The following is a 115343-nucleotide window of genomic DNA, read 5'->3' on the forward strand; positions in this document are numbered from 1 at the left end:
CTTGGGAAATTTCCAAGGATGGGAAGGAATATACGTTCAACCTCCGTCATGATGTGAAATTTTCTGACGGTACGAGCTTTAATGCTGAAATTGTGAAAAAGAACTTTGATACAATATTGAAAAATGTTGATTTACATAGTTGGTTGGGCTTTATTCCGAAAGTGGATCAAACGGAAGTAATTGACCAAAACACATTTAAACTAACATTAAAGGAGCCATATTATCCTACTATTCAAGAGTTAGCCGTCGTTCGTCCAGTCCGATTCTTAGGTGATGCTGGATTCCCTAAAGATGGTGACACTTCAAAAGGTGTTACAAAACCAGTCGGTACAGGCCCATGGGTTTTGGAAGAACATAAAGCAGATGAATATGCTATTTTCAAACGCAATGAAAATTATTGGGGTGAACTCCCTAAAGTAAAGAAAATCAAAGTCAAGATCATTCCTGATGCGGAAACCCGTGTTCTTGCTTTTGAAAAAGGTGACCTAGACCTAATTTATGGTGAAGGTGCTATCAGTCTGGATGCTTTCAAACAATTAGAAACAACAGGTAACTATGAGACTAGTATTTCTGATCCGGTTGCGACAAGACAACTAGTTATGAATACGAAGAAAGAACAACTTTCAGATTTACGTGTTCGTCAAGCATTACAATATGGATTTAATAAAAAAGCAATGGTTGACGGAGTTACTTCTGGGTTGGAAGAGAAGGCAGATTTCATTTTACCGACAAACTTCCCGTATACTTCAGACATTGATGTAACAGCGATTGATTATAATGTCGAAAAAGCAAAAGCTTTATTAGATGAAGCAGGATGGAAGCTTCCAAAAGGAAAAAACGTTCGTGAGAAAGACGGAAAGCCACTTGAAATCGAGTTAATGTACGACTCTGCAGAATCGATTCAAAAAGCAATGGCCGAAACATTACAATCTGAGTGGGCGGCACTAGGTGTTAAATTAAATATCGTTGGAGTTGAGCTTACGGTACAAATTGAAAGATTCAAAGCTAATGATTTTGAATTGAATTTCTTTAGTAACTATGGCGCTCCATATGATCCACATACTTTCGTAAATGTCGTTGGTTCAGAAGGGTTTGGTTTTAACGAAGCCATTTCATCTTATCCGAACAGAGATGAGTTGTTAAAACAAATTGCAGATGTTCCTGGAACAACAGATGAAAAAGAACGTCAAGAACTTTACTCAACTATTTTGGAATCACTGCAAGACCAAGGAGCGATTGTGCCTATTTCTTATATTAAGAAAATAGCTGTTTACCAAAAAGATGTATCTAATTTTACATTCCCTGCTAACCGGGATGAACATCCATTCACAGGAATTAGCATCGAGAAGTAAGTTACAGGAGGGTTTTCATGGGCACTTATATCTTGAAACGAATTATGGCCATTATTCCTATCTTTCTTTTGGCCACTCTTCTAACGTTTGGAATGATTCACCTTTCACCCGTGGACCCAGCTGAGGCATATTTATCTGCAGCACATATCCAATCTACAGATGAGATATTGGCTCAGAAAAGACATGAGTTCGGCTTAGATCAACCCCTCCATGTTCAATATGTAAATTCTATTATTAAGATATGCCAATTTGATTTTGGCATATCTTATCTTTCGAATAAACCTGTTTGGGAAGAGGTTACCTATCGAATGCCAGCGACCATTCAGTTAGCTTTAGGTAGCATCATATTAGCTATCCTGGTCAGTGTCCCTCTTGGGTTTTTGGCAGGCATAAAGAAAAACAGTGGTATTGACCATTTTAGTCGCCTTCTCTCTTTTTTCGGGGCGTCCATCCCTTCTTTTTGGCTTGGTTATTTATTGATTTTTTTCTTTTCTGTTAAACTCGACCTATTTCCTGTCGAAGGAATCGGGACTTGGCAACATCTGGTTCTTCCTTCCGTTACTTTAGCTTTGCCATTAATAGCTTTGTATACTCGACTATTACGTGCTAGCGTTCTTGAAAATTTACAGGAACCTTATGTCCTTTTTGCACGCACAAGAGGGATTCATAAAAAAGTCATTATGGGAAAACATGTATTGAGAATAGCCATATCCCCTATGATTACTGGACTGGGGATGAATTTAGGAAAGCTGCTGACTGGAACCATTATCGTCGAAGCGGTTTTTTCCTGGCCAGGATTTGGTCGTTATTTCATTGAAGCTATTTTTAATCGGGATGTTCCTGTCATTCAATGCTATGTGCTTTTAGCTGCAGGACTATTCATTTTTAGCAACTTGATTGTTGACCTAATCCAAATGTGTATCGACCCACGCATCTCCAGAAAAGGAGGGCAACGTCAATGATAACAAGTCTTCGTATTATGATGAGAAGTCAGAAAGTGATTGTCCTTTGTTCAATAATATTATGCTTCCTATTTATCATCACCATCTTGGCTCCATGGATTGCACCTAATGATCCTATTGCTGTCAATTTAGCTAATAAACTACAGCCATCTTCCTTTGAGTATCCATTGGGAACGGATCATTTAGGACGATGTACGTTATCACGCATCTTATATGGTGCTCGCATTTCGTTAGGATTTGCTACATTAATCTTTATTTCATCTTTAGGCATCGGTTTGATTGTCGGAACCATTGCTGGTTATAAAGGTGGATGGGTGGACCAGGTGCTAATGAGACTGTGTGATGGTGTTATGGCATTTCCGAATCTTTTGCTCATTCTTGGCCTTGTTGGTATATTGGGACCTGGCCTTAAACAGGTCATCATAGCATTGATGCTTGTGCAATGGGTGTATTATGCGAGAATTTTCCGAGGAATGGTGCTTAGTCTAAAAGAACAAAACTATATAGCGGCAGCTAAAATAAGCGGTTCTTCTCAATGGAAGATAATAAAGAAACATATTGTTCCAAATGTTCTTCCTCCGCTCGCTGTTATGGGTACATTAGAAATGGGTTGGGCAATCATGGATATATCGGCCATGTCGTTTCTAGGTTTGGGCGTGCAACCCCCTACACCAGAATGGGGAGCAATGATTCATGAAGGGAAATCCTATATTCGGACGAATCCAGAATTAATGCTATATCCAGGTTTGATGATTATGCTTGTTGTCGTCACCTTCAATTTATTAGGCGAAGCGCTATCAGAACGTTTTGGAGTCAAACGTCGTTAATAAAAAGGAATGAGAAGATTGAGAACAGAACGGTCGAATGTATTAACAGTGAGCGATCTACATGTACAAGTACAAACAAAGGAAGGTGCTTCCACCCTCGTTCAGGATATTAATTTTGAACTGGAAAAAGGGAAGGTATTGGGTCTTGTTGGGGAAAGTGGGAGTGGTAAAACAGTTACGAGTATGTCCATTCTACAGCTTCTTGACCGGAAAACAACGACAATTAAAGGGAGCATTACCCTCCAAGGACGAGAATTGAATGGTTTGGACGATAAAGAAATACGTGAAATCCGTGGCAAGGATATTGCCTTTATTATGCAAAATCCGATGAATGCATTTACGCCTGTTTTTACAATTGGCAATCAATTTATCGAAACGATTAGGTCTCATACCTCATTGAATAAAAAACAAGCAAAAGAGCTTGCCATCGATGCGATGCAAAATGTAAACCTGCCAGATCCCGCGAAACTATTAAAAAGCTATCCTTTTCAATTGAGTGGAGGTATGCTTCAACGCGTGATGATTGCGATGGCCGCATGTTTAAATCCTACCGTTATTATTGCTGATGAGCCGACAACTGCACTCGACGTTCATAACCAATTACAAGTACTTCGCCACTTGGATAAAATTCGTTCTGAATATGGAACATCCATTTTACTCATTTCTCATGATTTAGGAGTAATTTCTGAAATGGCAGATGATGTAGTCGTTATGCAACATGGCAGAATTGTAGAAACTGCAAATGTATTTGAATTATTTGATAATCCGCAGCATGAGTATACCAAGAAACTGCTAAATGCCCGCCTTAGCATTAAACATGAAGAACCTATCACCCATATGTTGTGATATATGGACTGCATTCTTTTGAGGGGTGAATAAATGAGTTTATTACAAGTAAAAGCAGTAACTCATAGCTATAATTCTCATACGTTTTTAAAATGGAAAGAGCATTCTAAAAAAGTACTCACTGACATTTCCCTCTCTATAGACGAAGGAACATGTTTAGGGCTACTTGGCACGAGTGGAGCTGGAAAAAGTACATTAGGAAAAGTGATCCTTGGTTTAGAACGTCCACAGCAAGGACAGGTTCTGTTTCAAGGGCATGATATCTATACTGCTGATAAGCTTACCCGACAAAAGATACGCCGAGATCTACAAGTCGTCTTTCAGGATTCATATTCAGCTGTCAATCCACGAATGACAGCCGAAAGTATTATAAGCGAGCCATTAGAAAACTATGAAAAACTAACCGTAGCCGAACAAAAAAGGACGGTTATTGAGTTATTGGAAAGAGTGGGCCTAAGTGAGAAGGATTTGAAAAAATACCCACACCAATTTAGCGGTGGACAATTGCAAAGGATTAATATTGCTAGAGCAATCTCTCTTAAGCCACTGCTAATCGTCTTGGACGAATCCGTAAGCAGTCTGGATATGGTTAATCAAACACTGATTTTAGAATTATTAAGTGAGTTGAAAAAAGACTTCGGCTTATCTTATCTATTTATTACACATGATATTAAAGCGGCTTATTCAATCTCTGATACTTTGGGTGTACTGGAAAAAGGAGAATTAATCGAGCATTACAATTCTAAAGATCAGTTTTTTTCGTCAGAACATCCTGTCGTTAAACAGATGAGAAGTTCTATACTCGCTGAGCATCCGCGTTTTCGTTCTCTTCCGACGGGGACTAACTAGACTTAGTCTGAAAGGATATTTATTGATTAGAAGGCCTCGATTTCAGTTTGATAATCGAGGCTCTTGTTTATATTGCTTCTGAAGCACATATTGTAGGGCATAAAAGGAACCATAATGGTTCCTTTTATTTGTTGCATCGATAATCAATCTTCCATTGATCTTAAATGGGTGTCTCCTATTAGGGATTTCAAAAACTGGCCTGGTAAACCATATCCTTTTTCTATTTTCCATCACTGAAACAATATTAGGAAAAACATCCATAAAAATTATTTGGAGAAAATAATATTTATTCTAAAAATTCATATTATAATACTTTATTCTTATGCTATATTATAGGGAGAATTATTTATTATCACGTATAATTTAAGAATTGGAGTGATTTGAATGAAGAAACTTGGTTTACTTAGTATGTTTTTGATTCTAACTATCTTTATCTCGGCTTGTGCAACCAATGAAGAAAAAAATGCAGGTGAGGAAAAGAAACCTGAAAAGGTATATAAAGTTGGTGTGGATACGACTTATCCTCCTTTTGAATTTAAAGAGGGGAACGACTATAAAGGTATTGATATTGAATTGATCAATGCAATCGCAAAAGACCAGGATTTTAAAATCAAATTGTCTCCAATGGATTTCGGTGGAATCATCCCGGCTATGCAAGCCAATCAGCTTGATGTGGCCATTGCGGGAATGAGCATTACAGAGGAAAGAAAAAAGGTAGTGGATTTCTCGACTCCGTATTTTGATGCAGGATTAACGATTGTTGTTAAAAAAGAGAATACAAGCACTAAAACTGTTAAAGATCTTAAAGGAAAAACCATTGCAGTGAAAAAAGGAACAACAGGTGCTAAATATGCACAGGATAATGCTACGAAACTAGGAATTAAAGTTGTTCAATTCAATGATAGTCCAGCGATGTTCCAGGAAGTGGCCAATGGCAACGCCGATGCCCTTATTGAAGATTACCCGGTTATCTCCTATGCGATCGCCCAAAAAGATCTTGGGTTGAAAATCGTAGGTGACCGTTTGAATGGTGACCAATATGGAATTGCTGTATTGAAAGGGCAAAACGAGGATCTATTGAAGAAAATAAATGATGGACTTGCCAATCTTAAAAAAGACGGCACGTATGATGAAATAATAAAAACGTATCTTGGTGAATAAACAATAGATTAAAGCTCAATAAGCGCGCTTATGGCGCGCTTTCTTTTTCAAAGGGGTGAAAGAAATGGATATAATTGTTGCGGCATTGCCTATTTTATTAAAAGGACTTCAGGTGACACTTTATATCTTTGTGATTGCCATTATCCTAGGTTTTTTGATTGGTTTACTTGTCGCGTTGCTGCGACTTGCCCCCATCAAAATCTTGAACTGGATTGCAAAGGTTTATGTGGATGCGATACGAGGGACACCGTTCATCGTTCAGTTATTTTTTATCTATTTTGGTGTGAATTCACTGAATTTGATTTCTTTGGACAGTACAACAGCTGGTATAATTACCGTTGCAATCAATGCAGGGGCATATTTTGCTGAAATAATAAGGGCTGGGATACAATCCATCGATAAAGGACAAACGGAAGCGGCAAGATCCATCGGGTTCACTGGAACTCAAACAATGAGATATGTCGTGCTTCCGCAAGCGTTCAGAAGGATGCTCCCTACCATTACGAACCAATCGATCATTAGCTTGAAAGACACTTCTCTATTATCCGTCATTGGTATAGCCGATTTAACCCAGCAAGGTCAGATTCAAGCTTCGGCAACCTTTGAAGCGTTCAAGATTTGGCTGGCCGTTGGTGTGATTTACTTTATCATCATCTATTTGTTAACCCTAATTGCTAATTTCATAGAAAGGAGGGTACAAGTTCGATGAGCATCATTACTGTAAAAAACCTGAGAAAATCATTTGGAACTGTCGAGGTTTTAAAAGATATCAACGCAGAAGTGCAGGAAAAGGAAGTAATTTGCGTAATAGGCCCTTCTGGATCTGGAAAGAGTACCTTCCTGCGTTGCCTGAATCTCCTTGAGGAGGTTACGGGCGGTGAGGTGGTCATTAACGGACATGATATAACCGATCCTAAAAGGAAAATCAATATAAACAAAGTCCGGCAAGAGGTTGGAATGGTTTTTCAACATTTCAATCTATTTCCCCATAAAACCGTTTTGGAGAACATAACCTTGGGTCCTATTAAAATTCGTGCCACCGATAAAGCGGAAGCGAGAAGGTTAGCGCTTGAGTTATTGGATAAGGTTGGTCTGAAGGAAAAAGCAAATAGCTATCCAGGGGAACTTTCCGGCGGACAAAAACAGCGGGTCGCAATCGCAAGGGCATTGGCGATGAATCCGAAGATCATGCTATTTGATGAACCGACTTCGGCCCTTGACCCTGAAATGGTCGGCGATGTTTTGGAGGTAATGAAACAACTTGCAAAAGAAGGCATGACAATGGTCGTTGTTACGCATGAAATGGGCTTTGCCCGGGAAGTCGGGGACAGGGTGATATTCATGGATGGAGGGTATATCGTGGAAGAAAATGAGCCGAATGAATTATTCGGTAACCCTCAGCACGAAAGAACGAAAGCATTCTTGAGCAAAGTGCTTTAACGGAAAGCACTATAAGAGATGATGTAAATCATGAATGAAGTTGTGCATGAAGACAAAGGAATGCGGGAAATGAGGGGAAACCCAAACGCATGGAGCCTTTCCTTCATCTTTGTGCATAACTTTTTTTGTTTTTAGAGCAGGAATCAGTGAGGCGATGGCTTCAATTGGTAAACATCAAAAAAAGAAAAACCTATGCATTCGACACATGCATAGGTTTCTTCTTTTTTTACTTGGCACCATAACTAATCAAGTTCGTCATGATTCGATATCCGCCTGGAACTTGGCCTTGAATTTGCCTATATAGCACAAGGTTGGTGTAGAGGTAGGTGCCATTACCGTATTTAGCCATGAGAATTCCGCCATCAAATGGTTCTTCATTTGGATCAGCCATGGAAATGAATGTTTCATATCGTTGATCCCATTCCATTGGGAAATACAATCCTCTTTCTTGGACCCAATTGCTCCAGTCATCACTTGTTATTTTATTTGGATAGTTAAAAAGCGCTGATTCTGGCTTCGACACGTTTACCGTGGCTTTTTCATCGGTTACCCGCCAGCGAATGGAAGGATTCCCGAGGGTAAGAGGATATGGAGCAGTCTTCATTGCATCCCATCCATCACCCGGTTTATGGTATTGCACGACGAGATGGCCGCCATTTTCCACATATTCAAGTAAGCGCGCGTTATTTGCCTTTAAATCTTCCCTCGATAGATAGGCACGGATGCCGGTAACGATCGTGTCATATTGACTTAAATCACCTTCAGCTAAATCAGCTGCAGTTAACTTCGTAATGTTCAGACCTGCATTGCTTAAGTAATCTGCCACTTTATCGAATCCGCTTTCAATGTACCCCACTTTTAATGAAGCTGGCTTCAAAAGCTCAAATGCAACGGTATTGATAGCTGCTGGGTATTGGTAATAGAATGTTCCGATATGGTCATAGGAAATTTCCTGAATGGTCGAATCAAAGGTTTTCCCATTGACAGTAGCAGCTGCCTTCACCTGATATTCGCCATTTTGTATTGCCTTAGGCGGTCTTAGGGTGAACTTCACTTGTCTTTCTTCTGATTTTTCTTTAAATGATACAGTGGCATTTTTGGGATGAACTCCCCAATTTTCAGGGACTTTTAAAGCGACCTTTGCCGATGCTTTTCCTTCTGTATAGTTTTTCAAGGTTACCGTCACTGGGACTTCCTCTTTTACATCTGCTGTATTTACGACGATATCTTCAGGAGATAGGGTAAGGCCAACGTCGGGAAGGACAGCGATCGTTCCATCCACTTCCTCCTTGATGGAAGTTTTTGTGCTGCCGTATTTATAAGAAATGCTGGTCGTAATGGTTGATTCATCATAGGCATGGTAATAGGCTGCATCTTCAGGGACCTCAACCAGATAGGTCATTGTCGCTGATTTATTTGGTGCTAGATTGACATCTTTAGCTTTAGTTTTGATCTTCCACCCTTTAGGTAAGTTCAATGCAGCAGCGACTTTTTTCAAGGTTTGTTTCCCATTATTCTTCACGGTTACGGTTACGTACGTTTTTTGGGCTTTCGTCAGGATCTTTGAAGCTGCTTTAGCTTGAACTTCGAGTCCTGAGGAGACATAACTGACGTTTTGCAATTGCTCTTCTTTTAATGAGAGCTTATGAAGCAAGTCGTTCTTAATGGCAGGGCTTAGCTTTGCCTTTTTGACTTGCGCAGTAATTGACCGAACATTTGAAAGAGCATTTTGGGATATTGAAAAAACACGTTTTTCATTGGGATAAGCCGTAATAACAGCGTCCAAATTCCGTTGCAGGTATTTAAATTCACCTTTTAATTTTGAAGCTGAGCGGGGGAGTTTTTCTACCCATTCAGTAAAATTGTAAGGTACACCTGCAATAAGGTCTGTCTGGCTTTTTGTATCAACCGAGCTTTGCTTCAAATCTAGATGGATCTGGCGAGGTGCTGCTGGGATATCAGAACCCATGCCTTGGCTTTTATGCAGATAGCGGGATTGTTCTCCAAGCTGTGGGTAAGTCATATTGTATATTGGGTCATATTTACCGATTTCAATCGAAGTGGTTGCTTGATCTGCCGAGGAAACAGGCAAATATAACTTTTTCACTTGCCATACCGATAGACCTTGTTTCAATTGTTGTGGAAACACAGTTGGGTCGGCGGCATCCTTAAAGGCGCGTTCACTTAAGATTGTCATTGTTCGATGATGTCCATGCTGGGTATCATCATTTTGAAAGGATGGCATCAATATATCCGGCTGATACGTCCGAATAAAGCGGATAAGCCGTTCATAGGTGAGTTCTTCGCCCCATTTTTCTAATGTTTCCTCTGGTGTTTTGGAGAAGCCGAAATCATAAATGGGATCTGAGGTAGTTTCACTTAGATGATAGGCCTTAACCCCGGTGATTTTTGCAGCTTCTATCATTTCCCTCGAACGGATGATTCCAAGAGCATTGTCCAGTTCATCCCCAATTTCATTTTGTCCTCCTTCACCACGGTTTGCAATCAGGCTGGATGTCTTTACCCCTAACCCTCTCGATAGGTAAGCGAGAAAGTCACTCCGTTCATCATCTGGATGGGCACCGCTGTTCAAGAATGTCACGGTCGTCTCGAGCGGCTTGACCGCATTCCATAACTCAACGTTGGCTTCCTCAGGATTTGCAGCGCTGCCTCCAAGCGGCAATAATGCAAGAACCAACAAAAGGGAAAGCAGCGATAACAGAGCTTTTTTCATTAATCTTTTAACCCCCTTCAACTTTTTAAGACACCTAAAAAAAATGTAGGTTAGTAATATTTTCTAACTAACCAGACGGAAAAACTTATCTAATAAATAGCATTAATGGTTATAAATGTAAATGATTCGAAGTAACTATTAAAAGTTGAACATTTTAAATGTTCAGAAAAATAACTTGTGCGCTGAATTTATTTAAGTTATATTTTTACTTAATTAGGAAGATTTACTAACTAAATGATGTAAGGCCGTGATGTGATGAGTTTTAAAAGACCACCCAGTCATCAAAAATATGTCAATAAAAAAAGAATCATTCAATGCATCCAGGAATGTTCGCCCATTTCAAGAGCTGAAATCGCCGTTAAGCTTCAGCTAAGTAAACCAACTGTTTCTCTGGCTGTGGATGAACTTATACAGGAGAAATGGGTATTTGAGAAAGGAATAGGAGAATCCTCCTCTCAAGGCGGGAGAAGACCCATCCAGCTCTTTTTTAATGAAAAGGCAGCCTATATCATTGGAGTCGATATAGGCGGGACGAAAGTGAAAATCGTTTTAAGTGATTTAAGCGGCAACATCCTTGCTGACACTAGCTTTTCAACCAACACCTATTTAAAATCAGGGCTTCTTAAACAAATGGCGATTGAAACGGAACGGTTAATTGCCAAGAATCAGATTACGAAGGGCAGGATATTGGGGATGGGAGTCGGGATCCCTGGTATAACGCAAACGGCAAGCGGATTAGTAATAGAGGCACCGAGTTTAGGTTGGGTACAATATCCGTTCATAGCCGAAGCGAAGCGGTATTTTGATTTCCCCATTTTTCTGGACAATGATGTAAACGCGGCTGCACTAGGTGAACAGTGGCTGGGTAATGCACAAAATAAGCGGAATTTGCTGTTCATTGCGGTTGGCACGGGGATAGGAAGCGGAATCATCTTGAACAACCAGTTATACAGAGGGGCTTTCAGTGCAGCTGGGGAAATGGGATATATGGTAACGGACAAAGAGGATATAAAGCGTGAATTCAAGCCGATTTTCCATAGATACGGCTATTTGGAAAGTGTCGCAGGAGGAAAGTCGATAGGCAGCCATTTTACCAGGGAGGTCCTCAAGGATCCTCATCATCTTTTATTCGAACGGGCTAAATCTTCCGAACTATCGGGGGAGGATGCCTTTTTGTCAGCAAAAAAAGGAGACACGACTGCAATGGCCGTCATAAATGAAGCCATCGAACATTTAGCGTGCGGAATTGTCAATGCGGCCAGTTTGCTGAATCCAGAAGTAATCATTTTAGGAGGTGGTGTATTAAATTCATCTGAATACATTTTACCTAGAATTCGGGAGATCGTTGATCGATATCTTCCTAGTTTAGTAGAAATGAAAACTTCACAATTGGGAGAAAACGCAGGAGTACTAGGCGCGGTTTCCCTATTCTTAAGGGAACATGAGGGCATTTTGAATTTTCGGGATGAGGGGGAGTATTAATGAAAAGTAGGAAAAAGTCGCTTGTTTCAGTAATGGCCTTATCGGCAGCTCTATTGATTTCGGGATGTAACGGTGGAGAGACGAAAACGAATTCGGATGCTGGCGGTGCCAACGGAAAAAAGGGTGAGCTGGAAGATAAGATCGTTGTTTATTCACCTCATGGCAAAGATATTTTATCAAAATTCGAAAAGCAGTTCGAAGATGAGTATGGTATTGATGTTGAGTGGCTTGATATGGGGTCCCAGGAAATCCTTGACCGTGTTCGATCAGAGAAAAGTAATCCGCAGGCAGACGTTTGGTGGGGGGCACCTTCCACGAACTTCAATCAAGCAAAGGCTGATGGGCTGCTGGCTGCTTATAAGCCTAGCTATTCCGATAGTCTCGATGAAGGATTCCATGATCCGGAATGGTATTGGACGGGAACGAGCCAGACACCGGAAGTCATCATGTACAACAGCAAAGAACTATCGAAGGATGAGGTACCGAAAGATTGGAATGAGCTGCTTGATCCGAAGTGGAAAGACGAAATCATCATCCGCTATCCGTTAGCCTCCGGAACGATGAGGACAATTTTTTCTGCGATGATCTATCGTACGTATAAGGATACAAATGATCCAAAAGAAGGGTATGACTGGTTAAAGAAGCTCGATCAAAACACAAAGGAATATTCAGCAAACCCGGAAATGATGTATAACAAGGTAGCCAAAGGAGAGGGCTCACTTTCCGTTTGGGCAATGCCGGATGTTGTCATGCTGAAGGAAAATAAAAATTATCCGTTCGAGTTTGTCATTCCGAAGAGCGGAACACCTGTATTGACAGAAGGTATCGCCATCGTTGAAGGTGCCAAGCATCCAAAAGCGGCTGAAGCCTTTTATGAGTTCGTGAATTCACCTGAAGCCGCAAAAACTTTGGCAGAGGAATTTTACAGGATTCCGACCAGAAGTGATGTGAAGGATTTACCTGAATGGATCACGGAAACGGAAATTAAAGCGATGGATATTGATTGGAATGCATTCGAGGAAAAAGGTGACGAGTGGATGAAATATTGGGACGAAAATATTAAAAGTGGAGATAAAGAAATTAAAGAATAAGGAAGTGTCGTTGGGATGGCGTCAATAAAAATAGAGAATGTCCAAAAAGCCTTCGGGAAAACGATAGCTGTTGACCATTTAAATCTGGACATCAAAGAAGGTGAGTTTTTTACCTTTCTTGGTCCAAGCGGCTGCGGTAAAACGACAACGCTTCGGATGATTGCCGGTTTTTATTATCCAACAAAAGGTGTCGTCCGATTTGGCGACAAAGATATGACGCGTGTACCTCCGGAGAAAAGAAATACAGGCATGGTTTTTCAAAACTATGCCCTCTTTCCCCACATGACTGTTTTTGAAAATGTAGCGTTTGGCTTGCGTGTGAGAAAGGTTTCTTCTGTTGACTTAAAGAGGAGAGTGCTGGATGCCCTCCAAAAGGTAAGGCTGGAGAGCTACTCGAATCGTCAAGTGAGCCAGTTAAGCGGAGGGCAGCAGCAGCGGGTGGCCCTTGCGAGAGCACTGGTCATTGAACCGGAGATATTACTGCTGGATGAACCATTAAGTAATCTGGATGCCAAGCTTCGTGATGAAATGAGAGTGGAAATCTTAAGGCTGCAGCGTGACTATAAGATTACCACGATATATGTCACACATGATCAGGCTGAGGCTTTATCCATGAGTGATCGGATCGCTGTGTTCAATTATGGTGTATGTCACCAGGTCGGGACGCCGGCAGAAATTTATAATCGGCCGGCCAATGATTTTGTGGCGAGTTTTATAGGCGAGATTAATCTTTTGCCCGTTCAAGTCGAAAAAGTTCAACAAGATAATATAGAGGTTGCCCTTAAGAATAGTGAAAAACCGATTAAATTGAAGGTGGAAAATCAAGCTAGGGACGGAATTTCAATCATACAGAGTGATGCTGACCTTGCTGTTTCGATTCGTCCTGAAGCAATCAGAATTCTGGAAGTGATCGAGGAAGGAAAGAATATCTTTAAAGGTAAAATAAATTCCGTCCAATTCTTTGGATCTGTTGTGAATGTCATGGTGGATGTTCAAGACGTGTTACTAAGGGTCGACGTATTTAACACTTATGATTTTGGATACTTTTATCAAGGAAAGGAAGTGTATGTCCAGCTTCCTGAGAAACAGCTGCGTCTTATTCCCATCATAAGTGGTGATGCTCCATGATTAAAAATCGTGATACGAGATTGACGGTTTGGCTCCTTATACCAGTTTTATTGGTGCTAGTAGCTTATGTACTCTACCCATCGTTGAGGACCTTTATAGAAAGTCTGCAAAAAGACGGAACGATATCCCTTGGAAATTATCAGGACTTCTTCATACAGGAATCGAAAACGAACTTAGAGGCTCTATGGAATTCTGTTTATATATCCTTATTGAGTGTATTGGTCAGTGCCTTGATTGGCATTCCGCTCGCATTCATTTTTAACCGTTACGATTTTCCCGGCAGAAGCTTCTTTTCATCAGCAGCGATTTTGCCGATTGTCCTTCCATCATTGGTAGGGGTCATGGCCTTTATGTTTTTATATGGAGAATCGGGATTGATTCCAAATGCCATCAAGGACCTGTTTGGTCTCGAGAAGGTTCCATTCAAGATTGGCGGGGTATCGGGAATCCTTATCGTGCATGCCTATACGATGTATGTTTATTTTTATATGACCGTATCCGCTGCAATCAACAAAATAGATCCTTCCCTTGAAGAAGCGGCTTATAACTTAGGCGCAAATAAAATCAAGGTTTTTTGGAAGGTGACTTTTCCATTATTGACACCTGCCATCGTAGCCGCTTCTCTACTTGTTTTCATGATATCGATGGCTTCTTTCAGTGCCCCGTTTTTATTAGCTGGCGGATATAGGGTGTTGAGCCTGCAAATTTATTTTTCAAAAATCAATGGTGATATGGAAATTGCCGCTACTCAATCCGTCATTCTATCCATCGTTTCGATTTCATTTCTATTATTCATGCGTTGGTATCAAAATAGGAAGGATTATCGCATGGCTTCGAAAGGAATTGGCGCACACAGGAGTGAAGTGAGAAACCCGCTTATGAAATGGGTGATGGTCTTAACGGGTATCATCGGCGTAATTATTCTGCTATTACCGCACTTTACGATTCTATTGCTTTCACTTGTGCCGGATGGAACCTGGACATTTCAAACATATCCAACAGTATTTAATATGGAAAATTACCGGCTTTTGTTTGAAGACCCTAATATCTTCAAACCGTTACGAAATAGTTTACTGATGGCGGTTATTGCTACGTTGGCAAATCTGGTGTTTGGGGTCATAGCGTCCTATGTACTTGTCAAACGGAAATTCGTCGGGAAAAGCTTTGTCGATATTCTAGTCATGATTCCTTGGGCGTTGCCTGCAACGGTCATAGGGATGAACTTGATATTCGCATTCAATGAACCTAGCGTTTTTTCCTTTGGTCAAATTTTGGTAGGAACATTTTGGATTTTGCCGCTTGCCTATTTCATCAGGCATATTCCGCTCGTTGTCCGTTCGACTAACGCCGTTCTGGAGCAGCTGGATGACTCGATTGAAGAAGCAGCCAGAAACTTGGGGGCAAAGTGGTTTTATACCTTCAGAAAAGTCATATTTCCTATTATTATGCCTGGTGTTTTATCAGGGACATTATTGGCATTTATCGAATCTGTGGGGGAATTCCCGACGTCGGTCCTGTTGTACACAATTTCTAACAGGCCCATATCCATTGAAATCATGAATCAGCTTCGGATGTTCAATATGGGGCAGGCAGCTGCCTATGGGATGATTCAAATCACGCTGATTGTAATCGTTCTCTTTATTTCGAACAAGTTTTTTGGAATCAAAGCGGAAAGAGCTTTATAAATCGGAGGTTAAAAGATGAGCAGGCTTGAAGAATTTATCAAAAATGAAGGTAGTGCCTTTCCCGGAAAAACATATGCTAGAGAGCTTCTGATGCCTGTTTTTAATGATCAAAGAGATTACTTATTTCATGCAATGTTCGATATTCATCGGGCACATGTCATCATGCTTTCGGAACAAAAGATCATTAAAGAAGAAGAGGCGAAGACCATGCTTGATGGGATTCGGAAAGTGGCTCAAACAGATCTAGCGCAGTTGACCTATCAGCCCCAGTTCGAAGACTTATTTTTCATGATGGAGGCAAAGATCGGTGAGGAAATCGGTCATGAACTTGCAGGGAAGATTCATATCGGCCGCAGTCGTAATGATATGGGAGTCGCCATGTACCGGCTTGTTTTAAGAGGTCATCTACTCCAATTGATTGGCTATGCAAACCAATTGAGTGAAGCATTCTTGGTGCAGGCTGAAAAACATACAGAAACCTATATAACTGGTTATACGCATACCCAACCGGCTCAGCCGACTACGATAGGACATTACTTTTTGGCAATATATGATGTGCTTCAAAGGGATATTGGCCGGTTATGGGCAGCCTATGAAACGGTTAACCAATCCCCTTTGGGCGCGGCCGCGTTAACGACCACCGGTTTTCCGATCAGCCGGAACCGTACGGCTGAACTGCTTGGATTTGATTCGGTGATTGAGAATTCCTATGACTCGATTGGCGGGGCGGATTATTTATTGGAAACCGCAACTGCCATCATGACGTGCATGGTCAATACAGGAAGATGGATTCAAGACTTCCTGCAGCATGTGACAAGGGAGTTTGGAACCTTTCATGTGGCGGACCCTTATGTTCAAGTGAGCAGCATCATGCCGCAAAAAAGAAATCCAGTCTCCATTGAACATTCCCGTTCGATTGCAAGCAGTGCGTATGGTGATGCACTTGCTGCAATGAATATGATCCACAATACACCATTTGGTGATATCGTCGATACGGAAGATGATTTACAGCCGCATTTATATCGGGCTTTTTCGAATGCAGGACGTGTCATGAAACTAATGTATGCCGTCATGTCAACCTTGAAAGTAAATGAAGAACACACAAAGAAAATGGCCGCAAAATCCAGTATAACGGTTACTGAATTAGCGGATACCCTATCAAGAGATTACGACATATCCTTTAGAAAAGCCCACTCCATAGCCAGTCATATTGCAAAACGGTCAATTAGTGAAGGGAAAGAGCTATATGATTGGGACACAAAAGAAATCAACAAGATCATCAATGAATTCGTTTCAGTGAACATAGCAGAAGATGAATGGAAAAAAATAATCTCTCCCGAATATTTTGTGGAAATTAGAAGCATTCAAGGCGGGCCCTCCCCAAAAGAGGTTACGAGAATGATTGTAAATAGAAAACAAAAACTGGGACAAGATTTGCAGGAATATAAGGAAATGGTCAAAGCATTGAATGATGGCAGGAAGGCTTTAGTGGATTACTAAAGGTATGTTGTTAAAGGGAAATGAGTCTTGACGCGCATGAAACTCACGAGTAAAAGCATGAACCTTCTGAAGAGAGTATTTTTTGTTGGCTCGGAAGCAATACGATGCATTTTACTGAGAAAGCTTCATATTTTATGATATATAGTCATTCTTTATCAGGGTGGCTATTTATTTTGGATTTTTATTGCAACTGAGATATCCCTAGTGACAATGAATGTAGATTATTCCTAAAAACAATGCTATTATTTGGAAAATATATAATATAAGGCGGAATGTTAATGTCAAATAGATCTCAGTTCGGTGTTATCCTGATTTTAATAGCTTTCGTAATATCGATTACTTTTTGTTTGAATCCGGAAGTTTTATTAAGAGGTGGATATGATTTAGCTATTGATGGTCTGGTAGTATCCAGAACCTTGATGATTATTTTTTCGTTGTATTTATTAGTTAAAATAGGGGATTTGTTTATAAACAGAAAAGATTAATAGTCTAAAATGAGGTTTCCTATAAACAATATTGAGAAAAAGGAAATATGCTTGGATGCCGATAATAAGGAAGGCTCAGTCTTTTGACTGAGCCCTCCGATGTTTATTTATCCAAAATAACCGGTTTCAAAGTTTCTTCATATTTCGTTAACGGATTTAGGTTCCAACTGAATCGCTTGCTTTCTGAAAGCCAGACTTACTGCGATCATCACAATGAAATTGACTGCCAATGCAATGATTCCCACATTCAAATCTTTCGCTGCTTGCGGCAAGGATGGAAACAAGGTCCCTATTGTCGAATGACTGAGTGTAATGCAAATTACGATGGCCAATCCTGAAATGATGCCGGAGATTGCGCCAAATTTATTGATCGGATTATTCCTTTTCAGACTAAAGAGCAGGGACGGGAAAAGCTGTGTGATTAGACTGTATCCCATAAGAATTAATGCTGACATCGTTTCGCCGCCGTTTAAGGTGAAGTAGACGGCTATAAGGGCGATGACTGGAACAAGGAACTTTGCCAATCGTACGACATGGCGATCGGATACTGCAGGTGCAAATTCCTTATAGACGTTTTTCGCGAGCAGTGTAGCGACGCTCATCAAAAGCATGGATCCCGGCACCAATGCAGTCAATAATCCAGCTCCGCCGATTATGCCTATAAACCATGGATCAAAGGTCTCGATCGAAAGGCGCAGCAATGACAGGTCTGCATCTGCCCCAACGAGGCCGGGCACTTTCAATATTGCTGTAAACCCAACAAAAAAGACGAATAACAGCATGAGTGTATATAAAGGGCTGATGATTGCATTTTTTCGAAATACCTTGCCGCTGCGTGCTGAATAAACAGCGCTGAAAACTTGTGGCCACATATAGAAACCGAATACGAGCAATATTACCGTGGAGATGAACCATGATACGCTAAGTCCCTGATCTGGGAACTTAAGAAAACCAGGCTTGGCCGCATCAATCGCTTCAAACATCGGCTGAAATCCGCCAAAGTAATGAATCGGAAGATAAATCCCTAAAAATCCTATTATGGCGACCATCATTATATCTTTAATGACCGCTGTCCAAACTGAACCGTGTATACCGGAGATCATCACATAAATGGTAAGGCTGATCGCCCCCATCCAAACTGCCTCAGACATAGAGATGGCACCATAAGATGCTTCTGAGACAATGATCCCCAATCCTTTCAGCTGCACGACGATCACTGGAATCATCGACACCACACCGACAAGTGCAGCCAAAATTCCTAAACCGGGACTCTTATATTTGCTTACAAAGAAATCGGATTGGGACATCAGTTTATTTTCCTTGGCATATCTCCATATTTCCGGTAGGAGCCAATAGGATAATACGTAAGACAAAGTAATGTAAATTAGAACATATAGTGCGGGTGCGCCCTTGCCATAAGCCCAGCCGCTGCCGCCAAGGAAGGAGAAGGTCGTATAGATTTCCCCGGCCATCAGCAGAAAGACGAATATCGCACCAAAACCGCGTCCGCCAACCGTCCATTGTTCCAAGTCCATATCTTTTCCTTTTGAAGAGCGTATGCCTAAAAATATCGATAGAAGTAAAAATGCTAAAATGATTAAGAGAGCAATATTCATTCCTGGTCACCTTCCCGATTCCTGGGATCCAGCTTATACATGATGCCCAGTATGGCAGAGGTAAGGACCACCCACATAGCCATCCAGAACATATTGAAAGGCATCCCTAATACATATGGTTCTATTTTATTAACAAAAGGCAGAAATCCTAGTATGCCTATAAAAGGAACTAGAGTAAGAATATATATAATCTTCATAAACAAACCCCTCCGTTTTAATAAAGTGAAACGCCCACCAATGGGGTTTATTCTTCAATGCCACTGATGGATGGGTGAACCAAACCGGGATGAAAAATTCATACATGACGGAAAAGGTCCGATAATATATATTAGCTTACACTATTTTGATATAAAATTTAATGCAGTTGCCTGATATATTTGAGCAACTGTGCGCAGACAGCCGAACAATGATATGTTCATAAAACAGATAAAGCCTTGAATTCTTAGTGAGTTCAAGGCTTTATTTCCTTTAGCTATATTTTTTCCGAGAATTATATAGTATTACCAAAAGTATGAACCAGATTGGGGTCAAGAGCAGTGATAGTCGTGTAGCTTCAGCGAATAGCATAACAATAAGGATGAACAGGAATAATCCTAATATGGCGTAATTGACAAAGGGTGTAAAAGGAGCCTTGAAAGTCGATTTCGCTCTTAGGTCAGGCCTTGTTTTCGAATATTTGATATGGGAAATCAAGATAATGCTCCATACCCATATGAAACAGATGGCACTGATGGTCGTCACGACGGTAAATGCATGTTCAGGTATCAGTTTGCTTAATAATGCCCCTATTGATACAACGATTGTGGATGTTAATAAGGCATTGCTCGGAACAGCCTGTTTATTTAATTTTTCCAGTTTAGCAGGGGCTTCGCCATTCCTGCTTAACGTATAAAGTATTCGGCTCGTTGAAAATAAACCGCTGTTGCATGCAGAAGCAGCGGATGTCAAAACGACGAAGTTGATGATCCCTGCAGCGACAGGAATGCCGATTAACGCAAAGACCTCTACAAATGGGCTGCTCGTGGCATCCAGTTGTGTCCATGGGTTGACGCAGAGAATGACGAATAGTGCACCAACATAGAAAAGTAAAATCCGGACAGGGATTTTATTGATGGCAGATGGAATGTTCTTTCTCGGGTTTGCCGTTTCTGCTGCGGAAACCCCGACCAATTCGACACCGACAAATGAGAAGACGACCAGCTGTAAAGATAATAGGAATCCAGAAATGCCATTAGGGAACATGCCCCCATGATTCCATAGGTTCGTTAGGGAAACCGTTCCGCTATTGGTATTGAAGCCGATGATCAAAAGGATGATCCCCACGACGATCAAGGCGATGATCGTGATTACTTTAATGATGGCAAACCAGAATTCCAATTCACCAAATAACTTAACGGTCAAAAGGTTCAATCCTAACAGAATGACTAGGCATATTAGAGCCGGAATCCATTGAGGGATATCGAACCAATATTGCATATAGACGCCGACAGCTATGATATCGGCCATTGCGGTCATGATCCAACAGAACCAATATGTCCACCCTGTCACGAAGCCGGCCCATGGACCGACATATTCGGTTGCAAATTCAGTGAATGATGTATACCCTGCATTGGATAAGAGCAATTCCCCCAGTGCCCTCATCACAAAAAACAAGGCAATCCCTATTATCAGATAGGAAAATAAAATGGAAGGTCCTGCTAATTGTATGGCTTTTCCGGAACCTAAAAATAATCCGGTGCCAATGGTTCCTCCTATTGCGATCAGTTGTACATGTCTATTTTTTAAATCTCTTTTTAATTCTTGTCTTGCCAATTCTTACGCCCCCGTCTTTTTATAGTCTTGGTAGTGAATGAATTTACCTGAATGGTCTTGGAGAGAGGGACTGATTTTTTCGTCCAGCTTGCCTTTCCCATTGGTTTTAAAGCTGTTGTTTTTAGTCCAACCACAAAATGGACAATAAAAAAAGAGATTGGATAATACCAATCTCTTAAAGGGTTCAGAATAACAATTTTATCATTCGTTACTCTTCTGTCCTTTTGCCTGAGATTGTGAATCCTTCGGCGCTGCACCTTGTACAGTCTCTCCAGAAGCTGCTCCTGCTATAGTGTCATCCATAGCATTCATCGCTTGCTTGTATGCGGTTGTGAATAAATGTTGTCAGTGATAATCTACCACTGCTGAATCATTCATTATGCTTATAAAATAATATTGGAATTCTATCATCTATTTTTCGGAAGGTCAACAAGTTTTTTTTGAAGTGAAAACGGCAATAGCTGTAGTTTTATAGTGGTCTTAATTTTTATTAAGGTACTTGAAAAATTTGTTTTTTGGATGATCACTATTATGAAATATTGAACATCATTTTTTTGAAATGATATTTTTAGATAAGGGAAATTGCCAAGATATATTTGGTAACTGTTTATTTCAAAAATACAATTGTATTTTTACAGAATATTTACTATTATAAGATAAGAAAACATAATTGAAGTGTTATTGATATTTTTTTCGATAAAGCATTTCTAACCGCAATAATTAATAGAGAGTCGTTCGTGTTAAGGATGGAAAAGCATTACCGATATTGCATCTGGGGGAGTTAAACATGTCGAACAAGGAATTAAAGAGAGGGCTGGAAGCACGTCACATTCAAATGATAGCTTTGGGCGGAACCATCGGTGTCGGGTTATTCATGGGATCGGCGAGCACGATCAAATGGACCGGGCCCTCTGTAATGCTTGCTTATGCCATCGCAGGTATTTTTATATTTTTCATCATGCGTTCCATGGGTGAGATGCTCTATTTAGAACCGACTACAGGTTCTTTTGCAACCTTTGCGAGCAGCTATATACATCCTTTGGCAGGTTATATGACTGCTTGGAGCAATTGGTTTCAATGGGTAATCGTCGGAATGTCCGAAATCATCGCGGTTGGGTTGTATATGCAATATTGGTTCCCGGATTTACCGGCATGGATACCAGGTGTGGTCGCCATGATCATCTTGGGGGCGGCCAACCTCATTTCAGTTAAATCCTTCGGGGAATTTGAATTCTGGTTTGCGCTTATAAAAATCATAACGATCATATTGATGATCGTTGCCGGCCTAGGCCTTATCTTCTTTGGAATAGGGAATGGCGGGGATGCGATTGGATTATCGAATCTATGGGAAAATGGCGGCTTCTTTACGGGAGGCTGGACAGGATTCTTCTTTGCGCTTTCCCTTGTCGTGGCATCCTATCAAGGCGTTGAGCTTATCGGCATCACAGCCGGAGAAGCGAAAGATCCAAGGAAGACCGTAACAAAAGCTATCCAATCAATCATATGGCGTATATTAATTTTCTATATTGGTGCCATATTTGTCATCGTGACAGTCTTCCCTTGGGATCAACTGGATGACTTAGGAAGCCCATTCGTTTCAACCTTTGCTAAAATAGGTATCACAGCAGCAGCAGGAATCATCAATTTTGTCGTAATCACAGCGGCAATGTCTGGATGCAACAGTGGGATTTTCAGTGCAGGGCGTATGCTTTACACACTTGCATTGAATGGCCAAGCTCCAAAAGTCTTTGCTAAAGTATCTAAAAATGGAGTGCCGGCATATTGTACGATCGCTGTACTATTAGGATTGGGCATCGGGGTTATCCTGAATTACCTTGCACCGCCGCAATTATTCCTTTATGTGTACAGTGCGAGTGTATTACCCGGGATGATTCCATGGTTTGTCTTACTTATCAGTGAGCTTAAATTCAGAAAGGTAAATGCCGCTGAAATGGAGAAACATCCGTTCAAGATGCCGTTGGCCCCTTACAGTAACTATGCGACAATTGCCTTCTTACTGATGGTGCTGGTCGGTATGTGGATCAATCCTAGTACCCGGATTTCCTTGGTTGTCGGGATCGTTTTCCTAGCCTTGGTCGTAGCAAGTTATTTCATGCTGAAAATGGATAAACGAACACCATTGGATGTTAAATCCGATGATGAAATTTCGGGATAAGAAACTCTATCAGAAAGCCCTTCTCTTAATTCGAGAAGGGCTTTTTTGTCTTTGGTGACTGTTGGAATTCAGGAGTGAAGTGGTGGAATTCACGAGTAAAATGGCGAAACTTACGAGTGAAGCTGAGAAACTCGAGTAAAACAGAGGAATTCACGAGTAAAACGGCAAAACTCACGAGTAAAGCTGAGAAACTCGAGTAAAACAGCGGAATTTAACGAGTAAATCAGCGAATCTCACGAGTAAAGCTAATTAGTCCCCGTAACAAGGGATGCCAGCAGGGGGACGCTTATGGAATGTGTCTTCCTGACAGACTTTTTCATAGGATGTAACATCATCTTTACCCGAGGAAGGGGTTATATTTTGGAAAGAACAAAACTTACCGGGCGGGTCGTTACACCTAATGATGCTGAGTATGAGCAGGCCAGGATAAATAATAACTTAAGTTTTTCTAAATTTCCAAAGGTCATTGTGTTTTGCCAGAATTCCAATGATGTATTGAATTCATTGAAGTGGGCCCGGGAAAATCATACACCTTTCCGGGTTAGGAGCGGCAGGCATAGTTATGAAAATTTTTCATTAGTGAATGGCGGTCTAATCATTGATATAAGTGAAATGTACAATATCAAGGTCAACCGTGAAAAAATGATTGCAAAAATCGAAGCCGGAGCTGATTTAGGTCAAGTATATAATACGCTATGGAAGTATGGCACGACGATTCCGGCTGGAACCGAAAGCGGTGTTGGTCTTGTAGGCCTTACGCTCGGCGGTGGAATAGGCATGTTATCGAGACGCTTTGGACTTACTTGTGACAATTTGCTTGAAATAGAAATGGTAAGGGCGTGCGGAAAGAGGGGCGCCAAACTTATTAAAGCAAATAGGAAAATTAATAGTGATTTATTTTGGGCATGCTGCGGGGGTGGAGGGGGAAACTTTGGCATAGTCACTTCTCTTACCTTTCGGGTACACCCCGTATCAAGGGTATCGATTTTCTCCGTCACATGGGGATGGGAAGATTTTGAAGCGGTGTTTGAAGCCTGGCAGGATTGGGCCCCTCAAGTTGAAGAGTGTTTAACTTCAGAAATCGAATTCAAGTCAAAGGAAGTAAACCAAATTATCGCTCAAGGTGAATTTGTTGGGCCATCTTATAGGTTGCAGCAGCTTCTAAAGCCTTTGACGAGAGCGGGTTTTCCAACAAATATCATGATAAAGGAAGTCCCGTATATTGATGCTGTGCAATTCTTTAATGATCCAAGTGGAAATCGACCGGCCCATCGCAAGCGGTCGGGGTCCTTCATTGAAAAACCTTTTCAACGGCAAGCAATCTTGACGATGAAGCATTTTCTGGAAAACGCTCCAAATGAAAATGCAGCCATTTGGCACCAATCCCTAGGAGGGGCAGTTGGCCGTGTGTCCCCAAATGAAACGGCTTTTTATTATCGGGATGCCATCATCGCCCAGGAGTATCTGGCTACATGGACGAATCCAGAAGAAGAGCGGCAAAACATCCAGTGGATCAAAGAACTTAAATGCGCATTGTCACCATATACTACAGGTGACTACGTGAATTGGCCGGATATCCTCATCGAAGATTGGCCAACTGCGTACTATGGAGAAAATTTCAAGCGGCTTCGGGAAGTTAAAACGAGATATGATCCATACAATACGTTTAAATTCCCTCAAAGTATACCGCCTTTTAAGAAGTGGGTCTGAAAAAGCTTGGATGCACCAAAAACATTCGCTATTAAAAAGGCCTATTCCTCAATTGGGATAGGCCTCTTTTATTTTCATTTTCCCAAAATCATTCTGCTTGCTGAGCTTGAACTGCACTGTAAACCTGATTTACGGAAGACTGTGCTTGTGCGATTTCTTGAACTGCTTGTTTAATGGCTTCTTGTGCCAAAGTTGGATCAGAGGAAGATTTTTCAATTGCTTGTGAAAGTAAGGTTTGTGTTAGGGTAACGTTTGCTTTTGCTTGGTTTAATTGATTGATATCGATTTGTTGTTGGGGCATGTAGCTTCTCTCCTTATGTCATTATTGGAATTACTCCATTAGGATGACCTTTCTTTTCTTTTTTATAAGGAGAAAAAATATATGACGCAGACAGGATGGGCAGCTTGGGGAAATTTTGAAACAAGCAAAAAAGCCATTTAAATAAACGATGCCAAATTTATGGACAATCCAAATTCGTGTAAAAGGTACATTTTTAAGATTTAAAAACGGGCAGAAAGAGAATGGAATCATTAGGGGTATTTACTTAGAATCCTTAAATTTTCATCTGCATAAATAGTATTACGTTCCTTGAATACAATGTAATATCTGTGATCATTCTTCACGAAGTCCCTACAAAGTATAGAAGGAACCGGATGAGCTCTGCTCTTCCGGTTCTTTGTGTATCAGTTAGCTGCTGGAATCAATCCTTTATGAATGGAGACTTCCTTAATGGCACGGTAGACGGTTTCGACCATGAAATCGAGTTCCTTTTCTGACATGGAAAGGATCGGCATCATCGTGATGACTGGACCAAGTTCCCGAATGATCAGGCCATTTTCCCGTGCTGTATGGATGATTCCGGAAACGACATTTTCTTGGAGGGTGAACGTTTCTTTTGTTTGGCGGTCTTTAACGATTTCCACTCCAATCATGAAGCCGCGCTGGCGGATATCGCCGACTATCGGAAGTTCGTATAGTGCTTGCAGTTTTTCGGATAGGTATTTTGATTTTTTCTGGATGTCTTTAATGAGATTGCGGCTTTCCATTAGCTCGATATTCTTCAGGGCCAGTGCACAGGCTAGCTGATTTCCTGTATAGGTGTGGCCGTGATAGAAGGTTTTATGTTCTTCCCGTTCTCCCAAGAAGGATTGAAAGATCTGCTCGTTCATGATGGTTGCTGCGAGTGGCATATATCCCCCAGTGATCCCTTTGCCCATACACATGATATCAGGAACGACATCTTCCTGTTCGCAGGCAAACATCGTTCCGGTTCGACCGAATCCAACGGCCACCTCATCACAAATTAAGAGGATGTTGTACTTTCTGCATAATTGTTCGACTTCTTTCAAAAAGCCTGCCGGGTGGGTTATGATGCCTGCCGCGCCCTGCACAAGCGGTTCGATGATCAATCCTGCAATTTCCTCTGATTGTTCTTGCAGTAACTTCTCCAGTTCCTTCAAGCAATGGTTTTTCACTGCTTCTTGATCTCCATACTCAGTCATGTGATAGGCATATGGTGAAGGGGCGGAAATCCGTTGAAATAAGAGTGGCTTAAAGATTCTATGGAATAGACCCATTCCGCCAACACTCACGGCACCGACAGTATCGCCATGGTATGCTTCGTCAAGGGAGACGAATTTGTTTTTATTCCGATGCTTGACGGAATCGATATTCTGCCAATATTGATAAGCGACTTTAAGGGCGATTTCCACAGCAGCAGATCCAGTGTCAGAGTAGAAGACTTTCGATAAATGACCAGGAGTGATCTCTGCAAGTTTTTTTGCCAGTAAGATCGATGGTACATTTGCAGATCCCAGCAGTGTGGAGTGCGCGACCTTATTCACTTGTTCAATAAGGGCGCCGTTTAATTCCGGCTCGTTATGCCCGTGCACATTTACCCATAATGAGGCATAGCCGTCCAAATAGCGTTTGCCATCCACATCAATCAAGTAGCTGCCTTCGCCGCGCTCGATGATCAGTGGTTTACTTTCCCGATACGTTTTCATTTGTGTGAACGGATGCCATACATATTCCTTATCCCATTGCTCTAAATCCTGACTGTTCATGCTTGGAACACCTCTTTCAGTTGTTGGGTATAATCTTGATCACCAAGTAAATCAAGGATGCAGATCCTCAAGTCTTTTCTAACATCCGCCAGTGTTGGAATGCAGGCGAGGCCATTCAGCCCAGTCAGCTTTTCAATGGTTTCGATATTGTCTTTATGAATCGGGTCCTCTGACCGGTAATGGTTATACAAAATGGTTTTCACGCATATATCATGGATTTGGGCATACGAATGCGTCGTCACGACATTATGAATCGCGCCTAAACCACTTGTAGATACGAATACGACAGGCATTCCGCAATCTCTTATGAAATCCGCCGTCATATAGAAACCGTCGGATCGTTCAATGAGCGGGACAGCCAATCCGCCAGCACCCTCGACTAATACGATGTCATACATTTCCTCAAGTTCATGAACCCTTTCCACGACTTTCTTCTCATCGATAAGACTACCGGTTAATTTAATCGCCAAATGTGGGGAGGTTTCCGGTTTCAGTGTGTAAAACCCTGAATCCTTTACACCGAGTTCCTGCTCAAACCAAGATATATCCGGGTATGTATGATTTTCTTCATTGATTCCAGTTTGGAATGGTTTGAATATCGTGACGCTTTTTCCCAATGTTTGAAGAGACAGATAGAGTGCGCTCGTGACGATGGTCTTTCCAATATCCGTGCCAGTTCCGGTTATAAAGTAGGCTTGGCCCATGGATGATTCAGCTCCTTTACGTTTATATATCTTGCAATGCGCGGACGTACTTGTTGAATGATGACAGCACATAGAATGCACAGCAGTAGATCACCGGGTACAGGTAATAAGAAGCCGTAAAGAATCGTTTGGTTGATTGAAAGCGGCGTTTCCACAATCCACTTCATTGCACCATACAGCCAGATGCAGCCAAAAAGGTAAACTGTCAGCAAAGAGGCGGCATTAGCAAAGAATATGGAACGAATCGTGGAGAGGGAAAACCGGTTGATCAGCCATCCATTTACATAGGCTCCCAGTATATATCCGAGCAAATAGCCGAATGTAGGTTTGAAAATATAGCCGAATCCCCCGCCTTCAGCAAACACGGGCACCCCGATAAGTCCGATCAAGACGTAGCATAACTGACTGAGCATTCCAAGCCGGGGCCCCAATAATGCGCCTGCCAAATAGACTGCCAGAATTTGCAGTGTGAATGGTATGTAAGGTATAGGTATCTTAATAAAGGCGCCAATGGCAGTTAACGCGGTAAAAAGGGCCACATAGGAAATCGTCCTTGCTTTCAAGTTTTTAACCTCCTTTTTTGAAAGTGCTGGCAAAATGCCCACTATTAGTTTGCCTGATTTCTATTTTATATGTCAACTAATTTATTGTTTAGTTAACATATAAAAAGCCATCTTTATCGGGATTTAAAGGAGAGACTAGGAAAATATTGAAAAAAGACCATTGAATAATATTTTGTTAGTATGTTATTATTCTATCGATATGTTAACTTAAAATATTTAAGGTTAACAAATTTACCTAAATCGCCAGGCAGTATTGATACTGCTAAATGTTAAGTGCTGCCCATTGTGGTTGGATGGTGCACATGCGACTACTTGGTTTGAAGGGAAAGTGGATTGGAGATGGAGGCATTCGCGGTTGGAGCATCAGGTAGATATTGCAGGCAGTTGGTCTTTATTTACCAGACCGGGTTATGCTCCTTTTCTAGGAATTGCATAGTCAAGGAATCCATAAACCAGCGATTCGGCACACAATAAAGAAAAGAGGGATAGGTTTGGAAACAATGTTAAGGGACTGGAAGATGTTAGCGGAGAACGTTATCAAAGGATATAAAGTGACGGAGGAAGAGGCATTATCCATCGTACAAGCCCCAGACGAAGAGGTTTTGGAAATTTTGAATGCGGCCTACCTCATACGCAAGCATCATTATGGGAAAAAAGTTAAATTGAATATGATCATCAATACGAAATCAGGATTATGTCCCGAAGATTGCGGCTACTGCTCGCAGTCGATCGTATCGGAAGCCCCAATCGATAAATATGCTTGGTTGACGAAAGAAAAGATTGTCGAGGGAGCGCAAGAATCAATTCGTCGCAAAGCGGGTACTTACTGCATCGTTGCGTCTGGCCGTCGTCCGACCAACAGGGAAATCGATCATGTCATTGAAGCAGTAAAAGAAATCCGCGAAACGACGGATCTTAAAATCTGCTGTTGTTTAGGTTTCCTGAATGAGGAACATGCTGGCAAACTTGCGGAAGCAGGCGTTCATCGCTACAACCACAATTTGAATACATCACAGGAAAACTACAGTAAAATTACATCGACACATACATATGAAGACCGGGTAGATACAGTCGAAGCTGTAAAAGAAGCCGGAATGTCCCCATGTTCTGGTGCCATTTTCGGTATGGGGGAATCTGAGTCGGAAGCGGTGGAAATCGCACTATCCCTACGCAGCCTTGATGCAGATTCCATTCCTTGTAATTTTCTCAATGCAATTGACGGAACGCCGCTTGAGGGAACTTCCGAGTTGACCCCTACTAAATGCCTGAAATTGATTTCGATGATGAGATTCGTTAATCCGAGTAAAGAAATCCGTCTGGCCGGCGGTCGTGAGGTCAATCTCCGTTCCATGCAGCCCATGGCACTTTATGCAGCCAATTCCATCTTCGTCGGCGATTATTTAACGACAGCTGGTCAAGAACCTACAGCAGATTGGGGAATCATCGAAGACCTGGGATTTGAAATTGAAGAATGTGCTCTTTGATAAAGAGGATTATTGGAAAACAATATGGATTTAAAAAAACACCCTTAGGGTGTTTTTTTCAGTTTGTCGGCAAAAGGAAGACCCAATTGGGGTCGAAAAAAGTGCATGGAGGGTCGAATAAATTCGAGAACGGTCGAATAAGGTGCGTGGACGGCCGCAAAAAGAGCGTTGATGGATGAAAAAATCGTGAACGGCAAAAAATGCTCCGGATGATAACAATTGGAACGTTTTTAAATGAAAAAAACCGCAGGCACACTCGATTTTTCTTGGAATTTGTTTAAAAACAAGACTAGATTACCCTTCATATTTTTTCTGTAACCCTTATTGGATTGAAGAAAATGGCGACACTCCTGCCGAATAGCTGGCTAGCCAAGACTCCATAGCCGCTTGTGGTGAGGAGGCTTGGCAGACAGTCGGCGGAAAGGGAGCGGATTTCTGAAATCAACTCGAACGTTTTTAAATGAAAAAAATGCAGGCAAACTGCTCTAATTCTAATTTCTTTATAGGTGTTTTATTACTTTGCAGTAAGCAGGCTAGTGGTCAGTAAAATTTTACAAAAATAAAAAAATGATTGATAAGTGAAAATAATGAAAAAAAAATGCTAAATTGTAAGAAGAGGTTTTTTTAATGAATTACCTGAATACAATAAAATTTGCTGCATTGTGGTAAATGAATATGATATAGGGAAAGAATCAGTATTGGTAATATCAATAACGAGAGGATAGTTTTGTGTGATGCATATATGGCTGATTAGTTTTATTATTTTATTATTGCTATTAATATTTTATACTATTATCCCAACGGTGCTTATTCGTGTATGCAGTCTGGGAATAACAAAAAAAATCAATTCGAATAATGGGATAGCGCTAACTTTCGATGATGGCCCACACCCTGAATATACAATAAAATTACTTGATCTTTTAAAAGAGTATAAGATAAAGGCCACATTTTTTGTTGTTGGCAGTAAGGTGAAAAGAAATCCTGAGATTATTAAAAGAATGCATGAAGAGGGACATACTATAGGGATCCACCATTATCATCATGTTTCAAGCTGGGTGCTATCACCAATCCATTTACGGAAACAGTTGGAAATGACTGAAAAGGCGATAAATGAAGTTACGAATGAAAAGGTTGTTTTTTATAGACCGCCATGGGGCCATTTTAATATGTTCACACCACTTTTCAGTAAGAAATATAGAGTGGTGATGTGGTCCGGCATCTTCGGGGATTGGAAAGTCGAAAATTGCAGGAATACTTTGCTTGATCAACTGCGAAGCACTTCGACAGAAGGTTCCATCCTGTTACTTCATGACTGTGGTGAAACATTGGGAGCGGATAAAGAAGCACCAGGCTATATGATTGAAATGTTAAAAATTTACCTACAGGAGAGTAAGGAAAAAGGAATTTACTTTATTACTTTAAAAGACTTATAAATAATTCTGGGGGTATTATGAATATAGATACGCTTTTACATTTTATTGATTCATATGGATACCTGATCATTTTTCTTTTTTTATTCTTCGGCATTGTGGGAGTGCCTGCTCCTGAAGAATCACTTCTATTTCTGATTGGGGTGTTGGTAGCACAAGGTAAGCTCTCACTGGGTTTGGCAATGCTGTGTGCAATTCTCGGCGCCTTTACCGGAATGCTTGCAGCTTATGCATGCGGAAAATATGTGGGGTATCCATTTATAAATAAATTTGGAAGATTCATTGGGATTACGACTGAACGCTGGGAGAAAGCAAAGAAAAACTATACGGATAATGCACAAAAAACCTTAGTATTTGGATTTTATATTCCGGGAATAAGACAAATTAGTCCATATTTCGCAGGAATCTCTTCTATACCTTTTCGGAAATACTTCCTATTTTCCCTATTTGGCACTATTCTATGGACCGTCCCTTTTATAGTGGCCGGTTATTATATCGGGGATGCTTTTAATGTTAATCCTAAATATGTTCCATATTTAGGGCTTGTATTTTTAGTTATTTTTGCACTTTATGTTTCTATCAAATACATTAAAAAGAGAAAACAAATGTCCAAAGGTTGAGTCGGCTCCTTATTATAAAATTGGAAATTTATTATAAGAAGAAGATATCATGAACTATATATTTTGTATTTTCAGAATGATTTCTTAGGAGATGACACATTTATGAAGAAGAAAATTTTGTTTTTACCTCTCTTTCGAATGCAGTCGGGACATCATCAAGTTGCAGAGGCATTAATGGATATGTTAAAAAAGCATTCAAATGGGATTACTTATAAGAAAATCGATCTAATCAGCTATACCAATACCTCTCTAGAAAAAATCATTGTAAATAGTTATCTTACATGGATCCGTTATGCGCCGGAAACCTATAATCTTGCCTATAAGAATCTGTTTTATGTGCACACGCCAAAGGAACGGATATTTAAGTGGTATCAGCAACTATTCATGAATAAATTGGAACAATTGATAGCAGAAGAAAAGCCTGATTTAATTGTGTGTACACACGGTTTTCCTTCCTATCTTTTAAGTCAGCTAAAGATGAAAGGGAAGTGCAGCACACCGGTTATAAATGTGTACACGGACTACTTTATTAATAATGTGTGGGGAAGCGAAGGGATAGATGCCCATTTTCTTCCTAGTCAAGAAGTAAAAGAAAAGCTGATGAGTAAGTGTCAAATACCAAAACAAACGATGATGGTCACTGGCATTCCCGTGCACGAGGAAATCACTAAAAATGCCCGTGTCCAAAGAAATACAGCACGGCCAAAAATTTTGATATCCGGAGGAAATAGCGGTCTTGGAGGGATTTTGAACTTAGGTGATGAGTTAAAGAATTCAACCGACTTTGATTATTTAGTCCTATGCGGAAATAACAGCAAGCTTTATGAAGAAATCGAAACATGGAACTTACCACATATCAAACCATTGCCTTATATCTCATCAAGGTCTGAAATGAATAAGCTTTATGAAGAAGTTGACGCAATCGTTACGAAACCGGGCGGTGTCACGATTAGCGAAGCATTGCGAAAAAGGCTTCCCATTTTTGTTCATTCGAGGCTTCCCGGGCAGGAGGAAATTAATCTGCAATATTTAAAACAACAAGGACTTGTATTTAAACTTAATCAGAAAAAGCCTTTTGAAAAACAATTGCTGAGTATATTGAAGGATCAGAAAAAAATGAAAAAGTGGAACACATCCATAGAAGCTTATCATAAGGAAATAGAGTTGGAGAAACCTGAGGGAATAGTGGAGGTCATGAAATTGATCCTTAGTCTTAATCAAAATGGTACACCTTCCTATCTAGCCCGACAGCCCAAACTTCTTTATAGCTGAGATGCATGGTGTTCGGAATCTAAATGAAAGAATAATACGGAAGGCTGCTGAATTAGCAGCCAACCTAAAATGAAAGGTCGGAAGAAGAGTGACTTTGAAAAAAACATACCTTATGATTTTTTCGATTATGCTGCTTGCGGCAGCGATCGCAGGTTGTTCAAATGATCAAGCGGAAAAAACAGAAATGAAGGCGCAAGCCGGAGGTAAAGTGGAATTGACGGTTTCCGCAGCTGTAAGTTTGCAAGATGCCTTAAATGATATAAAGATGTCTTTTGAAAAAGAGAATGCAAATGTAGAAGTTCATTATAACTTTGGAGCCTCTGGAGCTCTTCAGCAGCAGATATCCCAAGGCGCGCCTGTTGACCTGTTTTTCTCAGCTGCAGAAGATAAATTTGATAAATTAGTAGAGGAAGATCTTATTGAAGAGAAAAACGGAATTGATTTAGTCGGCAATGATCTGGTGCTGGTGGTGCCAAAGGATTCCAAAAAGGAAATCGGATCGCTGGAAGACCTTACAAAGGCAGAAAAAATTTCGATTGGCACTCCAGAGTCTGTACCGGCAGGGCAATATGCGAAACAAACTTTGGAAAACATGAACCTCTTTAAAGAGGTTGAAGATCGATTGGTATATGCAAAGGATGTCCGGCAAGTGCTTACATATGTGGAAACGGGAAACGTGGACGCAGGCCTCGTCTATAAAACGGATGCGCTCAACTCATCGAAAATTGAAATCATTGCAGCAGCCCAGGCAGATTTACACGATCCAATCATATATCCCGTCGGAATGATCAATGACTTGGATCATGATAAGGAAGCCAAGCTATTCTATGATTATCTCCAAACGGAAGACTCCATGAAAATCTTTGAAAAATACGGATTTAAAAATTTGAAATAACCACCAATCTGATGGCCTGGGGTTGTAGACAAAATGGGGTTCTACCTAAATTTTAAAACAAGACTAGATTATACTTAATGTTTTTTTACTGTAATCCTTATTGGATTGAAGAAATTTGCGACACTCCTGCCGAATTACTGGCTAGCCGAGACACCGCAGCCGCTCGCGGCGAGGAGGCTTGGCAGGCAGTCGGCGGAAAGGGAGCGGATTTCTGAAATCAACTGAAACATCTCTTGCTGATCTTTGAATTTGTCTACAGGCTGTAACCACCAATCAGGTGGTCTTTTTTTTATGCATCTACAGTAATATTAGGTATATTTTCCTTTATATTGAAACCTTGTCTCGCTTTAAACGTAAGAATAAGGACATGATATTTCAACCTACGCGTCAATAATTCGGCAGCGGCGTGAAAGTAACTTGTGACAAAAGAAGGACAGCAAATTACTGTCCTTGTGCCTGGCTGTGAATGGTTCCATTCTTTTTGAAAACTGTGTAAAACAGCTTAATCGGCAGGTATCCTATAGTCCCGCCAAGAGTATTCAGGATCATATCATCGGTATCAAAACTTCCTAATTCAAATAAAAGCTGAAGAACCTCATAGGTGAAGCTAAAACAGAATGTTGCAATCAAGATCGATCTGAGTTGGGAAAACCTTTTTGATATTAATGGAAGCATCAAGCCAAATGGTACAAAACCGATGATATTCCCCGCTATGTTCTCAATCCGGATGGATGTATTTACATCCGCTAAGAACAGGTAATGGAAAATGGTTTTAAAAGGGATGAAGTTATGGGACCCCCAATATCGGCCAGTGAAGGAAAAAATAATATGACCATTCATTTCGGTTATTGAGAGGGTTTTAAATAAAATGAGCTTTGTAAGGATTAATAGATAAAGAACCATAAATAACGATAATACAATTTTCACAAAAATTTTCATGATACAACTCCAATATTAAAGTAGGAAATATTTATCATTTTATCATAAATGGTATATGATGAGTTTAATGTAATATTTTACAAGTTTCTTTAGCGCAAGGAGGGGTAAAAGTGGAGGAAGCAATAATTGATTTTCTCATTGCAGTCATGTTAATTATTGGTTTCACATACGGCCTCATTAGGCAATTTAGACATTGTGTCAGTATCAGGAACGGAAATAAGTCGGAGTATGTTCATTACAAGAGGGTATTGATTGGAAACTACCTGATTTGCCTATCCTATTCGGGTTTTCTTTTTTCTTATATTTTGAATTCATTACTCTCATCTCGTATTATACCGGTTTCATTTATTACAAGTGATAATACTAGTTTTTGCTGTTTTGGTTTTCTTGCCATTCTATTAATCGCTAAATTTGGAATTATTCCAAAGGAAAATGAACAAGTTGGATTACAAGAATACATAGTTGAGAAAGAGGAAATATGAAGAAAATTTCGCTTACTTTATTAATCGTATGTATATCGATTACCTTTCTATTGAATTTTGCCATGCCTGAATTTGCTGGCAAAATGAAAGACAATATAAGTTCCATGAATATCCTGTATTCATACAGTGTCACAAAATCATTTTCGGAACAAACCCAAGAAACGATCGAAATGGCATCCGTGCCTTTAGGGAAAGCCGAGACAAGGAGCGCCGATTTCCGGAGTGATGTTAAGCTTGAGGGAACTCCGCTGAATATTAGAAGTGTAGTGAAAGAGAGCTTGAACAAGCCGGAAGCGTATAAAACTAAAGAGAAATTAACCGGCCCCGAAAAAGGGTTTTCTTACCGGAAATATTATCTTACCAAAAATTATGATAAAGGAAGATATACAGTCATCCGAACGAATAAAATAACCGGGAAAGAAAAGGTGTATGTCGGAACTTACTATGAGCCGAGTACGCAAGATCCGATCGTCAAATGGTCACGTGATGAGAAATAATGGCTGATAATATCTTTTACCTGAAAAGTTGAGTGATTATATGGAGAAAACAGTAAAGATCGAGGATTATAACCCTGATTGGGTTAATGAATTTCAACAGGAAAAAGCGAGGATAATGGGGGTTTTAAAGAACTCTTGCCTTTGTGTTGAGCATATTGGAAGTACATCTGTCATAGGGTTGGGGGCAAAACCGATTTTGGACATCATGGTTGGCGTCCGGCATTTAGATGTAGCAGACACATTCATTGAGCCCTTGGAATCGATTGGATATGAATTTGTCTCGCATCAGGAATTTCCCGAAAGGCGTTTTTTTAGAAAAGGCCAATGGAGAGCGGGGACACATCATTTGCATATCTATAAATTCGGAAGTGGACAATGGAAGAATCAACTTTCGTTCAGGGACTATCTAAGAAGCCATCCTGACGTAAGGAAACAATATCAGGAATTAAAATTATCCTTAGCTCAAAAGCATCCTGGGGATATAGTGGGGTACACGAAAGCAAAAGCTCCATTTATCCAAAATGTCATAGAGTCAGCAAGATGATAGTTCTTGCCATGTTTCTTAACTGAAAGAAAATGAAACACCAAAGGTTAGCTTTTCTTAGGACAAGAGGTAACGGCAGTCAATTTAAACTGCCGTTTTTGTATGATCAATTAGCATGAACTCCGAACAATTAGTTCAGGGGCAAACCGGTAAGTAATGTATGGAGTCTGATCCGAATTGGTTATCCGGTTCAATAATAACTCTGCTGTTTTAATGCCCATTTGTTGTATTGGTTGTCCGATAGTTGTGATGGAGGGTTCATAAAACTCCGTATAAGCGACATCATCAATGCTGACAATGGCCACTTCCCCAGGGATCGAGATTTTTTGCTTTTTCAAATAGCTAAGGATTTCACGTAACACTAAATCATTTCCTGCCACTATGGCTGTTGGAGGTTTTTCTGCATCGAATATCTGGGCCAATTTTTCTTGAATTCGATTTCTTGGTAAAGAATGAATATCATCCTCCCTGACTTCCAATTTATGAGATGCCATCGCTTTTTTGAATCCTTCGATTCTTTCCAATCTTGGTGTGATCGGGATATCAATCGGTAAGGTTAAAAAAGCAATATTTTCGTGTCCTTTTTCAGCCAGCATGGAGACAGCTAAAAAGATTGCAGCATGATTGTCCAAAAGAACGGAATCGGATGTAACTCCATCTACTAATCGATCAACGAAAACCATTGGAATTGAATGATCGGTCAAGTAATTATAGACTTTAAAATCATTTCCAACCGGAAAAATGATGATTCCATCTACTTGCGTGGAAACCAGCAAATCAAGGTATTCTTTTTCTTTCTCTGGGTCATCGGCTGAGTCACATATGAATACCTTCATGCCATGCTGCTGAAGCTGTTCTTCTACGGTACGAATGATTTCGGTGGATAAAGTATGTAAAATATTTGCTACGAGTATGCCTATGACTTTTGTTTTTTTCACTTTTAAATTCCTGGCATTATCATTGGGGCGAAAATCAAGTTCTTGGATGACTTGCTCGATTCTGTTTTTTGTTTCAGCACTCATATAACGAAAACGTTGGTTAATATATTGAGAAACCGTACTTTTGGAAACACCGGCCTTCTCAGCAACATCTGATATGGTAGTTTTCTTTTTTTTCATGATGTTCTCCTAAAGGATATTATTTCTTGAAATAGAACGGGTTACCTTCATCATAACAAAGGAGCATTACGATTCCAACGCCAGTTAGCAGGTTTTGTTAAACATTGGATGTAAGAAACACCCTAAGCACTTTGGCTAAGGGTGTTAACCATAAACATATTCATTTGCAAACCTTAATCATTAACGAACGAGCCAGCCTCCATCGACAGCGAGAATATGGCCATTCATATAGTCAGAGGCCTTGCTTGCAAGAAAAACGACGGTTCCCATGACATCAAATGGTGTTCCCCATTTTTCAGCCGGGATCCTTGAGAGAATGTCCTTGTTTCTTGACTCATCTGCACGTAGCGCGGCAGTATTGGCCGTTTCAATATATCCTGGGGCAATCGCGTTTATTTGAATGTTTTTAGACGCCAATTCATTAGCGAATGCTTTAGTCAGCCCGGCAACGCCATGTTTACTCGCTGTATATGCCGGAACGAACTTCCCTCCTTGGAATGTGAGCATCGAAGCGATATTTATGATTTTTCCGCTGCCTTGTTCAACCATTTCTTTGGCAACTAACTGACTAAGAAAATACAGGGAATTTAGGTTAATGTCCATTACTGCATTCCAATCTTCGTCTTTATATTCCAATAAAGGAGCACGGCGAATCGTTCCTGCATTATTAACAAGGATATCGATTTTCCCGTATGCATCAAGACAGCCTTTTACAACACCTTTAAGGCTGTCTTTATTGGTAAGTTCTGCTTGATAAAAGACTGCTTTTTGGCCGGTCGTTTCAATTAAATCCTTTGTTTCCTGCCAATTGTCACCATGGGCAACGATAAAAACATCTGCACCTGCTTTTGCTAAAGCAACCGCATATCCTTGTCCTAATCCAGTATTTCCTCCCGTTACGATGGCAACTTTCCCTTTTAAGCTGAAAAAGTCCATTGAAAAATCCAGTAAACTCATCTTGTTTCCTCCATCCCCATATGGATTAGTAAACCATTCTTAGCATGTTACTTCATTTCTGAAATAGGAAAGTTATCCATATCCTCATATGTATAATTCTCTCCGGCCATTGCCCAAATAAATGTGTAGTTGCTTGTAGCGGAACCACTATGTATGGACCATGGAGGTGAAATGACAGCTTGTTCATTTTTCATTACAATATGCCTTGTTTCATCGGGTTCCCCCATCATGTGGAACAAAATGGCATCTTCTGCTAAGTCAAAATACATATAAACTTCCACTCTGCGGTCATGAACATGAGGAGGCATGGAGTTCCAGACATTTCCTGGGGCCAATTCAGTCATTCCCATACACAGTTGGCAGCTTTGGATACCTTTTTCATGAATCATTCTGCGAATCGTCCGCTTATTTGCCGTTTCCTGTGATCCCATTTCATCACCTTGCACTTCCTTGAATGCTACGTGTTGAATGGGGTAATTTTTATGTGCTGGAGCAGAGGCTAAATAAAATTTAGCAGGTTCGGAGTCTGAATCACTACTGAAAATCAGCTCTTTACAACCTAATCCTATATACAGACAATCACGATTTTGAAGGGGATATACCTCCCCATCAACTGAGATCCTTCCTGATCCCCCTATATTAAATACACCTAATTCTCTTCGTTGAAGAAAATAATCAGCTTTTATGAAATCATGGCCCTCAAGCTTGACCTCTTTAGAAACAGGTTTGATTCCTCCTATGATGATCCTGTCATCAAGGGAATAGCATAAAGAAACGTCATCATCGAGAAATAAATTTTCCACTAAAAAGTTTTGGCGGATTTCACTTGTATCAAAGTGTTTGGCTTGTGACGGATGAATGGAATAACGTTTTTCCATATGCATATAAATAACCTCCTATTTAGTAAAACGGTTTATCGTGAATATTCAAAATGTTAGCGCTACCAATATTAAAAATATATATAATATTTTCCAAATAGTCAATGATAATAGAAAATTTTAGTAGATTAATAAGTATAAAAGAAGAAATAAATGATTAAAACTATGTTTTTATGCAAAATAAAAATATGAAGATTAGTATTGTTAAAAACTGGTTTATATGATAATCTGACTTTAATAAAAAGAAAGCGCTTTCTTGCAGTTTAGGTTTACTAAACCGTAATACACCTTTTTCAGGGGGAATTAGGAATGAAAGAATTAGATGTGATCACTTTTGGGGAACCGATGACCATGTTCTATGCAAATGAAGCAGAACCTTTACACGAAGTTAAATCCTTTTCCCGAGCGATTGCGGGAGCCGAATCAAACGTAGCTTGCGGATTGGCGCGTCTTGATTTAGATGTTGCTTATATGACGAAACTTGGCAACGACAGTTTCGGTAAGTTCATCATCGGAGAATTGAATAAAGAAAAAGTCGACACGACAGGTATCCGTTTTACAAGTGATCACCCGACAGGAATGCTAATCAAATCTAAAGTGCTGGATGGAGACCCAGAAGTGGAATATTTCAGAAAAAATTCAGCAGCTTCTACTCTGGAAATTGACGACTTCTCGGAAGAATATTTTCTGCAGGCTAAACATCTGCATGCAACAGGTATCCCATCCGCATTATCTGAGAGCTGCCATGAATTTACCGTTGCTGCCATGAAATTTATGAGGAATCAAGGAAAAACCGTTTCATTTGATCCAAATTTACGGCCTAACCTATGGCCGGATAAACAAAAAATGGTGGATTGCATTAATCAGCTAGCTTACATTTGTGATTTCTTTCTTCCAGGCATGTCTGAAGCGGAAGTTTTAACAGGACTCCAAACACCTGAGGAGGTGGCCGAATTTTATTTTAACAAAGGAGTTAAAATGATCGTCATCAAGCTTGGAGCAGAGGGAGCCTATTATAAAAATGCGAATGAAGAAGGGTATATTAAAGGATTTGTACCCGAAAAAGTCGTTGATACAGTAGGGGCCGGCGATGGTTTTGCCGTCGGGGTGATCAGCGGCTTGCTTGAAGGTATATCCACGATGGAAGCCGTTATTCGGGGTAATGCGATTGGCGCACTGCAAGTCATGTCTCCTGGTGATATGGATGGTATGCCCAGCCGGAAAAAATTACAGGACTTTATTGAAAGCCAGAACAAACTATTAAACGTTGATTGATCGATAACTGCAACCAGTTAACTCCACAACTAGACTTCCAATTACAAATAATCATAAATTTGATAATGAAGTGGAGAGATTGTGATGAGAATAAAAGCCGCAATAGAAAAAATCCCTGGTGGCATGATGGTTGTCCCGTTGTTCATAGGTGCTTTGATACATACTATTTTTCCTGACACAGCAACCTTCTTTGGTGGATTTACAGGTGCGATGCTAACGGGTACCGCATCGATACTAGCCGTCTTTTTCTTTTGTGTCGGAGCTACGATAGATGTTAAGCAATCCGGGTATATTGCAAGAAAAGGATTTACGTTGCTTATCGGTAAAGTCGTTTTTGCGGCATTATTAGGATATGGTGCAGCTTTGCTTCTTCCAGAGAATGGGATTCAAACTGGTCTCTTTTCCGGTCTTTCGGTTTTAGTGCTGATAGCGGCTTTTAATGAAACGAACGGTGGTCTTTATACCGCACTCATGACAAAATTGGGCAGAACGGAAGATGCTGCGGCATTCCCGTTCATCAGTATTGAAAGCGGACCGTTCTTCACGATGATCATCCTCGGTGTTGGAGGCCTTGCAACCTTCCCATGGCAAACAATTGTCTCTACATTGATTCCATTTGCAGTCGGGATGATTGTAGGGAATATCGATAAAGAGTGCCGGGAATTCTTTGGACAGGCCGTACCGGTCCTTATTCCGTTCTTCGCATTGGCTCTAGGATTCGGGCTGGATTTTGGCATGATCTTAAAATCCGGATTCATGGGTATTTTAATGGGTGTTGCCGTCGTCTTCCTTTCCGGAGGTGTCTTATATCTGCTGGACCGTTACGTTACTGGCTCCGATGGTGTTGCTGGGGTCGCGGCTTCTTCAACAGCGGGTGCCGCAGTTGCTGTACCTTTCATCATTGCCGAGTTAAACCCGCAATTTGCTCCTGTAGCAGAATCGGCAACAGCAATCATTGCGACAAGTGTATTGGTGACAGCAATCCTAACACCAATGCTGACGATGTGGGTTGCCAAGAAACAAGAAGAAAGAGGGATTCCGCAGCGAAGAAGCATGAAACCAACTATTTTGAAAGATCCGAATGTGACTTCCATACAAAAAGCGAAGTAAAAGTAAAATGTAAGCGTTATCCAAAAAGCAACCGGGGTTATTATCCCGGCTGCTTTTTTGTGATATATGCACACTGGTGTTAAAATAAGGAAATAATTAAAAGGAATGTAAATGCCAATTCCTATCAAGGAGGCTTACATGAGAAAGGTCGAGGTTGTTCTATATAAGAAAGAATGGTCAAAGCTATTTCATGATGAATGCCAAAAATTAGAGGATATTTTCGGGCCTGAAATGATAGAGTTATACCATATTGGCAGTACGGCCATACCGGCCATCCATGCCAAGCCAGTAATAGATATTTTGGCAGTGGTTAAAGATGTGGAATGTGTGGCTGATTTTAATAAAGAGATGGAAGAGATAGGGTATGATGCCAGGGGCGAGAACGGAATTGCCGGACGACGGTTTTTTCGTAAAGGCGGGGATGATAGGACGCACCATATTCACATGTTTGAAAAAGGACATGAGGAAATAGCCAGACACCTCGCTTTTCGGGATTATTTGCTATCACACCCTGATGAAGCACAAAAATATAGTAGGCTGAAGCAGCGCTTGGCAGCGGAATTCCCAGATGATATTAAAGGATATGTTAACGGGAAAAATGATTTTATCAAAAAGGTTGATGAAAAAGCGAAACATTGGGCGAAGCGTGGTGATCATCATGTTAATGAAGTGGATTAAATGCCAAGTGAATGAGGAAAACAAGCGTTCATTTTCAAAAGCACAAGAGGGATGGGGAGAATTGCGTCATTGTGCTGGTTTCATGGGTCAAATCGGAGGGTGGAATAGTTATGAACCCTTTGAAGCAGGCATTCTCTCCGTTTGGAAAAATCTCCATGCCTATCAAAGTTTCATGCAGCATCAGCATGATGCAATATTCGGGAAGAGTGACCAGGGAAGTACTTATACAAATATTTCTGTCGATATATTCGAGAGTATTTTCAATATAGGAACAACAGACATTACAGCTTTTTTTGGCAAGGGGAAATTACTGCGAGTGGCTGACTGTTCTGTTGAAAAGGATAAACGAGCCCGTTTTGAGCAGGTGCTAAAAGAAGTAGGGAGCAAGGGCATGCTGTCTGGCGCATTCGGTAGTAAAAGGCAAAACGGCAGATACCTTGTCGCCTCAATATGGGACAGTGAATTTTCACATCAAAGGTATGCGGATAAGGAATTGCCTGCCCTGATAAACGAATCGGGAGTGAACGTTTCAACCCATCGCATTACAGGGAGTTTAATTGAATTGCATCCAAAGTGGGTGGTCATTTAGAATCAAACATTATCAATCTATCAATTGAGGCTATGGCGTCTTGAATTTGAACGTTAAGGACATATCAGAGCTCTAAATATATTCTACAGAAGGTGATTACAAATGAAACTAGATAATGATTCACAGTACATCAGGGGCATCTACCTGAATAGAGATCGAATATCTTCGTATGACCATTTCCCTCTTGATCTGCCGGTTATCAAGCACCTTCAAGAAGTTGCTTTTCATCCCAGTGTTACCTATGTCATCGGGGAAAATGGAATGGGGAAGTCCACCTTGCTTGAAGGTATTGCGATTGCGTATGGCTTCAATCCGGAAGGCGGAACGTTAAATTTCAATTTCTCCAATTATGATTCACATTCCAATTTGGACGAATACCTCCGTTTGAAAAAAGGCGTATACAAACCGAAGGATCATTTTTTCTTTAGGGCGGAAACCTTTTATAATTTAGCTACGAATATAGAGGAATTGGACAGGGAGTCATCGTTTGGGTCGAAAATCATCGATTCCTTCGGTGGAAAATCGCTACACCAGCAATCTCATGGGGAATCGTTTTTTTCTGCTTTTGTAGAACGATTTCAAGGCGATGGATTGTATATCCTCGATGAGCCTGAAGCTGCTTTGTCGCCATTGAGACAAATATCGATGCTGGCAAGGATAAATGAGCTTGTTCAACAAGGTTCCCAATTCATCATTTCCACCCATTCCCCGATCATCATGGCCTACCCGGATGCTAAAATCCTCCAAATTTCAGATGAGGGAATGAGTGAGGTGACATTAGAGGAGTCCAATCACTATTTGTTAATGAAACAGTTTTTTGAAGATAAAGATCGGCTTCTTCATCATCTATTTCAATGAGATTTTAGCATCTCCATGAAAAGCAACTAAGGAAAAACCCCGTCTGCACTGCACATACGGGGTTTTCATTTTTTTGGAATTCCTTGTTGACAGCTTAGGTGTATTACGGGTATAGTACATCTATAAGGTGTATGAACCACTTAGTACATACACGTATATCAGGCTTTTTTTAATAAATAGGGGGTGGTTTTAATGAACGTAAATACCCGGGAACCGGTATATCTGCAAGTCGTTAGGCATTTTAAAGAACAAATAGCCATTGGTAATTTCGTGGCTGGACAGGAAATTCCCTCGCGAAGAGAACTGGCGGCTTCACTTAATATAAATCCCAATACCGCTCAAAAAGCGTATAAAGAAATGGAGGAACAGGGCTTGATTCATACAGAACGAAATTTCCCCAGTCAAATCACGACGAATGAAACGATACTACAGGCTGTAAGGCAGGAATTGATTTTGGCAGCCGTCGATACGTTTGTCGATGCGATTCGTCCGATTAATGTACCGGTTGATGAACTGCTTCGTGTGGTTAAAGAAAAATACTCGGAAGAAATAAGGGAGGAGGAAGAACAATGATAGAAGTAAAAAAGATCTCCAAGAATTATGGACGGAAAAAGATCTTGGATGATGTTTCATTTACAGCCAATAAAGGCGAAGTCACTTGTCTGATCGGGATAAATGGTGTAGGTAAAACGACTACACTCAAAGCGATCATGGGATTGACGCCATATAAAGGTGAAATCCTGATCGATGATCAAAAGATGACAAAGGACAGTTATGAAAAAATCACCTTCATTCCGGACGCACCGACCATGCTCCCGCAAATGACCATTAAACAGGCAATGGTTTTCATGTCGGATTTCTATACGTCCTGGAATCCGGAAAGAGCTAACCAGCTAATGGGGTTTTTCAAGCTTAAAGAGGAGAATCGCATTTCGGAATTGTCAAAAGGGAATACAGCTAAGCTTAACCTGATGCTTGGTTTGTCCCTTGACGTCGATTATGTACTGATGGACGAACCATTTTCGGGAATTGATATGTTTAGCCGCGAGCAAATTGCCGATGTCTTTGCGAGCCACCTGATTGAAGATAGAGGAGTCATCATCACGACCCATGAAATCGGTGATATTGAACATTTGATCGATAAGGTCATTTTATTGGATAACGGTACAGTGCTTAAAGAGTTCAATACAGAAGAAATGCGTGAAGAGGAAGGGAAATCGGTAGTCGATGTAATGAGAGAGGTGTATCAATCATGATGCGATATATAAAACTAGTGAACTTTGAAATCAACCGTTTCAGTAAAATCTATCTTAGCTTATTGTTGATAACCTTGGTTTCGCAATTTGCCGGAGTGATCTTCGTAACGAAGAGCCTTCTTAAAGATGCCAGGGAAATCATGAAAGAAGAAAGACTATCTGAAGCTGCTTATATTACCAATTATGGAGGCATTGATTTTAACCATATTGCCAATACCCTCTTGTTTGTAGGACCGATAGCGCTTAGTGCGGTTGCCCTTATTTTTTACATTTTCCTAATTTGGTATCGTGATTGGTTTGGAAAGAATACGTTCATTTATCGTCTATTGATGTTACCGACATCCAGATTATCGATCTACCTTTCCAAAGCCACGGCCATTTTCCTGATGGTATTAGGGTTGATTGCTTTCCAAATCATCATTTTACCAATGGAAAATGCCCTATTTAATTCGAATGTGCCGGAAGCGCTCTTGAATGAAATGTCAATTTCTACTATCTCGAAAGCCAATCCAGTTTTGTCATTGATCATCCCAAGCACGTTCACGCAATTCCTGCTTTCCTATGGCATTGGTCTTATGATTATGTCGATATTATTCACGGCGATCATGTTTGAAAGAAGTTTCCGCATAAAAGGAATCATTTTGGGTTTGGTATATTGCGGACTCGCTGCTGTGTTGTTTTTAGCTCCAGTTTTAATGGAAATCGGGAATTTCTATTTCTATCCTAATGAATTATTTGGCCTGCTGCTCGCAATAGGGATCATTTTGACAGGATTATCGGTTTGGCTTGGTGCATGGTTATTGAAAAATCGCGTTACCGTATAACAACAACTTTAAAGGAGAGTGAACAAAGTGAAACGTTATTTATGCAGCATCATTATTGGAATGGTTGTCATCTTAAGCATTGGGACCTATTATGTCAAAGTAGCTTCCTCCGCTTCCAGCCTTCCAAAGTATACGTTCAAGACACTGGAAGGCAGCGATAAAGAGCTTGATCCGGTGATCATAAATGCTACGCTTCAAAATGGCAGTAATTTTTATGAACCATTAACAATTGAATCCAATACAACGACATATGAAAGCGAAAAGTCTTACTTGGAGAACTTAACTGGAAGACAAGGTCATGAAATTGAAAGATTGGTAAAAGAACATCGTTCATTTATGCGTGGCAAAGATTCCATTAGTTCTTTATATGAAGACGATGATTTTCTTGCTTACGCTTGGGTGAATAGCGATATTACGAATAACGGGAAAATGGAAGCAAAGTTTGATATCGGTTTACTGGAGAAGAAGGACGAAGAGGAAACTTCGTTCCAAATTGAACTTCCGAATCAAGACAGAATCATGAATACTGAAGTCAGGGATGTGCAGTTGGTCCATTCAAAACTGCAGGTTTTAACGATGAATGAAGTGAATTCCAACAATGAGAAGCAAACAAAAGAGGTTCATCTGTATACGATCGATGTAGCCAATAAAAAAGTCTTGAGCGATAAAACCCTTGTATCTGAATCCTTTACTTACCCTAATCAAGTTGATTTTGAGATGCCAATCGATCTTACTCCCTCACAGCCAAACAACATGGTATTCATTTCGTTAATGAAAGGGGTAAATCATGAGGATGGTCCATTTGAGGAAAAACTAAAGGAAAGCAAGCTTTTATCTTATAATTATGAAACGGAAAAATTAGAAACGGTAAAAAAAGAATTGCTTAGCCTGGACATGGCTAGATCAGGATTTGCAGATGGAAAGAACCTTTATGCAGTTGAAATGAAATCAGATAAATATCGCATTAAAACGTTTGACCTCAGCAGTCAAACATTAACGAATGACACGGAACTGGATATAGCTGCTAATAAAAAGGAACAAGACTTCGCTGCCATTAAGAACGGGCGTGTGTACTTCCTATTAGGGAACGAAGTGGATCAAGACGTTTTAACAAACAAGCCTGCCAAACTTCTGATTGCAGATATAAAGACTGGAAAGACTTTATATAAAGGTGAAACAGTCATGAATAAAAAGAACAGCAAAAGTTTTGAACTTTTTATCGATGACTTGGAAATAAAATAAGGACCTACTATAGCTAGAAGCTGTTAAATGAAAAGGGATATCCTCCAATAGGATATCCCTTTTTCATTTAAATGGAAGCCAAGTTCGTTCTGGCTGTACGTTCCTTCTTACCGTGCAAGAAGTAGTAAAGGAAGGAGGTTAAGATGACCAAAACGCCCAAGATGACATAAAGTGTGCTGTAACCTGTTACCGGAATGATGAATCCCAGAATATAAGGGCCGAATCCAAGTCCTGCATCAAGCATGATAAAGAAGGTGGATGTTGCCATCCCCATTCGGTGAGGCGGTGTCAGTTTAACGGCAATCGCCTGCGAGCTTGATTGCATATTACCGAATCCGAGGCCAATGAGGAAACCAGCTGCCAGTAAAGTGAAACTATTTGTTGTCATACTTAGAAGCAGCAAGCCGACTCCGAAAATAATGAAAGCCGGATACATAATGAAGTTCGATCCTTTCCTGTCCATCAATGGTCCTGAGAAAGGACGTGATAACAATACGGCTACTGCGTATACTACAAAGAAGAAGCTTGCCGTATTGACCAGATCAATTTCAATGGCATAAAAACTGATGAAAGAAAGGACACTGGAATAACAGAATGCCAATAATAGAGTGATGATTGAGATGGGCAGTGCCTTAGGTTCAATGAAATTGGAAAGCTTGAATCCTTTGCTTTCCGTAACTTTAGCCGTCACTTTCAATGCCGGGACATACAGGAAGAATGCTGTAATCAGGGAAATCACCCCTAAAGCCAGGCAGAAACTGAAAATGACTTGGAAGCTTGTATTTTGAGCCATAAACAGACCGATGAAAGGACCGATAGCCGTCGCAAGTGTTGCGCTCATGCTGTAATAGCCGATGCCTTCTCCCTTTCGAGTTGCCGGGATGATCTGGGCGACGATCGTGCCTGTCGCAGTACTAGCCATCCCCATCGCCATCCCATGAATCAGGCGGTTAACAAGCAGGAAGCCAATTCCAAGGTCCACAAAATATAGAAGTGTTGTCAAAGTGAAAAAGATCAAGCCTATGAATAATGTTTTCTTCCGGCCGATTGAATCAATGAAACGGCCGATGAATAGACGTCCGATTAACGTCCCGATAATAAAAATACCCGATATGAGTCCGGCTTCACTTGTAGAAGCATCCAATTCATTAACAGCATAGATAGCAAGTGTCACCATCAGTAAATAAAAGATTAATGTGATGAAAAAATTGATGGACGAAACGATGACAAAGTCCTTCGTCCAAAGTCTGGCTCTGGATTGATCCATTTTATTATCTCCTTACTTTATAATGTTATTTCTTATTTCGCCCATGATGCGTATGGCTGCAAGTTGTTCCTCTTCAGTGATTCCTTGCAAGATATCCTGTTCGTATTGATCGATTGTCACGCGGACTTCACTGTAAATTTTTTTGCCAAGCTCCGTAAGCCGCATTCTTTTCTCGCGTCTATCTTTGCTTGGCACATGCTCGACATACCCCAGCTCTTCCAATCGGCTAATGGTCCTAGTAATCGTTGGTTTTTCCACACTTTGATAATTGGCAAGCTCTACAAGCGTCGCCGAACCATTATTGATTAAGAAATGTAAAATGGACCATTGCGCCCTGTGTAAATCATGCTTATTCAGCTGGATATTAAGATTATTTTCAAACGGCCGGTACAGCAGTAATAATTGCTGAAAGAATTTTTGGAAAGTCTTTATCAGAAACACCTCTTATCAATATATAGTTATCGTGAGTAATTGTTACCCTGAGTAACTATAATACCAAAACAAATCCATTCTGTCCAATCGGATATGTATTGTTTAGTTAAATCAGGTTTTTAGTTAAAATGAATGGGAATATAGGAATAGGAGATGATGTGAAGCATGAATAAATCTATGATCGCGTTAATTGCCACAGTAACAATGCTAACTGCTTGCAATAATGACAAAGCGGATGAAAACGGGGAAAAATCTGTCCAAACAACAGATGAAAATCAAACCCAAACTGAAAATGAACAACAAAAACAACCTTCGCAAACAGAAACTCAAACAAGTCATAATCATGAGAAGTGGTCTTCTTTGCCCGAATATGACAAAATCATCGAGCAAATCGGCAACGAAGACTATACTTTCAATAAGGAAACGGATAACGATGGTAAACGAGTATTCCTTATTGAATTGAACGGTGAAAAACAATATAAAACCGTTTTCGTCAAAAATACCAATCGCCTGAAAATTATCAAAATAAATGGCGGCGGAGAGGTTTATGACGGAATCTTAAAATAAGTGGACCTGCGTAAGTGTTGGTTTTGATAAAGGGGTCGGGGGGAAAGGGCTGTAAACCTTTAAGGTTATCACACTCCCTATCATAGAGGGCGAGCGAGTGGGTCTGCTGCTTCCCGGCATCATGTTGATGAGATCACTAGAAAGTTAATGGGCAGAGGATTTGCCATCCTTTATGCCGACAAACATTAATTGCCGGTGGGAAGGATCATTATGCTGTATATTTCGAAGATCCCGATCGGAGGAAGAACGAACTCGCGGCCCCTTAATCATACGCAATAGTTGGCATAGCTATAATGGCCGTTATGTCCATCTTTCCCTTTCTCTGGTTCGGGTTCTGGGCCAAGTGAAAAGGCCTCGATCAATATAAATGCACCGAAAACTTGGGTCCAGCTGCCGAGTAAAAGAATTTGTTCTCCCATCCGTCGTTTTTCGTTTAAAATGAAGATATTTCCGACCGATTCCAAAAAAGAACCGGCTGCAATGAGTCCATTTCCCTTGATTTCAAAAGAGCGTGAAATGGACTCCTCCGTCAATGATGCCCCGAATGCTTCAAATGCGGCACCAAGTCCTTGGATTCCACTGCCAAGTGCATCGGTTCTGGTGCCCTCTTCCTCTGAACCACTCAACTGCATATCTATTCCAACTGCATTTGCGATATTGCCAATAGCCTCAAGCCAAGCACCGAATATGAAATAGGTTTCCGATCGTTCATTATCCGAGTTCAGCATTTTCGAACGGCCGATTGCTTGCAGCGAATTTCCAAAGGCCTCAATGCCATTCCCTTTGAGGACAAGATCTTTTCCGAGGTTAGTCCCCGTTAAAGTTTGCCGGGTTTGCCCGATTGCACCTACAAGTGTGCCGATGCCAAGTAACCATGCTCCTGAAATAAGGAGGTCATCTCCATGAGTGATCATATCTCAAACGCTCCTTAAAAGTGGTTAGATTATATTATTCAGGAAACAGTGTTTGTTTACATATTGCTTTAACACTGTAAGCTCGGGTTGAAAATTAACCATTTATTGGTATAATGACAGCTGGAGGAGATGATATTGACATTTAGCAATTTTCTACAAATGATTATCACTGCACTTTTCTTTATCGTTTTTATGTTTTGTACCTGGTACGAAGGCAGTGAAATCCTGGATAGACCTTGGGAATGGAAGTATTCCACCCATTTCACACAAGTTAATGATGATCAGAGGATGGAAGCAGATGATATTTCGAGTTTTGATTATTTCGTGTATGCCGCAAAATTCAAGCCGCTATTTCCACTTCTTATGGTCTTAGCCGCATCGTACTTTATCATACTTACGGGATATATCCTATTCAAAAGAAGGATTAAAAAAATGGCTCTATTCTTATTTGGATTGGGTATCCTTTTTCTGCTTTCAAGTGGTTTTGTATCCAATTCCCCGACTGTTGGAGGAAATATCTTTCAAGCACTTTTTCTGATAGGCGGAATGATAGCCATATTTAGTGGAGTTCTATATTATTTCCGGATGCCAAGAGGATTCAATACGTTCATGAAGTAAGCAAGGCTGCCAATGAGGCAGCTTTTTTTGTGGAAAGATGACACAAAATAACGAAAAATAATAGTCATTTCCGCGAAATTCTTAGATTGAACTTCACTGAAATGTAGTTTATAGTTAAGTCGAAATTTAGTAGACCAGTTGCTATATTACCGGCGATGAACCCTTATCGGTTGGATATAGGGTTATCCAGTGATTGAAGAATAAAGCGAAAAGGTGATAATATGTCAGGCAAAATAAAAATTGAACAGCCAAAGATTCCCCATGACTTACCCCAAGCGAACTTTCAGGAAATATATTATCAAGATGAGCCTTATCTTGAGTCCTGTATCATAACTAATTGCACGATCGATAGAGAAAATATGGAAAAAATCGTATTATCACAGATTGTTTTTAAAAATGTGACATTCAGCGATGTATCATTCAGGAATATTGAGCTGACGGATGTCATTTTTGATCATTGCGATTTGACGAATGCCGATTTCATGGGCGGCTCGATTCATCGGGTGGAATTCAAAGAGTCCAAACTTTTAGGCATTAACCTGTCTGACGCAAGTTTAGGGAATGTCTACTTTGAGAATTGCAACCTTAATTTAAGTGCTTTTGGTTATTCCAGTTTAAAGCAAGTGAAGTTCGATCATTGCTCATTGGAAAGTGCTGATTATTATGAATGTAAATTCATTAAAGTGAAGTTCGAAACATGCAGATTAAATGAAGTGAACTTTTCCCGGACACCGCTCAAAGGAATTGATATTAGCAGTTCTACATTTCAAAGGCTTACCGTATCACCAGAGGATTTAAAGGGATGCGAAGTTTCCCCGGACCAAGCTATAGTCTTTGCAGCCATGCTTGGACTGAAAATTAAAGAGTGAACCTTTTTAAGATGTAAATTGAGCTAATGGAGAGTAAACTGCGAGATCTTCAATGAAGCTGAAGCGAGGACCACCGATTTGGTGGTCCTTTTTGAGTGGGCTTGTCGCTAATTCATTGGATATTTGTGGTAAAAATAAAGAGGGTGAATAGAATTATATAGATTTTGAATAGTACGGAATGTTTGCATAAATGCAGGATATCTTTACAATATTTGTTAAGTGGAGGGGAATTGAACGTTGATTATCAATAAGGTCACTTTGTACAGTCATGTCTGGGATGAAATGCGGAGTTTTTATGTTGATGTGTTAGGATTTGAGTTATTATCGCAAACTGATGATGGTTTTGTAATAAAGGCAGGGGAAAGTGTGCTTGAAATTAAAAAATATCATCACAAAGGAAAGCCTTTTTACCATTTTGCCATGAACATACCGACCAATTTATTTACTTCGGCAAAAGCATGGGCGAAATCAAAAGTGAAATTGACTAGAGAAGATGATGATGACGAAGTTTATTTCAGCTTTTCAGACGCACATTCTTTTTATTTTTTAGACCCTTCAGGCAACATTGTCGAGTTCATATCGAGATATTCCGTATCACCCGAATCCGAGGCTGAGTCTTTTTCAGCACAAAACGTCCTGTGCATCAGTGAAATAAACATTACGACAGATGAAGTCAGGGCTTTGGGAAATCAGTTGATCAGTAATGGTGTACCTGTAAGGAAGGGTGAGGCAATAAGTGAAGATGGATTGAATTTCATGGGGGAACATGAAGCAGGTTCGTTTTTACTTTTAGGTCCAAGGAAACGGCGTTGGATTTTCTCGGATAAAGAGTCGGAAATCTTTCCGCTTTCGCTAGTCATAAATCAGCAACTGGATATTTCATTGGATGGCAAAGGATTTATGGAACTGAAAAAAGTGGAATGATGTAGATTTATAATTTGGCGATAAGCTTCGTTCGACCGATTCAATAATAGGAGTATCACTTTTGTTTAAATAAGGCTATGTTAAAATTTTGAATAAATCGTAATCATTTATGGTAATCTGATTTATTTTTAGAAGACAAAAATTCGCATACTATGGCAACGATATTAGCTGATCTTGTTAGCTCACCATTTATTCCTTCTGCTCACAAACGTAGGTTAGCTGTATATATTTTATTTTTACTTAATGAATTCTCTAAACTCATCAATATATAAAGCTACATAACCACAATTTGGGCATACAAATGCTTTAGGGTTTGCAGAAACACTAGTGAAAAGTCCTTTCTTTCGACTAATCTTTAGTCCATACATTCCGCCTTGAACATTTACTTTGCAATCATCTATCATTTCAGTTTGGCACTGATTACAAATTCTTTTCATTAAAACACTCCCTTTTCATTTAAAAACTACTTAAGTAGAAACAATCTGAAATCAATGTTTATTTTAACATAAATATCCAAAAGACCTTATTACATTTTGAATAACATGTTAATAGAAGGAAGAATAGATAACTTACAGCAGGTTTAGCAGTCTAAAAGAATTTAACAACACCATTGAAATGTTCCTAGCTGAATATAAAACTGCACCATAACCCAAGGAGCAAAGCCATGAAAAAAAGAAGTTTATTGATTGCGATGGGCGTGATCGTTTTCGGGATCATTGCCTCGATAGCGCTGGTTTCCCAAACCAAAAAGAAAGAGGTCGCCGGTAAAATGGCATTTCCTCAGCATACAGTCTATCAAGAGGGTACGATAAAACCTGACAATCTTTCACAGGAGGAAATGGATGCTGCAGTAGCGAAATTTTATGGAACCTGGAAAAATGAATATCTTAAGCAGCCTGCCAATAAAAGTGATGAATATTATATTTTTTACAATGATAAAGGATATGCAGAGCCGAAGAACGCAGTGACCGTTTCTGAAGCGCACGGTTATGGGATGATGATAACGGCAATCATGGCAGGCAGTCAGGACAAGCAGTACTTCGATGGACTTTATCGTTTTTATAAAGCGCATGGAAGTGATAATGCCCCTTCATTAATGGCATGGCAGCAAGTAAAGGATAAATCGGGTAAAATAATCAATACGACAGGGGATGCCGATTCAGCAACTGATGGCGATATGGATATCGCCTATTCGTTACTATTGGCACATCGCCAGTGGGGAAGTGAAGGGGAAATCGACTATCTTGCCAGTGCAGAGGACATCTTGGACGCGATCATGTCGAATGAGATAAATCGGTCGCAGTCCCTAGTTAAACTTGGGGACTGGGCGGAAGATAAAGATGACGCATACGGACAATCGACTCGTTCATCCGACCTTCTTCTCAATCATTTTAAGACATTTGAGGCGGCAACTGGGAATGATGAATGGAAAGGTGTTACGGATAAGGCCTATGCGATCATTCATTCGATTTATGAGGAGGAAAGCGGCAATACTGGCCTCATGCCGGACTTCATTGTACGATCCAACGGAGAGTATCAGCCAGCACAAGCTGACTTTTTAGAAGGGGAGAATGACGGCAATTATAGCTGGAACAGCAGCAGGACCCCTTGGCGCTATACGCTTGATTACTTATTGACTGGTGATGAAAGAGCGCTGCCACAATTAAAGAAGATAAATGATTGGATTAAAGCGGAAACGGATGGCACCCCTGAAAATATCCAATCCGGTTATACACTTAGCGGAAAAGCCGTGGAAGAAGGGAATAGTACAAGCTTCGTTACTCCATTCATGGTGAGTGCCATGGTTGATTCCTCTAATCAGCAATGGATTAACCTGTTATGGAGTAGGACGATACGGGAACGAGACGATGATGACTATTTTGCCAATACGATAAAATTACAGACAATGATCGTGGCTTCAGGTAACTGGTGGGCTCCATAATACAATGGAAGTAACTAATTAAAGTTTATAAGGAGTTTGATGAGAATGATGAAGGTCACACCTTTCTTGATGTTCGAAGGAAATGCGGAAGAAGCAATGAATTATTACATATCTTTAATCGAAGGATCGAAAATAACCAGCATTGTTCGGTATGGTGCAAATGAATCAGGCACAGAGGGAAGCGTCATGCAGGCTACCTTTACCTTGAAAGATCAGGAATTTATGTGCATCGATAGCAATGTAAAGCATCAATTTACGTTTACCCCATCGTTTTCAATATTCCTTACATGTGATAGTGAAGAGGAAATTGACAGGCTTTATTCGAGCTTAACTGATGGCGGACAAGTGATGATGCCATTGGGTGATTATTTCTTCAGTAAGAAGTTCGGCTGGGTATCTGATAAGTTTGGTGTTTCCTGGCAGCTAACTCTACCAATATGAATGAAGTGAAAAAGCCACTGGATAGTGGCTTTTTTCAGTTTGGTGGCGCCGAATAACTGGCTAGCCGAGACCCCACAGGCACTTGCTTGGATGAGGATTGGCAGGCAGTCGGCGGAAAGGGAGCGGATTTCTGAAATCAACTGAATATTTTTTCAGACTGCAGAGTCCCTTGTTCCTTTTGAGGGATAAAAAAATTTTTACTTTCAAAAAAATTTTTACTGATTAATAAGGATTCCCCCCCATCAACAGCACGCGATTTATCCTCGCTGATAAGTTTTGCCTAACAAATTTCTTTGATATATACCCCATTCACTCTTATTATTTTTGAAAATTCAAACATTGGCATGCGGATTGCTAGATTAAAAGTAATATCACATAGCTGGGGACGGCAGAAAGGGGGACCATGAAACTGCGGCGGATCTGCACTTTATCACGAATGCTTCGCAGATGATGAATCAACGATATAAAGAAATCAATGTTCGTGTTACTGCCTTTTTAGATTTAGTCAATATCATTAGATAAGAGGAGAATTTCATGAAACCAATTTATTTTCTTTCTTTAATTCCTGTAATCGCCATACTTGGCGGGCCTTTTTGGGCTAATAGTATCGAACCGTATATTCTTGGCATGCCGTTATTCTTTTTCTGGAACTTTTCGTGGCTGATTTTTACCGCTTTAGTCGTTTTTATCATTTATATGTTAGATCCCAAGAATAAAGAGAGGGAAGAGAAATGAATATTGCGATCATCATTATTTTCAGTTTCCTGTTGCTGTCACTTTATTTAGGGATTAGGGCTAGAAAAGGCAGGGATATGGACCTTGAACAGTGGACGGTAGGCGGACGCGGGTTCGGTCCTTTCATCATCATGATTTTACTGGCGGGAGAGATTTATTCCACCTCCACTTTCCTGGGCTCCAGCGGGTGGGCATATGGGATAGGCGGTCCGGCATTGTACGGAACGGCGTTCGCAGCATTGGGGTACCTGTTTTCTTACTGGATTTATCCTGCTATTTGGAGCTATGGAAATAAACATAAGCTCATTTCACAAGCAGATTTTTATGTTAAAAAGTACAAAAGTCCATTATTGGGGGTACTCGTTTCAATCGTTGGTGTTTTGGCCCTGGTACCATTTTTGGTGCTGCAATTAAAGGGTCTGGGAATCATCGTTTCGACAACTTCCTATGGTTCGATTTCCCCGACGGTTGCCGTTTGGATCGGGGCTGTTTCAGTTACCGTATATGTGATGATTTCAGGTATCCATGGATCGGTTTGGACAGCAGTACTCAAGGACATCATGATCGCTTTGGTTGCGCTATTTTTAGGGATTTACATTCCGCTTCATTATTTTGGCGGAATTCAGCCGATGTTCGAAGCAGTCAATGCCGTCAAGCCTGATTTCCTGACACTCCCAGATACGGGTATGAGCGCTTCATGGTTTATATCCACGATCATTTTGACGACATTGGGTTTCTATATGTGGCCGCAAACATTCGGTTCTGCTTATACAGCAAAAAGTGAAAAGACATTCCGTAAAAATGCGTTCATCCTTCCGCTTTACGGAGCATTATCGGTCGGTGCAATCTTTGTCGGTTATGCGGCCATCATAAAAGTTCCTGGGCTGCAAGGGTCGGATATGGATCTTGCGTTATTGAAGCTTTCGATCAGTACATTCGATCCTTGGTTTGTGGGCGTCATCGGGGCAGCGGGTCTATTGACCGCCCTTGTTCCTGGCTCGATGATTTTAATGAGTTCAGCGACGCTGCTGGCCAAAAACGTGTATCAGCATTTTTCTCCGTCCGCCTCGGATAAACAAATCACGACGATTGCCAAGTTGCTCGTCCCTGTTCTTGCTCTTATTGCCGTATATTTCACTTTGACTGGAGGAAATACGATCGTTGCCCTTTTATTGATGGGATACAGCATGGTGACTCAATTATTCCCATCTTTCATTGCCAGTCTCCTTAAAAAGAACTTCGTGACGAAAGAGGGGGCGTCAGCGGGCATCATTGCCGGTTTAGCTACTGTTGGATATACAACCATAACAAGCGCTGCAATTGGGACGCTTTTTCCGGCATTGCCGCAAGCCATTAAAGATTTGAACATTGGTCTTGTCGCTCTCCTCATAAATGTGTTTGTAATGATTGGAGTCAGTCTTATTGCAAGGAAATTTTCCAAGGACAAAAAAGGTGAATTGGAGGCTGCTTGATTATTTGGATTTTAATAGAAAGAGGAGGGACTTGATGTTTGCAAAGATTAACGGAATAAAAATATATTTCGATGTGGAAGGGGCAGAATTAGTGCCTGAAGGGGATTCATGGAGAAAGAAGCCAGTCTGTTTCGTCATTCATGGCGGACCTGGGGCGAGCACATTGGGTTTAAACCGTTCCTGACGCCGCTTTCGGAATCGATGCAGTTGATTTACATAGATCAGCGCGGTTGTGGACGGTCTGAGGGCGGTCCGCAATCCACATATACTCTGGAGAATAATGTGGAGGATTTAGAAGCGCTCCGAAACTATTTAGGGTTGGGAAAGGTTATTGTATCGGGACATTCTTACGGGGGGATGGTTGCACAAAAGTACGCCATTCGCTACCCGGACAGTGTGGTTGCCCTTCTTCTGATCGCAACATCGCCAAGCCATATTTTCGGAGAAGAGGCGTTGGTGAAAATAGAGGAAAACGGGACGGATGATCAAAGAAGGATGGCAAGACTTCTATTTGAGGGGACTATGGAAAAACAGCAAATGGCTGAATTCAGTATAGTCATGGAACCGCTCTATTTTTATTCATCAAGGGGAAAAGTAAGATCTGAAGCGGAAAAAGAGATAATGAGAAAGAAGAAATCGAATTTTAATTTGGAAGCGGCTAATGAAGGGGGCAAATTTTTAAAAACATTTGACTTAGTGGACCAGTTGAATCAAATAGAGTGTCCAACATTAGTGGCAGGAGGCCGTCACGATTGGATCCCTGTAGAGGCATCGATTCTCATCGCGGAAAAGATTCCTGGCAGTGAATTGATCATTTTTGAAAAAAGCTGTCACTATCTTTTCATTGATGAAAATTGGGAATTCATTTCGAGGATTTCTTCTTTCATAAACGAGAGGTTTGGACTCCAAGAATAAGGGGCATCGCGCAAAGCATAACCCGGCAAGAGTTAGATACTTTTAGGATAAACCGTTTGTGCTGTGAAGGAATTAATTATATATTAATCCTTGAGTACATTAATTCATGGATTAAAGTATGATGATAAGAAAAGCCCGGAGGAGACGATCATGAAAAATATCAATACAGAACAAGAATATCGTGAACAAATCAACCAAGAGGGACTGACGGTCGGGATTTTTACGACTACATGGTGCCCGGACTGCAAACGTTTAGACATGTTCATCGGTGAAATCACTCAAGAACATCAAGACAAACAGTGGTTTACGATCGATCGTGACGAGTTCCCTGAGATTTCTGAAGAGCAAACGGTAATGGGAATTCCATCACTATTAGTATTTAAAAATGGGGAAAAGGTTGCGCACCTGCACAGTGCAAATGCTAAAACTCCAGAAGCGGTCAATGAATTTCTAAATGCCCTATAAAAGATCTTGAAAAGGTGAACCCCGCATGGAGCTGTAATGAGGGGTTCATCTTTTTTTAGAAATTTTTTCTATAAATGACTTGATTTCTAAGGTGAAACGGGTTTTAATTATAGATACCGAATATCCATTATGGATATCAAATATCCACATACATAATGAAAGAGGTGAACTGATTTGCAATTAACAAAAGGGGTAGAGCAAGCTATATGCATCATCGTAATACTCTCTACCCAGGATAAAAATATTCCGCTTTCGTCTAATGAGATCAGCAGGCGATTAGAGGTGTCTCCTTCTTATTTGAAAAAAATCATAAGGAAATTGGTCGTAAAGCAGATAATCACTTCCGTTCCTGGTAATAACGGCGGCCTTACTCTTGCCAAAAGCGTAGATAAGATTAAAAACCTTGAAATAATTGAGGCGATGGAAGGTCCCATTTCGATGTTTCCGGATACAGGACTTATAGAAAAAGCGTTTAAAGATGGAGAGTATGCAGAAAAGGGAATGGATGTCCTTCGTCGGATGTTTTCTCGGGCGGATCAACTTTTAATAGAGTTCTTTTCCAGTCAGACAGTGGCGGATTTGCTTAAAGAAAGCTTTGGCACCACGGACATACCGACTCTTAATTGGAATACCGCGTCATTGAGTGATGTACTGCGTGAAAAGAAAGGTGAAAAGAAGTGAACATGCTTAAACAAGAATGGAAGCTTTTCCTTACAAATCGAAAACTGGTCGGTGTGGCAATCGTTTTACTGTTCGTTCCGATTATTTATGGGGGGTTATTCCTTAGTTCTGCCTGGAATCCATACGGGAATACAGGCAAATTACCTGTTGCGGTCGTGAATAAGGATGTGAAGGCGGAATATGAGGGGAAAACCTTAACAGTCGGTAATGAGCTAATCGAGCAATTAAAGGACAATGATGATTTGGAATGGCATTTCGTAACGGAAAAAGCGGCGAAAAAAGGATTCGATGATGGTACATATTATATGGTCGTTACCATTCCGGAAGACTTTTCAAAAAATGCTTCAACCGTCATGGATGATAAGCCCAAAAAAATGAATTTAACGTATGACGTGAATCCTGGACGCAGTTTCGTTTCTGAAACGGTCGGAAAACAGGCAACGAATAATTTGAAAACGGAAATTGCCGAAAGTGTCACAAAAGAATATGCGGAAGCGATCTTCTCACAACTGGATGAAATCGGAGAAGGATTCGGCGATGCAGCAGATGGGGCATCAAAACTGGATGATGGTGCTGAAAAACTGCATGATGGAAACAAAGAAGTGACAGAAAATCTGAATAAATTAGCTTCCAGCACATTAACCTTTAAAGATGGAGCGAATAAACTTCAAGTTGGCGTTGGCGAGTTTTTGGAAGGAGCCAATAAGCTTGAAAGTGGCGCGTCGGAATTAAATAAGGGAATTTCACAATACACTTCCGGTGTCGGTGAGTTGCAAAAGGGTGCGGACGAACTCGCATCAGGCACAGGGGAATTAACTAATAATAGTGAAGCACTTATACAAGGTTCTTCCCAACTGTCCACTGGGCTGGCCAAAGTGGTTCCAGGAGCGCAAACTTTAAATACTGGATTGGCACAAGCGCAAACAGGCAGTGCGAATTTGAATGATGGGTTGAATCAATTATCACAAAATGCAAGCCAGCTGACAGACCAATCGACTGGAATTCCAAAATTGGCAGCAGGTCAGCAGAGTTTAAATGAGGGAATCAATAAACTGGCAGAAGGAGGCCAGGCGTTAAATGACGGCCTGAAAAAAATGGATGGCCAATTACCCGCAGAAGAACAGCTGAATCAGCTTAAGCAAGGACTGACAAGCATTCAAAGTGGTGTTAATCAATTGCAAGAAGCGGTTCCCGCAGGAAGTAGCGCGTCCGGTACCGTATCCCGCATTACCGAAGACCTCAATAACAGTCAAGCGGCGTTGACGGAACTTCAATCAACGATTGCAAATAATGGCCAGAGCACGATCAATGCCGTTCAAAACACGGAAGCCTTCAAAAGCATGACCAGTGAGCAACAATCCGAATTAATCGGAGCGGTTCAAAATGAACTTCAAAGCCAGGCGGAAGCACAAAAACAAATCGCAGCGACTCTTGCTGCAAGTGTATCCGACTTATCAACGCAATTAAAGGATAAAGTAATGCCTGTATTGAATGGATTGGGCCAGCTTCCGGAACAAGTGGCCAATTTAAATAATGCGGTGAATAAAGTCAATCCAAACGCCGTTTCTGCGTTAAGCGGATATACGGCAATAAGGAATGCGCTGGAAGAACAATTGATTCCTGGTGCGACCCAATTAAATGGCGGCATGAATGAAGCTGTTGAAGGAAGCAATCAATTAACGGCGGCAACACAAAGTTTAAATGAACAGACACCAGAATTAGTGAAGGGGATCAACCAGTTAGCTCAAGGCGGTTCCTCGTTAAATAATGGCCTTTCAAAACTAACTGAGGGATCTGGTCAATTGGTTGATGGAGTTTCACAACTGCAAGTAGGGTCATCCTCCTTTGGAAGTGGTCTTGAGAAGTACGCATTTGGTGTTAGCCAAGTTGGCGAAGGGGCAAGCAAACTTGCTAATGGGGCCAATCAACTGGATGCCAACTCAGCGGCATTGAACGAGGGCTCGTCAGCACTTGTTAAAGGCACTGAACAATTGGCAAGCAATCTGCCTACTTTGAGCAATGGAGTCATCCAGCTTGCTGATGGCGCAGGTAAGATCAATGAAGGTTCATCAGCACTTGCTGAAGGTTCCGGTAAATTGGGTGATGGAATCTCCTCACTTAAAGATGGAACGGTCGAGCTTTCGGAAAAACTCAGTGATGGTGCAGAAGAAATAAGTGAAAATAAAACAACCGATGATAATTACAGCATGATTGCTGAACCGACACAGGTTAAAGAACAAAAAAGCAGTGACGTGCCGAATTATGGTCATGCACTGGCTCCTTATGTATTGTCTCTTGGGTTATTTGTTGGAGCTATTGCCTTCAATATGGGATTCCCGACAGGCTTGCCTTCTACTAGGCCTACATCAGGATTTGCATGGTGGTTCAGTAAATTTACGGTCCTATTCATCCAAGCGACGCTTTCTGCATTAGTGTTGGATGCGATCATGATTTGGGGAATGGATTTACAGGTCGAGAATATGGGGCAATTCATTGGGGTTTCCATACTGACTTCCCTTACCTTCATGTTCATCGTTACCTTCTTGACCGTAGGGTTTGGAAATCCAGGTCGTTTATTGGCGATGATATTCCTTGTACTACAGCTAGGTGCAAGCGGAGGGATGTTCCCTGTGGAACTGACCAATAACTTCTTCAGTCATGTTCACCCGTTCATACCGATGACATACTCTGTCATGGGCTTCCGTCAGGCGATGAGTACGAGCCTTGGAGCGGATGCATTGACAACTAGTATAGTGTTCCTTACTGGATGCATCATTGTCTTTAATCTGCTGCTATTGCTGACGATGGTCATCAAGAAGCGCAAAGTACACAATATTGAGATGGATGCATAAACAAATGAAGAAAACCCCCAGTGCAATGCGCCGGGGGTTTTCTTCATTATGATGGTTTATCCTTTTCCTTTTCTTTTTCGATGACTTTCAATCCATTTTCCCCTGAATTTTCAATCACATGTTTAAGGATGGATAATTTGTTATCCCAGAATTGATCGTAAAATGAAAGCCACTGTTTCAATTCTGCTAAAGGTTCTGGCTGAAGTCGAAAGCGTTTCTCTCTTCCTACCTTCCGGCCACTGACCAATTCAGCTTCAGAAAGGATATGAAGATGCTTGGCAATCGCCGTACGGCTCATGGAAAAGTGAGAAGTGATTTCTGAAATGGGTAAATCCCCTTCAGCAAGCAACTGCAGGACCTTTCGGCGGGTCGGGTCGGCGATAGCCTGAAATACATCATGTTTTTCTGTTGCAGACACTTAGCCCTCAACAACCTTTTTAAGTTTTTGATTAACGATCTGTTCCCAGCCATGATTCATTCTATCGCGAATTACTGAGCTTTTTTCGTTCGGTTTCGGAAGAATCGTTTCAGGCTCTTTCCAACCGCCATGAATAAGGGTGAACTCCGTTTTGCCGTCCAGTTCTTTTAAAATGAATGAAATGAACCAACCGTCCGTATCCCAACTGAATGAAAGGCGATAAGGGGCATCTAACTCCATTACCTTACAAGGAGATGGACCGAAGGGTGATTGCATATGGAATTCATGTCCCACTTTTGGTTGAAAATCATTTGGCATGAACCATGAAGCTATGCCCTCTGCAGTTGAAACTGTATCCCAAACTTTTTGGATAGGTGCTTCAAGAATAATCGTCTTCTTGATATCCTGTAATGTATTTTCCATACTGATTCTCCTTTTTAAGTGAAAATATGAAACCAATTGGTTTTGCTTTGTCGATTATATAAAACCTTTTGGTTTCATGTCAATAATTTGTTTCAAGCGATCTCTTTTTATTCATTGAAGAATGTTTAATTTCCCAACTCTTCAATTTGTTTTGCCAATCCTGTTATATTATCGATTGATTTCATTATCTCTGAATCTTCCAATGCTTTAGGATCAATTTGGCCATTCTCAATATTATTCAGATATAATTCAATGCCATCTGAAAGCTGTTGATTTGAGCTGACGATCTTTTCATGGATGCCTTCAGCTATTTTTGGTGGTTCGGTTGCATTGAATTCTTCAATCTCCGTTTTCATCAATTCCAATTCTTTTTCAAGATTTGCTCTTGCTTCGTCATTCGTGACGGCGTCCTGTGACAATGCGGGCACCTCATTGGAAAAATCCTTAACGGTATTTACATATTCCGTCGCATTATCTGCATACTCCAATGATGAATTGACTTCTTCTAAAGCTGAGCATCCGCTTAATGTAAGGATGGACAGTAGGGCAATGGTCATTATTTTTTTCATATGTGCCTCCAATGTGATTTTTTTATAGTAAGGATCAGATGGGCAGAAATCTCTTTTTATAAATCGCTGCAATGGAATTCAGTATGAAGCTGGGGATCTTCTTTGGAAAAAATGACTTCGAATAGAAAAGGTGAAATGCACTTTTCAAGTCGTGCCACTGATTGCAGGATTTCACTTGCTTAAACCTTGCAACGTCAATGATCTTCACCTTTTTTTCAGAAGTGATGAAGATGTTTCGTAAATGGATATCCGAAGGATTCAATCCTTCTTTCCTTGCCAATTGCAGGGCATGGTCTATCTCCGCAATGTTTTCTTCCGTTATCGGGATTCCCAATGTTAAACATTCAAAAAGAGTATTGCCTTCAATGTGATCTATAACCAGGTAATTTACCCCCGCATCATATAGGGTTGGATAGTATTCGATGGATTGGACGGTTTTGTATATTTCAGCTTCAACTTTAGCTGTGTGTGTATGATCCGGGAAAAACACTTTTAGTGCCTTATTGGTGGAATGTATTCGGAATACATATGCGCTTCGGCCTTTTCCGATCAGTGATAAAGATGGGTCGGCATCAAGCAATATATGCTTTTTATCATCGGAAATCTTAACGCTTTGAGCTAATTCATTATAGTTCTGCATACTTTTCACCTCTATTGTGCGATTTTTCGAATCAAAAAAGACGGTATAACCGATTAGTGGTTATACCGTCTTTTAAAAATTAAAAGACCTCACCAAATAATCGGCAAGGTCTTGCAAACAACTAAAATCAGTTGCCAATAAAGCCGAGGATTCAATCCTGTACTGACGACTTTATTGAATAGCTACTCCCCTTAACAGAAGGATTCTTATAAGTTATATACAGTAATTATATAGGTTATTGCATCGATCCGTCAAATATAAGATCGATGCTTACCCTATATATATATTCGATTTAGGCAGAAAGATGCTCGTCTCATCCTTATTTATTTGAGTGATTAGTAATTATATCAATATACTTTATATCCATCATTTGCCTGTCGCGTAAGTTTCGTTGCGAATATTTCTATTAAATTACTTAAATGTCTAATAGTTTACTATTATGTTACAATCCAGTTTATCTCCCTGTAGATCTAAAGGAATATGATATATTTTAAATGAATAAGCATATTTACCTATATTATTATACTAATTTTAACCGATATTTAAATAAATGTTAAAAAAATAATTCTTTAGTAGGGAGAATGAGATGAAGAAATTAATTATACCAACTTTCTGTTTTGCAGTGTTGTCGACAGTTGCTTTCGAAGAAAAAATATCTGCAGCTCCACTACATGCGGAACAGGCCAATATTGAAGACGTCATGTTTGTACAGGTAAATTCCGGATCGCTCAATATGAGAAAAATCGGGGCGGAAGGTGCAAGCATAGTTGCAAAGCTGGCAAATGGCACACAGGTAACGGTGTATGCGGAATCGAAAGGCTGGGCGAAGATCAAAGCCAATGGGAAAGAAGGATATGTCAGTACCAAGTATTTATCGGCAAAAAAGCCGGAGACTTTATCGAAAACTGCAATAACCATTAAAACGACATCGAAGTATGTGAATGTGAGCACAGGTTCACTAAATATGCGAAAAAGCGGCAGTGATAGTGCCAGGATAATCACGAAGCTGACAAGGGGCACACAGGTGACGGTGTATTCGGAATCCAAAGGCTGGGCGAAGATCAAAGCCAATGGAAAAGAAGGTTATGTCAGTGCCAAGTATCTATCGACAACGAAGCCTGGAACGGTAACCAAAGCTGCGGCAACCGTTAAAACGACAACGAAATATGTGAATGTGAGCACAGGTTCACTTAATATGCGAAAAAGCGGTAGGGATAGTGCCGGCCTGGTCGCGAAGCTGACAAGAGGAACACAGGTAACGGTGTATTCGGAATCGAAAGACTGGGCGAAAATCAAAGCCAATGGAAAAGAAGGATATGTCAGTACCAAGTATCTATCGGCAACGAAGCCCGGAACGGTAACCAAAGCTGCGGCAACGGTTAAAACGACAACGAAATATGTGAATGTGAGCACGGGCTCACTTAATATGCGGAAAAGTGGAAAAGCTACCGCAAGCATAGTCGCAATACTTTCAAAAGGAACGAAAGTGACGGTATATTCGGAATCCAATGGCTGGGCGAAAGTCAAAGCCAATGGAAAGGACGGATATGTCAATACCAAATATCTATCTGCTGCAAAGCCAGGATCGGGATCAACGGCCGTCACACCTGAAAAAACGACGACAAAATATGTAAACGTAACCTCTGGAACGCTCAATATGAGAAAAAGCGGTTCGGAAAGCGCCAGCTTAGTCGCGAGGCTTTCAAAAGGAACGAAAGTGACGGTATATTCGGAATCCAAAGGTTGGGCCAAAGTCAAAGCCAATGGAAAAGACGGCCATGTCAGTGCCAAATATCTATCGACAACAAAACCAGGTACGACCGTAACACCTGAAAAAACGACGACGAAATATGTAAACGTAAGCTCTGGAACACTCAATATGAGAAAAAGCGGTTCGGAAAGTGCGAGCATTGTCGCAAAGCTCTCAAGAGGAACTGAAGTGACGGTGTATTCGGAATCCAAAGGTTGGGCGAAAATCAAGGCAAATGGGAAGGATGGGTATGTCAGTACTAACTATCTTTCGACGACAAAACCTGGAACGGAATCCAAACCATCCATACCTGAAAAAACGACAACGAAATATGTAAATGTCAGCACGGGTTCACTGAATATGCGGAATAAGCCATCAGAAAGTGCTTCCGTCATTGTGAAATTGGCAAGAGGTGTAGAGGTAGATGTCATCTCGGAATCAAATGGCTGGTCAAAAATTAAAGCGTATGGCGGAGAGGGCTATGTCAATACGCAATATCTATCAGCAACTAAGCCTGGTCCTTTACCGGGGTTGAATCCAGACGAAGAAGGAAACACGTCAGTTAAATATGTAAATGTGAATGATGGCTCCAGTCTGAATATGCGGTCTGCTGCATCAGCTACGGCTTCAATTATAGCCAAGCTTGTAAACAATACGGCCGTAACGGTTTATTCAGAGTCCAATGGCTGGTCAAGAGTCACGGCCAATGGAAAAACCGGGTATGTCAGTACGCAATATTTAACGGCCAAAGCACCGGAAGGTCCGGGTAGTTCGAATGGATCGATAATCAGGATTGATAAAGAGTATAACCTTACGATGGAAAAGATGGTTGAAATTCAAATGGGCGTAAATGGTCAAACGGATAAAAAGTATAAAACCTACATACGTGAAGATGGATTAACTTTGATCAGTTCATCCAAAGGTACGGTAAAAGGAACCGGATGGCGTGTCAGGGGCGGGGCTGGTTCTAATTATTGGGTAGTCGGTCCTGTCAGCAATAATCAATCATTGAATATTAAATCGAAAGTAAAGGACTCTGATGGGTACTATTGGTATGAGGTGGACTATAACAAGACATGGGTAAATGCCAGTCCGGAAGATATAGAATATAATCTTAACCCAAATAACTTTGTGAATGATCCAGTCAATTCATTCCAATTCGTCAAGCTTTCCCAAGTCACCAACATGAACGTTTCAGAAGTGAATAATCGAATCCTTTCAGGCAAAGGGATTTTACAAGGCCAAGCTGCAACCTTCACTGCGGCAGGTGAAAAATATGGGGTCAATGAAATCTACCTGATATCACATGCTTTGCTGGAGACCGGGAATGGCACATCACCGTTAGCGACTGGCGTAAAGGTGAACGGGAAAACGGTCTATAATATGTATGGAGTGGGAGCATTTGACGGAACGGCACTAAGCAGCGGCGCTCAATACGCCTATAATGCAGGCTGGTTCACTCCAGAAGCGGCCATCATCGGCGGTGCCGAATTCATCGCCAAAGGATATATCTCCGCTGGACAGGACACGCTTTACAAAATGAGATGGAATCCTACAGCTGCAGAGAAATATGGATATGCTTCACACCAGTATGCCACTGATATTGGCTGGGCAACAAAACAAGTGAAACAGATTTATAATTTGTATAGTTTACTAGATTCCTATAAATTGACGATTGAAGTTCCTAAGTATAAATAGAAAGCAGGAAAAAACACATGAGTCCGACTCATGTGTTTTTTTGCTAATTAGTTTTATCCTTTTCCAGAATACCCTTGACGACATCCTCGATCGTCACCACTCCCAATGCCTTTTCCAAGGCAAGTTCAGCAACTGAAAAGATAGGCTCTATTGCATCTTGTATATTTCTTCCAACAGTGCATGCTGGATTAGGATTTTCATGGATTCCAAATAATTCTTTATCGGAGACAACGTTGACAGCTTGATAAACATCGAGCAAAGTGATATCCGATAATTCCTTGGCCAACGTCGCTCCGGCGATACCCGGCCGAACATTCACTAAACCAGCATTCTTCAGCATGCCGGTGATTTTTCTGATTAAGGCTGGGTTGGTGTTTACACTTTTTGCTATAAAATCAGAAGTGTTAACGCCTTCTTTGTTTATTTCTAAAAGAGATAATATATGGATTCCTACGGAAAAGCGGGTACTGATGGACATCTCTTTTTTCTCTCCTTTAAAATCTCTATTCTTATATAGTATAAATTATTTAACATGTAATTCAAGTGGTTACAAGTTATAATGGCCTGCAAGAATAATATTTATCCATTAACCGTTTCCTTGTCAAGTCACGCCGTTTCTGCAAAGGCAAAAATAAAAGGTATGTGTAATTGACAAACCAGCATGGTGAAACTTATATTATAACGTGTAAATGAATCAGTTACAGGTGAAAGGTGCAGGAAGGGGGAACTTGAAATCTGCCGCTATGGCTGGATAATGAATATGACACAACTACAAGTGATGGAGGTATATGATGGCTAATAAAAAAAAGGGTAATCAAAAACAATCTTCTGCATTCACGTTTTGGATCATCGGGTTAATCGCTGTAATCATTATTGGCTTTATATTTTTGGCAAATGGGAAGGACGAAGATACTGCCGTTAATGAAATCGATTATAAAGCACAGCCTTATTTGGGAGAGAAATCGGCTCCTGTGCAAATTGTGGAATTTGGGGATTATAAATGTCCAGTCTGTAAGACATTCGAGGAGCAATTCTTTCCTTCTATACAAAGTGAATTGATTGATACAGGAAAAGCGCAATTTTATTTCATGAATTATTCGTTCATTAACGTCGATTCAACCAGATCCGCTAAATTCGCGGAAAGTGTTTATCAGGAATTAGGAAATGAGACCTTTTGGAAATTTCATGAACTTTTGTTCGATAAACAGCCAGCTGACCTGAAATATGAAAAGGAAGATGTGTTTACGGACAAGTTCTTAGAAGAAACATTGAAAGAAATTGCAAATGACAAAGATGTGAAAAAGGTCGTTACCTCTTTTAAAGCCGAAAAGTCCGAGGACCGATGGAACAAGGATATGGAGATGGCCGACGAATTGGGCGTTACTGGAACTCCTTCCTTATTTGTCAATGGCAAGAAATTTGAAGGAAATACAATCGATGATTTAGTGAAAATGGTTGATGATGCAGCGAAGGAGAAATAGTGATGAACAAGCCACTATTATTTTCTTGGATCCTATCCATCATCGCCACTGCCGGAAGTCTCTACTTTAGTGAGATTCTCCATTATGTACCCTGCACCTTTTGTTGGTATCAAAGGATTCTGATGTACCCGCTCGTTATCTTATTGGGCCGGGCCTTTTATGAACAGGACCTGAAAATCTATCGATACATCCTCCCATTATCGATTTTGGGCATGGTGGTGTCAGGGTATCACTATAGTCTGCAAAAAATTCCAGCACTACAGCATTTCGAAATGTGCCAAAGCGGTGTTCCCTGCTCAGGTGAGTATATAAATTGGCTAGGATTCATCACGATCCCGTTTTTGGCCTTTATCGCTTTTACGCTCATCACAATCTGCATGGCACTGCTAATGAAAAAGAAAAAAAGCATGTAATTTAAGCGCACCATTCTAAAAGGAATGGTGCTTTTTTTATATATATCGACGAAAATCCGGTTATATCATCGAAAATTGAATTATATCAGCTAAAAACTGGATATATCTCCGAAACTTGCAATATATCGACGAAAACTCCAATATATCTCCGAAACTCCCCAAAATAAAAATGTTGACAAGATGCAACCTGTAACTTATATTATTACATGTAATCAATTTAGTTACAATTAAAGTTTCTATAACAATATATAGGAGGAATTTAATATGAAAATCGCTATTATTGGTGCGAGCGGAAAAGCTGGAAGTCTGATTTTAAACGAAGCATTGACTAGGGGACATGAAGTTACGGCTATTGTAAGGGATGAAGCCAAAGTCCAAATCCAAGGATCATCCGTACTGGAAAAAGACGTATTCGATCTGAAAGCAGAGGATCTTAAAGAATTCGATGTGGTTGTGAATGCCTTTGGCGCTGCTCCGGGGAAGGAACATCTGCATGTCGATGCAGGAAAAATCCTGATTGATGCAATGAAAGGGGCGCCTCAAACTAGACTGATCGTTGTTGGCGGAGCTGGAAGCCTTTTCGTTGACGAGGCAAAAACGATCCGTGTACTGGATACGCCTGAGTTCCCTAAAGAATACTTTGCAACAGCCTTTAATCAATCCAAGAACCTTGGAGATCTGCAAAATGCGACTGGCATCCAATGGACGTTCATCAGTCCTTCCGCCTTCTTTGATCCACAAGGAAATAGAACAGGTGGTTATAAACTGGGGAAAGATAACCTTCTTGTAAATTCAAAGGGTGAAAGCTATGTAAGTTATGCTGATTTTGCCCTTGCAGTACTTGATGAAATTGAAATTCCAAAGCACATCAACCAACGCTTTACCGTTGTTGCCGAAGCTGAATAATTAAGTGGACGTCGCCCCTTATGGTGACGTCCATTTTTTTCTATTATGTATAACAAATTTTTGCCAAAAATATTGACTGATGTTCATTTTTTGCAGATAATATAGCGATAAAGTCCTATAGAGGCTTTTTTTTATTAATTTTTATTGTTAGATTTTAGTAGAAACATTTAGAATTCCCAACAAAGAAAGAAGGACTATTAGAAGATGAATTGGAAATGTTCTTACGACTCATGGGTGAACTTCGAAGCCCTTGATAATGAAATGAAATCATTACTTAACGAGATGCAAGATGATGAAAAGAATATAGAAGATGCGTTTTATAAGAACTTGGAATTCGGCACAGGCGGTATGCGCGGGGAAATTGGGGCAGGTACGAATCGGATGAATCTATATACAGTCCGTAAAGCAACATTGGGATTAGCCCATTATCTGCAATCGATGGGTGATGAAGCAAAACGCAGAGGTGTCGCGATTGCCTACGATTCACGTTTTAAATCGCCTGAATTTGCCTTGGAAGCAGCCAAAACCCTGGCTACAGAAGGAATCAAGGCTTATCTATTCGATGAGTTGAGGCCAACGCCGGAGTTATCCTTTGCCGTTCGTGAACTGAATGCCTATGCTGGGATCGTTATTACAGCAAGTCATAATCCCCCTGAATATAATGGCTATAAAGTGTACGGGCCAGATGGTGCACAGCTTCCTCCGGCAACGGCTGATGTAGTGATAGAATTCGTGAATGCGATTGAAAACGAACTTGCCATTTCGGTAAAAGATGAAGAGACATTGAAAGCGCAAGGCCTCATTGAGATTGTCGGAGAGGAAATCGATACCGCTTATAATGATAAATTGCTTACTGTGCCCGAAAACAAAGATTTAAGTGAAGAAGTGGATGTGACAGTTGTATTCACACCGCTTCATGGCACGGCAAATAAGTCTGTCAGACGTGCTTTACAAGATTTGGGATACGACAAGGTACACGTTGTAAAAGAGCAGGAATTGCCTGATCCCAATTTTTCGACAGTTCAATCCCCGAACCCGGAAGAGCATGCAGCTTTTGAAATGGCCATTGAATTAGGAAATGAAGTATCTGCAGACCTTTTGATCGCAACAGATCCGGATGCAGATAGACTCGGTATCGCAGTTAAAAATAAAGATGGCGAATATGTGGTGCTTACAGGTAATCAAACAGGTGCACTAATATTGGATTATCTTTTAAAAGAAAAGAAAGCGAAAGGCACTTTACCTTCCAATGGAGTTGTCTTAAAAACGATAGTAACTTCTGAAATTGGGCGCAGAATCGCTAAGGAATATGGTTTAGGGACCGTTGATGTATTAACGGGTTTTAAATTCATCGCTGAAAAGATCAATGAATATGAGGATAGCGGCAAGCACACGTTCTTATTCGGTTATGAAGAAAGTTATGGCTATTTAATCAAGGATTTTGCCCGTGATAAAGATGCGATCCAAGCGGCCATTCTTGCGGTGGAGGTTTGTGCCCACTATAAAAAACAGGGCATGGATCTATATGAAGGATTGCTTACCATCTTTGAAAAGTACGGGTATTATCTGGAGGGACTTCAGTCATTGACCTTAAAGGGGATTGAAGGCGCCGGGCAGATTCAAGGGATACTGAATCAGTTCCGTGAGGCTCCTCCAAAGCAAATTGCCGGAAAAGCTGTAACGATCCAGGAGGATTATCAAAGCGGTGTGAAGCTGACGGTGGGCACAAATAAGGAAGAAGTCATTGATTTACCTAAATCAAATGTAATTAAGTACTTCCTTGAGGATGGCACATGGGTATGCTTGCGGCCATCTGGTACAGAACCTAAAATCAAATTCTATTTTGGGATCCAAAGTGAAACGATGGAAGAAGCCAAGTTGAAATTGAAGCAGGTCATGAATGCTTTCATGGAAAATATTCATGGTATGATCAATAGTGCTAAATAAATAATCCTAAGCCCTTGGACCTATCAGTCATATAAATAAGAAAAATAAGGCCTTTTCCTGAAATATCAGGTAAAGGCCTTATTTTTTTCAAGAAAAAAGCGGGCTATTGCATTACTTGGAAGTTTAATTTATGGATGCGTTTACAAAAGAAGGAATTTTTCTGTTAAGATATTTACAAAAAACGAGTCTATGTTACTATGAAAAGGATGATTCAGAAAAAAATGGGGTTTTTTGTAGATTTATCTTAATATGAAGGAGTTACAAAGAATGAAAAAAGTTAAAAAGGCCATTATACCTGCAGCGGGACTAGGCACTAGATTCTTGCCCGCAACGAAGGCTATGCCTAAAGAAATGCTGCCAATAGTCGATAAACCAACTATACAATATATTATAGAAGAAGCCGTGAAAGCGGGAATCGAAGATATAATCATTGTCACTGGAAAGAATAAACGAGCAATAGAAGATCATTTTGATAATGCTTACGAACTAGAGAATAACTTGAGTGAAAAAGGGAAATTCGATTTATTGGAGAAGGTGCGATACCCATCCAATTTAGCTAATATCCATTACATTAGGCAAAAAGAACCGAGAGGCCTCGGACATGCTGTATGGTGTGCACGTAACTTTATTGGTGATGAGCCATTTGCCGTCCTTTTAGGCGATGATATCGTTGAAAGCGATGTTCCTTCTCTACGCCAATTAATCAACGAATATGATGCGACAGGTTCGTCCATCATTGGGGTGCAGCCGGTAAATGAGAGCGAAACGCATAGATATGGCATCATTGACCCGCTTACGCAAGAAGGCAGAAGATACGAAGTGAACCGTTTCGTCGAAAAACCAAAACAAGGAACGGCACCATCCAATCTAGCCATCATGGGAAGATATATACTGACTCCGGAAATATTCGATTTCCTGGCCAAGCAGGAAACAGGGGCCGGCGGTGAAATCCAGTTAACGGATGCCATCCAAAAACTGAATGAAATCCAAAAGGTCTTCGCTTACGATTTTGAAGGAAAACGCTATGATGTCGGTGTTGTCGATGGCTTTGTGAAAACGACAATTGAATTTGCCCTGCAACGTCCCGATTTAAGAGACGACATCATAAAAGTAATGGAAAATATCCTCGAAATGCATAAGGCAGTGGACAAATAAACTCTTACTGCCATTCATAATCTTTTAATTTAATGTAGTAATCATCTTTAGAAAATCTCCAACTATTGATCATTCATAGTTGTTATTTTTGGTTAATGAAAGGCAAACATAATTTTGAATGGTGAATATAAATCCATAAAAGGGGATGCCTATTTAGTGAATAAGAAGGTAATAAAAAGAAAAGTCGATTTCCTTAAACAACCTATCGCTAATTTTCTATTAAAGGAAAATCATAAGCGCGTAAATAGATATGCAAAGTATTATGAGAAATTAAGCGTGCAAAAAAACACGATTCTATATGAGAGTCGTGATGGAAACAGTATGACTGACAGTCCGTACGCGATGTTTAAATATATGCTGGAAAATCAAGGCTATCAAGATTTTATGCACATATGGTCCATCCAGGATTTCAGCGTCCTCTCAGGTGTAATGGCAAAGTATAAGGATATGCCGAATGTTCAATTCGTTCAGCGTAATTCAAAGGAATATTTAAAATGGTTGGCAACAAGTGAGTATTTAATCAATAACTCCACATTCCAGTCTTTCTTCATCCCTAAAAGCGATCAAATTTACATCAATACCTGGCATGGAACGCCCCTTAAGAATATGGGCTTTGATATACCGGGTAATCCTTCGGTCTCTCAAAACGTTGTCAGGAACTTTTTGAGTGCAGATTTCATTTTGAGCCCTAATGCCCATACTACCAACATATTTACACATAGCTATAAGTTAAATGGATTGTATAAAGGTGAAATTATAGAAGAAGGATATCCGAGGATCGATTTGACGCTGAATACGAATCCAGGTGAGTATAAGGATTATCTAAGGACTCTAGGTTTGAAAATCAGTGATGCTAAAGAAAATATTTTATATGCCCCGACTTGGAAGGGGACGAACCTTGCCAAAGTGGATAACGATCTTCTTCAAATCATTGCGGATATTAACTATTTACAAAGTCAAATCGGTGAACAATATAACCTATTTATTAAGGTGCATCCATTTCTATATAAAGAAGCGGCCAAGCATTCGGAAATCAAGGATGTGCTAATACCTGACTATGTGGATACAAATGAATTGCTTGCTGCAGTTGATTTGCTTATCACGGATTATTCCAGCATATTCTTTGATTACCTTGTTACCGATAAGCCAATTCTATTTTACACATGGGACACGGACGTTTATGCAGAGCAAAGGGGACAATATCTCCAAAATGACGAACTTCCGGGACCGCTGCTTTTTAACTCAAAAGAACTGGCACTAGCCATTAAAGATATTAAAAATGTGGAATTGAGATATTCCGATAAATATAAAAAAATGCAGGGGAAATTCACGAACCATGAGGATGGAAAAGTAACAGAAAGAATAGTCAATAATATTTTCAATAAGTCTACGAAACAACTAAATACAATTACCGGGCTGGATTCCGCAAAGGAAAAAATATTGATTTATCCGGGCGGATTGAGGGATAACGGAATTACATCCTCATTCCTTAACTTAATGAATAATATTGATTATGATAAATATGATGTCAGCTGTTTTACTGCCACCCCTCACTCGTACGAGGTTTTGAAAAATATGGGCAAGGTCAATAAGAATGTGCGTTTTCTATTCAAACCTGGCTTGCCTGTGTATAAATTTTTGGAAGTCTACAAAGACAAATTCATCCATAACAGAGGGGAAAGAGGTTTCTTAGGGAAGAAGCTTTACCCGGAAAATGCTTATATTAGGGAGCATGCACGTTTATTCGGTAAAACAAAGTTTGATTTTGTTATCGATTTTAGCGGTTATAGTCATTATTGGGCTAAATATCTGCTGGCGGCAGATGCAAAAAAGAAAGTTTGTTATATGCACAATGATTTGCTTTCTGATAGTGAGCGCATCATTAATGGAAAAAGACCTCACCGTATCAATCTAAGAGGGATTTTTTCGGTATACAATCGATTTGATAAGCTAGTAAGTGTTTCTAAGGGAACGATGGAATTAAACCGAAAGAATCTATTGGAGTATGCAGACTTCGATAAATTTGATTATGTAATGAATTCTATCAACCCGGATAAAATCCTTCAAATCGAGTCAAATGAATCTGAAGCTATCGAGCATGATGAAAAGGCAATGATCACAGAAAACTTCAAAGCAAGGGCGATATTAACCGATGTCAAGGATAATCAAGTTTGGAATACCCTTCCTGGAATCCCGAATTCAATCCAATTTCCACTGGAAGAACGATTTGAAGGTGCTGAAATCGTCATTTCGAGAAAAGCCCATGCTGATCAAAAGACATTTTACAAATTCAGTCATGACAATCAAATAATAGGCTGGATTAGTGAAGAAGCTGTGGAGCTGTTGCCAGACAGCATCATTTATGAAAAAGAAGTGGATAAAATTGCAAGGTTAGTAAGACCTCGATCGAACTATATTTGGTCCTTGCCGTATAAAGTCGAAGGAACGTACAAAGTTTCCGGCAGTCATGATTTTAAAGGAATCATTGTAAAAGTCGATAGGGAAGCAAAAACCCAGCATTCGATTTATAGCAGAATATCTGTAAAAAACAAGATAATAGGCTGGATAGATAATTCTGCTTTATCCATGCTTGAACATTGTACAATCAATGAAGATATGAGCTTTAATGACAAGCTGCAAATCATGATGAAAAGAAAGTATATAATATCCAGAAACTATAAAAACAATAAAAAGTTCATTGATAAGATTGAGAATAGAACGCTGAAGGAAATAAACACCGGTAATCAGAAGTATGGTAAAATAACTAACCCGGAAGACCATACAATCTGGACGAAGGCATATCCGAACTACAAGGCTAAAAGAGTGAGCAAGGCAATCGATTTTGAAGGGCAAATCGTCAGAATCGTAAAGTATAACAGAACCAACAAAGGCGGCTATTACCTTTTCGAAATCGATAATAAGAGAATAGGCTGGTTAAATACGGGGGCATTCGAAATCATAGAAGAGCCAATCCTGTTAAAAGAACGGGAAGTGCGCGGCACTGCCGAAATTAACTTAGGCGATTACCATATTTGGGATAAGCCTTATGGGCTGCAAGATGCCATGGTCTTGGAAAATGGACCAACCTTTAATGGCCGGATCGTGGAATTCGATAAAGAAGCGGTTACTCAACTTGGTACTTATTCCTATATATTATTGGACGGGATATCTATTGGTTGGATTGATAATCAGGCGTTAATCGTACAAGAGGTGCATGGATTGGAAGTGAATGATCAATTCGTTCCATATCCTGATAAAAATGATTTTAACTTTGTCAATATGGGAAGATTATCCCCAGAAAAAGGGCAAGATAATTTGATTCGTGCATTCGCAGGCTTTCATGAAAAAAACAAAAATAGTAAACTGTATATTTTAGGACAAGGACCTTTAAAGGAAGATTTGCAGGCAATCATTGATGAGCTGGGCTTAAATCATTCCATTCATCTTTTAGGCCAGCTTGAAAATCCATTTTCGTTCATGGAAAAATGTGACTGCTTCGTTCTTTCCTCACATTATGAAGGGCAGCCTATGGTATTATTGGAAGCAATGACTTTAGGAATGAAAATCATGGCTACTGATATAGTGGCTAACCGAACCGTTTTGGAAAACGGTAAATATGGTTTACTTGTCGAAAATAGCATAGATGGACTGGAAAAGGGCTTATCTACTATGGTAAATAATGATAATCCTGAACTAGCGAAGTTTGATTACACCCAATATAATGGATTGGCCATGGAAACCTTCAATAAATGCTTATAAAATGATGGGTTCTTTATAATTAGTAGAGCCTTACATATATAGGTTGCGAGATTTGGCAATGATTCATTTAAGCTTACAGTAAAAGGAGAAATTCTATATGATTTTGGTCGTTGGCGGTGCAGGATATATTGGAAGTCATCTTGTAAAAGAGTTAGTGAATACTGAAGAGGTAGTCATTCTAGATAATCTCTCAACCGGTTTTCGTTCGCTGGTTGATTCGAAGGCCATCTTGGTGGAAGGGAATTTAGGGGACGAGGAAGTTTTGAATGAAATATTCCTTAAGTATCCCATTAAAGCTGTTATGCACTTTGCCGCTAATAGCTTGGTTGGGGAGTCTGTTCAAGATCCCTATAAATACTATGATAATAATGTAGGTGCAACTCTTACATTATTGAATACCATGCTCAAGCATGATGTTAAGAATTTCATTTTCTCATCAACGGCAGCTACGTACGGGATACCAAATGTTGATATGATAGATGAAGATCAGCCAACCAATCCGATTAATCCATATGGCCGCTCGAAATTGATGGTAGAGCAGATCTTAGGGGACTTTGCAAATGCATATGGAATTCATTATGTCGTCTTGCGTTACTTTAATGCGGCTGGAGCACATGCGTCGGCAGAAATCGGTGAAAGTCATGATCCGGAAACACACCTGATTCCTATTATTTTACAGCATTTATTAGGTCAACGTGAGAAGATTTCCGTGTTTGGAACGGACTATGACACAGAAGATGGCACTTGCATTCGTGACTATATCCATGTAACGGATTTAGCACAAGCTCATATAATCGCCCTTCAAGCCCTATTATCCGGGAAGAAGGATACGGCCACCTACAATCTTGGGAATGGAAAAGGATTTTCGGTTAAGGATGTAATCGACACTTGTGAAAAGGTCACAGGAGTAAAACCGACCATAGAGTATGCAGAACGTCGCCCTGGAGATCCAGCCCGTCTGGTTGCTTCGGCAAATAAGATATATGAAGAGCTTGGATGGAAAGCATCGATAGATTTGGAAGAAATCATTGAAAGTGCGTGGAAATGGCATAAATCTCAAATGAATTAATGGTCCCTTGGGACGCGAAAATCGTTTCAGACTGCAGGCAACTCGAAGAAAATCGAGTTTGCCTGCAGTTTTTTTATTTGTAAAAAGGTTGCAGTTGATTTCAGAAATCCGCTCCCTTTTTGATTCTATGTTTGTTTAATTAATTATCGTTATTAAACAGACAAGTTTAGCATTAGCATTGGTATTAATATCTATATCTATATAACTTTGTAAGCTCACAAATGTTTTTAAGGGGGGATAGCTTGTCCATCGAGCCTGCTTGACGGTTGCTTGATGCAACCTCTAAAACTTACAGTAGCGCCTTCGGGTAGAAGGTTCCTGAGCATAGGGGATAAGACTGCCTTCCAGCCGTTTCAATGCTTCACCTCAGCAAGTCAAAAACCCTAAAACCAGTCAAGCATAATTAGCTAAATAGTTGAAAGAATTGTTGTTAAGATAACGGGGGTTAGGCATTACCACTACATAATCTTATATTTACTATATAAGGGTAGCGTCAGGAAAATGCGGATTTACAAGGTTAAGCACATTTTCCGGACGCTACCCCTATATATCTTTGGCACATTAAGTTTAACTATAGCATTGAACGCGACTTTAAAAAACATGTATCAAATGTTTCCCCACTTTGAACCCCAGAAATATGATCTAGGAACAGCACATAGAATAGTATAGAAATACTGCAGCTAATACTGGACATGGAGGGGATGTATTTATATGAGTACCAGAATAATCCGGCAGCTGATAAGGTCAAGGCAACAGGAATTAGTCGAACTTGCTGCTTCATTTATTCGAATTCCAACTGAAAATCCATCGCCCGAGTTTATGAAGCAGTCAGCAGAAATGGGACGCCATATTAGCCGATACCTAGCAGCAAAAGGGTTCTTGATTACCGAGCACCGCCGTAGCGAAAATGCACTGGTTACCGTGGTCTGTGATGCTCCCTTAACCAGGGTACCTGGTCCACGGCTCCTATTTTGTGGACATACAGATGTCGTACCTGCAGGCGATTGTTCAGATTGGACCTTCGATCCATTCTCAGGAGAAGTCAGAGCAGGTATGCTTTTGGGTAGGGGAGCCTCCGATATGAAAGGAGGCTTGGCATCACTGATTTTTGTGGCTGGACTACTTCAGGAGTTCGCCTCCACTCTTAATTTGAAAGGTAGCTTAGGAGTTATTGCCTCTCCGGATGAAGAGACTGGCGGCATTGAGGTGGCCTCGCTCCTGGATCAAGGATTGATTAAGGGTGATGCTTGTCTGATTGGTGAACCAACGGACCCCCACCATCCGAATGCCGGTGAAAAGGGCAAGGCATGGATGCAGGTGATCATACCAGGTCAGACAGATCATGGCAGCCTACAACCGCTTTATGGAATCTCCGCCGTACGAAGAGGGGCAGCCGCGGTCGATGCACTAACCAAGCTATGGGAGCTCAAGGCAACGCCTCCGGTAGAGCCTTGTCAACTTTTGTACAATACTGAGTGGCTCCTATCTCAGCGTCTAGGAAATCCCTTACTGTCACAGTTACTTTATCGTCCCTCTTACAATCCAGGTGTAATTCAGGGAGGAACAAATGTGAACGTCGTCGCAGACAAGTGTATCATTAAAGTGGATACCCGGGTTCCATTCGGTATGAAGCCCGAGTTTGTACTTGATGTCGCTAGGAATCTTGTTAGTGCTGTAGCGCCAGGTGCGGTTGTAGAGCCAATGGTACCCTGTACTAACCCGAACTGGACCTTAGAGAATCGTCCAATTGTCAGGGCCATAGAACTAGGAATCCAGAGTGTCCTTGGAATGGAGGAACCCGCCTTCAGCGTACTTTTGCTTGGTTCAAGTGATGCCAGTCACTTCCGGCGCCATGGCATTGATACCGTCCTTTACGGTCCTGGGCTGGAACACACTATCCATGGGTACGATGAGCGGGTTTCAGTGGAGAACTTAGTAGAATCTGCCGAGATATATGCTGAGACGGCAGTCAAATATCTTAGGTCATTTTAAATCTATTTTCACTAAACTTTTTGCAGGTTAATGATGGAGGGTATACTGCACGTGCTACTGTTAAGGTTCTCTTTCAAGGTGTATATGGTGGCGGTTATTGGTGGGAATATTTATATACTCGTTGGTATTAATTCTTTAGTTCAATGCTAAACTAAATATATTAATAGCGTGTTTTGATCAAACTTTGTTTCAAATTTACATGAAGACCAAAAGATAAAAAAAAGAGCCTGGAGCAGAAAAACCGCTTCAGGCTTTTTTCTTTTTGGGAAAAGTGGGAATTCCTTTTTTCTCGATTTTCCTCTAGACGATAATACAAAGTTTGATATACTAACCGAATTCCTAAAAGGAGATAGTTAAATGAAAGTTGTATTAAAGTATTTAGTATTAATTATATGGTTAATCATATTCATTCGCTATTTTACTGAATATATGCCACATAATGTTTATATATATTTGTTAATCATACCGGTTTATATAATAAGTCACACAATATTTAATAAAATATTCGCAACCAGTAAACGGCCAAAAATATAAATGAAAAAGGAGTCGTTTTTCCAAATGACGGCTAAAAAGAAGAGATATCGCAAACCTCGCCTGCGATTCATAAAATCGGAGCTTGCAAGTGAGATTCTTATTTGTCCATAAATAAAGTGGTGAAAGTTTAATCCTAAAACTTCCACCACTTTTTATTTTCTTCTTTGTCTTCTGTCTATTTCCAATATTTTTTCTTCTAACTTTTTTCCGCCGTTGACGCAGTTATTCGACCTACCTCGCACTTTATACTAAGCCTGAAGTGCTTTCTGTAAGGATTTTTTCATGGCTTCTACAAAATTCTGACGTGTTTCATTCGTTAATTCCAGCAGGGACAGATAGGGGTTTAAATCCTCCAGTTCTACTAATAAAAGTTTACCTTTTTCATTCCGGCAGGCATCAACGCGTTGGATTCCCCAATCAAGATTGTTCCATTCTATAAATCGTTTAGCGAAGGCCAGGTCTGCTTCAGTAGGTGCATATTCTTTTAATTCCCACCTTTTCTCTTTATCAGGGGCATAAAGGGCATACTGAAATTCCTTATCGATAAAATAAAAAGAGACTTCATACTCAAAGTTGATAAATGGCTGTACCAATGTGTTCTTTGATTCTGCATCCATTTTATCTCCCAATTCTTCTTTCGTTGCAAATTCCAAACCAATGGAATCCGCGCCATCTTTCGGCTTCACTATATACGTTTCCACATTGGGAAGTTTATTTAAAGATTCAAGTGAATCGATGGTCGGAATGACAGGGAATTGGGCATTCGTCAGTTCAATTAAGTATTCCTTCCCGTTCATATCAGCCTTTCCAACAAATGAATTGTACGTTTTCAAATAACCAGCAGCCACTCTATTACGGAATGCTAGATACTTATCTTTAAAATTGGCTACTGGACCGGCATTTCGAAAGACGATCAAGTCAAAATCCTTTTCAAACGTTTCAATGTCTTCAGGATGGCAAAGTACTAACTGAAAATCTTCTCTAAGCTTCGAGGTAAGGTACAAATCCTCCTCATAATAATTTCTTCCTTTTGCTTCATAGTATAAATCCGTTACGAATAATAGTTTCTGCATGAATCCTGCACCTGCTTTCCCGTTATTTTCATTGATTAGGTTGAAAACAAAAAATCCCGTCTCTTTAAGAGACGAGATTTGAACTCGCGGCACCACTCTTGTTTAATAACAAACGCACATTAATGCGTTGTCCCATTTAACGGGGGAAACCGGTAAAGCTTACTGAAGCTTCGGCTTTACTTCTCGGGGATGATCTTCGGTCAGATTCTGGACACTGGCTTTCAGCAAAGCACCAGCTCTCTTTGGAACAGAACGATAACGTACTCCTTCCCTTCATGGAATTTTACATTTGATGAATTTGAGTAATTGTATAATATTCAGAAAATAAAATCAATGGTTGTTTCACTTACTATAGGACGAAAAAGGGATATGTATAGAGATATAGAATCACTATTCAAGAGAAGCACCATTCATTTAATAGGAGATGTTAGATTTGAAAACGGTAAGGGTTTTTCATTACGATGCGTTCAGCAGTAAACCGAATAAAGGAAATCCGGCAGGTGTGGTTTTAGATGCGGATGGACTGACCGAAAAGGAAATGCAGGATATAGCGATGAAGGTGGGGTTCAATGAAACCTCTTTTCCGATGGAGTCCGATATTGCCGATCTTAGAATCCGTTATTTTACACCGGGACACGAAATGAATCTATGCGGACACGCGACAATGGCTACCATCCATGCACTGAAGACCAGGGGATTATTGAATAAAGATGAGCTGATGATTGAAACAGGAGCGGGTATATTGCCAATCAAGATCCATACGACGGAGGATCAAGATATATATATTACGATGAAGCAGACCGCGCCGCAGTTTGAAGCGTTTAACGGAGATAAGGGTGGATTAGCCAGTTCTCTCGGCCTTGATATAGAAGATCTGGAAAGTGAATTGCCTATTGTTTATGGAAGTACAGGTTTATGGACTTTACTGGTACCACTAAAAGAAAGAAATTCATTTATAAGGATGAAGGCGAACAATAGCCTGTTTCCGCAAATATTAAAGGAAATGCCAAGAGCTTCCGTTCATCCCTTTTGCATGGAAACGTACGATAGTGATGCCCATATGCATGCCCGGCATTTTTCCTCGCCATTTTCAGGTACGGTTGAAGACCCGGTTACAGGAACGGCTTCAGGTGTAATGGGCGCTTATTATGCAAAATACATAAAGGATGATCTTGAAGATGAGGTGCATCTGTTAATCGAACAGGGGCATGAAATCGGAAAGGATGGCAGGGTTCGCGTTACAGCTACCAAAAACGGTGGCACATACGATGTTGAAATCACCGGGAATGCTGTCTATGTTAAAGAACTTGAAGTGGAAGTCTAAGGTTCATGCAGAAGGCGATGGGCGGTTGAATGATTAGCATATCCGAAAAGGTATAGTGAACACGTAAAAACCCTGTGCTAAGACGTTTCATGTCTTAGCACAGGGTTCTTGATGAATCATTCTCCCATGCTCATTCCTTTTAAAACTACTGCAGTCAGAAACACGGTCACGCAAATGATTGAGGTGGATACGACAATCGCTATCGGTAAAGTCATTGGAAATTCTTCCTTAGATGATGGTCACGCCGCTAAGATCAACCTTTGCTCCATGTAAAAAGTTGTAAGTGAGTTTATCCATCGAAGCTCCAGTAAAGTCGATTTTCTTTAAATCGGACATCCGAAATTGAACATTGATGAGGGTGGTATCGCGGAATGATGCCTTTCTCAATGAAGAGCCTTCGAAAATGGTTTGTTTGAAAGTTTCCCCATCAAATATAAGACCAGATAAATTACAGCTTTTAAAATGGGTTTTATTATAAATGCTGTTCTTGAAAGTTACGCCTTTTAAATTTGCACTTTTAAATAAGGTGCCAGTTAAATTGGCGTTTTCAAAGATGCAATGATCTAAGTTACTGCTTTTAAATGTGCTGTTCGTCAGGTCGGAATGGCTGAAGTCAGAACGGCTTAAATCGCAGAAATTAAACTTCCCATCATGCACCGAAACCGAGCGGAAGTCGGAATCCAATAAGCGTTGCCTGGAATAGTCCATGTTTATCGCCTGCTCAAGCACATTGTATTGTAGATTGAGTGATTCCATGAGCTCTGATACCTCCCCAATCGAATCCACAGTCAGTTTATACGCTTCCTGCTCGCTGGCACCATTCCTTCTGTGGTCATTGTATTTTTCCAGTAAGTTTTGCAGCAGTTCTTCTTCCAATTCCTTTGCTGTTTTTGCACTTTTGTACGGGGCAAAAATGCTATGAACATGTGCATTCAGTTTTTCAATCACATTTCATCTTCCTTTCTTAGAGAAGGCACTCAAGTAATCGCTTGGCCTGCTCCCAGTCATTTTTATTTTGGGTATATGTGTCTTCCCCGATCGGGGTGATTTTGTAATATTTCCTTCTTCCGCCTTGAGTGGCATCTCCCCAATAAGCGATGATGCATCCATCCTTTTCCAGACGTTTTAGGCTGGAATACATCGTCGCTTCCTTAATTTCATATTGTTCATTGGAATTCGTATATATCAATTTGCTTATTTCATAACCATATTTATCGCCACTTTGCAGGAGTTTCAGAATCATCGTATCTACATGTCCGCGAAGCAAGTCAGAGGATAATTGTCGTTGAACCAAATCCTCACCTCCTTTGGTATATCTTATGATATATTACTATGACAGTCAAGGTAGTTTGGTTACTATGGATTATGCGGGTTTGGAGGGTTTATAGAGGAAACCTGCCCGTTTTCGTGAATCACCGCATCTCATACTTTTTAATTAATTGTACTAATTTGCCACATATAATATCCGCTTGGAAGGGATTTATCATGCTTCATGGAAGTAGTATGTAAGGGGGTGGGGATGTTGAATAATTCGTGGAATAAAGTGATTTATAAATTTTGGTCGCCAATTTATGACAAAATCTTCAACTCTCATCTCTTTTTAGATGCCAGGAAAAGAATGTTTGAAGAGATGCATTTTCATGAAAATGCAAAGGTTCTGTTTGTGGGCGTAGGTACGGGGGCCGATTTGGAGCTGATCAAGAACCTTGACCTTGAGATAACGGCGATAGACCTGTCAGCCGATATGCTAAAAAAAGCGAAGGGGAAATTTGATGATGCATCGATCAATTTCCTCGAGATGGATGCACAGCATATGGAATTCGATAATGAATCGTTTGACTATATAGTTGGAAGTTTGGTTCTTTCGGTCGTACCTGATGCCAATGAATGCCTTCGGGAAATGATCAGGGTTGTAAAAGGCGAGGGGAAAATAATACTATTCGATAAGTTTATTTCTAAAGATGAAGTGCTTTCACTACCCAAAAAGCTTCTGAGGCCCATCATTCGATTTTTAGGAACGGATATTGACTTGAGGTTTGAAGACTTGTTCAGTAGGCATGTTAAGAATATGAAAATTGAAGAAGATCGACCGATCATGCTGAATGGAATGTATAGAAAGATAATCATCAGTAAACGGATGTGACAAGCGGAGAGATGTTTCAGAATGGATTGGGAGTCGGATTCTAAGACATCTGGATACATCATAGAGCTGAGTTTTGTTGTTTGGAAGCTAAACCTGATTTACTGAATAATATTTGACATGCTTATATAAAACCCATGTCCTTTCTAACATGGATAATGAGCCGATAATCGGGTTATTAAGTGAGAATGTATCATACTATAAGAACATATTTTGAACACATCTTTGATACCTTTAAATTCAGTGACCATCATATAAACAACAGTGTCCAATAGTGTTTGAACGTCCTTTGTCACGCATTTTTGATGAAGCTGTTACATAGGCACTGGCCGAAATCAGTATAATTAAATGGTGGAATACAATGGGAAGAGGTGATGGTTTTGTCCGAGACGATAACAACCCATGAAGATCTATTGAATATGCTCGACTCGTTATTGCGTGAGCCAACTGGATTCTGGAATGGTTTTTATGAAGACCGCTCAAAGGGGGTACCCTTTTTCGGAAATCTCCCTGATGAAAATTTGGTTACATATTTTGATTGTGGGTTAATCCGGCCGGGAAAGGTTCTTGAGCTTGGATGCGGACCTGGAAGGAATGCCATTTACCTTGCTCAAAAGGGCTTTACCGTTGATGCGGTGGACCTTTCGAAGGAAGCCCTTGAATGGGGAAAAGAACGAGCGTCAGATAAAAATGTCCATGTGAACTTCATTCAAAGGAATATATTTGATTTGGACATTGAGGAAGGGCAATATGACTTCGTCTTTGATTCAGGTTGTTTTCACCATATTGCTCCACATAGAAGGATCAATTATTTGGACACGGTGAAAAAGGCGTTAAGGCCTAAGGGATTGTATTCGATTACCTGTTTTGTCGAGGGCGGCATATTGGGTGGTGCCGATATTTCAGATTGGGAAGTATATAGGCAAAGAAGCCTTAAAGGCGGATTAGGTTTTACGGAAGAAAAACTCAGAAAGATCTTCAAGGATTTTGAAGTGGTGGAAATACGGAAGATGAGGAAAATGGAAAAATCGGATCAAACCTTTGGGGTTCAAGGTTTATGGACGGCCTTATTTATGAAAAAGTAATTATAAAGTCAAAATGGGGGTTAAAAGGAGGATCTGGAATCAGGTCCTTTTTTTGTTATAAGAAAAGGGATAATTTGTTAACAATATTTTAAAATGGTAAACTATAACAATAGATAAACCAGAATAGTAGATGAAGGTTTTACTGAATTTTTTTTTGAAAAACAGTGGTTGTATGGTTTCAAAAACAGCTGGGAAGGTATATGGAAAGAGGGGCCATTGGGTTTTTAGATCATAAGAATTTTTAAGTATGGAAGAGGTTTTCTTCGATGCTTACTTTGTTGATAATTTTTCAATACCCTGACAATGCTGATTTCAGGGTAAGATTCAACTGCTTTTTATAAAAAACTAGGAGGAGTTTATGCACAGAAATAAAGAATTATATTCCTTTTTATTGGGTGTGGCAGCACAATTGACTGAGGAATGGTACGCAACATTGAATAAAAACGATAAGGCGGGGGTTTACAGCTCACCCGATCCCAATGTGATTAAAAAACTTAAGCAGCAAAATAATGAATTCCATTTACGTTTCTTTCAGGTCTTTGATACAGAGGAGAGGGAATTCTTTGAGCAGCTTGGTGAGTGGATTGAAGATATCGGTCAGGATGAGCAGCATTTAAACACACCCATCTATTTTATATTGAGGGAGTTTTCTCGAACGCAAGAGCAATACCTGGATTATATTGACCGGTTTGTGGGATTGCAAGGAGAAAACTATACGCAGGCGGAAATAAATTCCTGGTATCGGATAGTGGTGAAGGTGTTCAGCGAAGTGATGGAGAAGTTTACGGAAGCGAATCATAGGTATGCCAATAAAATCATGAAAGCCCAACAGGCAACGATCGATGAATTGAGCACTCCCATCATTTCGCTTAAAGATAATACGGCGTTACTTCCCCTGATAGGCGATATTGATACGGCGAGGGGCATGTCCTTGCTTGAAAACACCTTACAAAAGTGCGCTGAAAAAAATGTCACCAGGCTATTCATTGACCTCTCGGGCGTTCATGCAATTGATAGTGCTTCCGCCCACCAGCTGTCACAATTGATTGAATCCTTACATTTGATTGGAATTCAAACAACCCTTTCTGGACTTCGGCCGGAAATAGCCATGACTGCCGTTAAGCTTCAACTGCCTTTTGATAAAGTGACGATAAAGTCCACTCTTGCCCAAGCGATCAGTACGATAAAATAATACATACATATCCAGGGCATGGGAATACTCGTTATTAATTTCATCGAGAAGACCTCCATATGGCGATCTTCTCGTATGTATAATGCTTGCATTCAAAAATAAGAATCGGGCTCAATAAAGAAAGAGCTGGCACCTGCCAGTTATTCAATATTGGCGAAGAAGGCTAGATCTTCTTTATTGCCAACCACTAAAAGCATATCTTTTTCAAGGATATCCTGATCCGGTGAGGGTGCTATGATAATTTCCCCATTACTCACGATGGCAATGACGCTGATATTATATTTTGCCCGTAAATCAAGCTCCCTGAGGCTTTTTCCCTTCATGCTCATGGGGAGGATGATTTCCTCGATATTGTATTCTTTGGAGAGCTCTATATAGTTCAGCATGTTAGGGGAAAGAAGCTGATTCGCGACCCGTTCCCCCATATCCCTCTCAGGATAGATGACCCAGTCGGCACCTACTTTTGTGAGCACCTGACCGTGATTTTTATTAAGTGCTTTGGCAATGACCTTTTTGATCCCAAGCTCTTTTAAAAGCAAGGTAGTTAAAATGCTCGATTGCATGTCATTTCCGATGGCTACGATGACACAATCGAAATTACGGATTCCGATTGCTTTCAATGTCTCTTCTTCGGTCGTATCCGCCATGACTGCATGGGTAACGTTCAGTTCCGCATTCTCGACTCTTTCCTCGTTCACATCAATACCCAAAACCTCTTGGCCTGCCGTATATAATCTATGGGCCACACTGGTTCCAAATCTGCCTAAACCTATCACGGCGTATTGTCGTTTTCCCATCTTTTACGCTCCTTCATTCATTATTAACCAATCATGATTTTCCCTTTTGGACGTCGGAATGGATCTGGCTTGCGCCTCATGGCGATAGCAAAGGCCAAAGTCAAAGGACCAACACGTCCTGCAAACATCGTGAAAATGATGAGAATCCGGCCGACCGGTGATAATTCCGGGGTCAAACCCATTGAAAGTCCCACGGTGGCGAAAGCTGAAGTGGCTTCGAACAAAATCATCAAAAAGTCAGGTCCGCTTTCAGTGATGGTCAGCAGAATGGAGATGATGGAAACCACGAATACACCAATGAATGTGACGGATAATGCTTTAAAAATAGTTTCACTCACGATGCGGTGGCGGAACAAGACCACATCACCCTTACCTTTGATCTGTGACCAAACCGTTCCGGCAATCGTCGCCAATGTCGTCGTTTTAATCCCGCCGCCAGTCGATCCGGGTGATGCCCCAACGAACATCAGAAAAATGATGAGCAGTAATGTAGGCTGAGTTAAATCAGGGATATTCAGCGTGTTGGAGCCTGCAGTCCGTGGTGATACCGATTGAAATAATGATGACAGCGTTTTACCCATGAGAGATAAAGGCTGCAATGTCTTGGCATTGCCGAACTCGAATAGAAAGATTAAAATTGCTCCGGCAATCGTAAGGGTTAAGCTAGTCGCCAGAACGATCTTCGTATGTACTGATAAACGATGCGTATTCCGATATTCATATAGTTCATTCATTACGATAAAACCTATACCTCCAAACGTGATGAGGAAGGCGACGGTAAGGGTTACGAATGGATCCGATACATATGGGGTCAAACTCCTGAATTCCCCCATTAAATCGAAGCCGGCATTATTGAAATTCGATATGGAATGAAAAACCCCGTAATAGACCGCTTTAACGATTGGCATGTCAAAAGAAAAGCGAATCGATAAAATAAGTGCACCCATGCCTTCAATGATGGCCGTGAAAATTAAAAGCCGTTTCACTAATCTGACTACACCCGCCATGGATAGATTATTTAACGACTCCTGCAGAACTAACCTGCCTTTTAAAGAAATCTTTTTGCCTAATAATAAAAAGAAAAATGTCGCAAATGTCATGAACCCTAAGCCGCCTACCTGAATCAGTGTTAAGATGACCAACTCACCAAAAGTGGTGAAGGTCGATCCCGTATCCACAACGACCAGTCCTGTTACACATGTAGCGGAAGTCGAGGTGAATAAAGCATCCAGAAAAGAAAGACCATGGCCATTTTCTGTGGAAATCGGCAGGGTCAATAAATAGGCCCCGATAAGTATCAGGATGGCAAAGCCAAGTACAAGTATTTTTGGCGGATCCAATTTTGTCATTCTCAAATGATCATCCCTACTGTATGACTTTTAATCATCAATCTGCTTTTCGAATCTTTTTAAAGGCATAATAAAAAGACCTGCGAAAACATCGAATAGCTGTATTGCCACAAAAAGCGTGCAAAAAAAGCTCCCGAAATAGGCGGTCTTATGACCTCCTTCGCTTTAGCCGACGAAGTTAGCTGACGGGTAGGATGGCGAAAGAGCTGATCTCATCCCTTCTGCAAGGCAGAATTAACCCCAAATGATTGGGTCCTCCGTACTCAATTTCCATGAGTTTTGGCCGAAATGCATTAAATTGATAAACGTATTCTACTCCCATCATTTAGCAGTTGTAAACCCCTAAATCGTAAAAAAATATTTCTTTAACAAAACTGAAAATTTACGTTTTATTTACATTTAGAAAACGTATTGACAAATATTAGTTAGCACATTATGATAGGTTCGATTAATCCAATTATGATAACCGGCATCGATGTACTTTATTCAATAATTTCAAGCAGAACATGCAATGCCAATCAAAATTCTCTAACATATATTTTATGTTTCTTTTGTAAATGATAAAGAAAAAAGCATTGCATTTGTATTTAAAGATTCAAGACATTTTATTAAAAAGGCGGGCAATTATGGAGAAGACGTTCAATAGATATGTTATTAATGCTACAGGCAAGGGTGGCCAGACATATTTAACACAATGCCAGGATAAAGATGCACTAAGGAAATGGATAGCCGATCATGAGGATCAAATCATCATGGATGAGTTAAGGATAACGGATAAGAAAAAGAATCCGTTCTTAAAATTGTTTTCCCTAAGGTAAATCAACTGCATCCAACATTCATTAGCGGTATTCAATTATTTATTCCCTGTGTTCTATCCGGAACGCTGAGCGAAAAATCCATATCTTGTTTTGCTTTGAAACTCATTTATTATAATGAGTTTTTTTGCGTTATATACAGTTTTGAACCGATAATGTTAAAATTTAGTAATGCTTAATGTGGACGTAAAGAAAAGTAAAATGAAATACCACTTTCCGAGAACAGCCGAGGATTGTTGGGGATGTATCCGTCCCGAGACGGATTGCTTGGGGACGGGGTTTTATATTGTACGATCAAAGGGGGAGAAGCGATGACATTAAGAAATGCATTAGTATCCTGGAAATACCCTTCCATTCTTTTGTGCGGAATAGGTATCTCCAACTTTGGTTCTTGGGTTTATTTCATTGCCCTTAATTTAATCGTTCTGGATATGACTGGTTCAGCCTTGGCGGTAGCTGGACTTTATATCGTTAAACCGATGGCTGCCATTTTTACGAATGTGTGGGCAGGGAGCGTGATCGACCGGATAAATAAGCGGAATCTAATGGCGGCACTTGACCTATTTCGCACGGTATTCATAGCCTTGCTGCCATTGACTTCTTCTATTTGGGTCATTTATTCCCTTGTCTTCGTGATCAATATGGCAGGGGCCATGTTCGGAACAACATCTAGGTCATATATAACAAAATTAATACCCATTGAACAGAGGAAACGATTTAATTCATTACGAAGCTTAATGGATTCTGGAGCTTTTTTGATTGGACCGGCGCTAGCGGGTATCCTTTTCTTGATCGGTACGCCCGTTTTAGCGATTTATATTAACGCGGCTGCCTTATTGTTATCCGGAATCATCACTCTATTGATGCCTAATCTTGAAAAGGATCACCCCCTTGAACAATCCAGTCATTACCTGTCTTGGACCATCATGAAAAAAGATTGGGGCATCGTCCTGGACTTCAGCCGGAAATCTTCCTATATCATGCTCATTTATTTCTTATTCAGCTGCATGGTGGTGATGGAAACGGCCATCGATTCCCAAGAAGCTGCGTTTGCTAAGGCCGTGCTCCTTTTAACGGACAGCGATTACGGATTCCTTGTAAGCGTCGCCGGGGCAGGCATCATTGCTGGTGCCATAGTCAATGCCGTATTCATCAGTAAAGTGAAAATCTCGCACATGATCGGTCTTGGATCTTTATTTGTCTCGATAGGTTATATGATCTTTGCCTTTTCGAATTCCTTTTCACTGGCCGCCATCGGATTTTTCATCATTGCCTTTTCATTGGCTTTTGCCAACACTGGCTTTCAAACCTTTTATCAAAATAATATTCCGGTGGAAATCATGGGCAGGGTCGGAAGTGTTTTTGGCTTGTTAGAAGCTTTATTGATCATCATTACTACCGCAATCGTTGGTGTTTCTGCCCATTTCATTTCGATTCGGTTTGTGGTGATTTCAGGTTCCCTGACCATGTTAGCTTTATCCATATGGTTGTCGATGCTTAGTATGAAGACCTCCAAGAGCAGGTATTATTCCGTTAGTGATGTAGAAGCGAAGGAAAAGATGTAATCCGATTTAAAGGCATGTTGATGGAACATGCCTTTGATGAATCGTTCATTGGATGAATGTGCGCAATTGGCTGATGAAGTTCAAGATATGAAAATGGATTTTCGCCATTTCTTCCGCCGTTTGTTTTTCACAGTTCTCTAGCCACTCCTGTATCACTCCTAAAATCGCCGATGTCAGGAAGGCGTGCATATACATGCGGAATGCTTCATCTTTAGCTGCTGGATGCAGGCTGATCAAACGCTCCAACAGTACTTCACCGAAAACCCGTTTTATTTTTTTCGCAAAAGAAGGGTCGCCCTGATCACCTAGAATGGCCCTTAATGCGTGAGCATGTTCACTGATGAATTGAAAAATCTCTATGAAAGGCGGGTAAAGTTGCTGTTGATGAAGAGCCAAAAAAGCCTCTTTCGGCAAAATGGCAGTAATGCGTGTTTGAAGTTCATGTAACAATTCCTGTTGTAAGTGATCCATCAATTCATATTTATCTGTGTAATGCAAATAGAATGTGCCCCGATTAATGTTGGCGCGCTCTGCGATTTTCTTCACGGATACATGTGAGAACCCCTCTGCTTCAACAAGTGCAATAAAATGATGTTGTATCTGCTTTTTCGTCTTTTGTACCATATCCTCATGAATCGATGCCATGGAATGTCTCCTTCACTAAACATTTTTCCAAATGTGTTGATTGTATTAGACCGAATGCTACCTTAAAATGATGATACACTCAACACCGTGTTAATTAAAGAGGGAGGATGTGTGTGCAATGAAAAAGGCGATTTCCATTGATGGAATTGCTAAGTGTTTTCAGCAGAAGAAGGTCATTCAGCCATTGAGCCTGAATATTGAAAAAGGCGGAATTTTTGGCTTGTTAGGTCCATCCGGATGCGGAAAGACGACCTTGATTAAAATGATTGTCGGATTGATTAAGCCCGATGCGGGTAAAGTCACGGTTCTGGATCATGAAGTGCCAAATGAAGCACTGTTAATGGATGTCGGCTATATGGCACAGTCCGATGCTTTATATACAGAACTGACGGCAGCTGAAAACCTCGAATTTTTTGCGAAACTATACCGTTTTTCGAAAAAGGAACGAAGGAAACGGATTCAATATGCAGCTGAAATCGTACAGCTGACGAATGATTTGAACGTTCGGGTTGCGCATTATTCCGGGGGAATGAAACGCCGTCTGTCACTGGCGGTTGCACTCATCCAAAATCCGGAGATTCTCATTTTGGATGAACCGACAGTAGGAATAGACCCTTTGCTGAAACAATCGATTTGGGAGGAACTTGAGCGTTTAAGAAATGAAGATGATAAGACGATCATCATCACGACGCATGTGATGGATGAAGCGGAACGATGCGATAAACTGGCGATGCTGCGTGAAGGTGAAATCATCGCGGCAGGAACCCCTGCAGCTTTAAAAACTCAATTTGCCGCGGAAACGCTTGATGATGTTTTTTTAAGGATTGGAGGCGGCTTAAAATGAGAATTGCCTCTCTTGTTACTCGCATTACCCAGCAGATGCGCCGGGATCGAAGGACGCTCGCTTTATTTTTCCTGGCTCCATTGCTCATTTTAACGCTCATGTATTTTATTTTCGATACAGAGGCAAGTGATTTGAAAATCGTTGTTACAGGCAGTGATGAAACGATCGTTAAAGCATTGAAAAAAGCGGATTTTCAAGTGTCGGCTGCTGAGGAATTCTCACAGGAAAAGATGATTGAAAAGAATACGGATGGCTGGCTGGATGTTGAAAATGGGAAAATGAAACTCACACTTTTGAACGACGAACCGACCCGGGCAAAAGCCGTTCAAATGCAAATGATGCAAGGCTTGCAAGGGAATGAAAAAAACACTCCTTCAATTGAGGAGAAATATGTTTACGGAGATGCCAACACAAAGGGTTTTGATACCTTCAGTCCGATGCTCGTCAGCTTTTTCGTTTTCTTCTTTGTATTTTTAATAGCGGGGATTGCGCTTTTGAAGGAGCGTACAAGTGGTACTTTGGAACGGCTGCTTGCCACCCCGATTAAAAGATACGAAATCGTAGCGGGCTATGTGATCGGATATGGCTTATTTGCTCTCGTTCAAACCATAATTGTCGTACTATATGCTGTCAATGTATTGGATATCGTCCTTGTTGGCTCCATTTGGCTCGTTTTACTGACGAATATACTGGTCGCGCTCGTTGCATTATCGCTTGGTACATTGCTATCGAGTTTCGCGACATCTGAATTCCAAATGGTACAATTCATTCCGCTGGTCATCGTGCCTCAAGTCTTCTTTACAGGGATTTTCCCATTGGAGGGCATGTCAGACTGGCTCCAAAAAATCGGCAAGATCATGCCTCTCTATTACGCTTCTGATGCCATGAACGGCATTATGTACAAAGGCTTCACGTTCAATGAGATTTCAATGGATCTGCTCATTCTCCTGGCCTTTGCCGTCGTTTTTATCACCATCAATATCATTAGCTTAAAAAAATACCGTGCACTATGAAATCAACAACTTAACAAAAGAAGCCGGATTCCTGGAAAGTGAGGAAGCGGCTTTTTGTTTTACTGGAAGAAGATCGAATTATTCCACACAACAGTTGAATTATCCGAGTAAGGTCGAATAAACCCGCACATCGGTCGAATTATCCGGGTATAGGTCGAATAAACCCACACATCGGTCGAATTATCCGGGTGTAGGTCGAATAAACCCACACATCGGTCGAGTTATCCGGGTATAGGTCGAATAAACCCACACATCGGTCGAGTTATCCGGGTGTAGGTCGAATAAACCCGCACATCGGTCGAATTATCCGGGTATAGGTCGAATAAACCCACGCATCGGTCGAGTTATCCGGGTGTAGGTCGAATAAATCCGCACATCGGTCGAGTTATCCGGGTGTAGGTCGAATAAACCCACACATCGGTCGAGTTATCCGGATGTAGGTCGAATAAACCCGCACATCGGTCGAATTATCCGGATGTAGGTCGAATAAACCCACACATCGAATGAATTATCGGGGATGAAGGACGAAATATCCTTCCCATCGGTTGATTCATTCTAAAAAGCTTCCCTTTGAAGTAGTTTGTTGACGGGCTGTTAAAGTTGTCCTAGGATATAAGGATATGAATTGATTTGGAAAGAAATAGAAAGGGGGAGTTATATGTCTCTAAAATCGGTCATGCTTTCCCTTTTGCTGTCGCAAGCAATGTTTTTGTGCGGTTTACCTTTTTTTCTTCGGCTTCTATTATATTTGAATCCTTTGGTAATCATGGTTGTCTGGTGTTGTATACTTCTTTTCGTTTCGTTTGCGGTTCTTTATTTTCGAGGTGAAACGGTCAGAATTCCGCGCTCTTTATGGCAGTCAGCATTGTTTAGTTACAGTTTATCATTATTGGTTTTGCTGTTCTTTCGGCCGGAAGGGCAGGTATATTCGTATAATTTGATTCCTTTTTCTACGATTCTTTCATATTTATCGAACGAAATGAACTGGCTTGTGTCATTTTATAACCTTAGCGCCAATGTCGGGCTGTTCATTCCATTCGGCCTGTATTTGTTGTCAAGGGAAGGGAAAGAGCCCTCAGCTAAAAGGAAATTTCTATATCCATTACTTTCGATTTCAGTCATCGAAATCTGTCAGTTTGTTTTTCGGCGCGGAAGTTTGGATGTCGATGACCTGATCCTGAATATGATTGGTGTTTACCTGGGGTACCTTCTGCATCCTTTGTTCAAGAAAGTCGTAGTGCTCCGTTCTGGAAAAGTAAAAGCATGAGAGGCAATACAATTATGTTAAATGAAAGGGTGTATTTTCATGTATAGCACGTTAGAAGAATTATCGAGCCATCCTGTGTTTCATTATTTTGCAGCGATTTCCAAAATCCCGAGAGGATCGGCTAACGAAAAAGCGATCAGTGACTATTTGGTTCGCTTCGCTAAGGATAGGAACCTGGAGGTGATCCAGGATGAGGCGCTGAATGTGATTATCAAAAAGCCTGCCACAACTGGATATGAAAATGCACCTACCGTCATTATCCAGGGGCATATGGATATGGTTTGCGAAAAGAACAAGGGAACGCTTCATGATTTTGAGAAGGATCCGCTTCAATTAAGGATTGTGGGAGACATGTTGTATGCAACGGATACAACATTGGGGGCGGATAATGGAATTGCCGTTGCTTATGCTTTGGCATTATTGGATGCGAATGATATTCCGCACCCCTCTCTTGAAATAGTCATAACGACTGAAGAAGAAACGACAATGAACGGTGCACTTGCCGTGGATCCGGCTCACTTCAAGGGAAAATTGATGATCAATATTGATTCGGAGGAAGATGGAAAGCTGCTGGTTAGCTCTGCTGGAGGAATACGAGTTCGGCAAATCCTGCAAATCGGATGGGAATCGGCTTCAATTGTTGAAGCTGTATCTTATAATATCAGGATTAAAGGGTTGAAGGGCGGACACTCCGGTATGTCCATCCATAAGGAAAGAGGGAACTCCAATAAACTTTTGGGCAGAGTATTACATGAATTAACGACAGACTTTCCTTGCTTCATACAGCAAATGAACGGGGGCTTGAAAGGGAATGCGATTCCTCGTGAAGCAGAGGCGACTGTACTGATTTCTGTAGAAGATGTTCAGAAGATAACGGAGAGACTCCAGAAATGGGAGGATACTTTTAAAAATGAACTGCAATCTTCTGACCCTGAGGTATCGATTAGATTTGAAAAGATCGAAACGATTTCTTCAAACGTTTTTTCCAAAGAGACGGTGACTAAAGCCATTACCTCCTTACTGGTAATCCCGCATGGCGTTCAAGGTATGAGTATGGGAATAGAAGGATTAGTGGAAAGTTCGACGAATCTAGGGGTCGTTACAACAAATGAAGCGGAAATGATATTCGAAAGTGAAATCAGGAGTTCGGTCAAAAGCATCAAATATAATATGGTCACGCAGGCAAAGGTGATTGCCGACATGCTTGGGTGCAAGCTATTGATTGATGCGGATTATCCGGAATGGCCCTATAATCCTGATTCGAAACTCAAGAAATTATTTGAAGAGACATACAAAGAAAAATATCATGAGGATATTGAAATCATCGCTGTGCATGCAGGGATCGAGTGTGGGGTATTCATAGATAAGATACCAGGGCTGGATACTGTTTCAATCGGACCGGATATGTTTTCCGTACATACACCTGAAGAACACTTAAGCATCCCTTCGACCATAAACAACTGGGAATATTTTGTTTACACATTAGAACGGATGAAAGATCTATAAACAATGTTTGGGCAACGGCAATATGGCATTCAATAGATTTGGAGGCATCCTATCGTTAATCGATTGGATGTCTCTTTTTTTGAGGGCAGCAGCCGGCGGCAAGGGAGTGGGCCTCTGAAATCAGCTGGAACGTTTTTGAGGGTTAGTAAATCTGATCGTTGATTTCCACTCCGCGCTTTCCGCGGGCGGTCCAGGAGCCTCCCCGGCGTCGCCTGCGGGGTCTCCCTTGGCCACGCTTTCCCGCAGGAGTCTCGTGCCTTACGTTCCAATCAACTGGAACTTTTTTAAGAAAAAACCGCAGGCAAATGCGATTCTTCGAATTTGTCTAAAAACTAGACTAGTTTATCCTTTAAGTTTTTTTCTGTAATTCTTATTGGATTGAAGAAATTTGCGACACTCCTGCCGAATAACTGGCTAGCCGAGACCCCGCAGGCGCTTGCGTCGAGGAGGCTTGGCGGGCAGTCGGCGGAAAGGGAGCGGATTTCTGAAATCAACTCGAATCTTTTTTTAGAAAAAACTCCAGGTAAACTGGCTTTTCATCGAATTTTTGTCTACATTCTGAAAGAAACAGAGGTTTCTTTACAATCGTTATAAAATAAACTATTGTAAAGAAAACCTATCATTAATTATTGTTCGAAATCATTATGTATAGAGGAAGGTATATGGAAATATGGGTGTAAAGTATAGAATGGTCGTAGAACAAATGGAGAAAGAAATATTAGAAGGAAAATATACATTAAATACAAAGTTACCTACTGAAGAAGAGTTGATGAAGAAGTTCGATGTCAGCAGGAATACCATAAGAAAAGCAATCAACATATTGGTTGAGCAGGGTTATATCTATCAAGTGCAAGGAAGCGGCATATTCCTAAGGGAATTTTCCAGACCGGGCTGCATTTCGATGAGGGATATGGGTGGCTTAACCAAAGTGTTTCCAAATGATGAAATGAAAAGTAAAGTGTTGAAGTTAGAATTAATTGAAGCCGATGAAAAATTGGCCAAGCAAATGAAATGCAATGTGAAAACCAAAATCTATAACCTCAAACGGGTTAGATATTTAAATGGTGAACCCATTGTAATAGAAGAGTCCTTTTTCAATAAAGATATCATTCCAATCATAAATAAAGAAATCGCAAATGGTTCCATTTATGAATATATAGTCGAGGATCTGAAGTTGAATATTGGTTTTGCAGATAAAATCATTTCATGTGAAAAACTAAATGACGATGATGCCAAGCTTTTGGACTTGCAGCCAGGTGATCCGACATTAATAGTTGAAAGTACGGTCTTTTTAAAAGCGGGAGCCGTTTTTGATTTATCAATCGAGAAATATAATTACACTTCAGCCAAATTATTAACATTGACTTAATGAGGGCAGGAAATTCTTTCAGGATATTAAAAGATTCCGGAGATATGATCGATTAACGATAACAGATTATAATATCAAATAATATTCAAACAAAGAGCGACTGCATTAATTAGCAATCGCTCTTATTATTTATCTTAGTTTTACTTGATCTACTATTAGTGATACATATATTCCTGCCCAAGTACCGGAAATTTCATTAAGCAGAACAGAACTTATAGCGGAATTAATGAAACGGAAAACTTTGTTTTTCGTATATTAAATATATGGGGTTAAAATTCAAGAAGAAAAGATTAATAGATTGAGGACATTTGCATTCTTATCAATCAATGTATTGGAAATGGGGAATCTTATGCAAAAAAGGGTGAAAAGAAAATTATTTCATTTATATACAGGAGAATTGATGGCAACTGTGATTTTTGCTGTAATGTGGGTTTCGTTTCTGGTGCAGCATGATTGGACTGATTCCTACTTAACTTCATTTTCATCTGTGTATGCGTTCGTCCTACTGGAATTTATTTTACTTCAAGGAAGTTTATATTGGTTTCTTAAATGGAAACGCGCTAAAGAAAACCATTACGCCCATTTACCTTATACGCAATTACGGATTTTTCTATTCTTTAAAAGATTAAACCTTTTCCTTATTGCCCTAGGAATAGCAGCCTTTTTTTATCAATTAAATGCATTTGAGTCAGGAGTATTTTGGTTTTCGTTTCTTTATGTTTTCGCCATCATCGAGCATATTAATTATTATCACTTCAGGCTTTCCTATCAAAGTCCAGAGGAAATGAGAGAATTCATTCGTCAAAGAGGTTTAAGGAAATCCATTTTGGCAAAGGAATTGAATGAGCTTAAATAAGATTTATTCGGTGTGAATGGGAGATATCGATTCACACCGTTTTTTCTTAAATCATTTCTCTTTTTCCCCAACGATCCCATAAAACAAAATCTTCATAATATCCTCAGTCAAAGGCAGGATGCTTTGATAAACCTCTTCCCGTTGGATATATTCATTCATTGCTTTTATATAAAATAAAATCGCTTCATTAGATAAGTCAGGATCAACATATCCTTGTTTCTTCCCCTGGTTAAACAGATCGATAAAGCGGGGCAGGGCCTTTTCTGTATATATTTTTTCCATATAATTGATTCCGGAAGTATATTCCTTCATTAAATATTGATAAAAATCTTCATGAATTTGTTTGGCTGTTTCATTCTTCGTGAACATGAGCTGCTTTATTTTTTCAGGAAAGGCCATGTTGCTGGCCAGTATTTGTTCAAATTCATCCAATGCCTTATCTGTATAATAAACAAAAACCTCATGAATTAGATTATGTTTGCTTTCGAAGTAATTATATATCGTAACTTGAGATACATTTGCTTTTTTGGCTATTTCCCCAATCGAAATCTTTTGGACACCATACTCCATGAACAAAGCTAAGGCAGCCTCTAGTATATTCAATTTCTTTTGTTCCCTGCGGCGTTGAAATCCGTCCATTTATTTCACCTCAACCTTAGTTTAATTAAAAATATGTAATAGAACAATAAAATAAGTTCATAAACTATTGTCAGGAATTATTATTTTATATATTATGAACTAAATTAATGAAAACATTTCATAATTTCTTTTCAGAGGAAGAGGTGGATGAGGGATGTCAGTATTGAAAACAACGAATTTAACGAAAAAGTTTGGAAGGTTTACAGCTTTAAATGGTGTGAACATTGAAGTGAATGAAGGTGAGGTATTTGGATTCATCGGTCCTAATGGTGCTGGAAAATCGACAACGATCCGTGTGCTGCTCGGGATTTTAAAAGCGACGGATGGAGAAGCGAAGATTTTTGGCAAGGATGCATGGAAAGATGCGGTTGAAATTCACAAGCGAATTGCGTATGTTCCGGGAGATGTGAACCTATGGCCCAACTTAACAGGCGGAGAAGTTATTGATCTATTTGTTGAATTACGCGGGGCGAACAATAAAAGCAGACGGGAAGAACTAATAAAAAAATTCGATTTGGATCCTTCCAAGAAATGTGGAACATATTCAAAGGGGAATCGGCAAAAGGTTGCTTTGATTGCTGCTTTCTCATCTGATGCCGACCTTTATATCTTGGATGAACCAACATCAGGTCTAGATCCATTGATGGAAAGGGTTTTCCAGGAATGTGTGATGGAAGCGAAAAATGAAGGAAAAAGCATTTTACTTTCCAGTCACATTCTTTCTGAAGTGGAAAGGTTATGCGATAAAGTGGGTATTATTCGTCAAGGGCAAATCATTGAAACGGGAACATTGGATGAGCTGCGTCATTTGACGAGAACAAGCTTGCTTGTCGAAACGAAGCAGCCTATTTCTGCTTTATTGAGTGTAAAAGGTGTTCGGGATATCGTGAAGAAAGACGAAGCACTTTCATTCCAAGTGGATACAGATGAATTGGATAATGTTATGAGGTATATATGCCAATTTGGAATTGTGAAATTGGAAAGCGCGCCGCCTACATTGGAAGATTTATTCATGAGCCATTATGAAGGTGAAAGGAAGACTTCTGATTCTGGGGCGGGAGGTGCGTTATAATGGCAAACCAGTCCTATCATAATACAGGAAGACTCTCCCGATTAATCGTACGGCAAGATCGGATTCGGATTCCTGTTTGGATAATTTCCCTATCTGTCCTTACATTTATGGTTGCAATGGCATTCACCGATCTGTACCCGACTGGACTAGAAAGGCAAACCATTGCAGAAACAATGAGGAATCCTGCAATGACAGCGATGGTGGGGAAAGGTTACGGCCTGGATGACTATACAAACGGAGCGATGATGGCGCATCAAATGTTAGTTTTAACCGCTATTGCAGTTGGGATAATGAGTATTTTACTTGTTACGCGCCATACACGCGCAGATGAAGAGGACGGCCGTATCGAGATGATCCGTTCTTTGCCGGCAGGCCGGTTGGCTAATTTATATGCAACCATTTCCGTATCGTTTGGTACGAATGCATTGATCGCGTTAATAACGGGTTTCGGATTGTATGCTCTGGGAATTGAAAGCATGGATTTGGAAGGTTCCCTTATGTATGGAGCTGCGTTAGGGGCAACCGGTATTTTCTTCTCGGCGATAACGGCATTATTTGCCCAGCTTACGGAGAGTGCGCGAGGTACGATTGGTTACTCCATCACTGTTTTGCTTCTTTCCTATCTTATTCGGGCGATAGGGGATGTCAGCAATGAAACACTTTCCTGGTTTTCACCTTTGGGTTGGGTTTTAGGTTCAGAGGTATATGTGAATAATTATTGGTGGCCAATCATCCTTACGATCGGTGGGGCAATCATTTTGGTTGTACTATCTCTATATTTGAATGCCATCCGTGATTTGGAAGCTGGATTCATACCGGCTAAGCTTGGCAGAAAATATGCTTCATCCTTTTTAAAAAGTCCGCTTGGTCTCGCGCTAAGGCTTCAGCGAACAGGATTGATTGCCTGGGCAGCCGGGATGTTCATTTTAGGCACATCTTACGGTTCCGTTTTAGGTGATTTAGAATCCTTTTTTGCAAAAAATGAAATGATGGCCGAACTATTGACGCCAGTTGAAGGCTATTCGCTGACGGAACAATTCTTGACAATGTTGATGTCAGTCATCTCAATGATATGCACCATCCCGCCTATAATGGCGATGTTAAAGCTTAAAGGGGAAGAAAAAAGGAACTATACTGAACATTTACTGAGCCGCGCTGTATCACGCACAAGGCTTATGGGCAGCTATCTTATCATCTCCGTTATTAGCGGTTTTCTCATGCTTGCGATTGCTGACATCGGTCTTTGGGCAGTCGGGAATTCAGTGATGGATGAAGGGGTTGCTTTCGGCACTATATTTAGTGCAGCAATGGTCTACCTGCCTGCGATGTGGATCATGATTGGCATTGCCGTGCTGTTCATTGGCTTTGTACCAAAATTATCTGGCTTGACTTGGCTTTACTTGACATACTCAATCTTGGTCGTTTATTTAGGGGGAATGCTTCAATTCCCTGAATGGATGAGTAAACTAACGCCATTTGGCCATATTCCGAAACTTCCTGTTGAAGATATCGACTTCATGAAAGTATCCATGCTTACCATCATAGCCATAGTATTACTGGCTATTGGCTTTACCGGATATAACAAACGGGATATCCGAGGTTGACGATTCAACTATGATTCTATTATTCCTGAAAAAAGCCTGATTCCTCATTGTTTCAATGAGAAATCAGGCTTTTGGTTATCAGTCATGGGAAATTAATAATAGTACACCTAGCGCAATGATGATAAAGAATAAATAGCTTTCGAATTTTTTCGCAGGAATCCGCTTATTCATGAAGATTCCGAGACCAGTCGCAAGTAATATAGTTGGAATGGAATAAGCGTAAAGAATAAGTGAATCGGCTGTCCAAAGTCCGCCTAGCGCATGACCCGTCACGACAAGGATTCCGGAAATTAGGAAATGGGCTTGCAATGTTCCGCGGAATCGATCTGGATTCCACCTTCGTAAAGTTCCATAGACGACGACCGGCACCCCATTAAAGTTATAGGCGCTGCCAAGGGCTCCCGACGCAAAACCGAACGGCCATACCCAGCCCTTCGAGATAAGTAATGGTTTTTCCACAGCCTGAAAAAGTCTTTGCTTTAGAAGAGAATAACCCCCATATGCAACCAAAAAAACACCCAGTGCAGAAGTGATGATCATAGAAGGTGCGTAATGGAGCAAAGCCAGGCCGGCTGGTATGCCGATCACCGTTGAAGCCGCCAGCCTGATTAATACCGAGCGTTCAATATGCCGCCATCCGCTAACGACGGTTAGCGAGGCAACGGTAAGACCGGCCAATCCAATCAAGGAAACCGAAGTATTAAGCGGAATATGAAGTAAGGCAAGCAAAGGCATGCTGACAATCGCTTCACCGAACCCGAACATCGTCCGCATCAAGGCGCCGATAAACACTGCCGCCACCACCAATATGATGCTGCTGATCGTCATTCTTTCACCTCCTAAAAGCACAATAACCCTTATATAAATTATACCATATCAACCTGGTTTTAGGTTGGGGGAACCATGCTTAAAACGGGTTATTTAAGGCGTTTTACGCTCTTTGTGAAGTGTTTGAAATGATGCTTAATAGAGAGGTACACATCCTTTGTTTTTGTTGCTTATGAGTCGAAAACAAGGCAGGAAAAGCGTTATATATCTTGAAGTGTTAATTCAGATGAAACTCCATTAATTTCTACTTTCGCATCAACTAAAACAAAAACAATTAGTCATATTGGAACTTTAGGAGTTTTAGGAGTCCCTATTACAAAATATAAAATCACAGGAAAATATAATTATACTTCTAGTGGTGCTACATCAGCCCTTTCAACTAAAGGAGAAGTAGTCTATCATTATAATCCAACCATCGCTGCAGATTTAACTTATTATGGTGGTTATATCAATAATAAAAAATATTACGGAGAGGTAACTTTTTATTATAAAGTTGGAGTAGGATCGCTTGGTATTGTACAAATAGGAAATGTTTATCTTAAAGTATCAGGAAATCATCTAGGAAAACTCTCAGGTAGTATAAAAACTTCTGTAAAAAAATAAATTTCACATATAGTAGGTAATTATATGAAAACTTGGAAGAAAATACTTATTAGTGTAGTATCCATTCTAATAATCGCTATGATAATTGGAATTACAAGCTTTATTCAATTTAAAGTTTAATCTGCTAACCAAAACAAAGACCATCATTATAAAGATGGTCCTTGTTTATTGTGTGCCCAGCAGGGGTACACAATAAACGCCAAATCCTTTGATAGAGGTGAGTCCTTAAATAACAGAAGAGAAAAAAAGGACAATCAATCTAACGCTATGAAACTTCCTTTTTTAGCTGAATAAAATCATACATAAACAATAAAAGTGAAAGAAAATAAACCCCTTGGCTACAAGTGGTTTATTTTGGTGTAACTGCGTACAATAAATTAATAAAATAGGGGACACAAAGGGGACATTGATGGAGTAGTTTACATGTACCCACAAAAACACTAGGCTTTGCCTAGTTCAACAACTTAGTTGGGGACAGTTTTTCCTTATGCTCTTTCTTCTGCCAATACCTTTAAGTTATGACACTTTCCATTTAGATAAATCAAATAATTATTTTCCTGCATAAGAAAAGGCTGAAGTGGAAATACTTCAGCCTAAAAAACCCTATATATATATTTTAGAAGAATATCCTTTAGCATTTACGAATCAATCTCAGGTCTTTTTTTCATTCAGTTAGTGAATTAATCATAAAAGATTAAATGCATATCACTGTTAGTCCTTGATTTCGCAAAAAATTCTGCTTCATTTCCTCCATCAACAAAGTTACCAATACCCCGGAAAATACCACATTGGCCTCGATCTAAATATCTTACCCCTACATAATCATTATAACTGTCAGGATCATACTCCCATAATTCAACTTTTAACTTACCAGCTGGACCCACGTAAGAATCCCGACAAATCTTATAATCACCACCAGTAGAGGCAAACACATCACTTTCAGCACCATTAGAATAAAGAGATTGTTCTCCTAAGTAATCCCAGCCACTTGCAAATGTAGAAGAAGGGAACAACAACGCAGCGACCAATGCCACAGCACTCATTTTAAACATTTTCATGCTCATTCCTCCTCACCCGTTTTGACTTATTATTCTCCATATAATTCTAATCAATATTTTTTATATTATCATCTATCCAAAGATTCACTTTTTCACGAAGCGTTTTTGTAGTATCCACTACTTCAGCGCTACATAAGAAATTAGAGAAAAAAGTGAAATGTGCTCGTCATTCAGTTTTGAAATGTATTTCTGAATCATCTTTAAACTTTTAAGCCTTCCCGGATCAGGTAAACTAATTACCTCTGAATCCACCATTTGTGTAGAGGCGTCTCGATTTCTAATACCAGCAATCAGCAGCATAGTTGCTGCTAAACTAACACTACAATCCATGGAATAGGCCAATGCTGAAATTCTTTCATGCTCATAAGCTTTGAATCTTAAATGAATCCTTTCCTTCTGAATAATAGTTCTCTTCTGGAATACTTCGGCTTCAAAATCCCCTCTAAAAATCGTATTATCATGCCTGTAGTTTCTTTTAAAATACATGGACAAGTCCTCAATACATTCCCTGGAATTGATAGCTGCCATTATTATTTTTTCCCCTATATCCTTCACAGGCTTATGAACACATTTATTTAATGAGTGTTGAACGCAAAAAAACATATTAGGGCTATCCAGGGAATAAAATGAAGGGAATATTTTGAAGGAAAGCGGGGCTGTGCATGTGAAAATCCATGTGGTGAATAGGGGGGATTCTTTGTGGGGAATTTCCCAGCAATATGGTGTCAGTATCAACCGGATTGTTCGGATCAATGGCCTTGAAAATCCAGATAAGCTGGTGATTGGCCTAGCTCTTTTGATTCCTGAACCTTATCTTCAGTACAGGGTTCAGCAAGGTGATACTCTAAATAATATCGCAAATCAGTTTGGAATTACGGTACAGGAAATCATGCAATCGAATCGCATCACAAATCCTTCCGCTATCTATCCAGGGCAGAGACTAACCATCCCGGTTATTTATCATACCGTAAGGGAACGAGATACCCTTTATGATATAGCGAGACGTTATGGAACGACAGTTCAAGCCATTATGCAAACGAATCGGATTACAGATCCGTCCAATATTCATATCGGGAGGATAATAAGGATTCCCCAGAAACCAAAACCTATCATTGATGTAAATGGTTTTACAAACGTTTACGGGCAAGCCGGTGCGGAGCAGGTACGTGATGTAGCCTACGATTTGACCTACGTAAGTCCATTCGGTTATAGAATGAGGAAAGATGGCAGCTTAGAAGTCATAGATGACACCCCGACGATACGGGCGGCACAGTCAACTGGCGTCATACCCATGATGTGCATAACGAATTTTTCCGCAACGGAAGCGGGAACACAGCTTGCACATACGATACTTTCCGATTTAAGTTTAGTGGAAACATTATTAACCAACGTCATAAAAACGATGAAAAATAAAGGGTACCGTGGATTGAATATCGATTTTGAAAGTGTAGCACCAGAGGACCGTGATTTCTATAATCGCTTTCTCCAAAGAGCAGTGGATCGATTGCATCCTGAGGGTTACTTTGTGTCATCCTCCCTTGCCCCAAAAACTAGCGCCAATCAAAAGGGGCCATTAGTTGAGGCACATGATTATCCAGTTCACGGACGGCTGCTCGACTTCGTGGTGCTGATGACATATGAATGGGGTTACCGAAAGGGGCCGCCGCAGGCAATCTCTCCCATTAATGAAATAAAGCGTGTCCTTGACTATGCCGTAACGGTGATACCAACAAATAAAATCTTCATAGGATTTCAAATTTATGCACGGGACTGGCTTATTCCTCATGAAGAGGGGCAGGAAGCAGAGACTTTCGACATGCAGGAAGCCATCAGACGCGCCGTCCAATATAATGTAGAAATAAAATATGACGAGACAGCCCAATCACCTTATTATAGGTACAAAGATAATCAGGGGCGCACACATGAAGTTTGGTTTGAGGACGCACGCAGTGCTAAAGCCAAATTCGACTTGGTGAAAATTTACAGGTCAAGGGGTCTCAGTTATTGGGTACTTGGTTATCCTTTTCCACAGAATTGGGAACTGCTTGGGGATACATTTATTGTACGGAAACTGTAGGGTGTTTTGTTACAGCAAGGTGTATCAAAATATATATATGAAGGGCAGCTTTATTATAAAGCTGTCTATTTTAGTGATTTCGGAATGCATTTCAAGAATTGGATTTTTATAACAACGTTAATAATCGTTTGGAATCTGAGTCGATAAAGGGACTTAATCGAGGACGCCATATGGTGGTCCTTTTCATTTTAATGAGAACTCTTTAAAAAACAAGGGAATGGTCAATCAAAAAGGAAAAGGGCTCCTCATTGTGGAATTAGGAGACTAGAATATTACTTACCGGAGGAACAGTTAATGGAATTAACCATCATTAATACGTTTACAGATCAACCTTTTAAAGGAAACCCTGCTGCAGTCTGCCTTCTTACCGGGGAAAGTAACAGCGAGTGGATGCAGCGAATAGCTAAAGAGATTAATATGCCTGTTACTGCTTTTATTCAACCTCATAATGGTGAATGGAAGCTGCGATGGTTCACACCTTTCATTGAAATCCCGATTTGTGGACATGGGACGCTGGCAAGCTCTTTCTTTTTATGGGATAAAGGATACGTGCCAAGGAATCAGCCGATTGCCTATCAGACGAAAAGCGGGCTTCTCACTGCAAAATTCGTTGAAGGAATGGTTCAGTTGGAATTTCCGTCATTAAGGGAGAGGGAGACCGCTGCCCCTGATTTACTGATAAAGGCTTTAGGTGTTGAGCCTGAGTATGTTGGGCAAAACAAATGGGATCTTCTAGTCGAAGTTCAATCAGAGGAAATCGTAAGGGATTTAAAGCCGGATATAGATTCCATTGCCCAATTGCCGGTTCGGGGCGTCATTGTAACGAGTCAATCGGATAGCAGTGAATATGATTTCGTTTCACGTTTCTTCTCCCCTGCCCAAGGCCTTGACGAAGATCAAGTAACGGGCTCGGCCCATTGCTGTCTGGGACCATATTGGAAAAGAAAGCTGGACAAAAGTATTTTTATAGCCTATCAGGCATCGGAAAGAGGAGGTCTATTGAAGGTTGAAGTAACGGAAGACACAGTTAAACTTTCCGGACATGCCGTCACAATATTCAAAGGGAACTTAACCATTTAATGCAGGGGGAAGATTTGAGTGGGTTCCATCTGAATTTTTAAAAAAGTTGATTGGAGCCGGTTTTCGAGACTCCTGCGGGAAAGGCGCGTCTAAGGGGGTTCCCACAGGCACAAAGGCGCCGAGGGCGGACCGCCCGCGGAAAGCGAGTGCCTGGAGTGGAAATGAACGTTCGAAATTTACAACTCGGCAATCCTTCTTAATGAAGGTTTGTGCCCTTTACCTTTTTTTAGTGTGCAAGAATCGAAATGGCACTATACACTAATAACAAAGCCATGATTACATTAAACTGACTTCTATACTTTGATAAAAACGTTTGAAAAACAGAACCGAACATACTCCAGCAGAACGTACTCATAAAACCAACAAAAGCCAGAAATAATGAAAAGAATAGTAAGCTGAAATTTGAAGAGTGATAAGGTAGGATGAAGGTCGATATTGCCGTGATGCCATATAAGATTCCTTTTGGATTTATGAATTGTAAAAGCATGCCAGCTATAAAACTGTTGTTCCTGTCATCATTATCGTCCTTCGCTTTATTTGAACTGGAAATGATTTTTATGGCCAGATACAGCATGTAAATTGCCCCAAGGATCGTCATGATAAATTCAATCTTTGGTATGGAATTTTCAAGTAAAACATTAAAATAACTGCACAATAGCATGATTACAAAAAAACCGGCACCTACTCCGAAACAAAATTTAATCGTCTTTTTTAACCCGTACTTGTTCGCAAATAACATGGCCATGATGTTATTTGGACCCGGAGTGAAACTGGTAACAAAAACAAACAGCAAAAAAGATAGTAATGGCATGGTTGATTCCCCTTTGTATGCTATAATGACCAAAATTGACATTATAACGATTTCCTTTTTATTGTACAATGCCGACGTTATATTGTAAATAAGGAGCATTTTTATGGAAGAAATAAATTTTATTATTGCTAACAATTTAAAAGCCATCAGGGAAAGTAAAAAATTAAGTCTTGAAAAGGTTGCCGAATTAACTGGAGTAAGCAAAACGATGATCGGACAAATAGAAAGGGGAGGATCGAGCCCTACGATTACGACAATTTGGAAAATAGCCAATGGATTAAAGATTTCATTTTCTTCATTGATAAATAGTCCGCAGCCAGATACAAAAATTGTTTTAAAAAGTGAAATTCAATCATTATCTGAAGATAACGGCAAATATCGAGTTTATCCCCACTTTCCCTTTGAGGATGAGAAGCGCTTTGAAGTATATTCAGTCGAGATAGAAAAAGGTGGATTCCTAAGTTCCGATTCGCATAGGGAAGGGACGGAAGAGTACATAACTGTTTTTGAAGGGGAAGTGACTGTACGTGTAAATAACGAAGAATTTACAATAAGGAATGGTGATTCTATCAGGTTCAAGGCTGACAGACCGCATGCCTACCATAATTCAGGGGATACATTAACTCGATTAAGCATGATCTTATATTATCCAACTTAAAAAAGGGAGTAATGTAGTTCTGTTAATATATCTTAGCAAAGTGATATCCCCTATGGATTGACTGTTGGTATGGTCTGCCTGTTGGGGATACTGCTTCAAAAAGTCAAAGGCCCAACGATTTGACTTGTTATCAAATTACTAGTAAACTGATGGTGCATCAAAGATGGGAGGCAGGCTTTACATGGATAGACGGGGATTTTCAGATGAGAACAAATTGAGTTTGCTGATTTGGCTGCGAATGGTTCGTTTTTATCAAAGAAGCAATCAGCTTTCGAATGAACACTTACAGCATTTCGGCGTCACCGCTGCCCAATTCGATATGTTGGCACAAGTACTTATCCATCAGCCTGTTTCACAAATCGAATTAGCGGAGCACCTAACGATAAGCCGTGGAGGCGTATCACATATGCTGACAAGGCTGGAAAAAGAGAACTTGATCGTCCGTAATCAACAATGGAAAGTTAAATATATTTCATTAACGGAAAAAGGGAAAAAGTTAATGGAAAAGGTCATGCCTATTCAATCCGATTTCCAAGCTTCATTATTCGATATATTGGATGATGAAGAAAAGAAGCGCATGCATGAAATGATGATAAAGATTCATAGACATAGTTTACAGATTGAAGTGCCTAATGCCAGCCAGGAGGAATCCTAAGACTGGATCAGGCAGCCATACTGATAGGATTTTTATCAGTTTACTAGTAACTTAAGGGAGGAATGGAGTAATGAAAAGTGAAAATCATTTTAAACGAGATATTGTCGAAGTGAAAGATGTGAAGCTTCAAAGGTATAGTCCGATTCATACGGCCGGGCCAGTCATAGAACCAGGAAACTGGGAAAAGAGTGATCCGTTCCTTTTAATGATGGAGGATAAATTTCAAAAGGGATCATTCGATATCCACCCGCACAGGGGAATCGAAACCGTTACATTCGTCATTGACGGAACGATCGAGCACTATGACAGTCATACCGGGGATGGAGGGATACTTGGACCTGGTGATGTCCAATGGATGACAGCTGGAAGTGGCGTCGTGCATAATGAGGTGCCTTCCGAAGGTGTGACTGCCCATTCCCTTCAACTTTGGGTCAACCTTCCCCGGAGTGAAAAGATGACGACACCAAGATATCAAAACTTAATGGCAAAAGATATGCCGGTCAGAAAAGAAGAAGGAGCACTGATCCGTGTCTTTTCCGGATCATCCAAGGATGTTATCTCGACAACGAAGAACCATGTTCCCGTGACGATGGTGGAGATGGTCCTGGAGCCTGGAGCATCGGTCACGCAGAATTTACCAGGAAGCTACAACGGAATCATCTATCTAATAGAAGGAAGCGGAATCTTCGGTAACAACGAAGTGAGAGCCTCAAAGGGACAGGTATTATGGCTGGGTGCTTGTAAAGAATCAGGGGAAAGTGAAGTTGATATAACGGCAACTGAACCTTTAAGACTTGTTCTATATGCAGGAGAACCTTTAATGGAGCCTGTTGTTGCCCGCGGACCGTTTGTCATGAATACTGAAGAGGAAATCGATCAGGCATACCTTGAGTATCGGCAAGGCACTTTCTTGAAGCATTAAGATGGAAAAAGGGCATCGTAATTGATGCTCTTTTTTTTGAATCTTCCCATATTGGTGGGCGGGGATAGTGATTATAAGAGAGAGCATTTCTGAAATTAACTGGACTTTTTTTAAGAAAAAACTGGATGCTAACTAGTCTTAGGCGTCATTATCTGCAGTTTGGGAGAGATTTAAATCTCTCCCTTTTTTGCTTTTTAGCAATTAGGTATAAAGACTAAGTTTGGATTTAGATGAAACTGATTCTATTTTACCATTAAATAATTTTCTTGATATATCATCAATTAGCCACTAGGTATTTTGGGGTGATTATAATGATAATATTCTGTTAATATTCGATGTTGTATTGTAAAATTGTTTTAAAATTGGATTATTTTGTTGTAATATAGGAGATACACGGATCTTTAGAGGAAAAAAGTAGGGTGGATTTGTGTATGCGTAAGTCAATTTGCCGGAATTAAATTTTTGGAAAAGCGCGTCAATTCTATGGAAAAGTTAGCTGGATGTTATGTCAGTATAGAACTTATGGGGGGATTAACTATAATGGGGAAAAAGAAAATCGTAAAAATTGCATCAGCTACCATAATGGCTGCGACAACGATCGTAGCAGTAGCACCTGCACCTTCGGATGCTGCCACTAGCCTGAATAGTAAAATCAAAACTGCAAAGGCAGCAATCAAAAAACCATTCGACACCTATTTCTACACTTCTAAACTCGCTTCAGTATCCACTGTTGAAAAACAAATCAAGTCTGCAAAACAAGCAAAAAAAGACATCAACTCTACCATTAAAAAATCAATGCTAAGCAAAAAAGAAAAAGATGCCAAATACAAAGAAATCGAAGCTTATGATAAGTACATCACTCGTTCAGAAGGTTATGTAAAAGGATATAAAGCGGCGGAGAAAGCAAAAGCTTCACATGGTAAATCTATTAGCGCCCTTACGAATTCAATACTTGCCAAGAAATCAATAGATATCAGGAATCAATACGAAGCACTGGATAAGGCCGTGAAAAAGGCAGATAAAGATATTAAAGATACGGTTTACGGTGCGAAAATCGAAAAGCTCCTATACGATAAATTCACTGTATCGACCAAAACAGCTTTGAACGGTGACCTGAAAGTTCCGTACTACTATGAAAAAGCTGCATACTGGGTGAAGAAGGGTGATTTAAAGACCGCGGACAAGCGGATGCAAACCGTTTCGTCACAGTTGAAAAAAGTCAGCAAAACATCCAAGCTCGGAAAAGCCATACACGCCTATGTGAAAGAAGTGAAAGGTAAGTATGATGATGCGGTATATGCAGAAAAGAAAAAGGAAGTGGCCAAACGGGTCAATGCCTATGTAGCACTTGCCAATGGGGAACTTAAAACGAAAGAACAGATAAACGCGGCTAAAAAGGCGAAAGCAGCCATTAATTTAAATGGAATCAAGGAGTCGGACCGAAAGGAATTCCTGACGAAAATAGCATTGGCGGATAAGAAAGTCGCTGCCGCTGAAGAAGCCTTGAAAAATCCAGCGAAGGCGATCACGCTTTCCTTGATGCATACGAATGACACGCATGCCCACTTGGACAATGTGGCCAAAAGGGTGACGGCTGTTAAGGAAGTGCGTAAGAGTAAGCCGCAAGCTCTTTTGGTGGATGCTGGTGACGTATTCTCGGGAACCCTCTATTTTAATGAATTCAAAGGGCAAGCGGATCTTCGCTTCATGAATTTAATGAAATATGATGTCATGACATTCGGGAATCATGAGTTTGATTTGGGATCAAGCGCCGAAGGGCATCAAGCTTTGGCTGACTTCATTAAAGGGGCACAGTTCCCATTTGTCAGTTCGAATGTGGACTTCTCCAAAGATGATAAATTCAAGGGACTATTCTCGGATTTAATTTCAAGTAAGCCGGAGCAAGGGAAGATATACAATGGAATCGTAAAACAAGTGGATGGCCAAAAGGTAGGGTTCTTCGGGCTTACAACTGAAGAGACGAAAGACATTTCAAGTCCAGGAAGTATAGAATTTGAAAACTATCTTGAAGAAGCCGAAAAAGCGGTCAAGGCGTTCAAAGGCATGGGTGTCAATAAGATAGTTGCCGTATCCCATATTGGTTATGATGACAATGCGGCTTATGACAATGATTTAACATTGGCTGCCAAGGTCAAGGGCATCGACGTGATTGTGGGCGGACATAGCCATACGCAGTTAGACGCCCCCGTTGTTGTTGACAAAGATGATAAAGGGAAAACGAAAGAGCCGACTGTCATCGTTCAAGGGTATCAATATAGCGACTATTTAGGAACGATCGATGTGAACTTCGATAAGGAAGGCAAGATTGTCGGACAAGCCGGTAAGCTGATTAAGCTTTCTGAAAAACAGGATGATGCTGAAGCGGCAAAAGTGCTCGAAACATACTCCTCGAAGATTAAGGAGCTGAAGGATACGCAGACTGGTGCATCTGCTGTGAAGGCGTTGGAAACACCGCGTGATGCAGGAGATGAAACAAAGCCGAGTGTTCGCAAAAATGAAACGGAACTGGGTAATTTAATTACGGATGGAATGCTTTCTAAAGCGAAGGAATTCAATAAGGATACGGTCATAGCATTCCAAAATGGCGGGGGCATCCGCGCTGGCATCGATCAAGGTGAGATCACCTTAGGGGAAATCCTAACCGTTTTACCGTTTGGGAATACGTTAGCGACGATGAAGCTTACGGGTGCAGAAATCAATGAAGCATTAGAGCATAGTGTAAGCCTCGCTCCTAAGGAAAATGGCGGCTTCCTGCATGTTTCCGGAATGAAATTCAGCTACGACAGTTCGAAGGAAGCAGGCAATCGTGTCACAAAGGCTGAAGTACTTGGACAAGATGGAACATATTCCGTATTGGATGCAGCGAAGGAATATGTCGTGGCGACCAATGCTTTTACAGCCAAGGGCGGAGATGGATTCACCGTTTTCAAGAAGGCTTATGAAGAAGGAAGAGTGACGGATATCGGACTCGCTGATTGGGAGAATTTACGGGATTATGTAAGCGGGCTGAAAACTGTCGATCCAAGCATCGAAGGACGCATCAAGGATGTTGCCGGAAGCAATACAGACCCGACTGTGGTATTGGCCAAAGACTTTGGCGGAACGGCTGATGCGCCAAAAACCCATGAAGGTAATGTAGTTGTTGATATTACTGATGTTGCTTCATTGGAAAATGCAGTGGTTAAAGGGAATCTTACATTAACAGGAACTCCTCCGGATGACTTTACTTTTTCGCAAGTTACAGTCGAGGGTAATTTGGATTTATCGGGACTTAACGGTAAGACCGTGAGCATGAGCGGTGTCACGGTGAATGGCGAAACCATTCTTTAAGCGGTATTCAAATGACTGCTGAGCCTACGAAAAAAAGTTGAAGGGGTTGAGATCTTGAAGAAGAACGGGATAAGCAAGCTTTTCTTTGCCATACTGATTGTGCTGTCAACGGTTTTGCCATATGCAGCCGCTGTAAAAGCGGAAGGGACAATATCGGTA

109 protein-coding genes, 2 riboswitches and 1 other annotated feature (2 of these 112 running past the window's edge) are annotated in these 115343 nt (G+C 40.5%); of the genes, 77 read left to right on the top strand and 32 right to left on the bottom strand.

Annotated elements, in window-relative coordinates:
* From nikA to ACYP5M_RS16990, 8 genes are all read left to right on the top strand, one after another.
* Window positions 1-1352: the 3' portion of a nickel ABC transporter substrate-binding protein gene (nikA, locus tag ACYP5M_RS16955; RefSeq protein WP_434168447.1), read on the top strand. It extends 274 nt beyond the left edge of the window; 1352 of the gene's 1626 nt are visible here — the last part of the coding sequence; its start codon lies off the left edge, out of view; it ends in the stop codon at window positions 1350-1352.
* Window positions 1353-1369: 17 nt separating this feature from the next.
* Window positions 1370-2314, top strand: coding sequence for a nickel ABC transporter permease subunit NikB (nikB, locus tag ACYP5M_RS16960; protein WP_101224856.1), 945 nt, complete (start codon window positions 1370-1372; stop codon window positions 2312-2314).
* Window positions 2311-3141 (top strand): nickel ABC transporter permease subunit NikC, encoded by an 831-nt coding sequence (gene nikC, locus ACYP5M_RS16965; RefSeq protein WP_101224855.1) that lies wholly within the window; start codon window positions 2311-2313, stop codon window positions 3139-3141. The genes nikB and nikC overlap by 4 nt, the downstream gene beginning before the upstream one ends.
* Window positions 3142-3159: 18 nt before the next feature.
* Window positions 3160-3987: a nickel import ATP-binding protein NikD gene (gene nikD / locus ACYP5M_RS16970; protein WP_230177829.1), complete on the top strand. Its 828-nt coding sequence runs from the start codon at window positions 3160-3162 to the stop codon at window positions 3985-3987.
* 33 nt (window positions 3988-4020) lie between these two features.
* On the top strand, window positions 4021-4836 hold the full coding sequence (gene nikE / locus ACYP5M_RS16975; RefSeq protein ID WP_459735300.1) for a nickel import ATP-binding protein NikE: 816 nt from the start codon (window positions 4021-4023) through the stop codon (window positions 4834-4836).
* A 384-nt stretch (window positions 4837-5220) separates the two neighbouring features.
* Entirely contained in the window at window positions 5221-5997 is a 777-nt protein-coding gene (locus tag ACYP5M_RS16980) for a transporter substrate-binding domain-containing protein (protein ID WP_434168449.1), read from the top strand.
* A 64-nt stretch (window positions 5998-6061) separates the two neighbouring features.
* Window positions 6062-6706 carry an amino acid ABC transporter permease gene (locus ACYP5M_RS16985; protein ID WP_076370951.1) on the top strand — a complete coding sequence of 215 codons (645 nt, stop codon included), beginning with the start codon at window positions 6062-6064 and terminating at the stop codon, window positions 6704-6706.
* Complete coding sequence (locus ACYP5M_RS16990; protein WP_101224851.1) at window positions 6703-7437, top strand: amino acid ABC transporter ATP-binding protein; 735 nt, start codon at window positions 6703-6705, stop codon at window positions 7435-7437. The genes ACYP5M_RS16985 and ACYP5M_RS16990 overlap by 4 nt, the downstream gene beginning before the upstream one ends.
* A gap of 226 nt (window positions 7438-7663) precedes the next feature.
* Here the strand turns inward: ACYP5M_RS16990 and ACYP5M_RS16995 are convergent, their stop codons facing one another.
* The gene (locus tag ACYP5M_RS16995) at window positions 7664-10171 is read right to left on the bottom strand and encodes an NEW3 domain-containing protein (protein WP_459735301.1); all 2508 of its coding nucleotides are present in this window, start codon (window positions 10169-10171) and stop codon (window positions 7664-7666) included.
* Between the two features lie 255 nt (window positions 10172-10426).
* On the opposite strand from ACYP5M_RS16995, the gene ACYP5M_RS17000 reads away from it, so the two are divergent.
* The 6 genes from ACYP5M_RS17000 to ACYP5M_RS17025 all read left to right on the top strand — a co-directional run bounded on the left by ACYP5M_RS17000 (window position 10427) and on the right by ACYP5M_RS17025 (window position 17542).
* Window positions 10427-11653: an ROK family transcriptional regulator gene (locus ACYP5M_RS17000; protein ID WP_459735302.1), complete on the top strand. Its 1227-nt coding sequence runs from the start codon at window positions 10427-10429 to the stop codon at window positions 11651-11653.
* The gene (locus tag ACYP5M_RS17005; protein ID WP_434168452.1) at window positions 11653-12744 is read left to right on the top strand and encodes an extracellular solute-binding protein; all 1092 of its coding nucleotides are present in this window, start codon (window positions 11653-11655) and stop codon (window positions 12742-12744) included. The genes ACYP5M_RS17000 and ACYP5M_RS17005 overlap by 1 nt, the downstream gene beginning before the upstream one ends.
* 15 nt (window positions 12745-12759) lie before the next feature.
* The gene (locus ACYP5M_RS17010) at window positions 12760-13872 is read left to right on the top strand and encodes an ABC transporter ATP-binding protein (RefSeq protein ID WP_459735303.1); all 1113 of its coding nucleotides are present in this window, start codon (window positions 12760-12762) and stop codon (window positions 13870-13872) included.
* Complete coding sequence (locus ACYP5M_RS17015) at window positions 13869-15557, top strand: ABC transporter permease (protein WP_459735304.1); 1689 nt, start codon at window positions 13869-13871, stop codon at window positions 15555-15557. Before ACYP5M_RS17010 ends, ACYP5M_RS17015 begins: the two co-directional genes overlap by 4 nt.
* A gap of 15 nt (window positions 15558-15572) precedes the next feature.
* Window positions 15573-17057 carry an argininosuccinate lyase gene (argH, locus tag ACYP5M_RS17020; protein ID WP_459735305.1) on the top strand — a complete coding sequence of 495 codons (1485 nt, stop codon included), beginning with the start codon at window positions 15573-15575 and terminating at the stop codon, window positions 17055-17057.
* Between the two features lie 278 nt (window positions 17058-17335).
* Complete coding sequence (locus ACYP5M_RS17025) at window positions 17336-17542, top strand: hypothetical protein (protein WP_057278651.1); 207 nt, start codon at window positions 17336-17338, stop codon at window positions 17540-17542.
* Between the two features lie 137 nt (window positions 17543-17679).
* On the opposite strand, the gene ACYP5M_RS17030 is transcribed toward ACYP5M_RS17025, so the two are convergent.
* From ACYP5M_RS17030 to ACYP5M_RS17040, 3 genes are all read right to left on the bottom strand, one after another.
* A complete protein-coding gene (locus ACYP5M_RS17030) occupies window positions 17680-19158 on the bottom strand; it encodes a sodium:solute symporter family protein (protein WP_101224844.1) in 1479 nt (492 codons plus the stop codon).
* The gene (locus ACYP5M_RS17035) at window positions 19155-19355 is read right to left on the bottom strand and encodes a DUF3311 domain-containing protein (protein WP_048685209.1); all 201 of its coding nucleotides are present in this window, start codon (window positions 19353-19355) and stop codon (window positions 19155-19157) included. Before ACYP5M_RS17035 ends, ACYP5M_RS17030 begins: the two co-directional genes overlap by 4 nt.
* Window positions 19356-19626: 271 nt before the next feature.
* On the bottom strand, window positions 19627-20970 hold the full coding sequence (locus tag ACYP5M_RS17040) for an amino acid permease (protein ID WP_459735306.1): 1344 nt from the start codon (window positions 20968-20970) through the stop codon (window positions 19627-19629).
* Between the two features lie 206 nt (window positions 20971-21176).
* Window positions 21177-21255, bottom strand: a riboswitch (glycine riboswitch).
* Window positions 21256-21757: 502 nt separating this feature from the next.
* Here ACYP5M_RS17040 and ACYP5M_RS17045 point away from each other — a divergent pair.
* Together ACYP5M_RS17045 and ACYP5M_RS17050 are read left to right on the top strand one after the other, a co-directional pair.
* On the top strand, window positions 21758-23146 hold the full coding sequence (locus ACYP5M_RS17045; protein ID WP_459735307.1) for an amino acid permease: 1389 nt from the start codon (window positions 21758-21760) through the stop codon (window positions 23144-23146).
* Window positions 23147-23506: 360 nt separating this feature from the next.
* Window positions 23507-24856, top strand: a complete 1350-nt coding sequence (locus ACYP5M_RS17050; protein ID WP_434168456.1) for an FAD-binding oxidoreductase — start codon at window positions 23507-23509, stop codon at window positions 24854-24856.
* A gap of 88 nt (window positions 24857-24944) precedes the next feature.
* On the opposite strand, the gene ACYP5M_RS17055 is transcribed toward ACYP5M_RS17050, so the two are convergent.
* The 4 genes from ACYP5M_RS17055 to ACYP5M_RS17070 form a co-directional block, all read right to left on the bottom strand.
* Window positions 24945-25157 (bottom strand): hypothetical protein, encoded by a 213-nt coding sequence (locus ACYP5M_RS17055; RefSeq protein WP_434168457.1) that lies wholly within the window; start codon window positions 25155-25157, stop codon window positions 24945-24947.
* A 383-nt stretch (window positions 25158-25540) separates the two neighbouring features.
* Window positions 25541-26923 (bottom strand): adenosylmethionine--8-amino-7-oxononanoate transaminase, encoded by a 1383-nt coding sequence (bioA, locus tag ACYP5M_RS17060; protein WP_434168458.1) that lies wholly within the window; start codon window positions 26921-26923, stop codon window positions 25541-25543.
* Window positions 26920-27627 (bottom strand): dethiobiotin synthase, encoded by a 708-nt coding sequence (bioD, locus tag ACYP5M_RS17065; protein WP_459735308.1) that lies wholly within the window; start codon window positions 27625-27627, stop codon window positions 26920-26922. The genes bioA and bioD overlap by 4 nt, the downstream gene beginning before the upstream one ends.
* Complete coding sequence (locus tag ACYP5M_RS17070) at window positions 27606-28190, bottom strand: biotin transporter BioY (protein WP_402906058.1); 585 nt, start codon at window positions 28188-28190, stop codon at window positions 27606-27608. Before ACYP5M_RS17070 ends, bioD begins: the two co-directional genes overlap by 22 nt.
* Before the next feature lie 500 nt (window positions 28191-28690).
* Between ACYP5M_RS17070 and bioB the strand changes: the two genes are divergently transcribed.
* The 6 genes from bioB (at window position 28691) to ACYP5M_RS17100 (ending at window position 34106) form a co-directional block, all read left to right on the top strand.
* Window positions 28691-29674 carry a biotin synthase BioB gene (bioB, locus tag ACYP5M_RS17075; RefSeq protein ID WP_101225033.1) on the top strand — a complete coding sequence of 328 codons (984 nt, stop codon included), beginning with the start codon at window positions 28691-28693 and terminating at the stop codon, window positions 29672-29674.
* A 734-nt stretch (window positions 29675-30408) separates the two neighbouring features.
* Window positions 30409-31107: a polysaccharide deacetylase family protein gene (locus tag ACYP5M_RS17080; protein WP_459735373.1), complete on the top strand. Its 699-nt coding sequence runs from the start codon at window positions 30409-30411 to the stop codon at window positions 31105-31107.
* Between the two features lie 17 nt (window positions 31108-31124).
* The gene (locus ACYP5M_RS17085; RefSeq protein ID WP_459735309.1) at window positions 31125-31724 is read left to right on the top strand and encodes a DedA family protein; all 600 of its coding nucleotides are present in this window, start codon (window positions 31125-31127) and stop codon (window positions 31722-31724) included.
* 102 nt (window positions 31725-31826) lie between these two features.
* On the top strand, window positions 31827-32996 hold the full coding sequence (locus ACYP5M_RS17090) for an MGDG synthase family glycosyltransferase (protein WP_459735310.1): 1170 nt from the start codon (window positions 31827-31829) through the stop codon (window positions 32994-32996).
* 94 nt (window positions 32997-33090) lie between these two features.
* Window positions 33091-33891, top strand: coding sequence for a molybdate ABC transporter substrate-binding protein (gene modA, locus ACYP5M_RS17095; protein ID WP_101224832.1), 801 nt, complete (start codon window positions 33091-33093; stop codon window positions 33889-33891).
* Between the two features lie 77 nt (window positions 33892-33968).
* Window positions 33969-34106, top strand: a complete 138-nt coding sequence (locus tag ACYP5M_RS17100) for a hypothetical protein (protein WP_452444909.1) — start codon at window positions 33969-33971, stop codon at window positions 34104-34106.
* A gap of 226 nt (window positions 34107-34332) precedes the next feature.
* Here the strand turns inward: ACYP5M_RS17100 and ACYP5M_RS17105 are convergent, their stop codons facing one another.
* A complete protein-coding gene (locus ACYP5M_RS17105) occupies window positions 34333-34830 on the bottom strand; it encodes a VanZ family protein (protein ID WP_459735311.1) in 498 nt (165 codons plus the stop codon).
* A gap of 110 nt (window positions 34831-34940) precedes the next feature.
* Between ACYP5M_RS17105 and ACYP5M_RS17110 the strand changes: the two genes are divergently transcribed.
* From ACYP5M_RS17110 to ACYP5M_RS17120, 3 genes are read left to right on the top strand one after another with little or no spacing between them, the layout of a single operon-like run.
* A complete protein-coding gene (locus ACYP5M_RS17110; RefSeq protein WP_459735312.1) occupies window positions 34941-35312 on the top strand; it encodes a hypothetical protein in 372 nt (123 codons plus the stop codon).
* Window positions 35309-35809: a hypothetical protein gene (locus tag ACYP5M_RS17115; protein ID WP_101224830.1), complete on the top strand. Its 501-nt coding sequence runs from the start codon at window positions 35309-35311 to the stop codon at window positions 35807-35809. Before ACYP5M_RS17110 ends, ACYP5M_RS17115 begins: the two co-directional genes overlap by 4 nt.
* Window positions 35810-35849: 40 nt before the next feature.
* Window positions 35850-36353 (top strand): GrpB family protein, encoded by a 504-nt coding sequence (locus tag ACYP5M_RS17120; RefSeq protein WP_434168463.1) that lies wholly within the window; start codon window positions 35850-35852, stop codon window positions 36351-36353.
* Window positions 36354-36463: 110 nt separating this feature from the next.
* Here ACYP5M_RS17120 and ACYP5M_RS17125 read toward each other — a convergent pair whose 3' ends face one another.
* From ACYP5M_RS17125 to kduI, 3 genes are all read right to left on the bottom strand, one after another.
* Window positions 36464-37471 carry a LacI family DNA-binding transcriptional regulator gene (locus tag ACYP5M_RS17125; RefSeq protein ID WP_434168464.1) on the bottom strand — a complete coding sequence of 336 codons (1008 nt, stop codon included), beginning with the start codon at window positions 37469-37471 and terminating at the stop codon, window positions 36464-36466.
* A gap of 180 nt (window positions 37472-37651) precedes the next feature.
* Window positions 37652-38428: a 2-dehydro-3-deoxy-D-gluconate 5-dehydrogenase KduD gene (gene kduD / locus ACYP5M_RS17130; RefSeq protein WP_101224828.1), complete on the bottom strand. Its 777-nt coding sequence runs from the start codon at window positions 38426-38428 to the stop codon at window positions 37652-37654.
* A 47-nt stretch (window positions 38429-38475) separates the two neighbouring features.
* On the bottom strand, window positions 38476-39306 hold the full coding sequence (kduI, locus tag ACYP5M_RS17135) for a 5-dehydro-4-deoxy-D-glucuronate isomerase (RefSeq protein WP_434169600.1): 831 nt from the start codon (window positions 39304-39306) through the stop codon (window positions 38476-38478).
* Window positions 39307-39615: 309 nt separating this feature from the next.
* Between kduI and ACYP5M_RS17140 the strand changes: the two genes are divergently transcribed.
* The 9 genes from ACYP5M_RS17140 (at window position 39616) to ACYP5M_RS17180 (ending at window position 47138) form a co-directional block, all read left to right on the top strand.
* Window positions 39616-40581, top strand: a complete 966-nt coding sequence (locus ACYP5M_RS17140; RefSeq protein ID WP_434168465.1) for a sugar kinase — start codon at window positions 39616-39618, stop codon at window positions 40579-40581.
* Window positions 40582-40665: 84 nt separating this feature from the next.
* A complete protein-coding gene (locus tag ACYP5M_RS17145; protein WP_101224826.1) occupies window positions 40666-41691 on the top strand; it encodes a 2-keto-3-deoxygluconate permease in 1026 nt (341 codons plus the stop codon).
* A 138-nt stretch (window positions 41692-41829) separates the two neighbouring features.
* A complete protein-coding gene (locus ACYP5M_RS17150) occupies window positions 41830-42369 on the top strand; it encodes a GrpB family protein (RefSeq protein ID WP_434168466.1) in 540 nt (179 codons plus the stop codon).
* Window positions 42356-42958: a YdbC family protein gene (locus tag ACYP5M_RS17155; protein ID WP_434168467.1), complete on the top strand. Its 603-nt coding sequence runs from the start codon at window positions 42356-42358 to the stop codon at window positions 42956-42958. Before ACYP5M_RS17150 ends, ACYP5M_RS17155 begins: the two co-directional genes overlap by 14 nt.
* Window positions 42959-43060: 102 nt before the next feature.
* Complete coding sequence (locus tag ACYP5M_RS17160) at window positions 43061-43816, top strand: AAA family ATPase (RefSeq protein ID WP_434168468.1); 756 nt, start codon at window positions 43061-43063, stop codon at window positions 43814-43816.
* Window positions 43817-44008: 192 nt separating this feature from the next.
* Window positions 44009-44389 carry a GntR family transcriptional regulator gene (locus ACYP5M_RS17165; RefSeq protein WP_048686641.1) on the top strand — a complete coding sequence of 127 codons (381 nt, stop codon included), beginning with the start codon at window positions 44009-44011 and terminating at the stop codon, window positions 44387-44389.
* Window positions 44386-45072, top strand: a complete 687-nt coding sequence (locus tag ACYP5M_RS17170) for an ABC transporter ATP-binding protein (protein ID WP_034310708.1) — start codon at window positions 44386-44388, stop codon at window positions 45070-45072. Before ACYP5M_RS17165 ends, ACYP5M_RS17170 begins: the two co-directional genes overlap by 4 nt.
* Entirely contained in the window at window positions 45069-45896 is an 828-nt protein-coding gene (locus ACYP5M_RS17175; protein WP_459735313.1) for a hypothetical protein, read from the top strand. Before ACYP5M_RS17170 ends, ACYP5M_RS17175 begins: the two co-directional genes overlap by 4 nt.
* A 27-nt stretch (window positions 45897-45923) precedes the next feature.
* Window positions 45924-47138: a hypothetical protein gene (locus ACYP5M_RS17180; RefSeq protein ID WP_459735314.1), complete on the top strand. Its 1215-nt coding sequence runs from the start codon at window positions 45924-45926 to the stop codon at window positions 47136-47138.
* Between the two features lie 67 nt (window positions 47139-47205).
* Here the strand turns inward: ACYP5M_RS17180 and ACYP5M_RS17185 are convergent, their stop codons facing one another.
* Both ACYP5M_RS17185 and ACYP5M_RS17190 read right to left on the bottom strand, forming a co-directional pair.
* A complete protein-coding gene (locus tag ACYP5M_RS17185; protein ID WP_434168471.1) occupies window positions 47206-48405 on the bottom strand; it encodes an MFS transporter in 1200 nt (399 codons plus the stop codon).
* Window positions 48406-48417: 12 nt separating this feature from the next.
* Complete coding sequence (locus tag ACYP5M_RS17190) at window positions 48418-48837, bottom strand: MarR family winged helix-turn-helix transcriptional regulator (RefSeq protein WP_230177961.1); 420 nt, start codon at window positions 48835-48837, stop codon at window positions 48418-48420.
* A gap of 165 nt (window positions 48838-49002) precedes the next feature.
* On the opposite strand from ACYP5M_RS17190, the gene ACYP5M_RS17195 reads away from it, so the two are divergent.
* Window positions 49003-49404: a hypothetical protein gene (locus ACYP5M_RS17195; RefSeq protein ID WP_434168472.1), complete on the top strand. Its 402-nt coding sequence runs from the start codon at window positions 49003-49005 to the stop codon at window positions 49402-49404.
* Window positions 49405-49670: 266 nt separating this feature from the next.
* Here ACYP5M_RS17195 and ACYP5M_RS17200 read toward each other — a convergent pair whose 3' ends face one another.
* Entirely contained in the window at window positions 49671-50318 is a 648-nt protein-coding gene (locus ACYP5M_RS17200) for a DUF6944 family repetitive protein (protein ID WP_434168473.1), read from the bottom strand.
* A 135-nt stretch (window positions 50319-50453) separates the two neighbouring features.
* On the opposite strand from ACYP5M_RS17200, the gene ACYP5M_RS17205 reads away from it, so the two are divergent.
* The 3 genes from ACYP5M_RS17205 (at window position 50454) to ACYP5M_RS17215 (ending at window position 52729) form a co-directional block, all read left to right on the top strand.
* Window positions 50454-50936 (top strand): DUF4306 domain-containing protein, encoded by a 483-nt coding sequence (locus ACYP5M_RS17205; protein ID WP_434168474.1) that lies wholly within the window; start codon window positions 50454-50456, stop codon window positions 50934-50936.
* 221 nt (window positions 50937-51157) lie between these two features.
* On the top strand, window positions 51158-51805 hold the full coding sequence (locus tag ACYP5M_RS17210; RefSeq protein ID WP_434168475.1) for a pentapeptide repeat-containing protein: 648 nt from the start codon (window positions 51158-51160) through the stop codon (window positions 51803-51805).
* 237 nt (window positions 51806-52042) lie between these two features.
* Entirely contained in the window at window positions 52043-52729 is a 687-nt protein-coding gene (locus ACYP5M_RS17215) for a VOC family protein (protein ID WP_434168476.1), read from the top strand.
* Window positions 52730-52965: 236 nt separating this feature from the next.
* Here ACYP5M_RS17215 and ACYP5M_RS17220 read toward each other — a convergent pair whose 3' ends face one another.
* Window positions 52966-53166, bottom strand: coding sequence for a hypothetical protein (locus ACYP5M_RS17220; protein ID WP_434168477.1), 201 nt, complete (start codon window positions 53164-53166; stop codon window positions 52966-52968).
* A gap of 227 nt (window positions 53167-53393) precedes the next feature.
* Between ACYP5M_RS17220 and ACYP5M_RS17225 the strand changes: the two genes are divergently transcribed.
* From ACYP5M_RS17225 to ACYP5M_RS17265, 9 genes are all read left to right on the top strand, one after another.
* Window positions 53394-54671 (top strand): glycosyl hydrolase family 8, encoded by a 1278-nt coding sequence (locus ACYP5M_RS17225; protein WP_459735315.1) that lies wholly within the window; start codon window positions 53394-53396, stop codon window positions 54669-54671.
* A 45-nt stretch (window positions 54672-54716) separates the two neighbouring features.
* Complete coding sequence (locus tag ACYP5M_RS17230) at window positions 54717-55112, top strand: VOC family protein (protein WP_459735316.1); 396 nt, start codon at window positions 54717-54719, stop codon at window positions 55110-55112.
* A gap of 534 nt (window positions 55113-55646) precedes the next feature.
* Window positions 55647-55847 carry a DUF3311 domain-containing protein gene (locus tag ACYP5M_RS17235; protein ID WP_063595989.1) on the top strand — a complete coding sequence of 67 codons (201 nt, stop codon included), beginning with the start codon at window positions 55647-55649 and terminating at the stop codon, window positions 55845-55847.
* Window positions 55844-57319, top strand: a complete 1476-nt coding sequence (locus tag ACYP5M_RS17240; RefSeq protein ID WP_459735317.1) for a sodium:solute symporter family protein — start codon at window positions 55844-55846, stop codon at window positions 57317-57319. The genes ACYP5M_RS17235 and ACYP5M_RS17240 overlap by 4 nt, the downstream gene beginning before the upstream one ends.
* Before the next feature lie 34 nt (window positions 57320-57353).
* Window positions 57354-57503 carry a hypothetical protein gene (locus tag ACYP5M_RS17245; protein WP_459735318.1) on the top strand — a complete coding sequence of 50 codons (150 nt, stop codon included), beginning with the start codon at window positions 57354-57356 and terminating at the stop codon, window positions 57501-57503.
* Complete coding sequence (locus tag ACYP5M_RS17250; RefSeq protein ID WP_459735374.1) at window positions 57500-58234, top strand: alpha/beta fold hydrolase; 735 nt, start codon at window positions 57500-57502, stop codon at window positions 58232-58234. The genes ACYP5M_RS17245 and ACYP5M_RS17250 overlap by 4 nt, the downstream gene beginning before the upstream one ends.
* 102 nt (window positions 58235-58336) lie before the next feature.
* Window positions 58337-58699: a thioredoxin family protein gene (locus ACYP5M_RS17255; protein WP_459735375.1), complete on the top strand. Its 363-nt coding sequence runs from the start codon at window positions 58337-58339 to the stop codon at window positions 58697-58699.
* A gap of 174 nt (window positions 58700-58873) precedes the next feature.
* Window positions 58874-59380: an Rrf2 family transcriptional regulator gene (locus tag ACYP5M_RS17260; protein WP_101224812.1), complete on the top strand. Its 507-nt coding sequence runs from the start codon at window positions 58874-58876 to the stop codon at window positions 59378-59380.
* Window positions 59381-59382: 2 nt separating this feature from the next.
* A complete protein-coding gene (locus ACYP5M_RS17265) occupies window positions 59383-62232 on the top strand; it encodes a YhgE/Pip family protein (RefSeq protein ID WP_459735376.1) in 2850 nt (949 codons plus the stop codon).
* 46 nt (window positions 62233-62278) lie between these two features.
* Here ACYP5M_RS17265 and ACYP5M_RS17270 read toward each other — a convergent pair whose 3' ends face one another.
* From ACYP5M_RS17270 to ACYP5M_RS17285, 4 genes are all read right to left on the bottom strand, one after another.
* Window positions 62279-62650 carry an ArsR/SmtB family transcription factor gene (locus ACYP5M_RS17270; protein ID WP_434168484.1) on the bottom strand — a complete coding sequence of 124 codons (372 nt, stop codon included), beginning with the start codon at window positions 62648-62650 and terminating at the stop codon, window positions 62279-62281.
* The gene (locus tag ACYP5M_RS17275) at window positions 62651-63079 is read right to left on the bottom strand and encodes an SRPBCC family protein (protein WP_101225029.1); all 429 of its coding nucleotides are present in this window, start codon (window positions 63077-63079) and stop codon (window positions 62651-62653) included. It lies immediately after the preceding gene.
* Window positions 63080-63198: 119 nt separating this feature from the next.
* Entirely contained in the window at window positions 63199-63642 is a 444-nt protein-coding gene (locus tag ACYP5M_RS17280) for a DUF6376 family protein (RefSeq protein ID WP_101224809.1), read from the bottom strand.
* Between the two features lie 34 nt (window positions 63643-63676).
* Window positions 63677-64282, bottom strand: coding sequence for a protein kinase family protein (locus ACYP5M_RS17285; protein WP_101224808.1), 606 nt, complete (start codon window positions 64280-64282; stop codon window positions 63677-63679).
* A 586-nt stretch (window positions 64283-64868) separates the two neighbouring features.
* Here ACYP5M_RS17285 and ACYP5M_RS17290 point away from each other — a divergent pair.
* The gene (locus ACYP5M_RS17290; protein ID WP_459735319.1) at window positions 64869-67730 is read left to right on the top strand and encodes an SH3 domain-containing protein; all 2862 of its coding nucleotides are present in this window, start codon (window positions 64869-64871) and stop codon (window positions 67728-67730) included.
* Window positions 67731-67773: 43 nt separating this feature from the next.
* On the opposite strand, the gene ACYP5M_RS17295 is transcribed toward ACYP5M_RS17290, so the two are convergent.
* Window positions 67774-68208, bottom strand: coding sequence for an Rrf2 family transcriptional regulator (locus ACYP5M_RS17295; RefSeq protein WP_434168486.1), 435 nt, complete (start codon window positions 68206-68208; stop codon window positions 67774-67776).
* A gap of 313 nt (window positions 68209-68521) precedes the next feature.
* Between ACYP5M_RS17295 and ACYP5M_RS17300 the strand changes: the two genes are divergently transcribed.
* From ACYP5M_RS17300 to ACYP5M_RS17335, 8 genes are all read left to right on the top strand, one after another.
* Window positions 68522-69211 (top strand): DsbA family protein, encoded by a 690-nt coding sequence (locus ACYP5M_RS17300; RefSeq protein WP_230177788.1) that lies wholly within the window; start codon window positions 68522-68524, stop codon window positions 69209-69211.
* A 2-nt stretch (window positions 69212-69213) separates the two neighbouring features.
* Window positions 69214-69624 carry a disulfide oxidoreductase gene (locus ACYP5M_RS17305; RefSeq protein ID WP_434168488.1) on the top strand — a complete coding sequence of 137 codons (411 nt, stop codon included), beginning with the start codon at window positions 69214-69216 and terminating at the stop codon, window positions 69622-69624.
* 264 nt (window positions 69625-69888) lie between these two features.
* Entirely contained in the window at window positions 69889-70530 is a 642-nt protein-coding gene (locus ACYP5M_RS17310) for an NAD(P)-dependent oxidoreductase (protein ID WP_260356576.1), read from the top strand.
* A 204-nt stretch (window positions 70531-70734) separates the two neighbouring features.
* Window positions 70735-72477: a phospho-sugar mutase gene (locus tag ACYP5M_RS17315; protein ID WP_101224802.1), complete on the top strand. Its 1743-nt coding sequence runs from the start codon at window positions 70735-70737 to the stop codon at window positions 72475-72477.
* Window positions 72478-72744: 267 nt separating this feature from the next.
* On the top strand, window positions 72745-73632 hold the full coding sequence (gene galU, locus ACYP5M_RS17320; RefSeq protein WP_101224801.1) for a UTP--glucose-1-phosphate uridylyltransferase GalU: 888 nt from the start codon (window positions 72745-72747) through the stop codon (window positions 73630-73632).
* Between the two features lie 156 nt (window positions 73633-73788).
* On the top strand, window positions 73789-77391 hold the full coding sequence (locus ACYP5M_RS17325; protein ID WP_434168490.1) for a CDP-glycerol glycerophosphotransferase family protein: 3603 nt from the start codon (window positions 73789-73791) through the stop codon (window positions 77389-77391).
* Between the two features lie 97 nt (window positions 77392-77488).
* Complete coding sequence (gene galE / locus ACYP5M_RS17330; protein WP_434168491.1) at window positions 77489-78460, top strand: UDP-glucose 4-epimerase GalE; 972 nt, start codon at window positions 77489-77491, stop codon at window positions 78458-78460.
* A 711-nt stretch (window positions 78461-79171) separates the two neighbouring features.
* Window positions 79172-80452 (top strand): M20 family metallopeptidase, encoded by a 1281-nt coding sequence (locus ACYP5M_RS17335; protein WP_452445019.1) that lies wholly within the window; start codon window positions 79172-79174, stop codon window positions 80450-80452.
* 782 nt (window positions 80453-81234) lie between these two features.
* Here the strand turns inward: ACYP5M_RS17335 and ACYP5M_RS17340 are convergent.
* Entirely contained in the window at window positions 81235-82059 is an 825-nt protein-coding gene (locus ACYP5M_RS17340) for an ATP-grasp domain-containing protein (RefSeq protein WP_434168493.1), read from the bottom strand.
* Between the two features lie 64 nt (window positions 82060-82123).
* Window positions 82124-82345, bottom strand: a binding site (T-box leader).
* A gap of 147 nt (window positions 82346-82492) precedes the next feature.
* Between ACYP5M_RS17340 and ACYP5M_RS17345 the strand changes: the two genes are divergently transcribed.
* A complete protein-coding gene (locus ACYP5M_RS17345; RefSeq protein ID WP_434168494.1) occupies window positions 82493-83383 on the top strand; it encodes a PhzF family phenazine biosynthesis protein in 891 nt (296 codons plus the stop codon).
* 228 nt (window positions 83384-83611) lie between these two features.
* Here the strand turns inward: ACYP5M_RS17345 and ACYP5M_RS17350 are convergent, their stop codons facing one another.
* A complete protein-coding gene (locus ACYP5M_RS17350) occupies window positions 83612-84331 on the bottom strand; it encodes a pentapeptide repeat-containing protein (RefSeq protein ID WP_434168495.1) in 720 nt (239 codons plus the stop codon).
* A 16-nt stretch (window positions 84332-84347) separates the two neighbouring features.
* A complete protein-coding gene (locus ACYP5M_RS17355; protein ID WP_434169602.1) occupies window positions 84348-84626 on the bottom strand; it encodes a PadR family transcriptional regulator in 279 nt (92 codons plus the stop codon).
* Between the two features lie 279 nt (window positions 84627-84905).
* On the opposite strand from ACYP5M_RS17355, the gene ACYP5M_RS17360 reads away from it, so the two are divergent.
* The 3 genes from ACYP5M_RS17360 to ACYP5M_RS17370 all read left to right on the top strand — a co-directional run bounded on the left by ACYP5M_RS17360 (window position 84906) and on the right by ACYP5M_RS17370 (window position 87800).
* Window positions 84906-85526, top strand: a complete 621-nt coding sequence (locus ACYP5M_RS17360) for a class I SAM-dependent methyltransferase (RefSeq protein WP_434169603.1) — start codon at window positions 84906-84908, stop codon at window positions 85524-85526.
* Between the two features lie 377 nt (window positions 85527-85903).
* On the top strand, window positions 85904-86608 hold the full coding sequence (locus tag ACYP5M_RS17365; protein ID WP_434168496.1) for a class I SAM-dependent methyltransferase: 705 nt from the start codon (window positions 85904-85906) through the stop codon (window positions 86606-86608).
* Between the two features lie 358 nt (window positions 86609-86966).
* Window positions 86967-87800 (top strand): STAS domain-containing protein, encoded by an 834-nt coding sequence (locus tag ACYP5M_RS17370; protein WP_434168498.1) that lies wholly within the window; start codon window positions 86967-86969, stop codon window positions 87798-87800.
* A gap of 140 nt (window positions 87801-87940) precedes the next feature.
* Here the strand turns inward: ACYP5M_RS17370 and ACYP5M_RS17375 are convergent, their stop codons facing one another.
* Window positions 87941-88597, bottom strand: a complete 657-nt coding sequence (locus tag ACYP5M_RS17375) for a potassium channel family protein (RefSeq protein WP_434168499.1) — start codon at window positions 88595-88597, stop codon at window positions 87941-87943.
* Window positions 88598-88620: 23 nt separating this feature from the next.
* Complete coding sequence (locus ACYP5M_RS17380) at window positions 88621-89946, bottom strand: TrkH family potassium uptake protein (protein WP_434168500.1); 1326 nt, start codon at window positions 89944-89946, stop codon at window positions 88621-88623.
* A 152-nt stretch (window positions 89947-90098) separates the two neighbouring features.
* A riboswitch (cyclic di-AMP (ydaO/yuaA leader) is annotated at window positions 90099-90241 on the bottom strand.
* 331 nt (window positions 90242-90572) lie between these two features.
* Between ACYP5M_RS17380 and ACYP5M_RS17385 the strand changes: the two genes are divergently transcribed.
* Window positions 90573-90764, top strand: coding sequence for a hypothetical protein (locus ACYP5M_RS17385; RefSeq protein WP_076370632.1), 192 nt, complete (start codon window positions 90573-90575; stop codon window positions 90762-90764).
* Window positions 90765-91072: 308 nt separating this feature from the next.
* Window positions 91073-92326 carry an MFS transporter gene (locus ACYP5M_RS17390; RefSeq protein WP_434168501.1) on the top strand — a complete coding sequence of 418 codons (1254 nt, stop codon included), beginning with the start codon at window positions 91073-91075 and terminating at the stop codon, window positions 92324-92326.
* A gap of 45 nt (window positions 92327-92371) precedes the next feature.
* On the opposite strand, the gene ACYP5M_RS17395 is transcribed toward ACYP5M_RS17390, so the two are convergent.
* Window positions 92372-92971 (bottom strand): TetR/AcrR family transcriptional regulator, encoded by a 600-nt coding sequence (locus ACYP5M_RS17395; protein ID WP_434168502.1) that lies wholly within the window; start codon window positions 92969-92971, stop codon window positions 92372-92374.
* Between the two features lie 118 nt (window positions 92972-93089).
* On the opposite strand from ACYP5M_RS17395, the gene ACYP5M_RS17400 reads away from it, so the two are divergent.
* From ACYP5M_RS17400 to ACYP5M_RS17425, 6 genes are all read left to right on the top strand, one after another.
* Complete coding sequence (locus ACYP5M_RS17400) at window positions 93090-93815, top strand: ABC transporter ATP-binding protein (protein ID WP_459735320.1); 726 nt, start codon at window positions 93090-93092, stop codon at window positions 93813-93815.
* Window positions 93812-94828: an ABC transporter permease gene (locus tag ACYP5M_RS17405; protein WP_459735321.1), complete on the top strand. Its 1017-nt coding sequence runs from the start codon at window positions 93812-93814 to the stop codon at window positions 94826-94828. The genes ACYP5M_RS17400 and ACYP5M_RS17405 overlap by 4 nt, the downstream gene beginning before the upstream one ends.
* Window positions 94829-95486: 658 nt before the next feature.
* Entirely contained in the window at window positions 95487-96095 is a 609-nt protein-coding gene (locus ACYP5M_RS17410) for a VanZ family protein (RefSeq protein ID WP_459735322.1), read from the top strand.
* Between the two features lie 39 nt (window positions 96096-96134).
* Entirely contained in the window at window positions 96135-97601 is a 1467-nt protein-coding gene (locus tag ACYP5M_RS17415) for an aminoacyl-histidine dipeptidase (protein WP_101224787.1), read from the top strand.
* A gap of 670 nt (window positions 97602-98271) precedes the next feature.
* Window positions 98272-98970, top strand: coding sequence for a GntR family transcriptional regulator (locus ACYP5M_RS17420; protein ID WP_101224786.1), 699 nt, complete (start codon window positions 98272-98274; stop codon window positions 98968-98970).
* A 349-nt stretch (window positions 98971-99319) separates the two neighbouring features.
* Window positions 99320-99826 (top strand): hypothetical protein, encoded by a 507-nt coding sequence (locus ACYP5M_RS17425; protein WP_452445025.1) that lies wholly within the window; start codon window positions 99320-99322, stop codon window positions 99824-99826.
* 51 nt (window positions 99827-99877) lie between these two features.
* Here the strand turns inward: ACYP5M_RS17425 and ACYP5M_RS17430 are convergent, their stop codons facing one another.
* Window positions 99878-100465, bottom strand: coding sequence for a TetR/AcrR family transcriptional regulator (locus ACYP5M_RS17430; protein WP_452445026.1), 588 nt, complete (start codon window positions 100463-100465; stop codon window positions 99878-99880).
* A 154-nt stretch (window positions 100466-100619) separates the two neighbouring features.
* On the opposite strand from ACYP5M_RS17430, the gene ACYP5M_RS17435 reads away from it, so the two are divergent.
* A complete protein-coding gene (locus tag ACYP5M_RS17435) occupies window positions 100620-101537 on the top strand; it encodes an ABC transporter ATP-binding protein (RefSeq protein WP_459735323.1) in 918 nt (305 codons plus the stop codon).
* Window positions 101537-103141, top strand: a complete 1605-nt coding sequence (locus ACYP5M_RS17440) for an ABC transporter permease (protein WP_434168508.1) — start codon at window positions 101537-101539, stop codon at window positions 103139-103141. Before ACYP5M_RS17435 ends, ACYP5M_RS17440 begins: the two co-directional genes overlap by 1 nt.
* Window positions 103142-103219: 78 nt before the next feature.
* Here the strand turns inward: ACYP5M_RS17440 and ACYP5M_RS17445 are convergent, their stop codons facing one another.
* The 3 genes from ACYP5M_RS17445 to ACYP5M_RS17455 form a co-directional block, all read right to left on the bottom strand.
* A complete protein-coding gene (locus tag ACYP5M_RS17445) occupies window positions 103220-103969 on the bottom strand; it encodes a sulfite exporter TauE/SafE family protein (protein WP_434168509.1) in 750 nt (249 codons plus the stop codon).
* A 1283-nt stretch (window positions 103970-105252) separates the two neighbouring features.
* Window positions 105253-105630, bottom strand: coding sequence for a hypothetical protein (locus ACYP5M_RS17450; protein ID WP_101224781.1), 378 nt, complete (start codon window positions 105628-105630; stop codon window positions 105253-105255).
* 117 nt (window positions 105631-105747) lie between these two features.
* Window positions 105748-106158: a hypothetical protein gene (locus ACYP5M_RS17455; RefSeq protein ID WP_459735324.1), complete on the bottom strand. Its 411-nt coding sequence runs from the start codon at window positions 106156-106158 to the stop codon at window positions 105748-105750.
* A 136-nt stretch (window positions 106159-106294) separates the two neighbouring features.
* On the opposite strand from ACYP5M_RS17455, the gene ACYP5M_RS17460 reads away from it, so the two are divergent.
* Both ACYP5M_RS17460 and ACYP5M_RS17465 read left to right on the top strand, forming a co-directional pair.
* Entirely contained in the window at window positions 106295-107707 is a 1413-nt protein-coding gene (locus ACYP5M_RS17460) for a LysM peptidoglycan-binding domain-containing protein (protein ID WP_459735377.1), read from the top strand.
* Window positions 107708-108001: 294 nt separating this feature from the next.
* A complete protein-coding gene (locus ACYP5M_RS17465; RefSeq protein WP_459735325.1) occupies window positions 108002-108787 on the top strand; it encodes a PhzF family phenazine biosynthesis protein in 786 nt (261 codons plus the stop codon).
* Between the two features lie 226 nt (window positions 108788-109013).
* Here ACYP5M_RS17465 and ACYP5M_RS17470 read toward each other — a convergent pair whose 3' ends face one another.
* A complete protein-coding gene (locus ACYP5M_RS17470; protein ID WP_230177769.1) occupies window positions 109014-109598 on the bottom strand; it encodes a LysE family transporter in 585 nt (194 codons plus the stop codon).
* A 103-nt stretch (window positions 109599-109701) separates the two neighbouring features.
* Here ACYP5M_RS17470 and ACYP5M_RS17475 point away from each other — a divergent pair, with 103 nt between their 5' ends.
* The 5 genes from ACYP5M_RS17475 to ACYP5M_RS17495 form a co-directional block, all read left to right on the top strand.
* The gene (locus ACYP5M_RS17475) at window positions 109702-110256 is read left to right on the top strand and encodes a helix-turn-helix domain-containing protein (protein ID WP_048678909.1); all 555 of its coding nucleotides are present in this window, start codon (window positions 109702-109704) and stop codon (window positions 110254-110256) included.
* Window positions 110257-110437: 181 nt separating this feature from the next.
* On the top strand, window positions 110438-110911 hold the full coding sequence (locus ACYP5M_RS17480) for a MarR family winged helix-turn-helix transcriptional regulator (RefSeq protein WP_452445031.1): 474 nt from the start codon (window positions 110438-110440) through the stop codon (window positions 110909-110911).
* A 70-nt stretch (window positions 110912-110981) separates the two neighbouring features.
* Complete coding sequence (locus ACYP5M_RS17485) at window positions 110982-111833, top strand: pirin family protein (RefSeq protein WP_402944147.1); 852 nt, start codon at window positions 110982-110984, stop codon at window positions 111831-111833.
* 540 nt (window positions 111834-112373) lie between these two features.
* Window positions 112374-115184 (top strand): bifunctional metallophosphatase/5'-nucleotidase, encoded by a 2811-nt coding sequence (locus tag ACYP5M_RS17490; protein WP_459735326.1) that lies wholly within the window; start codon window positions 112374-112376, stop codon window positions 115182-115184.
* Between the two features lie 54 nt (window positions 115185-115238).
* A protein-coding gene (locus tag ACYP5M_RS17495) for an endonuclease (RefSeq protein WP_459735327.1) crosses the window boundary here: on the top strand, window positions 115239-115343 show its 5' portion. The gene runs 4227 nt beyond the window's last position; 105 of the gene's 4332 nt are visible here — the first part of the coding sequence; the start codon lies at window positions 115239-115241; its stop codon lies beyond the right edge, outside the window.

Source organism: Peribacillus sp. N1 (genome assembly GCF_054600815.1).

Excerpts from the sequence above, each read along its gene's own strand:
- nikB (WP_101224856.1), top strand. The coding sequence starts at position 1,370 with ATGGGCACTTATATCTTGAAACGAATTATGGCCATTATTCCTATCTTT.
- nikC (WP_101224855.1), top strand. The coding sequence starts at position 2,311 with ATGATAACAAGTCTTCGTATTATGATGAGAAGTCAGAAAGTGATTGTC.
- nikE (WP_459735300.1), top strand. The coding sequence starts at position 4,021 with ATGAGTTTATTACAAGTAAAAGCAGTAACTCATAGCTATAATTCTCAT.
- ACYP5M_RS16980 (WP_434168449.1), top strand. The coding sequence starts at position 5,221 with ATGAAGAAACTTGGTTTACTTAGTATGTTTTTGATTCTAACTATCTTT.
- ACYP5M_RS16985 (WP_076370951.1), top strand. The coding sequence starts at position 6,062 with ATGGATATAATTGTTGCGGCATTGCCTATTTTATTAAAAGGACTTCAG.
- ACYP5M_RS16990 (WP_101224851.1), top strand. The coding sequence starts at position 6,703 with ATGAGCATCATTACTGTAAAAAACCTGAGAAAATCATTTGGAACTGTC.
- ACYP5M_RS16995 (WP_459735301.1), bottom strand. The coding sequence starts at position 10,171 with ATGAAAAAAGCTCTGTTATCGCTGCTTTCCCTTTTGTTGGTTCTTGCA.
- ACYP5M_RS17000 (WP_459735302.1), top strand. The coding sequence starts at position 10,427 with ATGAGTTTTAAAAGACCACCCAGTCATCAAAAATATGTCAATAAAAAA.
- ACYP5M_RS17005 (WP_434168452.1), top strand. The coding sequence starts at position 11,653 with ATGAAAAGTAGGAAAAAGTCGCTTGTTTCAGTAATGGCCTTATCGGCA.
- ACYP5M_RS17010 (WP_459735303.1), top strand. The coding sequence starts at position 12,760 with ATGGCGTCAATAAAAATAGAGAATGTCCAAAAAGCCTTCGGGAAAACG.
- ACYP5M_RS17015 (WP_459735304.1), top strand. The coding sequence starts at position 13,869 with ATGATTAAAAATCGTGATACGAGATTGACGGTTTGGCTCCTTATACCA.
- argH (WP_459735305.1), top strand. The coding sequence starts at position 15,573 with ATGAGCAGGCTTGAAGAATTTATCAAAAATGAAGGTAGTGCCTTTCCC.
- ACYP5M_RS17025 (WP_057278651.1), top strand. The coding sequence starts at position 17,336 with ATGTCAAATAGATCTCAGTTCGGTGTTATCCTGATTTTAATAGCTTTC.
- ACYP5M_RS17030 (WP_101224844.1), bottom strand. The coding sequence starts at position 19,158 with ATGAATATTGCTCTCTTAATCATTTTAGCATTTTTACTTCTATCGATA.
- ACYP5M_RS17035 (WP_048685209.1), bottom strand. The coding sequence starts at position 19,355 with ATGAAGATTATATATATTCTTACTCTAGTTCCTTTTATAGGCATACTA.
- ACYP5M_RS17045 (WP_459735307.1), top strand. The coding sequence starts at position 21,758 with ATGTCGAACAAGGAATTAAAGAGAGGGCTGGAAGCACGTCACATTCAA.
- ACYP5M_RS17055 (WP_434168457.1), bottom strand. The coding sequence starts at position 25,157 with ATGCCCCAACAACAAATCGATATCAATCAATTAAACCAAGCAAAAGCA.
- bioA (WP_434168458.1), bottom strand. The coding sequence starts at position 26,923 with ATGAACAGTCAGGATTTAGAGCAATGGGATAAGGAATATGTATGGCAT.
- bioD (WP_459735308.1), bottom strand. The coding sequence starts at position 27,627 with ATGGGCCAAGCCTACTTTATAACCGGAACTGGCACGGATATTGGAAAG.
- bioB (WP_101225033.1), top strand. The coding sequence starts at position 28,691 with ATGTTAAGGGACTGGAAGATGTTAGCGGAGAACGTTATCAAAGGATAT.
- ACYP5M_RS17080 (WP_459735373.1), top strand. The coding sequence starts at position 30,409 with ATGCATATATGGCTGATTAGTTTTATTATTTTATTATTGCTATTAATA.
- ACYP5M_RS17085 (WP_459735309.1), top strand. The coding sequence starts at position 31,125 with ATGAATATAGATACGCTTTTACATTTTATTGATTCATATGGATACCTG.
- ACYP5M_RS17090 (WP_459735310.1), top strand. The coding sequence starts at position 31,827 with ATGAAGAAGAAAATTTTGTTTTTACCTCTCTTTCGAATGCAGTCGGGA.
- ACYP5M_RS17100 (WP_452444909.1), top strand. The coding sequence starts at position 33,969 with ATGTTTTTTTACTGTAATCCTTATTGGATTGAAGAAATTTGCGACACT.
- ACYP5M_RS17105 (WP_459735311.1), bottom strand. The coding sequence starts at position 34,830 with ATGAAAATTTTTGTGAAAATTGTATTATCGTTATTTATGGTTCTTTAT.
- ACYP5M_RS17115 (WP_101224830.1), top strand. The coding sequence starts at position 35,309 with ATGAAGAAAATTTCGCTTACTTTATTAATCGTATGTATATCGATTACC.
- ACYP5M_RS17120 (WP_434168463.1), top strand. The coding sequence starts at position 35,850 with ATGGAGAAAACAGTAAAGATCGAGGATTATAACCCTGATTGGGTTAAT.
- ACYP5M_RS17125 (WP_434168464.1), bottom strand. The coding sequence starts at position 37,471 with ATGAAAAAAAAGAAAACTACCATATCAGATGTTGCTGAGAAGGCCGGT.
- kduD (WP_101224828.1), bottom strand. The coding sequence starts at position 38,428 with ATGAGTTTACTGGATTTTTCAATGGACTTTTTCAGCTTAAAAGGGAAA.
- kduI (WP_434169600.1), bottom strand. The coding sequence starts at position 39,306 with ATGGAAAAACGTTATTCCATTCATCCGTCACAAGCCAAACACTTTGAT.
- ACYP5M_RS17140 (WP_434168465.1), top strand. The coding sequence starts at position 39,616 with ATGAAAGAATTAGATGTGATCACTTTTGGGGAACCGATGACCATGTTC.
- ACYP5M_RS17145 (WP_101224826.1), top strand. The coding sequence starts at position 40,666 with ATGAGAATAAAAGCCGCAATAGAAAAAATCCCTGGTGGCATGATGGTT.
- ACYP5M_RS17150 (WP_434168466.1), top strand. The coding sequence starts at position 41,830 with ATGAGAAAGGTCGAGGTTGTTCTATATAAGAAAGAATGGTCAAAGCTA.
- ACYP5M_RS17155 (WP_434168467.1), top strand. The coding sequence starts at position 42,356 with ATGAAGTGGATTAAATGCCAAGTGAATGAGGAAAACAAGCGTTCATTT.
- ACYP5M_RS17160 (WP_434168468.1), top strand. The coding sequence starts at position 43,061 with ATGAAACTAGATAATGATTCACAGTACATCAGGGGCATCTACCTGAAT.
- ACYP5M_RS17165 (WP_048686641.1), top strand. The coding sequence starts at position 44,009 with ATGAACGTAAATACCCGGGAACCGGTATATCTGCAAGTCGTTAGGCAT.
- ACYP5M_RS17170 (WP_034310708.1), top strand. The coding sequence starts at position 44,386 with ATGATAGAAGTAAAAAAGATCTCCAAGAATTATGGACGGAAAAAGATC.
- ACYP5M_RS17175 (WP_459735313.1), top strand. The coding sequence starts at position 45,069 with ATGATGCGATATATAAAACTAGTGAACTTTGAAATCAACCGTTTCAGT.
- ACYP5M_RS17185 (WP_434168471.1), bottom strand. The coding sequence starts at position 48,405 with ATGGATCAATCCAGAGCCAGACTTTGGACGAAGGACTTTGTCATCGTT.
- ACYP5M_RS17195 (WP_434168472.1), top strand. The coding sequence starts at position 49,003 with ATGAATAAATCTATGATCGCGTTAATTGCCACAGTAACAATGCTAACT.
- ACYP5M_RS17200 (WP_434168473.1), bottom strand. The coding sequence starts at position 50,318 with ATGATCACTCATGGAGATGACCTCCTTATTTCAGGAGCATGGTTACTT.
- ACYP5M_RS17210 (WP_434168475.1), top strand. The coding sequence starts at position 51,158 with ATGTCAGGCAAAATAAAAATTGAACAGCCAAAGATTCCCCATGACTTA.
- ACYP5M_RS17220 (WP_434168477.1), bottom strand. The coding sequence starts at position 53,166 with ATGAAAAGAATTTGTAATCAGTGCCAAACTGAAATGATAGATGATTGC.
- ACYP5M_RS17225 (WP_459735315.1), top strand. The coding sequence starts at position 53,394 with ATGAAAAAAAGAAGTTTATTGATTGCGATGGGCGTGATCGTTTTCGGG.
- ACYP5M_RS17230 (WP_459735316.1), top strand. The coding sequence starts at position 54,717 with ATGATGAAGGTCACACCTTTCTTGATGTTCGAAGGAAATGCGGAAGAA.
- ACYP5M_RS17235 (WP_063595989.1), top strand. The coding sequence starts at position 55,647 with ATGAAACCAATTTATTTTCTTTCTTTAATTCCTGTAATCGCCATACTT.
- ACYP5M_RS17240 (WP_459735317.1), top strand. The coding sequence starts at position 55,844 with ATGAATATTGCGATCATCATTATTTTCAGTTTCCTGTTGCTGTCACTT.
- ACYP5M_RS17245 (WP_459735318.1), top strand. The coding sequence starts at position 57,354 with ATGTTTGCAAAGATTAACGGAATAAAAATATATTTCGATGTGGAAGGG.
- ACYP5M_RS17265 (WP_459735376.1), top strand. The coding sequence starts at position 59,383 with ATGCTTAAACAAGAATGGAAGCTTTTCCTTACAAATCGAAAACTGGTC.
- ACYP5M_RS17280 (WP_101224809.1), bottom strand. The coding sequence starts at position 63,642 with ATGAAAAAAATAATGACCATTGCCCTACTGTCCATCCTTACATTAAGC.
- ACYP5M_RS17285 (WP_101224808.1), bottom strand. The coding sequence starts at position 64,282 with ATGCAGAACTATAATGAATTAGCTCAAAGCGTTAAGATTTCCGATGAT.
- ACYP5M_RS17290 (WP_459735319.1), top strand. The coding sequence starts at position 64,869 with ATGAAGAAATTAATTATACCAACTTTCTGTTTTGCAGTGTTGTCGACA.
- ACYP5M_RS17295 (WP_434168486.1), bottom strand. The coding sequence starts at position 68,208 with ATGTCCATCAGTACCCGCTTTTCCGTAGGAATCCATATATTATCTCTT.
- ACYP5M_RS17300 (WP_230177788.1), top strand. The coding sequence starts at position 68,522 with ATGGCTAATAAAAAAAAGGGTAATCAAAAACAATCTTCTGCATTCACG.
- ACYP5M_RS17305 (WP_434168488.1), top strand. The coding sequence starts at position 69,214 with ATGAACAAGCCACTATTATTTTCTTGGATCCTATCCATCATCGCCACT.
- ACYP5M_RS17310 (WP_260356576.1), top strand. The coding sequence starts at position 69,889 with ATGAAAATCGCTATTATTGGTGCGAGCGGAAAAGCTGGAAGTCTGATT.
- ACYP5M_RS17315 (WP_101224802.1), top strand. The coding sequence starts at position 70,735 with ATGAATTGGAAATGTTCTTACGACTCATGGGTGAACTTCGAAGCCCTT.
- galU (WP_101224801.1), top strand. The coding sequence starts at position 72,745 with ATGAAAAAAGTTAAAAAGGCCATTATACCTGCAGCGGGACTAGGCACT.
- galE (WP_434168491.1), top strand. The coding sequence starts at position 77,489 with ATGATTTTGGTCGTTGGCGGTGCAGGATATATTGGAAGTCATCTTGTA.
- ACYP5M_RS17335 (WP_452445019.1), top strand. The coding sequence starts at position 79,172 with ATGAGTACCAGAATAATCCGGCAGCTGATAAGGTCAAGGCAACAGGAA.
- ACYP5M_RS17340 (WP_434168493.1), bottom strand. The coding sequence starts at position 82,059 with ATGCAGAAACTATTATTCGTAACGGATTTATACTATGAAGCAAAAGGA.
- ACYP5M_RS17355 (WP_434169602.1), bottom strand. The coding sequence starts at position 84,626 with ATGATTCTGAAACTCCTGCAAAGTGGCGATAAATATGGTTATGAAATA.
- ACYP5M_RS17370 (WP_434168498.1), top strand. The coding sequence starts at position 86,967 with ATGCACAGAAATAAAGAATTATATTCCTTTTTATTGGGTGTGGCAGCA.
- ACYP5M_RS17375 (WP_434168499.1), bottom strand. The coding sequence starts at position 88,597 with ATGGGAAAACGACAATACGCCGTGATAGGTTTAGGCAGATTTGGAACC.
- ACYP5M_RS17380 (WP_434168500.1), bottom strand. The coding sequence starts at position 89,946 with ATGACAAAATTGGATCCGCCAAAAATACTTGTACTTGGCTTTGCCATC.
- ACYP5M_RS17385 (WP_076370632.1), top strand. The coding sequence starts at position 90,573 with ATGGAGAAGACGTTCAATAGATATGTTATTAATGCTACAGGCAAGGGT.
- ACYP5M_RS17390 (WP_434168501.1), top strand. The coding sequence starts at position 91,073 with ATGACATTAAGAAATGCATTAGTATCCTGGAAATACCCTTCCATTCTT.
- ACYP5M_RS17395 (WP_434168502.1), bottom strand. The coding sequence starts at position 92,971 with ATGGCATCGATTCATGAGGATATGGTACAAAAGACGAAAAAGCAGATA.
- ACYP5M_RS17400 (WP_459735320.1), top strand. The coding sequence starts at position 93,090 with ATGAAAAAGGCGATTTCCATTGATGGAATTGCTAAGTGTTTTCAGCAG.
- ACYP5M_RS17405 (WP_459735321.1), top strand. The coding sequence starts at position 93,812 with ATGAGAATTGCCTCTCTTGTTACTCGCATTACCCAGCAGATGCGCCGG.
- ACYP5M_RS17410 (WP_459735322.1), top strand. The coding sequence starts at position 95,487 with ATGTCTCTAAAATCGGTCATGCTTTCCCTTTTGCTGTCGCAAGCAATG.
- ACYP5M_RS17415 (WP_101224787.1), top strand. The coding sequence starts at position 96,135 with ATGTATAGCACGTTAGAAGAATTATCGAGCCATCCTGTGTTTCATTAT.
- ACYP5M_RS17420 (WP_101224786.1), top strand. The coding sequence starts at position 98,272 with ATGGGTGTAAAGTATAGAATGGTCGTAGAACAAATGGAGAAAGAAATA.
- ACYP5M_RS17425 (WP_452445025.1), top strand. The coding sequence starts at position 99,320 with ATGCAAAAAAGGGTGAAAAGAAAATTATTTCATTTATATACAGGAGAA.
- ACYP5M_RS17430 (WP_452445026.1), bottom strand. The coding sequence starts at position 100,465 with ATGGACGGATTTCAACGCCGCAGGGAACAAAAGAAATTGAATATACTA.
- ACYP5M_RS17435 (WP_459735323.1), top strand. The coding sequence starts at position 100,620 with ATGTCAGTATTGAAAACAACGAATTTAACGAAAAAGTTTGGAAGGTTT.
- ACYP5M_RS17440 (WP_434168508.1), top strand. The coding sequence starts at position 101,537 with ATGGCAAACCAGTCCTATCATAATACAGGAAGACTCTCCCGATTAATC.
- ACYP5M_RS17445 (WP_434168509.1), bottom strand. The coding sequence starts at position 103,969 with ATGACGATCAGCAGCATCATATTGGTGGTGGCGGCAGTGTTTATCGGC.
- ACYP5M_RS17450 (WP_101224781.1), bottom strand. The coding sequence starts at position 105,630 with ATGAAAATGTTTAAAATGAGTGCTGTGGCATTGGTCGCTGCGTTGTTG.
- ACYP5M_RS17455 (WP_459735324.1), bottom strand. The coding sequence starts at position 106,158 with ATGGCAGCTATCAATTCCAGGGAATGTATTGAGGACTTGTCCATGTAT.
- ACYP5M_RS17465 (WP_459735325.1), top strand. The coding sequence starts at position 108,002 with ATGGAATTAACCATCATTAATACGTTTACAGATCAACCTTTTAAAGGA.
- ACYP5M_RS17470 (WP_230177769.1), bottom strand. The coding sequence starts at position 109,598 with ATGCCATTACTATCTTTTTTGCTGTTTGTTTTTGTTACCAGTTTCACT.
- ACYP5M_RS17475 (WP_048678909.1), top strand. The coding sequence starts at position 109,702 with ATGGAAGAAATAAATTTTATTATTGCTAACAATTTAAAAGCCATCAGG.
- ACYP5M_RS17480 (WP_452445031.1), top strand. The coding sequence starts at position 110,438 with ATGGATAGACGGGGATTTTCAGATGAGAACAAATTGAGTTTGCTGATT.
- ACYP5M_RS17485 (WP_402944147.1), top strand. The coding sequence starts at position 110,982 with ATGAAAAGTGAAAATCATTTTAAACGAGATATTGTCGAAGTGAAAGAT.
- ACYP5M_RS17490 (WP_459735326.1), top strand. The coding sequence starts at position 112,374 with ATGGGGAAAAAGAAAATCGTAAAAATTGCATCAGCTACCATAATGGCT.